Here is a 112,295-nt window from a genome sequence, read left to right as displayed (position 1 = left end):
AATCATCGAGGCTGATTTCGTGTGGATCGTTCGCGGTGTCGATGACGCAGCGGATCGGCTCAGTCTTTTTGATCTCCTTGCGCTTGACGCGGAGAAACTGCGCCAGCCTGCGACCTTCGCCGATGGTGACCAAATAGAACCCGGTGGCCGCGCCTTCCACGTTCAGTCCGGTTCGACGACAAGATTTTGCAGGACGCCCTTCGCGGCAATGCTGGCGGCATACGCCTCGATCGACGCCTCGCTGTGGGGCGTCTTGCGGGCGTTGTTCGGGGACTTCTTGAGTTTGTTGAGTGGAATGAAACGCTCAGTACCACTCTCAGCGACGGTCGCAGTTTTCTTGGCAGACATAATCGATCTCCTTTCAGGGTTGGGGTGCAAGCGCACCTCTGCGCCCTGCCCGTCGGCGAGACCGGGGCAGCAAGGGCAAGGGCGGCGGGGGATCGCCCGGCCTGCACAAGCGGGTTTCGGTTGTGAGCTTTCCGGTCTTGTCGTCCGCGCGGAAGGTCGGGGAGACTGCTCCGGCCGGTCCCGGCTTTGCCGGGACTTCACCCTTGCCGGCGCGAGGGCGGAGCCCTTAGCCCCTCAACAAAAAAGGGCGTCTGTGCCGCAGCGAAGCGGAGGCCAGTCGGCAGTCGCGAGACCGGTAAAAAAGGCACCCGCAGGAGGGTTCTCTAATTGCGGGCGCAGGGTCAACCGTTTTCTAGCCTTTGTAATGCCCCGCCAATAGCGGCGGTCGGGACCTAACGTCTGCTTTCGGTCCAAGAACGAATCTGGCGCGCACACTGCAGTATGTCGCTGAAGGATCCCGTAACGGACATTCGGGCTCGATCGTTCTGTTATCCAACACCCATTTAGGCAGCGGCGGAGTCGTAGGGTAAACGGTGCAGAAGGGTGGGAATATCCGCCGCAGGGATGGCCTTGCTGAAGAGGTAGCCTTGACCCTCGGTGCAGCCATTGGCCTTGAGGTACGCCAACTGCCCAGCGTCTTCGACGCCCTCGGCTGTGGTCGTCAAGCCAAATCCTTTTGCAAGGCCGAGGATCGCGCGGACGATCACTTGACTTTCCTCGCTCTGGTCGAGACGCGATACAAAGCTTCGGTCAATCTTTATCTTGTCGAGATGAAACGAAAGCAACTGACTCAGCGTGGCGTAGCCTGTGCCGAAATCATCGAGCGCGATACGCACGCCGGCCTGACGAAGCTGATCGATCACGGTCTGCGCAACCTCAATATTCTCAACGAGCCCGCTCTCGGTGATTTCAATCTCCAAATGACGCGGGTTGAATCCGGTCTGCCCCAGAATGGATAGAAGGCGCAGCCCGAGCGTCGGATCGCGCAACTGAACCGGCGAAACATTGAAGGCGAGCACGAAGGTTGTCGGCCACGTATTTGCGTCAAGACACGCCCGGCGGAAAAGCTGATCGCTGAGCCCATTGATGAGGCAGGTTTCCTCCGCAATGGGAATAAAAACATCGGGAGGAATGAACCCCAGATCGCTGTCTTCCCAACGCGCAAGTGCTTCAAACCCAATGATGCGATTGCCGTCCAGCGACACCAAAGGCTGATAATATGGGACAATGCCATTGGACGCTATTGCGCTTCGGAGGTCTCGCTCGATCTGGATGCGCCGCTCGACGTGCGTGTCCATCTCGGACTCGAAAAACCGGACGGATGATCGTCCCGCGGCCTTGGCGCGATAGAGCGCGCGATCCGCGCGCCTGACCAGTTCGTCAGCGTGAACACCATCATTCGGAGCGATGGCGATACCAATTCCGACACCGAACTCCGCGGTCACATGCTCGACCACAAACGGTTCGGCGACCGCTGCCGCGATACGCCGCGCCAGATTTGTCGGATCATCGAGGGAGTCGATTTTTGGCATGATGATTGTAAACTCGTCCCCACCAACTCTGGCAAGAAATGCATCCGCCCGCACAATGGCCGAGACCCGCCGAGCAAATTCGCTCAGCGCTTTATCTCCGACGGCGTGGCCGTGGGTGTCGTTCACCGCCTTGAAGCCATCGAGGTCGAGCATGAGAACGGCCGCCTGATGCGTAGCACTGCAAGCGCCAAGATATTCTTCAAGCCTTTCCTCGAAGAATCGGCGATTAGGCAGCCCAGTCAACGGGTCGTGGCGAGCAAGTTTGCGTGCTTCGAGTTCCGCGCCGATGCGAGATTTTATTTCCCTGGAAAGGTCGCGGTAACGCCGAATCGCGTAAATCATCATGGCAATGCTCATGACGAACACGACGAAAATCATGTCGTCGAGCTCCCATTCGGCGTAGTCAATGCCGAGTTGAAACAGCTTGGGGGCAAGATCGTAGGTATGGGCAACAACGTAAGCGAGAACTGCCGCCGCAACAAGGGTGACGGCGTCTCTGGTTTCGGGACGTCGCCAATCAAACCAGTTTATCGCGAGGCCTCGCGACAGTTTCGGTGGCAATTTCATGAAAGCCAAACCTTCGCTGACGCCGGTCGTTCCGGTGAGGGTCTTACAGGTAACCAAAGAGGTTAATTAAGTTGCCGAAGTTGCGCGATTGTTGGAACTTAGCACCCTCCAGCGCTCACGGAACCGTTTCGCGTACTCGCAACTTGGTCAAGCATGCAAAGGTTCGAGACAATTGATCCAAAAGTGGCGAGGGGCTGCCGCGATGACCAGCGGGGCGACCGAGGTCGAGATCCGGACGCGAGAAGTGAACCCTCGCATGGTTTGGCACTTTTTGGACTTGGCGCGATGTCTAACTTGAGTCCGCAATGCGCTGAAAAGCGGACATGCCAGCTCGCGGGCAGACGATGATTTCAGGCATGAGAATAAACTGCCTCGTGTCGAGATCGGCCCAAAAAGTCTAAGTAGCTTGCTGTCAGACGCCGGATCAAATTCCTCTCTGATCGCTCTCCGACGGCTTGGCTCTTGCCGGTTTCAGCGTTCTCTTCGTGGTCGAGACAAATGCTCGCCACAGCATGGCATCGGACGCTGCGGTTCCCAATGTCAGCAACGCAATCCGTTCCGAAAGGGCGGCTGCATAGCTCCTGCTTGTGTCAGCAACAATATGCAGCAGTTCCGTAACCCCTTTACGCCCTACCGGCGCGACAATGCCGAACTCGGCGAAATGGGCGCGGATCGCATTGATTACCGCGGTCTGCCGGCGGATGAACAGATGACGGGTGCGGTGAAGCATCAGGCAGCTCTGCTGCTCGGGTGTCTTGGTTGGCACCTCGCAAATCGCTTCTGCGTCAGCCATGTCATTTTTCTGTCGTTTGACGTAGGGCTTAACGTAAGCCGGCGGCATCAATCGCACCGTAGGGCCAAGTGCCTGGAGTTCGCGCGACCAATGGTGCGACGAAGCGCAAGCTTCTATACCAACCAGGCATCGTGACAGCTTCTGAAAAAACGCCAGGACAGACCGCCGCTTGAGTTGACGGCGGATGACCGCTTGTCCGCCGGCGTCAACGCCGTGAACCTGGAAAACTGACTTAGCAATGTCGAGACTGATTGTCGTGACCGTCTGCATGGTTAGCTCCTCTGAATCGTGGGGGCCTTAACAGGGCCCACATCCGTGGCACTCACGTGCCGGTGGAGGAGCCGTCCACGGCATCACAACCGGACTCATGCACCGCAACAAACCTCGCTATTCAATCTTGGGGGATTTGCTGACCCTCGACGCTGTGTTGGCCGGGATACAAAGGCAAGTGTCGAGCTAAAAAGGATATTTTGATAGACTTGGCTCCGTACCTGCGCGCGATGATGAAGCATTCACGCCAGCTTTGAGCTATGGGGGAAAAAAGCAGGTCGAATTGATCTGGCGGCGCAAATGGATCACGCACCATCAACTCGGCCGAGTACTCAGACGCGGATGTCATTGCACATTGGTAAAGCGGCGAGCCAGGCGCGCGAATCCAAACCGGAATTAAAAGCGACTTGTGAAGACATTTGCGCATTTTGATAGACTCCGCAGTCAATCCGAATGCTGTTTGCTAGTGACCTATGGTTGCAAACTAGGACTACATCCAAAGTCAGGGAGTCGATGAGGATATTGCAATTGCTGGGCCGCCACGGCAGCCGGTACAGGACGTGCGAACAGGTAACCTTGTGCTGCGTCGCAACCGATGGCTTTGAGAAACTCTGCCTGCGCTTGCGTTTCCACGCCTTCAGCAACGATGCTCATCGACAGATTATGCGCTAAGCCCACCATCGCGTTAACAATCGTAGTCGTATTCTGACCCTGCCCGAGCCGAGTGATGAAGGATCTGTCGATTTTGATGGTGTCCACTGGGAAGTCGCGCAGGTGCGTGAGCGAAGCAAAGCCGGTTCCAAAATCGTCAAAGGCAATGCGGACTCCGCTTTGCTTCAAAACTTTGCAGGCATTCAGGACCGCATCCGAAGTGGCGGACAAAAATACCCCCTCAGTTACCTCCGCCTCGATCATCCGCGGGTCCAGGTTAGTAGCCGCAATTGCATTTAGAATGCGGTTTCCGATCTGGTCATCGCGAAATTGGCTTGCAGACAGATTTATAGCGATGCTGACGAACGGGACGCGGGCTATCATCCAGCGCCTCGCTTGGCCTATCGCTGATGCAATCACATGGTTTCCGATTTCCATCGACAGTGACGGATCATCAAATGCCGCCATGAAGGAACCCGGAGGTAAAACCTGCCCGTCGCCCTTGTTCCATCGGAGCAGCGCCTCGAAGCCGCTGTGAGTTCGATCGCGCAGCGTGATCTTTGACTGGTAGTATAGTTCAAGCTGGCCGGTGGCGAGCGCGCTTCGCACACCCCGTAAAGTTTCGAGTTTCTCATTGCAGGTTGTGCGAAGGACTCGCCGGAAGACGCGATGACAATTTTTTCCCGAAGCTTTAGCTTCATCCAGAGCAAGTGCGGCGTCTCGAATAAGTTCATCAGGGTTGAACCTTCGCCCGTCGCAGCGAACCGCGATGCCGATGGATGATGTGAGGTGGAGGGTGTGCCCGTCAAAGCTGAAGGGCAACGCAAGCGCCTCCTGTATGCCCTTCAGGATGTGGCTAAGCGACCGACGGGTGTGCCCCTGAAGAAGGAGGGCGAATTCGTCTTCCCCCATCCGTGCAAGGAAGCCAACGGCGCCCACTGTTGCGATCAGACGGTTGGCAACGCGTTGGAGGCACGCGTCCCCCGCAGCTTGACCATACGTGTCATTGACATCGTCAAAATCGTCGAGGTCTAACAGAATTAGCGCGGCGGATTGACCAAGGGCTTCGGCAGCGCGGGCGCTCTTCCCCAGCTTCTCGCGCATAGCCATCCTGCTGTGGAGCGTCGTTAGGTTATCGAACCTAGCGAGGTGTGGAGCTCGATAGACCAGCTTCCCTGCAAATCCTGGTTGTTCCCTGGGGATTATTCGGCGGACACTGGAGATCGCGTGATCACCGTTCGCGACCGGGCCGTCTATATCTACTCGCAAAGCGCTAGGGAGCGCCGGAAAACCATTCAATTCCAGCACGTGCTGTACTTCCTTTTTAGTTACGGGGTCGCTCATCGCAGGTTCCATATCCAGCTTTTGCTTCAGCCCGTAGTTCCACGGGCTGTTCGGCGTTGAGATCATCCCCTTTCCAAACACTTCGGTAATCATGTCATGCGATCCTTGGACGCCGTAGAACGACGACGCCCTCAGATTGGAGATTGGATCGTATAGCGTGATTGGGATCTCGGATCGGCTGCTTCGGCGCTCTCCGTCGGCTGTTTGATGGTAAAGGAAAAGCTGCATGAAAACTGTGTTTTCGACAAATCATGTGCATGCTCGCGACAAATTTGATTTCTGGCATAGCGTCGCCTGCAAGAATCTCGTCGATCACAACTCTCTGCCGGAATGCCGGCTAACTTTTGACGCCCAAATCGAGACGGGATATCTGGGCAATGTGGAGCTTGTCCTTTTCCACAATTCTCCGATGCAGGTATCACATACCGGGCGCCATATCGCCCATGCCAAATCAGACCACGTGTTCGTGTGCCGACAGGTCGCGGGCGTGATTTTCCTTGAGCAAGACACTCGGAAGGCCGCGCTAGAAGCCGGCGATATGGCGCTGTTGGATCCTCTGCTACCTTACGAGGGAAACTTCTCGGCGGATTCGGAAACTTTAGTCCTCAAGGTTCCGCGGCGCGAGCTGGAGGCACGTGTCGGGAAGACCCGCGACATGGTCGTGCGGTTGATAAAGCCGGTCAGAGTGGAGGACCGTCTGATGTCCTCGTTGTCGGCAATGTTGCCGTCGCTTGCCGGAAAGATGGATACTATAAGCGAGGAGATGGTCGGAAATCATGCGCTCGACTTAATCGCTGTATCGCTCGCCAAAACTATGGAGGCTGACCGCCCCCGAGTTTCCTCTGCCAAAGCGCTCGTGCTGTCAAATGTTCGTTCGGTTATCGAAGTGAGACTGAGGGATCCGACTCTCGACGCGCAGGCGGTCGCTGACGCCGTTGGAGTCAGCGTGCGATATGCCAACGCCGTTCTTGCAGATCACGATACGTCCATCATGCGCCTCATTCAGGCGCGGCGGCTTGCACGCTGCCGATACGCCCTTGAAGATCCGAATCAAGCTCATCGAACCGTCAGCGAAGTCGCATACGGTTGGGGGTTCTCCGACATGACCCATTTTGGAAGACGGTTTAAGAAGGCTTACGGAATTCTGCCCAGCGAATACCAAATTATCGCAAGGCGGGCGGCACGCAGAACCCGCGGGATCGATCGCCAGTGACCGTCCGTCAAGAACCGCGGCTTCCGGTACGGGTCAAAGTGAGAAGAACTAAGTACGAGTATATGTCTTCCCGCTTTACACTTAAACTCGGACATCGTTCGACGCAGCCGGCACTTCGCTTTTGTGCCGATTTTGTTGTAAAAGCCGGTTGCAACCGATTGGGCCGTTGGGCCTTTGGTTAAGAGCCGCAGCTTTTGCGCGCTTGCTCTGACGCTCTCTACGCAACTCCTACGCGATGCACAGAGCCTGAGCGGGTGGCGGTCGGGCCACCAGCGCTGCGAGCCGCCTCAAGTTCTGAGCGATGGCGGCAAGAACAAACTCATCTTGGGCGCCTTGCGGGCCGCGCAGACGAAGCCGACCGAGCCTCAGGATGCGCTTCAAGTGCGCGAACCGCATCTCGATCTTCTTGCGTTCTCGTCGCGACCGGTCAAATCCATCGGTGCCAGCCAGGGCCCGGGCAACGTCGCGTGCGGCTTCGTGCCGGTCACGTGGAATCTTGCGAAACGGGTTCTTAGGACAGCATCGCGCTTTGAGTTCGCAGCCGTCGCAATCGTGCTTTCTCGCCAGATAGAGCAGCGTGGTTCCATCATTCACAAGTGTCCCAGTTGTCGTCAGGGTCTTGCCTGCGGGGCAGTGGTAGACGTCGCGTGTCGGATCATATTGAAAGTCGCTGCGCGAGAAGGTGCCATCATCCCGTTTCGACTTGTCGAACACGGGGATATGTGGCGCGATGCCCTTCTCCTCGACCAACCAGTTCAGCATCGGAGCCGCCCCGTAAGCGGTATCCCCGACAAGCCGCTCTGGCTTGAGACCAAAGCGCTCCTCCGTTCGCTCAATCATGGTCCTCGCCGCTCCGACCTCGGCCTGGCGAATGGAGCGGGAGGCCTCGACATCAACGATGACGCCGAACTTCACATCGATCAGATAATTGTCGGAGTACGCGAAGAATGCCGGTCCCTTGTGAGCTCCGGTCCACTGCGCCGCGGGATCGGACGGCGAGATGAACTTCGGAACGACGTCACTGGCTGCACCCCACGCCGTATCGTCGAGGGTCGCCAGATACTCCTTCACCGCGCGGCTGCACCTCGCCGGATCGCGATCCCTGCGCCAATCCCCACCCGCGATCGAGCGCTGCTTGTTGGCATCGGCCTGGATCAGGCTCGCATCGACGGCAAAGGCTTTGCCACCAACCAGACCAGCTGCAATGCACGCCTCGACGACCCGCTCGAACATACGACGGAAAACATCTCCCTCGCGGAAGCGTTCGTTGCGGGCGCGCGAGAACGCCGAATGATCCGGGACAGCATCCTCGATCCCGAGTTTGCAAAACCAGCGATAGGCGAGGTTCACCTGTACTTCACGACAGATCAGCCGCTCCGAGCGGATCGCAAAGACATACCCAACGACCAGCATCCGGATCATCAGTTCCGGATCGATCGACGGGCGACCCATGGACGAATAATGAGGTGCAAGTTCATTGCGAAGCCAGGAAAGATCGAGAGCAGCATCGATCTTCCTCACCAGGTGATCTTCGGGAATCGCGTCGCTGAGATGAAACTCGTAAAACAGTTGACCTTGGTCACTCTTCAGACGGCCCATCATGGATCGACCTCGCCGAGAATCGCGTCAACACAACGGAATCACGCTTCGCGGTCGGTCTCAACTGACTTTTGCAACAAAATCTGCCAAGAGCTGAAGTGACAACGGCGAACCCGTCAGCCAGGAATTGGTTTGAGGCGACTCGACCCCATTTGTCTCGGCTGCTCTATATCTGAGTTGAGTCAAAGGCTACCTCAGGAGGACTGACCGCCGTTGGCGCAAAGAGGCCATACGGCAAACCCAGCCGTTCCAACGTCGACAACAAAATGTTTGGGTGAAAGTCGGCTTTGCCGGGTCTCCCGCATGTAAGGCTCATCGCCAAGCCAAAAGTTCAAGAAACCGTTGACGCAGTGGCTAGGCTTGTCGAGAGGCGTGATGCATTGGCAATCAAACGGTTGGTGGTCAGCCGCAAGAAGTAAAACGCGATTCCAGGGTTCTGATAGCAGATTTGCGCCAGCTCGCCTTCGCCTATCCAAAGGAGATTAATGTCTGTCAGTGCGCGGGCCGTTTGTGTTCTCTGATGGTCAGCCGAAAACAAGCCGATCTCTCCAAAAAGGTCGCCCGGATGCAGGGTGAAATCGATCTGCTCGATATGGACATTGCCGGATAGGACCATGTAGAGGCGTTCTGCATGATCTCCGCGATTGAAAATAATTTCTCCAGCTTTTAATCGCTCTTCCTTCATAAACGGCTTTAGCCAATCCGTAGATAGGTCTCCCTTTGACGCTATCTCAACCCGCCTTATCAGGCGCAGCATCTGGACAGCGCGCCATGTATTTAGAGGCAGCAGGATCGCGTGCAAGATCAAGACGGGGTAAACGCTGTCGTAAAATCCATAGATAATGAAAGCAAAATTGCTGCAAATGGCTGCGGCGCGCAAAGGGATCATCGTCTTCATACAAAACGTGGCCAAGACCAACGCCGAAGCAAGATAACCCGCAACTTCAATCCAATTCATAGTTCTCTAAGCCCGGCTCGGTCCGACATCACGGATACGCGATTTAGGCGATGGCACGCGCGATCAAACGGATTCGAGTGCACGGGTTGGAGCATTTTTCGGAACATGCTTCAGTTTACCTTCGGATTGCCTGCGCCAACACCGCGTAAATCGGTTCTGTGCTGCGAGCAAGTGAATATTGTGGGCAACGACTTACGCAGCCAAGTCCACGGAGAAAACCAGACGGGTGGCGCTCACCAATTTCCGCTGTTTGCCCAGATAACCGCAGCCATCAAAGCGGGGGGGGGCACGCCATGTTCGGTGCGGATCTTGTGTCCCGAAGCGTAGCCGGTTCAAACGGCCGCGCGCGCGGGCACCAAAGGAACGGCCCAGGCATGTATCTGTTTGAGGTAAAAACGCCCGCCGAATCGAGATACTTTGGCGACTTCTACAAACTGCGCGCCACCATCCCGGCAGCGGAAGCCTTTCGTCCATTGAAAGACGGCGGGTGTGCACTAGTGAACGGCTAATCACCGGCGTGTCTGCTTGCCGAGTGCCGCGCTCACCACAAGAAAAGCCACTTCCGGTCTGGGTCAAAAAGCGAAATACTCATCGCGAGTGGATGTTTCCCGCTTTGCCTCCAAACTCAGACGTAGTTCGATGCGATCGACCACTTCGCAATTGTGCCAGGAACTGACGAAGGACTTTACACGCTTGCGGCGAATAAGTCCCACTGGCCTGGAAGGCCTTTGAGTTCGTGCGATCCGCGCTGAGCAAATTTCAGACCCGCTCCGGCGACAAGGTCGGTGACCACCCGCGATACCAGGACCTCGTTCGAGCCGGAATGGGCCATCACCCTGGCAGCGGCATGCACGGCAATGCCACCGATGTCTTCGCCTCTCAATTCGATCTCACCGGTGTGAAGACCTGCCCGCAAGGCTAAGCCGATTTGCTGGGCAGCCGTACTAAAAGCCAAAGCGCATCGAACCGCGCGCCCGGGTCCATCGAACCTCGCCAGGATGCCGTCACCGGTGCTCTTCACGAATGAGCCGCGATGTTTCTCGACGATCTGCCGGGCAAGATGATCGTGGCTATCCAGCAACGCCCGCCAACGCTGGTCGCCCATGTCGGCTGCGCTGCGCGTCGAGTCCACGATGTCCGTGAAGAGAACCGTGGCCAGAACGCGTTCCAGATCGCTCGAAGAGCCTTCGCGATGGCCCGTAACGAATTCTTCAATGTCTCCGAGCAACTCTTCGAAATCGCCGGCCCAGAACGCGTGGTCGCCGTTGAGGTATTCTATATACTTCGCGCCAGGAATCTCGGCCGCCAGCTTGCGGCCAAGCGCAGCCGGCACCCGGGCGTCGGCTTGGCGATGCAGTACAAGGGTGGGCACTCGCAGTGACGGCAGGATCGAGGTGACATCGATCTGACGGTTTAGCAACATGATCGTTTTGAAAGCGCCGGGGCTGCTTGACAGACGTTCGAACTTGGCGAACTGGGCAACTGTAGCTGGGCTCGCAATTTGGCTCGGAGCAACCGCCTTCATCATTTCGCCGGAGCCCCAATCTTTCACAAGTTTTTCCAGGCGCGTTTGCCAAACCTCGTCCGACATTCGATCGGTGGCGCGGGCGAAGCCGCCAACGAGAACAAGATGCGATACCCTCTGAGGATAGGTCGCGGCGAACAACGTGCTCATGGCACAGCCCTCGGAAAACCCAAACAGGATGGCGCGCTGCGAGCCGATCGCATCCATGATGGCGCGAACGTCGTCCATCCGCTGTTCGAGTGAAGGAGCACCGGCCATTCTGTCGGATAATCCCTGACCTCGCTTGTCAAAGGTCACGACCCTGGCAAAGGCCGACAGGCGGCGTAAGAAAGCCGTAATGCCCGGTAACTCATGCATAAACTCGACGTGCGACACGATGCCGGGCACTAAAATGAGATCAACGGGTCCATCGCCCATCGTCTGATAGGCGATATTTACGTCACCGCTCAATGCGTAACGGGTTTCGGGCAATGTAAATTCGGTCATCTGCCACGCCCTACTCGATAACGGGAGCTGATTGTCGTCCGTAGGACCGGCAGGATCAAGCCTGACCTGAGGTTTCGGATGTCCGTTAATGGGATGGTCCGGCCGTGCTCCTGCCCCGCCAGCAAGCGAAGCTGGCAAGGGGCGCCAAAGACAAGGAGAGCACGCCATGTCTCAGACACCCAATACTGCGATCGCCGTGATCGGCATCGATATCGGCAAGAACTCGTTTCACGCCGTGGGCCACGATGCGCGCGGCGCCATCGTGCTGCGGCAAAAGTGGTCGCGTGGCCAAGTGGAAGCGCGGCTCGCCAATATACCTCCTTGCCTGATCGGCATGGAAGCCTGCACATCACCTGAGCCGCAAACTCGCATCGCTGGGTCACGATGCCAGGCTGATGCCGGCCAAATATGTCCGCCCCTATAGCAAGGGACAGAAGAACGACTTCAATGATGCCGAAGCGATTGCCGAAGCCGTGCAGCGCCCGACGATGAAGTTCGTGGCGACCAAGACCGCGGAGCAACTGGATCTGCAGGCGCTGCATCGGGTGCGCGAGCGGCTGGTGTCGCAACGCACCGGCATCAACAACCAGATTCGCGCCTTCATGCTGGAACGCGGGATCGCTGTGCGCCAGGGTATCGGCTTCCTGCGTACGGAACTGCCCACCATCCTTGCGACGCGCACCGATGCCCTGTCACCCCGCATGTTGCGTGTCATCGAGGAGTTGGCAGGCGACTGGCGCCGGCTGGATCAGCGCATCGATGGCCTCTCCGGCGAGATCGAAGCGCTGGCCCGTCAAGATCAGGCATGTTCGCGCCTGATGACGGTGCCTGGCATCGGGCCGATCATTTCGAGCGCCATGGTGGCTGCGATCAGCACTGGAGACGTGTTCTCCAAAGGCCGCGACTTCGGCGCCTGGCTCGGACTGGTGCCCAAGCAGATCTCGACGGGAGACCGCACGATCCTCGGCAAAATCTCGAGGCGCGGCAATCGCTACCTGCGCGTTCTGTTTGTACAGGCGGTATGGGTTGTGCTGGTCAGGATCAAGAACTGGGAACGCTACGGGCTCAAATCCTGGATCGAAGCCGCCAAGAGGCGGTTGCACCGCAACGTGCTGGCGATGGCACTCGCCAACAAGCTTGCCCGCATCGCCTGGGCGGTGCTGGCCAAAGGACGCGCCTTCGAGCTGAAGAGGACCGACGATGCAGCCGTCCGACCCGCGTGATCCTCGCGCCGTGCTCGGCGCGGTCAAGGCGCAGCCTGGCAACGCCGGAGCCAGCCGCAAGCCCAGCGCGACGGCCGGCCTTGACCGCCCCTGCGCACGACGCGATCGACGTTGTGCGGGCCGGGACGAGGGAACGACCCTTGGCTCGAACAAAGGAACTGCGCGATAGGAGGAGCAAGCGACGAGGTAACCCTATCAAAGTTTCCAGCCGAGGTCTGCGAGAGGATGAGACGAGATGGAGGTTCGGTCTTCCGAGCGCGTGCGAACACTGGTGACCCAGATGGCCCGTTGAGGCCTGTCCGTTAATGAGGTCGCACGCGCGCTGATATCCATGATGGCCCGGAGCACAACACACTCCAATCTGAGGCCGGATACATTGATGCAAGACCGCTCACCGTCGAAATCCTCTTGCGACGCACGGCCGGACCATACATCCGGGTCAAACGCTACACGCTGTTTGCCGCCAAGCCCTAAGCGAAGTCCGCTTTGGCTCGAAAACCGACTGATTCCAACGCCTGATCCGGTGGCACATGCTTCTCGCCCTCTGTAACCGACCCGAGGAGTATGGCTATGCAGGATCAATTGAATGCCACCCCTACACCCAAGCGAGAGCCGTGGAACAAGGGAAAGCTGACCGGGGCAAAGCCACCGCTGCGACCCAAACACGTCTGGTCGATCCGGACAAAGCTCCACATCGAGGGCCGCGCTCGCGACCTCGCCATGTTCAATCTCGCAATCGACAGCAAGCTTCGTGGCTGTGATGTCGTCGCCATCAGGGTAGAGGACGTCGCAGCAGGCGGATACACGGCGGATCGCGCAATGGTCCGGCAAAAGAAAACCGGGCGACCTGTCAGATTTGAATTGAGCGAGCAAACCCGGCAGGCGGTCGATGACTATATCAAGGCCACCGGCAAACGGCCCGGCGAGCTCTTGTTCACCGGCCGTGGCCCTGGCCGTAGTATAACAACCCGCCAATATGCCCGTCTCGTTTCTGAGTGGATCGGAAGCGTCGGGCTGGACCCGAGGCTATTTGGGACGCATTCACTGCGACGCACAAAAGCGACCCTGATCTATCGACGGACGGGCAACCTGAGGGCTGTCCAGCTACTGCTCGGGCATACCAAGATCGAAAGCACGGTCCGGTATCTCGGCATTGAGGTCGATGACGCGCTGGCAATATCGGAACAGGTTGATGTCTGAAATACCCCGGGCAGAGCGGACATGCTCTGCCAGCCCTCTGACAGCCGGTTCGTGCCAAACCCAGACGTGCGCGGGTTACTCGATCACCTCGTCGGCGCGGCCGAGCAGTGCCAGCGGGGGAAAGCGAGGCCCAACAGCTTGGCCGTTTTGAGGTTGAATATCAACTGAACTTTGGTGGACTGCTACACCGGAAGATCGGACGGCTTTTCGCCTTAGTCGCATTGGCCAATGCACATCCCATCAGTGTTTCGTGGAACAAGTAACTTAATCAAACTTGCGAGCGCGCCCGGCAAATGAACTCCCCGCCCGCCGGTCATACGGTCGCCATCTTGATCGTGTCGCTTGGCGGCGGTCGCAGTGGACGCATGATCAACGCAGCTCTCGTGCTCCTCATCCTGGTTCTCGGCCTCGTTGCTCCGGCGACGGCAGCGGAACTCGACGATGCCGTCGCCGCGGCGCACAGTGGCGATTACGCCCCTGCGCTTCGAAGGCTGTCTCTGCTTGCCGCGAAGGGCGATGCGCGCGCCCAATTCGACATCGGATTCATGCACGCCTACGGATGGGGTGTGCAGCGAAATCCTGCAGAGGCGATCACATGGTATCGCAAGGCCGCAGACCAGGGACTTCAGATCGCGCAGCACTTTCTCGGCCTCGCCTACGTGAACGGTGAAGGCGTGCGGCCCGATGATGCGGAAGCCGCGCGATGGTTCGCCCGGGCAGCAGCGCAGGGATTTGCCCAGGCTCAATTCATGCTCGGTCTGATGACTCTAGACGGCAGGGGCGTCCCAAAAGACCTGGTGCAGGGCTACGCGTTCCTGGTGATGGCTGGGCAGGGAGGCGTCCGATCGGCGGTACGCGTCGTGCACAAGCTGGCGCTGACCGAAGCGCAGCACGGGCAGGCCCAGCAGATCATCGACGATTGGAAGCCAAAGCCTGAATCACTTCTGGCCGGCATCGCTAGCCCGCGAGAGGAGGAACTGCTCGGCCTCGATCGGCATATCGGAGAGGTCGTGGATCCCTCGACCTGGCCGGCCTCGGCGATCGGCGTCGTCGCCGTTGCGTATTTCAACAAAGGCGGCTGGTGCACGGGCACGCTCGTTGCACCCCGGATCGTGCTAACCGCCGCGCACTGCCTGTTGAACGGAACCGAGCTGATCAGGCCTGGGAACGTCCACTTCCTGGCTGGCATGAACAAGGGAAGGACTGAATCGTCTTCGGCTGCAGAGCGGTTCATCGTGGCGAAGGATTTCGTTCCGACCCTGAGGGACAAGTGGACGCTGGATCGATCGCCGGCAGACTGGGCGCTAATTGTCCTGAAGGACGCCGTGCCGGCACGGCCAGTCGCCGTGAAGGCGCTGACAGGCGAGGAACTGAGGGCGGCCACGCTCGCCGGGACGATCTCCGAGATCGGCTATGGCGAAGAACGGCGCTATTCCCCGACCGCGCTGCGAAACTGCCGAGCCGATTTGGGCAAAGACAATCGGCTGCTGATAGTCCAGTGCCTGGCGAATTTCGGCTACTCGGGTTCGCCGACGCGCCGCCACACGCACCTTTAAAGCTGATGCCGAGGTCCGTGGTCATCCCTACCGTCTCGAAACCCGTAATGAGTCCTGACCCTAGGTCGCAAAAAGCTACGCCGTCGGGCTCGAAATATCGTGTCCCGGCGGCGCCTATCACTGGGCCCCTGAAATCCCCCAGCAGCGAACGGATAGCAGGCGCCATGCCGAGCAAATGTGAACTAGATCACAATCGGGCTCATTCTTTCCAATTGCGATATCGTGCGGGAGCGCCCTAAGCTTGCGTTGCGTGGTTGTAAAAGGGAGTGAGGAAGTGGCGACAGGTACTGTGAAGTGGTTCAACGCGACCAAGGGATATGGATTTATTCAACCCGACAAGGGCGGCAAAGATGTATTCGTGCACATCTCAGCCGTGGAAAGAGCCGGCCTGAGCAGCCTCAACGAGGGTGCCAAGGTGAGTTTGAAGAGACGGAAAACCGCGGCAAAACGTCGGCAGAAAATCTAAGAGTTGGATAGCTGATTTGTGTCAATCTCGCCGGTTCACGCCGGCGGGTCATTCGTCGACGCAGACAACCTTTCCGTTGGATTCGGTACAAAGTTCAACATTCCCGGTCCATCTGTCGAGCCGGTGAACCCCTGTTGCCGATGACACGATGTGCCACCTGAAAAGCACCGCCAACGAGATCACGATGATCAACGTGGCGACTATGACGGTTACGGGCGAGTGGTTATTCATCCTGCGAATATGCGCCGACGGCCGGCCGGTTCAAGCCAGTCTCGTTGCCTTTTCGTATTCTGAGTACGGCCGCCGGTTCAGGCCACCAGTTTCATCGAGTGTTGGCCGCACGGCCTTTCTTTTTCGATCTCGGCGGACCATGTGGGATGCCCTCGAACATCGAGGCGATCGGCACGTCGAGTATCCGGCAGATTTCGTAAAGCCGCACCGCGCTCACGCGATTCGATCCGTTTTCATATTTCTGAATTTGCTGGAACGAGACACCCAGCACCTTGCCGAGCTGTTCTTGGCTCATGCCTACCTCGAGCCGAAGCTCGCGTATCCGGGCGCCGAGATACGCGTCACCGTTGCTTGTGTTCTTGGGGGACAATCTTTTTTTCATGGCTGTTGATCCGATACAGCCGTCGACCGAACGAAGCAACGAACGTCGCGATTTAACCTGACGAAGTAAGGTTACGATGCTCGCGTTACGCGCCGCAGGTGCACATCATCAGGCTCACGGGACAGCGGCAGACCGCTCCCTACGTTTGGGCGCATCCTGGCGAGGAGAGGCAAGGGCAGCTTGGTCCGCGCGTTCAGCCGCACCGCGGACAAACATAGCGCGGACAAACATAAAGAGCCGCGGCCAGTAGCGGTCCACAAGAAGCGGCGAGCATCGGTTCCCGCGTAAGCTTCACGTTATGATTTGGCTAAATCCTCGACTTGTGGCTCGCTGACGCAGTTGTAGTCTCTCTTGCGGCGGTGTGCCCCAAGCTAGCCGTCGTACTGATTGGACCGCCGCTGACTCATCAACCCAGCGGCGGCTTTTTCGCGCTTGAGGCGGTCAGCAAAGAAGTTCAAGGGGGTGCGGCGTGAAACGGGCAGCCGATAGGAACCATGCGCGGGATCGAGATATGCCCGACGCGCCGCGATATCCCCACAGCGCACAGCGCAAGGATCACACCAATGAAAGCTGTACTTTTGGGCGCACTCATTCTCGCTTCGTCTCCCACTGTCGCCCAAACCGTAACCGTTGGTGGCCCGCATAAACCAATCAACCAGATCGGCGGTCCCACGCCGCCGAAGAATCCGGCCGTGGTGCGTCCTCGCGGCGTATCAGAGCCATCGCCTGCACCGATACCCAAAGCGTTAATTCAGAAGTCTGTGGCGCCGCCACACCCACAAAAATACCCCGCCCCAAAAGGGGATCCAGGGCGCGGAGGTTAATCAGGAGTTGGCGTGCCAGCGGCGGGCGGCGCTTTGCGGGCGCTTCGATTTCCAGCGCATTGGCCGGCGGGGCGAGCGCGTACTTCGATCGGTAATTAGCTGCTTCGCTTTCGCAACATTGCGAGAGCTTCCCGATAGATATGTGCAAGCCACACGGTCAATAACGTTGGGAGCAAGAAGAACAGGAACCTGTCGTAATCCGCGTTGGCAAGAGGGTTGAGCTCGAATTGCGGCGGCATGAACGCCCACCAGACAATGAGAATTGTGAGAGCGGTCGCAGCTGCGCCCGCGGGAGCACCCGCCACAAAGCTGGCCACCAAAATCGCGGGAAAGAAAGTCCCGAAATACAGCGTCGTCCCCAGCGCAGCTAGCATCTCCTGCACGGTTGCGGCAACAGCTAGCGCCATCAAAGCCACCACAAACGCCTGTAACGACCACGGCTTCAGCCTGAGAAGGTAATCTGTACTTTTATGCATTAAATCCCCACGAATACAAAACTAAAAATAGCCTTCGGCAGCTGGGCGAAGTGGAGCGTGACGTCTCGCAGCGTAAGCTGCGGCTTTGGGCCCGGCAACTCCATCAGATCGAAAAACTTCTGATCCCATGCCCCCAGACTGATCCGGAGCCCACTACTTCTCTTTGAATTTCGCGGCGTCTCTTGCCAAACGTTCAGCCTTCAATCGTTCGTAGTTTTTCGGAAGGCTTCCTGGGCTTTGTCGTATTCTGTTGTTGGCTTCTTGGTGCCAGCTCCGTGAAAAGTCTTACCGGCCTCTTGTTGAGCTGGTGTGTGTCCGGGATCTTTAGATATTTTGTTACCCATAGATCACCTCCAAATATCAGTGACCGCCAAGCAAACGATAGCGCCATCGCGGCGTGCTGCAATCGAACTTGTGCGTTAAGCTTTATGGGAGAGCTAGGGCCGCCTGGCCCGAATGAGCGACGGACACCACTGTCTGTTGCGGGACCTCGGTCCGGTAAAGGGCGGCAAGGGGATGAGACACCACGAGGTTGTTGTGGATTTCACCTTTCGAGGGTCCATCCGGCTCGCCGGTCAGTTTTTGATAAGAATCGAAAACTTCGAACTCCGGTTCAAGATACGGCGCGCGCGGGGGTAGCCCCGAAGCGGATCGATTTCTAACCCAAATCAGCTGATGATGTGCGGGGGCATGAGAGCCCGGACTCGAGCTTACAGATTTGTAACAAGACAAGGTAAGTGAAGCCGGCCAGAATCTACGTTGATTTGTAGCAGTGCTACCGCGGTAAGCTAATGGAGGGCGGTCTAAAATGAACATGTCCAGGCGCTCTAGGATCTTCTTTCCGTTGGTATCGGCGCTAACCGTTTTTGCGCTGTCAGCGCACGCAGAGGAACCAAACAAGCCGCCTTCGAAAGGTGGGCCCGGCAGGCCGGGCGTCCAAGCGGCGCGTCCGGCACCTATGCCGGGCAGAGGACCGCATGATTCGCGCATTGCGCGGGGCGCGTTGCCTTCGCGTAATTTCGCTGGACACGCGTATCACGGCCGCCTCGCTTGGGAGGGTGGACGTTGGCGTCACGAAATACATAACGGACGCGACGGCTGGTGGTGGGATGTGGGAGGGGCGTGGTATTTTTACCCGCAAGCGATGGAAGGGCCGCCCGCCTATGTCTCCGATGTTGAGGTCGTCGACGATGCCGCTGGTTCGGATGGGCCGCCGGTTGCAGCGGGCTATCCGCCGCCGCCTCAGGGATACCCGCCGCCCCCAGTAGCTTACGCGCCTCCTCCACCGCTCCCTCCACCGGACCCAGCCGCAAGTGCTGTCGGAGGCGCTGTTGTAGGCGGCTTGCTTGGCGGTCTTATAACGCGCAGACCGGTTGGCGCCGTGGCTGGTGCCATCGCGGGCGGAACGGCGGGCGCGATCGTGGGCGCTCAAGCTGCGCGGCGCCCGGGATATTATTTGTCGCAAGGCGCATGCTATTATCGCTATCCGTCGGGACAGTACGTGCCTGTGGACCCTGGCAATTGCGATTGACGCGGAGCTAGGGCGCAGTTCGCGAATGTCGTTTGCTCATCGGAGCCGGCTGTGAATAAGCACGTCGCACCCATCGGCGGCGTATTTGTATTCCACTTTTCGCGTTGTAGATCGCGGTAAAAATATAGAGACGGGCAGAAGCCCTACGCGTGCGAGTTTGAAGCTCTCGCCGCAACACCGCCGTGCGCATGAGAAGAGCGAGGAAACAAACCCGTCGACGGCAGCAGCTGCGCGGTAGTGATGGTGCTTTCGATCTTCGAGGACATCGAGCGGTTCGCTGGCACCCGGGTCTTAGCAAGCCCTCAATTGAGGGGATGCAGCAGGGGGGCGTGCCTGAGCGCGTGCTAATGCCGCGAGCTGGCGCCGCCAGACCACAGGAATTTTGCGCGATCCCCCTCATCAAAAGTCCGTGCTCCGACATGTGGCATAGCATCTCAAACATTATTTTCAGGGAGGGTTTCGCTGGGAGATGTTTGATGCCAAACGCCAAAGACCTTGTTGAGCGTGCCCGCATGTTTGAAGAACGTGCCGACCGAGCGCGTGACCCCATTTCCCGCCAGCACTACAGAGAAATGGCGGCCCACTACCGATCGTTATCGGTTGAACATCAGGAAACGAGGGATGCTCCCGGGCGCGAATTGGAGCACGGGAACTCGCACTAACGACGATCGCGCGAGAAGTCATGGCGGTGCCAAGCTCGATTTGGCCGCATTACACGCGCAATAGTTTCGGCATGAGAACTATTTGGGTCATCTTCGTACTTGCGTTGGTCGCCATCGCCGGCGAGATCTATTCGGATGCCGTGCTGACAAGTAGTCAGATATTGCCCGGCGCAGCCGATCCCGCCGCTGTGGCCGTCGCGCACGGGGCCAAGCCCGGATAGATTCAAATCGAAAGCCGCCCGTGACGGCTGGACCGAACCTCAGCGTACCCGGGAGGGGTGCGCTGAGGTGCAAAAACCGCGATCTGGTGATTGCTGGGCTGATGGGGAGCGGCTTGTTCCCCCCAAGGCTCCGATTGATGCTCAACCCTTGTCAGCGCAGCATCGTCCCGAACACGTAGTCCCAAAGTGTGGTGCTGACGCCATAGTTGCGTGATGCAAATCTATGGTGGATTTTATGATGCTTGACCAGCGGTAACGGCAATTTATTGGGGCCGTGATGCGCGCAATGGTGCACGAATAAATACCAAGCATAAGCAGTTAGTGCGCCCGCAACGAAAGCACCGCCTGCGATCAAATAGACCAATCCGAAACAAATCCAAATTTGCCAAAAAATTGTAAGGACCGCATCGTCGGGGTTGGCATGATGTAGCCGATGTTCGGTCGGCGCGAAACCATGCAGCACAAAGCGATGCACGATATATTCCGCGAAGGTCAACGCAACGACACCACCGGCGAAAAGCACGGCGTCGAAACTGATTCTGAGCTGCGAAATTGCCAGCAGGCCGATTGCGAGCAAGGACGCTGCCAGCATTTCGCCGAAATAGACAATTGCGGTCATGAGCCCAATTTAGGCGCAAGACCATCTTCGGCGCAACGGTGTGCTAGTGCTGGCGCATTCATTAAAGTCCCCTCGCTCGCCCGGTTCCGAGTTGAGCCGCACTGGTATCACTGAACGGCCACACGAAAATCAAACGTTGACCGGATTTCGCGGATAGGAGTTTTTAGCTTTCAAACCAAAAAAGGAATGACCATGCGCATCTCTACAGCATCCGTCATTGTTGCGGCACTCTGCCTCGGAACGCCTGCTTTCGCACAAGCGCAGGGAGCGCAACCCAAGGCGCAGGCGCAGACCCCGTCTGATCAGACCACGGTCATCCGGAGCATACAGGTCGTCAACATCAAAGACCTCAAGCCCGAGGTGCGGTCGAAGGTTGAGAATGTAGCCGCGCAGACAAGCGAGGACGATCTGCGATCACTTCGGAGTTCCATCGACGCGACACCGGAGGCGGCAGCCGCGCTCAAGGCGAATGGCCTGAATTCGTCGCAAGTCGTCGCGATCAATATCGCCGACGGCGTCCTGACGATATTCGCCAAGACAGCTTGAAACGGATCACGGTCGCGGGATGTACGCCAGCGGCAATTGAGGGGCTCCGGTCCGGAGCCCAAAGCGCCAATCGGCGGTAAAGGGCCTTGGAACGATCCCAGGCCCTTTTTCGTTGTTTTGCACCATGGCACGGCCAACCAAAACCGCCTCGGAGCTTGAACAAATGATCGTGGCGCGGGTCCGCGATAAGATGGTCTGCCCGGCAGATTTGCAGGTTAGCGTGATGCGCGTCGATGGTAGATGGGATGCCTTCCCCGAATTCATCGACAAGGAAAAGCACCCAGACTGTCTGGCGCGCATCGTGTTCGCCGCCACGGAGCTACGCACTCTGTACGATCTGGCGGAATGAAACGCTGACGACGCGCGCGAACCAAAGAAAGACTTATGAATTCGAGCGATCGCGAAAAGACGGTGCTAGTAATGCTGGGCGCATTCGCGCTCGCGGTCCTGCTGGTTACCACCGTCTATAGCCGGTGGTGAACATTACGAACAAGTTGGAACGTGGCATTTAGGCTTACTCCGCTCTGATCGGATGTCAAACTTGATCAGCGCGACAAACCTATGCCGCGTCTCCAAGACAAACGACTTCACCCACCGTCGGTTGATGCCCCGGTGGGTATTTTTTTAGCGAAGGCGATGACGAGTTGGGGCAGGGCGTTTTTGGGGCATCGTGATCGTCGCCGCATTGTTCGGCGTCCTGTTCGTGCGCTACTTGTTGGCCCTGTATTTCATGCCAGTTTAACTGACGTCGGAAGGCCCCGCCCGGTGTGAGAACGGCAGGGCACTGCATCATACAGGTCGATCGGAAGGAAGTGCAGACGTCGATGAAGAAACTCCACGAAGAGGCACGAGAGAAGCGGAATTCGCCTGACGCCACCTGATCTCTTGACATCGGTCGGCGGGTCCCGCGCTTAGACTCAACCAGCACCTTATTCAGTAAACTTGCACCAAGTTGGCACGCCGAAGGGCAAAGGCCGAAACAGGGGATTTTGCATGCCCATCTTCAGGCAATTCTGATGCGGGTGGTGTGTGCGCTTCCATATTGACGAGTTTGGGCATCTCACCGGCGACCTGCTTATGATCGATTTTGTTGGTCGCCTCCAAGAAGGCCGCCAAAAGGCCGTGGTGTTTGCGCAGGCCTAAGATCACGGCGCTCTTATCGTCGCGAGTCATCATTAGGTGATAGTGCCCTACGCATGGTTAAGGCGCGGTAAAACTTACGATGGCACGACAAAGTTTACGTAGCTATCGGGGCCGCATCTGGTCTATGGCTTTCTGACGACTGAGCCGAACGCCGTGGTCGAGCCGATCCACCCCAAGGCCATGCCGGTGATCCCGACGACCGATGAGGAGCGGGACGTCTGGATGCGGGCATCTTGGGATGAGCGAGGGCACTCAGCATCCGCTGCGGGATGACCAGCTCAAGATCGTTTGCGCGTCGAACGGACAAGGAAGATCACGTTACACCAGAAGGCGGGCAGTGCCGAAGTAGGTGCGCCTGATCGTCCGCCTGGAAGGTGTCCCACCTGTGCAGAGCAAATTCTAGTTGGTTGCCGCCACGATTGCGGAGCCGTAGCTTACATGCTGCCAACACTCCATTGAGGGCTCGGAGCGTGCCGAAGCGCGATACAAGAGGTCTGGACATTGACCCAGCTTGCGTAAAATGCGGCTGGAAGATGCGCTTTTCCTGCACCGAGCCTGACAAGCCGGGCTTCGTGCATCACGTTTACGGATGGACTAAATGCGGAAGCACCCAGAGCTTTGTGACTCCACTTTAAGGACTTAGATAGGAACGGCGTAAGTTTTGGAGTCTGATAGCGGAATTAAGCACTTGAAGTGCACGAGGCCTCGTGTGCCTAGGAGTCCGGTCCTCGCGACCTACCGGTCCCCGAAGGGCTGGAAGCTGGGGTAACTTGCGTCAACGTGGTCATACGCAAACACCGACTCTTTTCGTACACCGTAAGATTGCGGCCATAATTAGAACGAATGCCGGCGTCTTTCGGCCATAATTTGTGTAACTAATTAGTTCCGTTTTATTTACAGTTACGTTTTCATCTTGTGTATTGAGTAGGGAGCGACCCCATGCGAGTCGCGATAATAGTTGTATCGATGTTGATGGTGACTACACCATCAACGGCTTCTAGTTCCTGCATGAGCAAGGCCGAAGCGCGTCAGCAGTTCGGTTCCTACATCTACTGGCATGGTCCGGATCATTGTTGGGATGGGACACCGAGCCGCGGGAACCATCAGGTCGCCCACGGAGTTCGGCGGAAAATTGATCAACCCAGGTGGCGTGACGCGATGTCGGCAATGGCATCATCTAATGATGCGCCCACAAGGTCGCCTGAAGAAGAATCCGTGCGAGCACCCCCGGCAGATCGCCGGGCAGAAGCCGAGCCATCCGTCATTGACGCGCGCTGGGTCGATATCTCTCAGGTCGCCCCGCCGCTCCTCAGCGAGCCCAACCCCGTACCACGCGGTGCAGTTGTGGTGCTGGTGTTTATTGTCAGCGTACTGATGCTGGCCGTCATCGAAATTCTGTTCCGCGTCGCCCTTGGTGCCTTTGGCAAGGAAGATTGTGCGGCGGCGTAGTCGCCATGTAGCCCGGAGTGGTGTTTTCCGACTCAGCGAAAAATGCTCTTCTTAGCTGATTGCACCTTGGGGGCGAGGCCGGAGCCAGGGAGATGAGCCAATTTTCTTTTGCAGTCTTAATAGTGCTGGGTTTGACGCTTACAGGCTATTTCGCTTTAGCTGCGTGGCGCGAGTCCGGTGAAGATCATATAGAAATTATCGGTACGGTAGCGCTAAGGAGCCGTTGAGCTTCCAGGGCAACACTGTGGCAATTTCAGCCTCGGACGCGACGTGAGACCTATCGTCGTTCGCGGCCGTCGCGGCTAACGTCATAGTGGCGGTGTTTGCCTACTACGTCATCGTTATGTGGGGACTTTTCGGCGGCTGACCCGCTGGAGGGGCAGCGAACATCGTCCTGACGGCGGGCTTACTCATCATAATACATAATATCTTCAAGGAGTGCGTGCTATCTCCGCATTGATTGTCGCGGGCCGGATGTACGCCTGTGGCATCACAGGCCCCGGCTTTTTCGTTTGAGGGCTTGCTATTCCACCGAAACGCGAATGACGCCCGACCTCATCATGCCGAGCGCGCGAGCCGCGCTCATCGATACGTCGATGACGCGCCCCCGAATGAAGGGACCTCGATCATTGATCCGGCATCTTATTGAACCGCCAGCGCCTGTCACCGTTACGATGCTTCCGAATGGTCTGGTGCGATGAACGCAGGTCATTTCGCCGCTGTGACCCCGACCACTGTAATACGAGGCGAGACCGGACTCGGATTCGCATGCGGAAGCCGCTAGGAGAAAAAAGGCAATCGTCAACGCGGTTCGATACACGACGCGCTCCTAAAGAACTAAATAATAGGGTCCGAAGCTCCGGATTGAGATAAAGTTCCGGACTGGAACGCCCGTCAGGAACGAACCTCGGCAGGCGCAAGGGCGACGATTTGGTCTATGCCGGGAAGGTTGACCACGGCTTCGATAAGGAAAACGCCAAAGAGCTACAGGCGCGGCTCAAGCCGTTGATCAGGCAGACCCAGCGCTACAGCACGCGCATCGCCCATCGCGGCATCTGGGTCGAGCCATCGTTGTTGGCTGAGATCGAGTACCGGGCGAATCCGCCGAAGGCAAGGTGCGCCATCCGGTGTACAAAGGCTTGGGGGAAGACCTATGAATTGGACCACCGCGAAAAGATGTGATGCTCGTCGTGTCGGGAGGAGGTTAGAATGCGCCGCATAATCGCGACTTCGTTAGTCGGCGTCGGTTTGGCAATGATTGTTGCCGTACCAGCCCGCGCGATCAGCAGCACCCGCTATCCATACTGCTTGCAGGGGAGAAGTTCTCCGGGCTTGAGCAATTGCAACTTCGCTAGCTGGGCGGAGTGTCGGGTCATGGCCTCGGGTAGGCGTCTGAATTGTGTTGCGAACCCGTTCTATAGGGGACACCATCGCTAATGTGTCCGACCTGTGCAGAGCAAATTTTAGTTGTTTGCCGGAGCGATTGTGAGCCGTAGGTTTGCGGACAGCCAGTGCTCCATTAAGGAGGCGGAGCCGCGCCAAAGAGCGAGCGCAGGCGAGGAAGATCAAACGTCGGCGTGACGTGGCCGCGTGTCTTTTTCGCGGTTATCCATACGACTTCGACCCCCGACTCATCGTAATATTATTCATGCGACGCTCGTGCCTACCGTGCGGCGCGCTCTACAATGGGGAGGACAGTATCAAATGCTTGTATCTCTTATCGTCTGGCTGGTCGTCGGTGCGATTGCCGGTTGGATTGCAGGCCAGATTATGACGGGCTATGGCTTCGGGCTCATCGGCAATATCGTGGTCGGCATCGTCGGCGCAATCATTGCAGGCTATCTTTTACCGATGATTGGCTTTGTTTTGGTCGGCGGCATCTTGGCGGCAATAGTCAACGCGGTCATCGGCGCTGTGATCCTGTTGGCGATCATCGGATTTTTTAAAAGATAACCCGATGCCGCTGGGCAATCTATAGGGCAAAAAAAAAGGGCCGCGGTGCTGTGAGGCACTCGCGGCCCTCTCTAGATCGTGGCGTCGGGTACATCCGCCGCGCCATCCGACCTACGTGCCATAAGGTTCTCTGTTAAAGCCCGCCAAAGCGCCTCAATATCTCATCCTAGTACAAGCCGATGTCGGGATGTCCGCGCCGGGTGAACGCCACCCCCCCCATTATATAGTAGGGCAGGCGAGACATCTGGCGGGCGCATTTCGACGGCGGCCCTTACTCGCTTTCCTTTTTTGAGAATGCCGCCAGCCGATCAGGCCTGCTGTATGGACGCAGATGGCGGGTTGCTCAACCAAAAGCGGTTATGTGTCGATCTCGTTCATGAAGATGAATGGAACTCGATGAGATGTTTCGCATATGGCAAAGGTAACTGTTGCGCGCCGGTTTCGGCGAGCGCACGCTTGCCAAGCGATTTCACACGAACTTACGGAGGATGCGACCATGCCACGGGTCAAGCAAGCTTCGAAGCAGAAACGCACGACCAAAGCCGCCGCCGTGATTATCGGCTCGCTCGGAACGAGAGATATCCAGCCTTGATAATCTCGTCTGCGGTCTGGAGGACCATGTCCGAAATGTTGACCTTATTGTTCAGCCGCGCATTTCCCGGCGGTTCCACGTTGCGCCGCTTGATCTAGAACGAGGGAGCGCCCAAACTCTGTGTTGGGGCGCGTTGAGCAACAAAGATGCGCGTGTTAGGCCGAACGTTATTCGCAATCGTGGCTGCCCTGACCTCCTTGAGCGCGATCTCTGACCGACCTCGTGAGCAAGGTGTGACCGATACCGAAATCCGTGTTGGCAACCTTATGCCTTATACGGGAGCATTGGCCGCCTTCGGCGCAATCGGAAAAGCCGAAGCTGCGTATTTCGCCAGGATCAACGAACACGGCGGAATCAATGGTCGCAAGGTGCGTTTCATTTCCTACGACGATCACTCCGATCCGTCTGCGGCGCTCGATCTGACGCGCGGGCTTGTTGAGCGAGACGACGTATTGCTAATGTTTGGGTCGTTCGGGACGCCCGGCAATATCGCCGTCCGAAAATTCCTCGACGAAAGACAGATTCCTCAGCTCTTCGTTGCTTCCGGCGACGAGGAATGGAGCAATCCAAAGGCGTTTCACTGGGCCATGGGTTGGCAGCCATCGTTTCGATCGGAGGGGCGCATCTATGCCAATTACATTCAGGCGCTCTATCCCAACCGCAAGATCGTGGTCCTCTGGCAAAACGATCAATTCGGTCGCGATCTGTTCAGAGGATTGGAAGAAGGACTCGGCGACCTCACCCGGATGATCATCGTCGATGTTGCGTACGGGATTTCAGATGAGCATCTCGATACGCACGTCTCCATCCTGAGGCGATCAGGCGCTGATATCTTTGTTTTTGCCGGTGTGCCCACCAACGCGGCCCGGGTGATCCGAATAGCGGCTGATCTCAATTGGCATCCGGTCTTTATTCTGAACGATATGGCCGCTTCAATTGCCACTGCGCTGAGACCGGCCGGGGTGGAGAATTCCGTGGGCGTGATCTCAGCCTCGTTCTTAAAAGATGTGAACGATCCGGCGTGGAAGGATGATCCGGCGATCAAGGACTGGCCATCGTTTATCGAAAGATACTATCCGGACGGTGACAAGGACGACAGCGCTGCTCTTTACGGCTACGCGGCCGCAGAGACGCTTATCCAGGTGCTGAAGCAGTGCGGCGACGACCTTTCCCGGGAGAACGTCATGCGGCAGGCAGCAGGGCTCAACGAATACCAGGGATCCGTATTGTTGCCGGGCATCACGATTAGCACAAGACTCGGAGATTTCCGGCCGATCAAGCAGGTGCGGCTGGTTCAGTTCGATGGCCGTACATGGCAGCCAATCGGCGATGTGCTCGAAAGTGCGTTTCCCGAATTCAAGTAGAAGTAAGGCCTTCGGTTACAGATCGCCATAGGGTTCGGTCATCTCCATGGTCTTGCCGCCAAAACGTCACTAGGTTGTAAGGGCCAACCCTTAATGCGCCGAATGCTCAATTTTGAATGAAGCGGGCGCGAAGTCCGCTACGGGGTCATTCGCCTCTCGACCTACGCGCGGCTCTGTGACAACGGCGACCGGAGGCGGCTCGCCGATGGGGTTGAGCGTAAACGAGTGGCGTGGAAGGCCGCGAAAAGCCGGGCATAGGCGGGGAGTGGCTCAGTTTAATTCTGGCAGATAAATCGCCCTGGAGACGCCACCTCAGAAGCGCATCTTTCGGGTATGGACAACCGACGCGCCATCCACATCCGGAACATTGTCGCTGCAATATGGGTCGGATTAGGCTTCCCCACAGCCTGCATTTGGGTTCTCATCGAAAATCGATACGCGTGGCTTAATCAGCACTTGGGGCTAATGGTCATAGTGGCAGCAACCTTCTTCGCGCCCCTCGTATTCTTGGTGCTGCTGGAGATAAACAGGCGCAAATCCAAAGCGAGACGAAGCCGGCCATGCCCCGCCAATGAGTAAGACGCTCCCCCAATTTGAACCCCAAATGACAAAAAGCGGTCGCTGGTTCGTATCGGTCGTGACAGGAAATGGTCCGGACTCTCACGTCGGAGACTTCGCGACCGAAGCAGAAGCCAAGAACTGGATTTTGACCAAATCGGATTACTGGCCCAGCAAGCCAGCAGCGCCAAAGTGACTCCCAAACGTGTGAGTATGTGGACACCGGTCCCGAAATAAAAATCGCCGTTGAAAATTCGGCACGCTGCTCGCTTCGATCAGAGCGGGGCAGGGGCAGGGGCAGCCGGCCCGGCGCATTGATCACCTCCGGAGTGCGCCGGGCCGATCGTCTCATTCACCCGCAACATACCATCCTGCCACCTGTCGGCCCATGGGCCGTCATCTTGCGGTAATGGGCTCTCTTGGCGGCCTGGCGCGGTCCTGCGGACGATCCGCATCGGCAGCGCCGGCCCGCTTACTACTCCGGGTCCACCGTGTGCTGTTGCGCCGGGCTGGAGCGGTCGCCCGCGTCCGGGTCGACGCGCTCGAAGTAGTTGACGGCGACCGAGGCTGCCCAACCCGTCAGAGCGCCTGCGACGAGTAAGGCGAAGATGATGGCCACAAAATCTCGATTACGGAACCGACGCATACCGTCTCCCGCTGTTGAAGCTTAACGACGTCACACCGTAAGGCCAGGCCAAGCCCGTGACATGGGTTCCGAGGGACCCTGGAACCTTACGCCGCGACGTCCATTGGGGGCAGAACGGACCTGACCGACGGCGCTTCGCTGACGTAGCAATCGGATAATCGCGTGTTCGAGAGTCTCACATGAAAAAGCTTTCCGTTCTTTGCGTCGCCCTTTGCGTTAGCCTTTCGACCACCGCCGCGTTTGCCCGTGGCGGCGGCACGGGATCGCACAGGGTCGATTTGCTGTGGCGAATTCGCATAAGCCTAGCCGCCGTTTGCGGGCTATTTTGGCTGGCGAACCTCGCCATACACTTCTTTAAAAACTAGCTTTTGCAGAGAACTGAAAGGCAAGGGCGCCTTGGAAAACGCCCCGTCAGCTCAACGGGAAAACTGGTCACTCTCTAAATATGAATTTAATGGGGTTCGGCAGACTGCGAACCCACATTAGAAATAGTGCCGAGCTTGTCTCTCCCCGGCACTTCCAGCCTTCGGCCCCAGCTGCCCCCGCGCTGGGGCCGATTTATTTGGCCACGCAACGACGATCCGGTATGATTTCCTCCCGACCGTCTGGCGAATTTCAAGACGCGTAGGCCATCCTGAGCATTCTGATCATATCGACGATGAAATATGACCCGCACAGCAGAGCAAGAGCAATCATCGCTCGGCCCACCCAGATCATTGGCTTTTCCATAACTCGGGCTGTGTTGTGAGAACGCGGTTTGGTTTGCATAGCTGCCTCTGCTCGGTCAGCTCTTGCTAGTATAAAGTTCAATTTTAGAGTGTGATCTCCTTCACAACCGGCGAAGCACGCTGCACGGGCGCACCCAATGATGGTCCTTGCGTTCGGGATTGAACACGCGCACGTGACGGTTCATATGCCGGAAGCGGCTCATCTCAAGTGAGCGTGAGATGTGACGTAGTTCACATCTGAAAATCGCGAGTTGATTTAGCTCGGTGGGACCCTGGTTTTCCGGAGGCATCGATGCCCCATAATCAAAACGTCCGGGGCGTCCGTTGGCGTGGAATAGCCGCCATGGTGGTCCTTGAGCTTCTCGTCTTGTTTGCAATTGGGGCCGCGGTTGTTCGTTACGTGGAATGGTCATCGAACGCCGCCTTGGCCGAATTCATAAGTGCGAACAAGCCATCGGCGTCCGATACGAATCATTCCGGCGACGCTTCAACTCCGATTCAGCGCCTCAAGACGCGAAATGGTTGCGATCGGAAGGGTTGAACTAATACTAACAGGGCAGGTAATCAGGCAACGCGTAGCGTGCAGCTTTCATCCCCGATCACACTTGATCAATTGTGCCCAATACAGTGCCTGGATCGACAGACCCGCCATCCTTCACCAAGATCTTAGACGGAATGCCGGTGGCCGGTGATCGAATCTCGTGCGTCATAGTATAAGTAATTGATCTCGACCAGGGGCTCGTCGATGCTGACTGGGTCGCCAACGCTCTTGAACCATCGCCCAACCGACAACCGCGAGACGCTGGTGGCATTTTTATTTCTGTCCCCATTATTCGATCATTTCTTCTCCTGCCAGCTTGCGACGTCATGAAGATCGAAATGCCTGCCCTGGAAAGCACAACCCCCGCCGACTCCGGGAGGCGCCGGCAGGGGCTTGCAGGTGGATGGCGCGAGGCTAGGGGTATGGTCCTAGGTGTCGCCCCAAGGACCTACGCCCAAATCAAACTGCGATGGTCAAGTTCCCGCAAGCCGATACAATGAGCAGGGAGCACAGGTTTTCGGCAACCGACACGAACTAAGTGTCACTCTGATTGAGTCAAACTCCCGCGCGAAAGATAGAGGATTGACAGTGGGGAAGGTGGGCGGGGTCGCCGCCTTCTGGAGAAAAAGCGGCGCCCCCTAACCGAGCGGTACGCACGAGCTGTGGGGCTCGATCCGCGCGGCTACGGTCACCGTAGACGGTCGGGGGCGGCGGGCTATTTGTGATTGGATTTAACGATACCGAGCAAGGTTACCTTGGCCCGCTCTGGAGAGTTCTCCGTCGCAGGTTAATTCTGGAACGCCCAAACAAAAGACAGCCCAAATGGGTCTATGTTTTCTAACCTGCGGCACAACCAGTTTTGACGATAAGTCGCGGCGCGTCTGGGTAGATCGGCTCGCCCTTGGCGTTCACGTACCAGCGGCTCCGAAGCAAAAGGCTTTCCAGCCGGCGCCTCGATCACGCGGGCCGCAATGCCCGGGTATCTCAGCCGGTAGATTTTTCCAACCTTCAACATGGACGGTCCCCCGCACCATGGCGGCGGACTATTCGTCAGAACAAGGGCGTTGTGAATCCTTCGGCCGTGCTGCTGCACTGCGTTCCCCTGAGTCAAATTGACTCACCCAGGCCGCTTTGCGACCAGATTGCAAAACAAAGCCGCCAAGCGGAATATAATCGCCTGACGGCTTTGCCACGCTGGTCCCAGACGAACGGCAATGTCCGGCGATATGATCGTAGGTTGTCCGCACCTCGGCGCAACGAAACTCGCGGCTTAACCTAACCAATCAAGGTTACTCATCGCGCTTGAGCTTCCGCTTTCCCCAGTGATGGTCCTGGCGATTCGGATTGAACACGCGTTCGACGTGACGATTTAGAGCGCTCATGATGCCGATCCGCGCGAACATGGTGGGGGCGCCAAGATCCGCGACGAGCATGAGCGCCTCGATCGAGCTTGCCATTCCAATTTCGTAGGATCGATGCGCACGACGCTCAACTCTGGCTTGAACAAGTCGGATGAATCATCGGTGTTCACTAGCCGGCTTCTTGAGATCGTTCTCCAGCGACGCCATGACATCGAACTCGGCTGCGGGCGATTGGCGGCCGAAAGGTGATCTGTGGGACAGCCCGCGATAGGCACCTTAGAAAACCGATCGAGGGAGAGCATCAGGTCAATCTGGTGTGCCGCTCGGGTAAATTACCGATGGGGAAATGAGAACATTCATGCGATAGGATCATCGAATTCGCGCGCCCATCCCCGGTGGTGCTCAATGGCCAAGAATCATGACGCCTAGGGCAAAGGATAACGCCACAAAAAAGGGAGAGAGACATGTTGCGAACAGCACTTGCGATGTCGGTTGCAGGCTTGGTTCTCGCGGCCGTGCATGGATCTGTCCAAGCTGCACCGATCCCCCCGCTGGCGGCGGGGATCACTGCCAATGTCAGCGATGTAACGGATGTTTCGTGGCGTCGGTGTTGGCGAGACCGCTGGGGGCGCCGACATTGCCGCAGGTGTTGGCGAGATCGCTGGGGACGCGTGCGCTGTAGGTGATTTTCAACACTGTCGCGGCGGCGAGATTCGCAAACCACGAGTATCACTTGGCCGCAAAGCCGTTCGAAGAGGAGGCTAATAAATGCAACGTTTTGTTCAAGTCTTCATGATCCTGGCTTCGTTCGTAGCCCTGGTATCCACCGCTCAGCCGGCGGCTGCGGGAAAGTACTGTCTGCAGGGAAGCCAATGGGGTTTTCCCGGCAACTGCCAGTTCCACTCGCGCCGGCAGTGTATGGCGACTGCGTCAGGGACTAATTCCACCTGCGGCATCAACCCGAGATATGCCCACGCTCGGAAGTGACGCAGGGAACAACGCCCGCCGCGGCTTTGGGATCGGCACGGATTGATCTTTCTTGACGCTGCTGATCTTAAATCCTCGCGGCGGCCGAGGTGGCGTCGCGGCATCGCTCAAATTGCACCAAGGGCAGGGAGCACCGGCGCCGCCGCAGTTGCAGGTGTGAGTTCCTTCCCACGCCGACCCGGATGGTTCTCACAGACCCAGCCACAGTCCTGGCAAAGGGCGCATTTCATCAGGCGAATAGTCCTGCGGGACGCGCGTTAATATTTCAGAACTCTACGTCGACGTCAGGATGGGTGGAGAGGTTACGCCGTCCGGTGTGAGGTCGAACAGCCCCTCCTTGATGGTGGTTCGAACCGTGCCCCCACCAAGCCCCCGGTTTATCCGTCACAGGCACGGCAATCGCAGCCCCTGAGAGCAAAGAGAAAAATGAGCAACGGAATGACTTTCATTTTTCCCTCGGGTTTTTTAGCGGCGGGGGTGACGACGGGCATCCGGTCATCAAAGCGCACGCGTGGCGGCCGCGCAACTCACCCCACCGGTTGGGGCGGCGAGGGCAACGGAGAGCGCGCCGACGGTCAACGGTGCCGCCGGTTATCCCTGATCGGTGGCGCTCCTCGGGGGCATTTGCTCCGATGGTTCGGCGCGATACCTTGTGGCCGCTTGTTTTAGGAATCTGGCCAGCGACTTGTGCTTCATCTCGGTTTGAGACGCGATGACTGCGGCGATCCCATTGGAAAGCAAAATCGAGCAAATGAATTTCATCGTGCCATCGCCGGGCGAAAGCACGTGGATCGCCCAAAAGATGGTGTAGTGGATCAAATAAAGAGTGAAGGAGTAGCCGGCAAAGAATGTGATGATAGAAACCACGCGAGCGGAGGTGATAAAATGTTTCGCTTGGGAGGCCATCACGACGGCAAAAACAAAAATCAGCAAGACTGTATAGGTTCGAAAGTCATACTCTTTTTGAGGGGGCGTTAGTAACACGTAGCAGACGGCCGAAATGAAGGTCAGGCCAACCGCTGGAAGATATGGAATGATAGCTGTTCGCGCTGCGAAAAAGACGTAAGCTCCGCCAAGCCAGAGCATAAAAAGACCGCGCCCGACTCCATCATCCTGAACAGATCCAAGCAGGAAATGCGTAGAGGTCTGTCCAAAAAATAGCGCCACGGGGATAAGCCAGGGGATTAATCTAGGCTTGGCGCCCATGAAAAAAAGCGCTCCAACGAACATATAAATGTGCCATTCAACCACCAATGTCCAAAGTGGAGCTGCCGAACCGAAGACAGCGGAGTGCAGATTTGTAATCAAATTGATGCCCCGATAGCCTTCGAGCATCAGCAAATTATCTAAAAAGATTTTCCCGCTATACGATGGCACGCTCGCCGGATCGCCAGAAAAATAAATCACGGCACCGTCAAGAACAGCAACGAAGATGAGAGCCGGGACGAGGCCGGAATAAATTCTCGCAAACCGCTCAATGAAAAATTGCCAGAAGCCGTAGGCCGGATTCTTTGAGCGTTCGGTTAAGGTGTAGGCGATCAGGAAGCCTGAAAGTGCGAAGAACAGCAACACGCCGACGTTCTGCATGAGAGGCCCAGCCGGGCGCCATTCCGTGAAAAAATAGAGCGCATGCCCGACACAGACCATTTGCGCAGCTATCGCCCGCAATAGGTCCAGCGTGATCGACGTATCGTTTGTTGATTTATTCAGACTGAGCATTGAGGAGGGTATCTATCACGCACAACCCAGCGTCGAAACCCCCTTATGGCCCCCTCCGGGGTACCGAGCGTCGCGCCAGGCCTGGTGATCGGCCTCGGTTCTACCCAAATCTCTGGTTACTGCAGTCCAAAAGGGAATCGTTCATTATGCGTCGGGTAGTTTTCGGGTTAGCGCTAATTTCCCTCGTGGCGTGCGGCTGCGTTCACGCTGGTGAAGCGCAGGCGCCGAACACGGAAGCAGTTCGTTCGCAAAAGATACAGAATCTGCCGCCGCCCAACCAAATGCACCGTCCCCAAAAGACCAGACAGGTCTCAAGAGTGAAGCCCGACGGCCGGTCAGTACCGCAGTCATTACCACTCTCGGCGGCAGAGGCCTATGCGTCCGAACATTCCGCCAGCGCGCCTGTTTCATCAACGGCGGCACCGACGTCGCCCGCGACTAATTCATGGACCGGCTTCTACGTCGGCGCAGGCATTGGCGCGGCGCAGTAATGAAACTTAACAGGCGGCGAAGGGTGAACTTCTCACGGACCAGAATCATAACTCGCCACCCGTTCCTGATGGCGTGTTGGCACTGTTCCGGAACGGTTTCACTGGACCGGAAATGCGGCAGCCAGAAATGAGCAAGGTGGCGTGATCAGCGCCGCACTTGGCCGGTCACTCTTTTGGACCGGCTTGATCTGGACTGCTTGCTCGGCCGTCTTGGCGTGGCTGTCACGCCAGAGCTTGATCTGGTTACGCGTCGGATGAGCGAGCGGATCAGCGCCTCAGGCGTTTAGAAACTGGCTATTCCAAGCCGGGCGCGCCGTTTTTCCGAAAACCTGATCGTATCCCTGTCCGTGCCGGTTGTGGGCACCAACACATAGTCGAGCAGGGTTTTGCTGCGGTCCCGCAGCCGTATGGCGACTATCCATCCATCAGGCAGATGGCGGCGCTGGATCAACCAACACGGCGCATAATGCTCGAACTCTGGGTGTTCTAGTTGTGCAATTCGAAAGTAGATGTTCACCAACCCGTTCACACGAAGGCCATCACCCAAGTCGCTGAAGACAACGCGCCCACCGCCCCTCTCGATTTTTGCGGCAACTTGCGATTGACTGCATCCAACGCCCGGAGGAGGCGTAATAGCAAGAGCCTATGTTAGCGAAGCGACAAGCCTGTCACGACTTCAAGTTCGTGGATGGCTTGCGAGGCATTTAACACCTTGATGGTGGCCATACCGATGTCGCGCGCTGGCTTCAGGTTTACGCCTAGATCGTCGAGATAGACGCAGTTCTTGGGATCAACGTTCAGCGCTGCTGTCATCATCTGATAGATACGAGGGTCCGGCTTCCGCAGGCCAATTTTCGCGGACTCGATGACATGATCGAACAGCGCCATCACATCGGCGATGTAAAGCGACCGGCCGCCCAGGCTGCCGATGCTGTTGGCCGGAAGATTGTTGGTGATGCAGCCGGTCTTGAACGTAGCTTTCACGCGCCGCAGAGCCTTGACCATCTCGGGTCGCAGGTCTCCGACCAGCAAGGGCAACACGTCCCTGCCGCGCACCTCCGCGCCGAGCGCCAGCGACTCCGCCGCGAACAGCTGATCGAAGGCCTCGAGATCGACCTCGGCACGCTCGAATTTTGCCCAGGCATTTTCCCAATGATTGTTCGCGTTGGTGCGCCGGATGATGTCGGGGGGCAGGCCGCGTTCGGTCTCGAACCGCGAGAAAGCCTCAAACGGCGATGTTGTAAGCACGCCGCCAAAATCCCAGATGACTGCCTCGATCATTGTTCCCACTGAGAAACGTTTCTGCTTCCATTGGCTAACATGATGGAGCGATCGCGACTAGCACTTACGGCAAGCTAGCGCTCTTTCGCGTGGACCGCCTTGATCTTGGTTGTATGTTCAACCGCATTGCATTGGCCGGAACTGCGCCGCTTTTATCCAGGCAGGTGATGATTGCCCGAACCAGTGCCTCTATCGTGTCGAAGCGACGTACCCTGTGACGACTTCGAGCTGTCTCCGTAAATTTTATCGTCCGATCTACAAGCGAGTTGCTCGGCACTAGCAAGTAATCGAGAACGGCTTTATTAGCTTCAGCCAGCCGGATAGCGGCAATCCATCCAGCAGCCAGATGTTTGCGGCGTTGGATAGTCCAGCGCGGTGAATGGCTTGTCAGCCTTCCGGGTGTGCATCTGGCGACCCGAAAGGCGACGCCCACTTTACCGCTCACCAGTAGACCGTCCGCGGGTTCGTTGATCTCCGCATGGCCTCCGGCGTTCTCAATTGCTGCGGTAAGCGAAGTCGAAATCTTAGCCATCGCTCCAGCCCAATATTGACTCGAGTCAATCCAGTCGCAATCGCGCTTAGTCGTATATCCGATCAACTTATACGCATTTCTCATAGTTCCGAAATGCGCCATATATGTCGCTGACGAAGGAAGCCCAACCGTATCGTTGATTATTGAGGTGCTGAGCCGACCTCTTCGTTTTAGTGTATTGCGTAACCGATCCAACATCTCATCTTCGGTTAAATCGACGCGCCGCTCTCGGATGATCTTCTGAGCGCTTAAGAAAAGGCGTTTTTCGACGGTTGGTTCGACTACGCCGAGCGTCCTGATCCACATGTGAGCCGGATTACTTACCGCCCTCTGCCCCAAATAGCGTGACATGCGGTTATAAACGAGGTTTCCAATATAGCTCTCGTTCCTCAGAAGCCGGCTGACCATGCCGCAGTTCCAAGGCCCCTGGCGCTCGCTTGGTATGGCCTTTTGATTAAGTTGACGTGCGATCTCCGCTGCTGATTTGTGTTCATCAATGTACTGGTGAAAAACCCAGTTTACGGTGGCTATTTCATCTGCCGAGCCCCGGCGCAACTTGACTCGATCGGAGTTCAGGTACTTTCGCTCACCCTTTCTCAGAAGACCTTTCGGTCGCATGTTCTCGTCCACTAATTCCCGGCGGAGCGCGTACCCGGCAGGACCGCCTTGTTTGAAGCCGAGACCAGCTAGCCGACGCTGGCCCGCGCGAACCTTTGCCGATAGCTCGCGACTATATTCAGCGGCCATTACTCTCTTCAGGTTTTTTACGATGCTCGACAACATACTGCCGTCGTTGTCGAATTGCTCAGCGCAGTAAGCGACCCTAAGTCCGGCCCGTTTGCAGACAAACTCGTAGTGGGCGCTCTCATCAACATCCTGAAATCGACCCCACCGGCTGACATCATAGACTAGGATCCAATTGAAATCGGCGCATCCGAAGCGGACATCGGTGATTAGTTGAGTCAGGCCGGCTCTATTCTTGATCCGAAGTCCGCTCTCTCCTTCGTCGGAATAGGTACGAACGATTGTCATGTTGTGCGCATGCGCGTACGCTGCGATGACTGCAGCTTGATTCTGAATTGAGTACCGTTGCCTGTCTGTTGACACGCGGACATACTGCGCAGCGCGAAGCGCTTTTTGATGGAGCGGCAGTTTGGCTTTATGAACGACGAGCGCATTGGGCATCGATCAATTCCCAGCGGTCGCAGCGGATTGAGATCAAACTCCCAAGACCTCCCCATAGCAAGGGATTGTTCCGTCGCATTATCCCGCGATCGACGGCAGCCTCAAATTCGTCAGCATTTCAAGCGGACCGGCACCAAGGGTGTGCTTACAATGTGGCGCTAGACCTCACAGAGTCTTGGCCGATGCCCCTGCGGAAATCACCTTCGTTCAAAGGGCGTTTGTACGCGTCGGACACTGCGCTACGTAGCAACGTTGATTGACAAATTTTTCAGGCAGCATTTCCAAGACCTTGTTCCTCAATGGTAATCTAGAAGCTGCCGCCGCAATTGTCGCGACCGCCCCGGCGTTCCGATTAGCATTGAGGTTTCGCCATTTTATGAGCGATAGCCCATGCCGGGCAAACGTCTGTTCTATGCCGGCGTGGGTAAAATATGTTCGGTGCTCGTTCGTGCCGATAATCGGGCCGGACAGGATAAAAATCTTGCCGGGATGTTCGCTCACCATTTTCCGATAAAACGCTTCCTGCTCGGCCGGTGACAGGTAGTAAAGGCACTCGATCGCGGCGATGACGTCATAGTCGGCAAAGCTGACATCAAGGAAGTCAGCTACTTGAAAAGACGCGTTCGGAATAAACCGGGAAGTCGCACGCGATATCGCGAGGGGGCTGATGTCGATCCCTTTGACGCTCCTCGCTTTGCGGAAGACAGTGGCCGTTAGGTGGCCTTCGCCGCAGCCCAGTTCTAGGGCGGATCGGCCCTCTACAAAGGGCCCAATAACTGTGGCAAGCGCTTTGTCCCGGCGCGTGGCCGTTTCAATACCCCAGGGGTCGGGGGCTTGATAGAAGCTGTCGAAATCACTGGAGCTGCGCAACTTCACAAATCCCAAAATCGCACAAAAGATCTGTCGACATGGCGACGGACAATTCCTTATGGGGTGGATACATCTAGAACTGAAAGAGGCCGTCAGGTGAGACGGCCTCCTCCCTCTAGTCCGCCGCGCGGGTTAGTTAGCGTGGATTTCTTGTGCCCACCGCACCTGTGGACGGATTCACGTTGCCGCTAGTGCCGTAATTATCTCGTGTGGTGCTGTTCGGATTGGTCTGCTGGTGCGGCGAAACATAGGTGCCGCCGGTCGTCGTGTAACCTTGAACCGGATGGCTGTTCGGATTTGATCCCGTCCCTTGAGCCGAAGCCCCCGCAGCAGCGAAGGCCAAAACTACAGCCAAAATCCACTTCGTCATTCCCATTCCCCCCTTGGTTTTGTTGTGCAATTCACACAACCATGGAGGGCGCAGTGTGTCCAATGAATACGCGCGATCAAAAAAGAACCCATGCTAGACCGCGCGTTTACGAAGTCGCGCGCGCTGAGCCACGACTGCGGGAGACCAACACATTGTTTCTCCGCCGGACCGGTTTGTCGGTCTTGACGCGCTTGTATGCCGGCGGCTATTTAAAGCTTGGGGCTGAAGAATGAAGAAGCTTATATTGTTAGTTGCGGTCGTTTCGGCGACCTCATTGGCCGGCTGCATGACGCGTGACCAGCAGATTGCCGCGGTAAACACGCGAGACGATCAGAAGTGTCTCGGCTTTGGCGCACGGCCCGGTACGGACGCCTATGTCAACTGCCGCGCCCAATTGGATAGCGCCCGTACGACGGCGGATGCGATCGAAGATGCGGCGCCGGCTCCAACTTACTCCCCAGTCCCGGCGTCGGATGCACCTAGGATCCAGCCCGTGGTAATTCCCGGTCCGCGCTGCACGTCGCGGGGCTGTTGAGCGCGCACCTTCCAGCTAATTAAGCGGCCGCCTGATCTTCCTTATCGGTGCAGCGCGCCACGATCTTCAATGCATTATCCGGCAGCGGTCGTTGCAACGTCCTCGCCTCATCCCACGGCGCCCGCATCCACACCTCCCATTCCTCATCGCTGGTCAGGATTACCGGCATCGCCTTGGGATGAATCGGCTCGACCACGGCGTTCGGCGCGGTCGTCAGGAAGCCGTAGACATTGTGCGGTCCCGGTCGGTTTTGATTTGGTGCCGCGTTCTCCCTTGAACTCGGTCCAGATACCGGCGAACGCGAACAGCGGCCGGTCGTCATCGAGCGCGAACCAAACCACGTCCTTTTTCTCGGTTTCAGGGTTTGGCTCTGGCGCGTATTCCGCGAAACTGTTGACGGGCACCAGGCAGCGGTTTTCCGGCTTCAGCCAGCCCCGCCAGTGCGGTGACGACGTGTTGCGGATATTGGTGACCGGATATCCGCCGGCGCGCGGAGGAGGCGGCATGCCCCAGCGCATCATGGTCAGCTCGCGCTCGGCACCGGCATTGCGCACGACGGGCGCCGGATAGTCCGGGAAGACGCCGGGCATCGGCGGCAAGTTACCGACGTACCTGTTCATGACTCGGAACAGCGCGATGATGGCCGCTTGGTTGGTGGTGATGCTGTAGAGATTACACATGCAAAGTCGTCCTAGGGAGGGGCATTCGCATCGTCGGAGCAATTAGCCGGAGTGCCGCTCGCCCTGATGCAGATCCGGTATAGCCACGGCTCGACGTAGCTGCCTTTCCATATCCCACGTCCGGCTTCCTCAGCATCATGCTGCGCGGCCTCGTATTTTCGTTTGGAATACTCCGGCCAGTCCAAGGCAAGACCGTTCCGCACGAGCCAATCCCCGATGTCGGCGCCGCCGACCGAGCACGTCGCCACGGTGCGGCCATATCGGTCCAGCGAGATCGGCAAGCAGCTCACGGGCCGCCGGGCAATGAACGCATCCAGATCGTTCGCCGCCTGGGCGCCGCACCTATACTGCTCACTGTCTTCGCCACGGCAAAGCTGGCTGCTCTCCGGTGCATCGACGCCCCAAAGCCGGATACGCGTTCCGTGGATTTCCAGCGTGTCGCCGTCGATGATGCTGGCTTGGCCGGTTAGATCATCGGCGAACACGATCGATATCGGCCCGAGCACTAGCGCCATCAGCGCGGCTCCAATCTTAAATACGTCATACATGTTGGCTCACCCCCGCGCTTTTCTCGGATCAAACGTCGGCCAGTTCTTCAACGGCTTCATCGGCGGTAAGTCCTTTGGCCGCTCGGGATAGTGAAATTCGGTTCCGCGCAACCATCGGCCCTCAAACCGGTCCCAAAATTGTATTGCGTCCAGCTGCCACGTGAACTCATAGACGCGCCACATGCTGCCGGCGTGGTCTTTTCGCCCGTCGCATCGAAAGGGATGGCGTTGAGCTTGCAGAGCGCTTCGATCTCATCCCAGTGCGCCCTAACGTAGCTGTCCTCCAGGGCAACATGATATGGGCGACTAGGTTTCCATCGATCACCACCACCCCGCTGACAGAAGTCGCGCCGCTGTATCAGGAATTCCGGCAGGCGGGCGATAGCCTTGGCGATCCGCCGCGCCTCATCCGAAGTCAGGTGGCCGTGTCCGAACGACAATTTCTGCAGGTCGTCGCGGAAGTACACCAAGGCCAGCCGAAAGCCGTTGGCATCCCGGACCTCATAGGCGGCGGAAACCGGCGTTTTGGGTCGCTTGACTCCATGAGAACAGAATGAGAACATCCTGATCGTCCAGTCAACTCGGAACCCCTCATGTCGGACAGCGCCGCGCCAAATCCACAGGCCGACGCCGACCGGCTCGAAGCGGCGGCGGACCAGGCCATTGCGGCATGCGGCGGCGACGTGCGCGATGCGCTCAAGGCGCTGATCGTCGCGAACGAGTATCTGGAGTCGGAGGTCTGCGAATTGATGCAGGCTGTTTCGCACGCCTACGCGCGAGGAAGATTCAAACCTTACAACGGTTGAAGGAAGGAGTTCACATGAGTACAGGCCAACAGCTCGGCATTGATATGGCCACCAATTTTATGCTGATGACGCTGTTCACTCTCATTGCTGATATGGGCGGAAAATCCGGACGGGTTTCGAACCGACATAAAAAAGGCGCTGTGCGATTTAACGGATGACTACAAATTGCCGGGAGTGGCACCTGAAATAGCGCAGGAGGCTCGCGATGCCGCAAAGCAGGTCATCGCTGGCGTGCTTCAAAATCCCAAACCGGTCACTCAGCAATAGGAAAGGACCATGACCGAAGTGACTTACTACGTTGCGCTACCATTCGTCGCCAGCGACGACGGCGTGGCTGCTGGCGAGCCCATTGAATGCTTCAATCCCACAGCCGCCGCGATGCGCGCCGAAGCGCTTTCCCGCAAGGAAGGTCACGTCGGCGCGGTCGCCTTTAGCCGCACGGGTGACCCGGCCACGGGCGATTTCAGCGATGCCAAGGTGATCAAGAAGTTCGGCGACGTGCCGGCTGATCTGAGCGCGTTGTGATGGAACGGGGCGGATGACCGATTCTGCGAGCCATCTAAGACAGACGTTCGACCTTGGGATGTTTGACCACCTGGAAGCATATTGGCCGCTTCCCTGACTGTTTGGCCGTGATGTCTTATCTTGGACCCATCGTTGTCGCGCTACTCGGCTGGATCGCGTTCAACGCGATAGGTAAGCCGCTGCTCAGGTTTTTCGACCTTAGGACAGAGGTCAGGCGCGCGATGGTTCTTTACGAGAGCGTTTGTGCGAGATGGGGGGAGGCAAATGTTTTGGCCTCCGCAGACAAAGATGCAACCCCGACTAATTTTGAACTTCTCCAGGAAGCGGAGCGTCAATACCGAGATCTGGCTGCCCAGGTTCGGGCGTTTGCTGACACGCAGTCGCCGACGTGCATCGTGCTTAGGTGGTGCGGTTTCGACATTCGCAAGGCCTCATCCGGGCTCCTCGGATTATCGAACGCGACCGCCGCGTATGGCAAAACCCGTTCGTTCCAGATGCAAGCCATCAATGAGGCACTTAAATTTTCCAATCGTCAGAGACACGATCTCGGCAGTTCCCTGCGCGAAAATTAGGAAAGTCCAGGATACCTGCGGCATGGCGGATCTCGGTCAATCTGACTTACCCGTTCTGTCGCATAATCGTAACGACTCTGACGCAACAGGAAGGAATATGGTGGTGAGTACCGAAGTGAAGGAGGTAGCAGTGGCAATGCAAGATGTTCGACGCTATCGGGCGATGGGCCAGCTTTGCCGCCAGCAAGCCGCCTTGCATCCGCAACATAGCTGGAAGTGGTTAGGCCAAGCTGCGCAGTGGGAGGATCTTGCCGAAGCGGAGATCGCCGCTCATTTTAGAGGATGTAATGGGGCCACTTCAGAGCACTCCGATCTGATGCAGACTATCGACGCGGCGGCTGCCTGATCCGGAAAATTTCACTTGGCGCTACCTGATCGATCGGGTGGTCCGCCGCACCCGCCGGCCTTAGGCGTGCCTGCCCAGATGATGCCTTCGCATTTCGAGCAGGCGAGCTAGGCAATACGAGCGGTAGACCGCACTGAGAACTGTCCACATGACCGAACCTCGTTGTTTGATCAGTGCGGTCATCCTTGACGGAGATCGTTACCGGATCACGTCGCGCCATCGGGGAAATGGTTTCACCTAGGAACAGATTTGTTTCGTCGCAACGACCGAATAGGAAACGACGCCCCCACCTAGCATCACTGGAGCCGTCGCGACACCTGTCGGCCGAGAGACGGGGATCCAACGCCGGGATCCGGCAGCCAGCCGTCGGCTGTCCTGGCGTCACCGCTCGGTCAAGGCGCCGGGCCGCCGTTGGTGCGGCCTTACGCACCTATCCGGCCAGGAACCTTACGCCGCCGCTTACATTGGGTTGGGTGGCCCGGGAGGATTCCGACATGGGTGAACTGCTTGATGCGTTGAACGCAGCAGACGCCGGCATTGCGCGTGGAGAACCGGCCGAGAAATCCGCGGCGGAGCGAGCTGCCGATGCCATTCAATCCGTTAGCCAACGCGCCGACAGCGCGATCGAGGCCGGCCGCAAGCCGGGCATGCCGCCAGACATGCTCAGTAGATTGGTGCGCCAGGCGCCATTGCAGTCTTTAGCAATCGCTTTCCTTGTCGGCGCGATCCTGTTCAGGCGGCGATAGGGTCGTCCGTCTATGACGGGGGAGGGCAATCTCTGCCGGTGGATCAGCCCGCCGGTTCACGCCGGCAGGGCTTGGCCAAATCTTAACTGGCCACGGCTACCGTTTCATAATCGCGGCTCTCCTGCCGCGGGTGTCGAGGGCTGCCGACTCAACACGGCGGTTTTCTTCGCTGAGCCAGGACGCAGGGTGATCGATGTCGCTATCTTCAGCAAAAAACTATGCACTCCGAGCCGCTCGATCCCAGGACGAGAAAGAAGCGATCGAGCTGTTGTCGAAAGCGATCTTGGAGCTTGCGGCCTCCATCGAAGACACCGATTCAAAAGTGAAGCGGCTTAATAAATCAAAGAATTAGAACCCGCTGGTTACGCTCGACCCGCTTTCATCGATTGCGCGCGAGTTTGCGCCATCCCCAATGACGGACCTTGCAGTCGGGATCGAACACCCGCTCGACGTGGCGGCCGCGGCGAGCGGTGAAATCCCGCGTGGTGGGGTCCGATGGCCGTCCGCAGTAAGCTGCTGGCCGCCGGGCTCAGCTACTTAATCTTAGCCAAGCACTCCTTCAGGCGCTCAAGCTCCGAACGGACTTGCGCTTCCATGGTGTTTTGCAATGCGAGCGTGCCCCTGCTGGACAATTCTGCGGAGGCCTTTCTGTCCAGATTCTGCTTCCAATCTCGGATTGCCTGCTTAGTGGCGCTTTGGGCCTCCGATGTAGCCTTAAGGTACTCCTTTATACAGGCGTCGGCCGTTGAGCACGTCTGACACTCTTGAGCGGCGGCAGCACTTGAAACAAGCAAGATAAGTGTCGCGGCAAGGACCCTCATTGCTTTTCTCCCGGTATTGCCCCCGGGCGGATGTTCCACTTGGTGGGGCTTGTTTGCAACGGCGGCCGCCGATTCGCGCGAATGAATCCGCCACCCGGCTCATCGCGTGTCGATACAATGCCACATGGCGTATTTCTTGGCAGTCCAGTCGCGCTCCCGGCGGTACTCTTCGAAATCGGCCTCGGTGCATTGTGGAAGGTATTCGCGCCAGGCCTGTTCGAACTCTGCCCGGGCTACTTCGAACGTCGCCGCGGTGCCGTCGCTTCGGTGGCCGGCATGCGATCGGGGATAAAAGCCGCAGTCCCAACTCCACTGATCGACGTCAACCGGGACGCCCGCGCGCCGTGCAATCGTGCCGAGGCGGACGTCGTCATAACAGACGAACCAGCAATCGGGTCGATCAGGTTCGCGGCGGCGAGTAAGGACGGTCATTCTGGGATCAAAGCGCAGGCCGAACCGGCGCGCAAATGCCCCCATGGGTTGGGCTCGGAACGTGCTCGGCCCGCTGTCGATTGTGTGGCTAGGCAGCAGATCGAGCTGCTGCTCGTAGGAAGCAAGGGCAGCGTCCGGCGCTAGCGGACCGCCACAAGCACTTCAGCTTCACCATCGCGTGATGTGGCCAGTTAACCGAAGGGCGTTGGGGTTTATTATTCAAACGACGGAGGACGAAAAATGAAGACAGTGATCATCGCACTTTCTGCCGCCGTTCTTATCGCCGCCGCTCCGGCCGTGCTTGCCAAGAATGTATCAGGCAAACCGGACCAGCAGCATCACACCTCCAAGAAGCACCCTCGGGTCGTCTCCGGCTACGCTCCGAGGCATGCAATGCACGCGAAGGGCTTGATGGGCTATCCGGGAGCGTTCGGCTATGCGCCCAGTGGATCCAAAGATTATACATACGAAAATTCCAGAAGTGGCGGCGGTGGCGGCGGTGGCGGCGGCATGTGAGCCGCGATAATCCCGCTCCACCGCATTTGCAATTTAAGGGCCCATCCGACGATTGCGTGGCCGGCCTCGTGATAGGCCGTGCTTCGAAGCTGTTCGTTGTCCATTTAATAAACTCCCTGGGCAAATCCCCGGCCGTGCATCTTCCTGGGCGCGCGCCAAAGCGGCCCGAAAAGGGATGGATTTCAAGAACGGCCTAACTCGAGCTCAGTCTTGGATTCACACGTGGGTGATCCCGGCGGCATCGGCTTCTCGGACAACGATCTCGCGGATTTCCTCGACTGAGATCGAGTAGCTTTGGCTAAGGCGCGTCGCATACGCCAATGAATCGATCATGCCAGCCTTTGGGGTATTGCTAAGCCGTTCCCTGATCTCCCGGATCAACTGTTCCTGCTCGGTCATTTCTTCACCTTGAGCCCGAGCTCGACTAGGCGGCGACGGTGACGCAGTCGGTCCCGCATGGATAAGCGATGGCGCCGGTGTCTCATCGCAAGGACTCTTTCGCGCAATCTCTCACTTTTCGCTTTCAGCCCCAGCGCGACCGGGTGGGCACACGCCCTTGGGGTGGTGTCTCAGGTTGAATTTTTTGGGAGGCTGCTTTGCCGGAAGTGCTCCACGGCACCATCAATTTGAACCCAATCATGTTTCGACTGTTCGAAAACCGATATGACGGGGGCTGGGTATTTTGGTTCTGCCATCGCGCCGACTGCAACGGCGATCAGCGCGGGCAGATTGCTGAGTTTCCAGCAGACCGTTGAGCCGCACTGTGGACAAAAATAGTTATGGATTTTCCCGCCGCTTGCGGCGGCATGCGTGAACTCTTTTGATGTTCCTGAGATGGTGACAACATTAGCGGGGTAATAAGCGCCTACACCGAACGGCGCGCCGGTTCGGCGTTGGCAGTCGATGCAGTGACAAGCAACGACTAGCTTGGATGGTTCTTTTGGAAGCGAGAGCGTGACTGCACCGCAGCTGCATCGAGCGTCAGCCATCGAAAAATTCTCCAATTGCTTCTGAGCAAGCAAAGCTTACCGCGAAGTATTCGACTTACCAAAATTTCAAAATGAGGCACTACGGCCCTTTGAGATTAACTTGCCTCATTTGCACAGCTGAGCATCGTCTCAATTGCATGTTCCCAATCGTCGTCGGTTGCGGAACCCTCTGTTTCCAGCTTGCCCACCAGTGTTTTCAACGCCGCCGACGCATCAGCGAGGCGGTCGCCTTCGGGCAGGGACGTGCTTATCGACTCCAAGAATTCGTGAAGCTTGATAGCTGCCTCCGCGGGAGGAAGGCCGCGCGCGCCGTGTAACGTATCAAGGGCGGCTGTCGCCAGTTGGCTACGGGGGCTGTTCATTGGTCCCGACCTTTCCTCGCCTAACACCCTCGAAATTCGTGGGCGCCGCGGGCAGCAAACATAGGCCACGAGCCCCGTCGGCTTCGTGCTTGTGGGGTGCACCGGCCGGGCCGCGCGGCATTAGGGGCGCGTGCGCGGCCCTTTGGATGAGTTGGCGACGATGGCCGGGCCCGTCAAGGCGCAACGGCGGGAGGCCCGAAAACGCGGCCTCGCTTGTGAGTTGCGGGCGTTCGCGAGGCCGCGCTAGACTACGGTTCCGTCACCGTTTGAGGATGAAATTCATAACGATCGTAGGTGGCTGGTTGTTGTGTGGCCGTCCTCCACCGGCGTTCGCGTTCACGTTGTTGATGGTGATGCCGGTTGTGGCGCTATCGATCTCAAGAGCAAAGTTGCCGCCATTGACCGTACCGCGATACAAGAAGCCTCCAATTGTCGAACTCTGTCTCTGAATCTGGCTGTTGGTGTGCGCGTGCGAGGCGGTTTCCGCCACGGTGTTGATATCCGTCAGCTCGCCGCCGGTCGCGCCCATCGTCTGCGCGTTGAGGATCGGCGAGAAGCGCGTGGCTTTCCGAGCAATCTCAGCGGCCTTCATCCCAGACTTCAACATGTCCTGCAGTCGACGATCTTCATCGGGCGTCCACGGCTTTCCTGTGTCGTCAGAACTGGCCGCAGGCGGCACAACGTGCTGCCCCGCGAACGGCCTGGTGCCAAACGACGGCCGCGGCAACCGCCGGAGCCGCCGCCTCTGAGATGCCTCCAGCGGAGAGACGAAGCCACCGACGCGATGCTGATCGGCGAGCCGTTTCAATCCCTGGCCGATGCCTGTCGCCGGCAGGCCGCGGAGGAAGCCACCTCCAAGGTCGTGAGCTTCGCCGACTTGCGCGCAAAGCTTCGGCCCGCAACAGCGTCGCCGGAGCGTTGATTTAAATGGGCTCCAACCTTGGCCGGCTGATCACCGATTATCGAACGTTGGTGGAAACGTACCGGGCGCGCGCGGACGAGCTCGGCGTCTCTCGATTGGAGATAGATCGGCTCGGGGGATTGCCGGTGGGGTACGCTGGAAAATTGCTAGGCAAGGACGGTGGTGAGCCTGACCGCAAAAACAAGAAGATGTGGCCATACGCCTTGGAATCGATGCTCGGCGTGCTCGGCCTGAACATTCTGCTGATCGAGGATGACGTCGCGGCCGCCCGCACGCTTGCACTCCGCACGCCGGTTGACCGCGCCAATCAGCGTTTCGGCAACGTCTCACGGCTCACGCCAAGGCTGGTGGCGCCACCTCCTCAGCCCGTTGATCAGCCCTCGCTAACGATCGTCAGCGGCGGACAAAAACAGGGCCGCAAACATAGCTGAAGGCCGGGGATGGTCGCCGATCTCAGCGCCGCCCGTGCGCGGTTGCGACCGCACGATGCGAGTGCGTGCCCATGACCGCTTACGCAGCGAACTCACGCCGGACTGCCACTGACAGCAATTGCTCTGCTTCCAGCGTCAGTCGAGATCCCCTGATGAGGCCTATCCTCCTCAAAGTTAGGAGAGCAACGGGGTCGCAGAAGTCCGACGAAATTCCAAGCGCCAGCGTTGCAATGGCGCGCTGCTCGTTCGTGTCCAGATCTCTCCAGGAAATGCCGTCCATTGCACACCTCGGTTCGTCACGGATCACCCCCAGACCATGAGAATCCCCGAAGGTTAAAGATTAATTAAAATTACCCGCGTGTTGGTTGCGTCTGCGTTTTCAAACCGAACAGGAAAGATGCTATGCGTAAACTTCTCACGCTCTTGATTGCGCTGGGTGCGGTGGTTCTTCGCTGCATGACCGACGCCCTTCCCCGTCGCGTCGTTACATCGGCGGCTTCACACCCTCAGCGCCAATCACGACCGCGGCGGCTTCTGAGCCGTCCTTCTTCATAACGACGAAAACCTTGCGCGCAGCTGCGAGCTGGTCGGCCGGAGCCACCGGCTACCGCTCCCGCGCCAACTTACGCTGTCCCAGTGCGGGTCTTTGCGAATCGGGATTGAACTCGCGCACGGCGTGGCGATTGACTGCCCGGAGGGTTGCGATGCGCGCGAACTCGATCGGGTCGCCACGTTCGGCCGCGCTTGTTATCAGCTCCGCGGCCGTGAGGACGACCGGCGTGCCGCGTTCGGATGAAGGGACAGTGTTAACGAGGTGCACAATAGCGTCGCGCAACGACGCCAGGCTAACGCCGCTGGGCAGCTCGATGGGTTCGGCAAAACGGCTATCCCATGACACAACGCAACTCCTCAACAGAACAGAGATTCAAGCGGGCCCGGACCAGTTGGTAGGGCGCCTTTGTTTCAGGGCAGCTTCGTCGGCCACGGAAAATGGTTTCGTGGCCTAGGATACATCCGGACGAGGAAAGGTGAGCTCAAGAGCTTTTCTTTTTTGGAGCGCCACGGAACTAACTCAACCTGGGACCCGTTGGCTTCGGTCACGGAAAAAGGGGCAGGGTAAGCAATGGCTCAGAGACCCAATCTCACTCCGGTCGACAAGCGTAAGTCGGATCGCCGCGAGGCCGAAAGGCTGGACCTGGAGAAGCATGCGCGATTGGAAGCAGGTTTGATCGATCCCGTGAGCGCCATTCAGCCGGCGCCAACCGCTGAGCATCAACACCAGGAAGGCCTATCGTTCTGGCAGGCGGTCAAGACGATGTTCAACTAGACGTCGTGATTCATCCGCCAATGCAGGCGGCAACAGGCGGCCTCCCGCGCTCCGCTGCCGGCCATGAATGTGCCTTGATTGCCACCGAGGCGGCCTTACTTTCTTGGCAAGAGCCCCAAGACAATCCACTGAATAGGAAAGAACGGAAAGAGCAGGGGGCCTAGGAGGATCAAAGCGCGTTTGCGTTGACGCCTTGGTAGCGGCTCCGAGGACAAACGATGATCAAGGAAACTAAGTTTCTTCCGAAAGCAGGCCGTAAGGACCGAACGTCTTGCGTACGCGATGTCCGACATTGAAACAGCGCATAGCTGTCCGGTCTGGTTCAAGCGTATCGCAGGCAGGGCGACGCGCCGTGCGCGAAAATGCCCGCGGCTTTTCACTTTAAATGGTCGCTTGCCAGCTTATGGTGTCCCCAATGATGATCCTTTCATTCGACCGGTACCCTAACCGATAGCTGGAGAGCTCCATGGGTGCGAAAACCACGTTCATCTGTGATTGCTGCTTTCGCGAAGCGGACGACAATTTGGGGTGGGCGCATGTCAGCGTCAGCGGCGCCAGCGATGGCAGGCAGCTCATGCCGGATGACAAACGGGACTTATGCGAGATCTGCTGGAGCCCGCTTCAGACGTTAATGAAGAAAGTCCACGAAGAGGCACGACAGAAGCGGAACTCACCCGACGCCGCCGAAACTTGAACCGGGTTTGATCCCAGCGCCGGCGAGATGCCTGCCCGGGCGAAACGGAAGCGCGATACGTTGGAAAGCTACCGGGTCACTTAGCGTAACCCTGAGAGCGGAGCCAGGCGATTTTGCGGTCTCCGTTCATCCAGTCGTCGGCGTCCGCCTTGCTCGTTAATCCGGCAATTTCGCGGGAATCGGCGCCGGGATAATCTGCTTGGATTTTCCAGTCATCGTCAGCGTCGCGGATAACCTTGAAGGTCACTTTTGCTTTTGCCATGCCGCATTATGCAGGCAATTCCCTCAAAAGAGAACCCGCACCTTTCCCTCCGCCGACTTCGCCCTGTATTCGATCTCAGCCAGCAATGCGGCTCGACCGCATTGCCTCCAGTTTTCCTGTTAACGATTTCGAGAGGTGAGCTGTTTTGAACACTATGTTGGGGAAGGGACGTGAAACACTGCCTCCATCACCGCTCCCTCTCGGCAGAAATACCGGTGACTGAGAGTCCTGTATGCTCCCGCCTGATTTTAAAGGCGCGTACCATGATCCTATATCGACGCCCGCGTTGCCCCCAATGCCAAGCAGCAACCGAACTGGCACGCGTCGCCCCCGGCCCCTCCGGCTTTGGCATTCGAACATTCGAATGCCCCGCTTGCGATCTGGTTTATCATGGCGTCGTTGATCTTATTGACCCCATGAAATCCATTGAGACAAGAGGCTGGCTCTGGAGCGAATTGCGAGCGCCAACGTAATGGCGGCAAACTACCGCGGTCAATGCGGGAGGTGATGATGGACCAACGCTATTTCAGACGGCAAGCCGACCGATGCCGCCGCCGCGCTCGCGATAGCACCGACCCAGATTTACGGGTGACTCTGTTTCGGATGGGCGACGAGTTTCAAATGATGGCCGACGAGATTGAAAACGATGAGATCATCTTCGCAGAGCGCAAAAAAGTTGAAGGAACACGACGGCTCATTGAGGGTATCGCGCTCCCGCCGGATCCATAGGAGGGCGGGGGACATGCCGTCACTTCAGCAGCGGCTCCGGCGAACATGCCGCCGCAATAGATCATGTACTTGTTGGCCCCAGCGCCAGGCCGATCAGCCAGCCCAGCGGATGGCGGCATAGCCGCTATAATCCCTCTCGCTATCACAGGTTAGCGACGGAACAGGAAAAAGGACATAATTGGGAAGAAAAGAGATCAGGCTTTCTGGTTTTGGTAGCCAGCTTGGACGGTGTCGATGAGCCTCAGTGAAGACCCTGGTTGTTCGCATTGCCGGTATCCGTTCGAAATCGTCGTTGTAAAATTTAGATTTAGTGGCACTGCCATGGTCGCGCGTTGTCCGAATTGCGCGATCGCGTGCGCTGAAGAATGGCGGGCCGCAGAATCGAAAACTCTTGATAGTGCCAGAAAGAAATCGAGCATTACTCGGGGCTTTTGGCGGGGAGCGGCCAGCAAAATGGACTCGCTTAATCTGCGATTCAGATACGTTCTCGCGTTTCTAATCGGAGCTGCGATCACCGCGGCTGCACTGCGCCACGCCGTTCACATGTATGGCGGGATCCCCCGCGAAGAGATTCGCGTGGGTGCGCTAATGGCCATTCCAGCTGTCGCGCTGGTGATAATCTTCTTCCGAGGGAAGCGCCAGCGCTGAGCGCCCTCAGCCGTGCCAAACAGAAACGGCGCTGTTACCAGCGCCGTTCTGGTGCACCTATCGCGTGGAACCGGCCCACTTCGACTGGCGCTGACGGGAGCGACCCGCTCTGGCTCTGCTGGCGTGGGAAGCCCTGGCTCGCGATCCGTTGGCGAGGCTATGCCGCATCGAAATGGAGTCAACTGGAACGACAATTAATTTTAGGCCAGTGGCTTTCACCCATCACGGCATCGCAGCATCGGGCTTGGCAGATCGCATCCAGGCTCACGTCGCGTCCTTGGATGCGTTCCAATGGCGCCCCGGCATTCGCTAGCCCAACACGCGAACGCGCATGGGCGCCGCTACCGCGTGGCGGCGCAATAACAAAAAGATCGCCCGCAGTATGCCGGCAATCAGGCCAGTGCAAAAGTCCGCGCCCGCGTCACGAAGCCTTGGCCGCAAGAGTCGCAACTCCAGAGGTAATCGATCTCGCCGTCGGATTTCAGGACGGACGCTTCAGGAGCGATCATGGAATCCGAGCATAATGAGCACCGCGGCATATTTCGTACCCGCGACCACTGTCGTCAACGACGCACTCCAAATGTTTGTTTGTCGGGTCCCTGCAAGCGTGCATGTGAAATCGCGTCGACGTTTCAACAGCGGACTTAAGTCCAGTCTACTACCGCGTCGATGAACGTTCGAGCCTGCCGGATCGCATCTACTCTCGAGGTGCAAACACCGACCGTGATTGTCTTGTTTTTGCCTACGGTCCATTTCCAGCTGCGCGGGAAAATCATTTCAATTACCGAGTATGAGATGCCACGATGTTTCATCGACAAACTCCGGCAATGGTGGTCGTTATCAACTTTGGGGGCGATCTGAGCTTATGGCGCCCTTGCCCGGATGTCACCACAAACCATACTGGGCTGAGCGGGGTTCATTGCGCTCGCCAATAGAGTCGATTTGTCGCCACGCTGTTTCGCCCGTGCGCTTCGTCTTGTGATTTCAGCCTTGCTTTGGGCGACGGTGGATCGTGGCGAGCGGAGGTTTTCGATTTATTGGCGGATAACGTGGCCATCGGGGTTGGCGCATTTCTCTACACGGCTGAACTTCCATCGGTGCCGTGATACGCTTCTTCGGCATGCTTTCTCCCCCTTCACTAGTCAAGGAATGAAGTTCCCACCAAATCAACGGCTTCGGGAACAAACTCGTTCCATGGCCAGTATGATCGGCCACGGTATTCCCGTGCGCATCGCCAAGCGGATGCAAGAGATCGCGCCACCTTAACGGTGTCCACGGTAAGCGATAGCGAACCTAAATGGGTGAAATGGAACGCTTGCACGGCATGAACATTGCTTTGTCAGCTTGGGGCTTGGCAACCTAGGAGCTTGGCATGGCAACCCAGATCGTCATGGATCACACCGGAGATACACGGCACAGTTTCGATACGGCGGATGCCGAGGCGCTGTTCAGGGCCGAGGAGCGCTTCAAGGAACTGACGCGTGTCGGCTTTACGGCAGCAGTTCGCTCCACTTCCGGCGAAGTCGCCATAAAGCGGACGTTCGATCCGACCGCTGAGGAAACATTATTCTTTCCTCGTTTGGTCGGCGGCTAATCGCCGTCCGCTTGTCATGTTCGGCTTTCTACGATCCCAAGCCGACGGTCGCTCGCGCGTCCAAAAATTGCGCGAGTGGTTCCAAGGATTTCTGGGTGAAGACCTTAGCGAAGCTCGGGGCCTAAAGCTTTTGAGCGAATGGCTATCGCCTGAGCAACGAGCGCAATTCGAGGCAGAAAAATATTTCGACGTCATCGGCTGCGATAGCGGAAAGCGTTATCGTATCCTCTACGGCTCCGCGATGAACATACAGCAACTCGACGATCGCGGCCGGCCCTTGGTTTGCTGGTGTCTGGTTCCCGATGCATATTATATCGTCCCAGGCGATGTGATGCTGGCACAGAAGATCGCGCTGGAGACCAACGAGCGCGCCGCACTGACCGTGGCGAACAAGTTCGCGCCAAGGGAAACCCAGCCCCATGTACATACTCGCTGATACCAGGGGCGTGACCTTTTTCGCAGGTGCCGATGATCCTGTTTGGCTCCTATGACTTGTTGGCAGAATAGCCTACTCCGCAGCGTCAAGCCTCAAGACGATCGCTGGCTCTAGTGCCGTCGACTGGAACGAATATACCGAGAGCAACATGTAATGGCACGTAGGACACTCCAATGCGCGGACGTCGCCAAAAATCCGCATCAGCGGCCTAGGAGCAAGAATCATTACACTGTCGCATTCAGGGCATTGAGGATGGTCTGACATTGCCATGCTTCGCACCCTTTTATGAATGGCGAGCAGCGCACCAAAGAGGGCGTTGTTCCGGTCCTCGTCTTACTAACTCAGCCCACGTCCGGCGCGTGTGAAGCCGATCACACTACCGCGGCACCGGGCGGCGTTTTCGCGCACGGCGAATGCACTTCAGAAATACCCTCCGCCAACGAAAGGATTTACGAGAACAAAAGATGCGAAAGTCCGATCTATCCAACCCACTACTTTTCTTTTGATTTCGCGGCGTCCCTTTCCAAACGCTCAGCCCTTAATCGTTCGTAGTTTTTTCGGAAGGCTTCCTGGGCTTTGTCGTATTCCGTTTTTGGCTTCTTGGTACTGGCTCCGTGAAAAGCCTTACCAGCCTCTCGCTGCGCTGGCGTGAGCGCGAGATCTTTTGACGTTTTGTCAGCCATAGATCACCTCCAAATATCAGTGACCGCTGAGCAAACGATAGCGCCATCGCGGCGTGCTGCAATCGAACTCGTGCGTTAAGCTTTATGAGGGAGCTGGGAACCGAACATGCTGGGAGGCCCAGCATAGCAGTCGGGACATACAAGGCGTTAACGTAGTTGGCGCTCAAGTTTCTAAGCTGCACGGAAATCGCCCATCAAGATTCGGCGCGTACGCCGCTTCCTTGGCCAGGAGATGATAAACGCGCGCAATTGTCCGCTGCTTCTCCTCCGCCCGGCCGACCGACATCCGACGGCGCATTCGCGAATATGTCACTGTGCAATTTCGGCAGTTCAGCAAATTCGACACTGTTTGCCTGGACGCCCGCCTTTATAATGACGGCAACGCTGCGCTCCTCGACCGCCTCTATAGTGAGGCCGGCACCGGATACTGGGACTTCAACATGATGGCATCCGCCGGACGCCGAAAATGATACGGCGCGCGCGAAAGAGCACCCAAAGGCGATGGATTTTATTCGTCAGCCAGTCCGTTCGCATCGATGGCCGCAGGACAGATCGCTACCCAGACGCTAACCGGGACGCCTGCGCGGACGTCGCCATAACAGACGAACCAGCAATCGGAACGATCAGGGTCTCGGCGGCGGATGAGCGCGGACATCCCGGCACAAGTGTGCGAGAAATGGACGCTCACTGCGCGACCAGAAATTCCTTGATACTTAAAAAGAGCTCCCTGTTTCCCGAAATATTTTCCCTGTTAATGTCGTTAGGGAATTGAACAGAAGTGCCTGCAGCACAGGAGGTTCTTGTCAAGAAACGAGCTTTCAGAACCGGAAAAGCGCGAAATTCCCTGTAAAATTCCCTGTTACCAGGGAATTTGCCCGGAGACAGGTGCGATCAGCACTGCGTCACCAGCCAAGCATCCACCTCGCCTGAAATTGCTGACGAAACCGGCCTGGCTGGGGAGCTGCCGCACAGCTCCGCGACACACTGCTGCTGCACAGGGGTTGTCGGACCATGGCTATCCACATCTTTCGTCGTGGTGTCGTCTACTATTGGCGCCGCCGCGTTTCCCACAAGCTTGTCATCTGCCTCGACCGGCCGCATGTTTTGCTGAGCTTGAGAACGACGAGCCACCCAGCGGCGCGCCACTAGCCGCTCAGCTTGACTCGGGCCAACGAACTGGTCCCGACGAAGGACCATATCCTTCGTCGACTGGTCGAGGGAGTTGCCGGCAGGCCGACCCCATGAACGCCCTCGTTGCACAGGGAAAGTACTTTCGGGGAATGAAGCTTGCGCTTGCCGAGATCGGTCGGCGCTATGGCGGGGTTCGGGTCGAGGACGCCGATTTCAAATGCTGAACTGCTCCCCAGCTGTTGGCGCCGTGACAGAGCGGCTGTCTGTCCATTGAGCGCGTCAGGTAGCGCAGTCATCCTATATTGGCATTTTTGTTTCCCTGCCGCCCGATGAGCTTCTCTGGCTCGTGAGCCGCGGGCAGCGGACGAAGCCCCCTGCCGCCGACAGCAGTGATGGCCATTTTTGAGACGCCCTGCATAAGCGTGGGATTTTTAGCCTACGCCAAATTCTCCAGAGTGGCTTATAATTGCAGACCAGACTGAGCTGTGCCCGCTTGCTCGTCCAGTCGTGAGGATATTCAAAGAGCTTATGTTCTATCAGGTCACGACCATTTAGCTGAAGGCGGTGCCGACGCGCAGGTATAGGCAATTCAGTACCGTGAACCGTTCAGGCCGAAGCGAGCATGCGATGAAGGCACGCAGACCTCCCGAAAGCAGCAGCATAGTCAGACTGGTTTGTATCCCCCGGACCATTCCGACACGACGAGCCGCAACGAATCTCGGCGTCCGGCTGTTATCGCTCCAAGAAGAAGTACAGCAGCGGATTGCATCCGACCTTCACGATTCGACGTGCCAGCATTTGATAGCCGCCAGCTTGAACGTCATGCGCCTGAGGCGCGCGTTGAACGATATCGGTAGTGCAGAGAGACTCTGCGATGATATCGATGCGTCGATCGATCAAGCACTTAGAGAAATCCGTGCCTTCACCTACCTATTGCATCCCCAAAATTTGCTTGCCGACGGACTGAAGATCACGATCGAGCATTTCGTCAACGGATTTTCAGCGCGCACTTCGTTGAAAACCAGTCTCGAAATCGCTCCCGAGGTCGACAAATTGCCCTACGCGAGGCAGCGCTCTGTGCTGAGAGTCGTTCAAGAAGCCCTTACAAACGTTTTTCGCCATGCGAAAGCGACACAGGTGAAGATCGCAATGGAAGCTACCAATACGCATTTCAAGCTTCGGATCAGCGACAATGGCCGCGGCATGCCGATCGGCCAAGTGAGATCTGGCCCTAGAGCAATGTCGTTTGGCGTTGGAATTCCCGCTATGAGAGCCAGGTTGCAGCAGATGGGAGGAACTCTTGAAATCCATTCTTCATCAACGACGGGATATAGAGGTACTACGTTGTGCGCGGTAATTCCGCACTCCCTCTCACGCAAGATAGCCCGACTGCCAGAACGGCGTCATGCCCATCTGGGGCATCACAAATTCGTTGAACAAAAGCATTAAAAGCCGGCCAGCGGCTCAAACATGAGACGAATGTAGAGAATCCAGGGAAGCTTTTAGAGACGAGCGGCAAGGATGCAATGTGTCGATGCCAGATGCGGTGCGACATTGGAGCTCTGTTCGATCGATCAAAGGGCGTGCGGGCTGGCAGGTCGTTGCTGAGGCGCATGAGGGCAAAGAGGCGGTTGCCGAGGCTGTTGAAAGACGGCCCGACGTCGCCATCGTTGACTACTCGATGATGCTTATGACCGGCCTAGAAGTTACACGGTGCATCAGGGGACATCAGCTCGTAAATACCCATTTTTACGATGCATGACTCAAAATGCGCTCGCGTTGCAGGCGTTCCAGGCAGGTGCCCGCGCATTTTTTCTGAAGTCTGATGCGAATAAAATGCTCTCGGCGGCCGTCGAGTCGTTGATAGTTCATAAGCCGTTTTATGCTGGCGCTTTTTCGAGCAAATTAAAGGGCGTGGCGAACGGGAAGGGCGACCCCAACCATTTGCTCTCGCCTCGAGAGAAGACGATCGTTAAATTGGGTGCCGAGGGATACAGCAATAAAGGCGTCAGCGCGATCTTAAATCTCAGCACAAAAACGACGGAGATGCATCGAGCGGCCGCTATGCGCAAGTTCAACATAAACTCGACCGCGGACCTGGTCCGATATGCGGTTCGGGCGAAACTCGTGGAGGCATGAGAGCGACAGTTTGTTTGTGTGGCGCAAGGTGGATCAAGACCTGAATCGACCTTCTACGGCCTCGCCGCTGTTTGCTTCGGGATCAACGGACACCCGTGAGCCATGATCGTCTAAGCTGATCGCTAGGAGAGAGAACATGAGGTCTTCGGTCATCCGGGGTGTGCAGTTTCCGCAGCAGCCCGCGCTGCAGTTGATCTATGACACCGCACCGATCGGTCTGGCATTCCTTTCGCCGGATTGTCGCTATCTGCAGATTAACCAGCGGCTCACCGAGATCTGTGGGATTTCGGTCGAGGGGCATCTCGGGCGAACGGTCCGCGATTGCGTGCCGGCGCTGGCATCTTCGGTGGAGGCGATCGTCCGCTCGATCATGGAGACCGGCGATCCCGTGACCGACATCGAGGTCACCGGCCAGCGCGCCGATCAGGTCGAGGAACGGTTCTGGATCACGCACTGGCATCCGCAGCGTGGGCCGTCCGGCGATATCATCGGCATCAATGTCGCGGCCGAGGAAATCACCGAGCGGAAACGCAGCGAACGCGAGATCCGCCGCGCCCGCGACGCCGCGGAAGCGGCGCTGCACCATCTGCAGGAGGTGCAGGCGTCGCTGGTCGAGGCGGAAAAACTGGCGGCGCTCGGGCGGCTGGTGGCCGGCGTGGCGCATGAGATCAACAGTCCCGTCGGCACCAGCCTGACCGTGGCGTCCGAACTGGAGCGCAAGAGCGCGCTGTTCGCGGCGGAAGTCACGCGCGGTGGCCTCAAACGATCGAGCCTAAGCGATTTCATCACGCTGGTTCAGAGCGCGTCATCGCAATTGGCCGGCAATCTCACGCGCGCCGCCGAACTGGTCGAGTCGTTCAAGCAGGTGGCGGTCGATGAGAGTTATCTCGATAGGCGTATCTTCGATCCCGGCGATTTGACCGAACAGGTCCTCACAGGTCTGCGGCCGGGATTGCGGAAGAACAATCTGGTGCTGGATGTCGATTGTCAGTCCGGCATAGCCATGAACAGCTATCCGGGGCCCTACGGACAGGTGCTGACAAACCTTTTTCTGAACGCCGTCGCGCACGCGTTTCCGGATCGCAAGGGAGGTCGCATCGATATCGCGGTCCGGGGGTCCGGCCTGGACGATGTCGAGATCGTCGTCGCCGACAATGGCTGCGGCATGAGCCTGGATATCCGCCGTCAGGCGTTCAATCCGTTTTTCACCACGCGTCGCCATCAAGGCAGTATCGGCCTCGGCCTGCACATAGTCCACAATATCGTCACCAACCGCCTGGGCGGGCTGATCCATCTCGATAGCGAGGACGGTGCGGGCACAACGATCCGGGTTTTGCTGCCGCGCACGGCGCCGGTTGAACCGATCGCCATAAAGATTTGACTGTATGGACCGGCCGTGCACTGCGAGCTGGATTTGATGATCCGGAGACGATTGGTCTTGCGTTTCTGCATCAGGCCCTTGCTTGGAGCAGCAGCGCTCCTGGCCATAATGGTCCGCGCGCACCCGAAGCAATTCGCCGAATCGAGAGTGGAGATCACGTAAGGCGGCAATGGTGCCTCGATTGCTTTGGCGGGTATATCGAGCATGGTGATCTAAGGGCCCGCCGAAACGGGCGCCTTTCGCTTTTTAGTTCTCGACAAGCGACTCATGATGCTCATCGATGCTGTTCAAATCGATCAGCCTCTTTTGCCAACTTGATCGACACGATCTTTTCGGTGCGGATAGTCTTAGATCAATCCATCTCGTCCTCGGCATCAAACGGTGTCATCCTCAATGGTGATCCTCGCGTGCGTGACCCGTTGCCCCCTCGAATGCATTGTCGGCGCTGGGCCAACCCGTGCCCATTGCATGTTGCGGATCGAGGGTTTTCATTGTGGAAAAGTCGAATTTCACGAACGCCGCTGGTTCCAAAGTTCACGACCGAACAGACAAGTGCCTCATTGCCGACCTAACGTTTGAGTCGCATGGTCGAACAGAGAAAAGACTTGCGGCCCGCGCTCGATCTGGAAGCCGAGGCTTTGATGGCCCTTGAAAAGGCACGAGCAATGCCGCGCGGTGACGAGCGAGCCGAGGCGCTGAAAAAAGCGGGTGCACTCCAGAATGTTGCCGTCTCGAAAGGTATCGCATTCGCGAAACGCGGTAGACCAGCGAAAACCTAAATTGGCGCGAAAGGCTGGAACGCGAAAGGCTGGAACGCGAGGTAGCCTCGACGAGCAGGCTGAGCAGGACAACGACGATGACAGAGCGCCAGACCATCGCCCTGCTTCAACTCATCATAGGTCGTCCGGCAGCTCTTAATCATTGGATTCCGCACTTTCCCTCAGCGGACTCCGCCCAGTTCTCGATCTCCGCCAGCAATAACGGCTTGACCGAGATATCGCGATGGGCGATGCGCTTGAAGCTGATCACGAACGAAAAGCCGTGACCTTCTCCCCGAGTTGGCGCGGCCTCACCATGACGGGCCGCACAGACGGCGAGCCGGGTTCGTGGTGAGTGTTGTGAACACTCACCGCGGTAATCCTCTGGCCGATAGCCGCATCTTTTAATCGGCAGGGCGGCATCGCCAGCCCAATGCGAAGCTGATCAAGCGCCGCTCGACCTTCCTTATCCGTTTCCCGCCTTGGTTGCCGTCATGCCATTAACAGCGCCATGCCGCCAACGGGGATAGTGGGGATGCCTCCAATGGATATGCCGCCACTCGGCGTGACGAAGGAGGGCCGGTTTCCGGCTCGATCGTTTCCACCGCAGGCGCATATCGAGAGGATGGACGAAGATACTTCGAGGCTCTTAAATTATACTGCCGCCATTGTTGGCGCGCCGGTGGCCCGCTGGACTGGTTGGATATGTAGCCCACTATGATTTGAGCCTTTCTCGCCGAGAAATTCGCGCTGGGGCCCTATTCGCCGCATGCATCTTTGGCGGCTTGGTTGTTGTAGAACTCTTCAGCCGGAAATGTCGCGGGGGAAAGTTGTCGAGGCGATGATGTTGTTGCGGATATTCGGGGCTTTGGCCGCGTTTACAGTGCTGCCGTTGGATTTTAATTCGGTACGGCGGGCGATAGGGCAGAATGTGACCGCGGAGCCTTAAATCAATAGCAGCGTGGATAGTCTTAAAGGAGGCGAGCGACGATGAACATCAAGGCAATATTCAGCGTCCTGGTTGTCGGCATGTTTATTGGTCTGGCCGGCCTGCTCCAAGGTGGTGAAGCCCGATCGCTGCCGAATTCAAATACGGTTGCTGCCGAGCGGATGACAACGGAGGTTAAGGGAGCGGATCGACATCGCTGGCGCCGTCAGCACCGGCGGCATCGAGGATGGTCGCATCATCTCCATCCTGGATGGTGAGCAGGCCGAGATAAGCGAAATACGCAGGTCGCCTTTCCTTGTGGTTCGCCGGATCAAGTATCAGCGTTCCAATAGACATCCGTTTAATTCTTACGTATTTGCCACTGGACACTCCTGCTTTCCGAATTATTGGAAGACGATGCGATACTTCTTCCATGTCTTTGATAGACCGAAAGTTTTTTCGGATGAAGATGGAAACCGACTTTCGGATCCTGAACTTGCGATGCGTCAGGCCAAGGTCCTTGCCGCCGGGTTGGATGAGGCTGGCGAGTTCTGTCGGGAAGATTTAGTGTTGGACGAGAATGGCAACAACATTTTCGGATGTCGGGCCACATGAAAAAGGGCCAGGAGGGCGGGACGTCTATCCACACGATCTGCGCGCATGATTAGTTGACGAGAGTTAGGGTAAAACCCGATGGCGGTTGGGACTTTAACCCATCAGGTTTTAACACGCAGCAATCCAAGAGGGTATGATGGAAACCGCCCCTTCCGATCCTCCGGCGAGCTTTGACCGCGAGACCGTTTTGGTTGATCTGGCACTGCAGGGTGGCGGCTCTCACGGCGCCTTTACATGGGGCGTCCTCGATCGGCTTCTCCAAGAGGCCTGGTTGAAGATCGAAGGCGTTTCCGGAACCTCGGCAGGAGCAATGAACGCCGCCGTGCTGGCTGACGGCTATGCTGACGGCGGAGCGGAAGGCGCGCGCGCGGCGCTGGCGACATATTGGCGACACGTATCTGATGCGGCGCGCTTCAGCCCGTTCCAGCGCAGTCCGATGGACCGCATGCTGGGACGCTGGACAATGGACAATTCGCCCTTGTTCTTCATGCTCGATACCATGAGCCGGCTGTATTCACCTTATGATCTCAATCCGGGCGGTTCCAATGTCCTGCTGCCGATATTGGAGAAGGAGATCGATTTCGAGCGGCTCCGGAACTCTCCCATCAAGCTATTCATCACTGCCACCAACGTACGCACTGGGCGCCCGCGCGTATTCCGCAACGCCGATATTACGCCGTCTGTGCTACTCGCCTCGGCCTGCCTGCCCACGATGTTCCAGGCAGTGGAGATCGACGGGGAGAGCTATTGGGACGGCGGCTATTCGGGCAACCCGACCCTGACGCCGTTGGTCAACGAACTTGTTTCCGATGACACCATCATCATTCCGATCAATCCTGTCGAACGTCCGGGCACGCCGACATCCGCCAGCGAAATACTTAATCGCCTTAACGAGGTGTCGTTCAACGCCGTGCTGATCAAGGAACTGCGAATGATGGCGCTGCTCCGCCGGACGGCAGATCCCGGCAACGGCGAAGGCGCGCAGTGGGCCAAGATGCGCGTCCATTTGGTACGCAACACGGTCATGGACAAACTGGGCTATTCCTCCAAGTTAAACGCTGAATGGGATTTCCTCATCATGCTGCGCGAGGAGGGACGCAAGGCCGCAGAGGAGTTCTTGTCGGAACACGGGGAGAGCATAGGCAAGCGGTCCACTCTCGATATCGACCGCCTGGTCGAAGGCATGTGACTCTCATGGGTCTTCTCGGCATTCTGCTTGCACTGGGTTTGCTTGTCTGGCTGGCCTATCGCGGATGGAGCGTGCTGCTGCTGGCTCCAGCGGCTGCACTGATCGCCGCCGCGGTGTCTCGGGAGCCGCTGCTTGCCCATTGGACACAAACCTTCATGGGCAGCGCGGCGCAGTTTCTCGCGCAATTCTTCCCGCTGTTCCTGCTCGGTGCGCTGTTCGGCAAGCTCATGGACGACAGCGGTTCGGTCGAAGCCATCGCGCGCTTTATGACCGAGCAGTTGGGTGCGCGCCGCGCGATCCTGGCGGTGGTGCTCGCGGGCGCATTGGTGACGTATGGCGGTGTTAGTCTGTTCGTCGCCTTCTTTGTCCTCGCGCCCATGGCGCAGGCGCTGTTTCAGGCTGCCGACATTCCGCGGCGGCTGATGCCAGCGGCGATCGCGCTCGGCACCTCGACATTCACGATGACGGCGTTTCCAGGCACGCCGGCCATCCAGAACGCGATTCCGATGCCGTTTTTCGGCACCACACCTTTTGCGGCGCCCGGCCTCGGCATCATCGCCTCGGCCATCATGCTGGGGTTTGGATTATGGTGGCTGGCCCGTTCCGAAGCCGCCGCCCGGCGGGCAGGCGAGGGCTATGGCGGCACCGATCATACATCCCGTAGCGTTGCCGACGATCAGATCATTCGCGAGCGCGCGACGACGGCGCGCGAATTCGATCCCGCGGAGATCAGCCACGGCCAGCATGCTGATACCCCGGTGCCGATTGGATTTGCCGTGCTGCCGCTGGTCGTTGTCGTGAGCGTCAATCTCCTGATGTCGCTCGTCATCTTGCCGCGCCTGGATTTTTCCTTCCTGGCGGAGGAGCGCTGGGGCGGCACCTCGCTTTCGGCCGTCGCCGGTGTCTGGTCGGTCGCGGTGGCGCTCGCGACCGCGATACTTGCGTTGATCCTTGTCAATCGCCGGCGGCTACCGGCGTTGCGCGAGAGCATGGATGCCGGCGCCAACGCCTCGGTCTTGCCGGCGTTCAGTGTCGCCAGCCTCGTCGGCTTCGGCGCCGTCGTCGCGATGCTGCCCGCGTTTGCGGTGGTGCGCGACTGGGTGCTTTCAATCGGCGGCGGGCCGTTGGTCTCGCTTGCGATGGCCACTAACATTCTCGCCGCCCTGACCGGCTCGGCCTCCGGCGGCATGACGATCGCGCTCGATGCGCTCGGCGACACCTATATGCGCATCGCCGCGGAGCAGGGCATCGATCCCGGGTTGATGCACCGGGTCGCCGCGATTGGCTCCGGTACCCTTGACAGCTTGCCGCACAATGGTGCGGTCGTGACGCTGCTCGCTGTCTGCGGCTCGACGCATCGCGAAAGTTATCTCGATATCGTCATGGTCGGGATCGTCAGCGCACTGATCGCCCTGGTGGCGGTCATTGTCTTGGGCTCGGCGTTTGGCTCGTTCTAGGGACCATATCTGAAGCCGCTGCGAATCCCTGGAGAACCGGCAGCGCAAGCGGGTATTGGAGAAGCGCGCCGGCCGAAGAACTCGTTATGAGAGCAGCTTCGGCCGAATCGGCGGCTGCAGGTCGAATCGAGATGAAGTTGCGAACGGTTTCGCAGCTTTTTGGTCTGGCAACCAAAAACACCGTTATATCGCTTTTGCAGATCGAGTGTTCCTGCCTGCGTCGCGGCGCCCCGCGATGAGGCAGCCGAGCTTCTTTGGCGTGCGATCTCGTCAGCGATGCCAAAAGCCGAACAGTCGCCGCGTTCCTACTGCACCAAACGCGCTCTCAGACGGCCGTATTCTTGTTCCGAAATCGATCCGGCCGCCTTTAATCGATCAAGTTTCTCGATCTCGTCGGCGGCGCTGAAGCCGACGAACTGGCGCAATTCGTCCTGGGCCTGCTTGGCTCGCGCTTGCTCCCTCTCGGCCATGCCCCGGCCTTGCGTGAGGAGATACGCGAAAATGCCGATATAGGGCAGAACGACGAGCAGGATCACCCAACATACCTTGCCGAAGCCGGATATATCATGGCGACGAAAAAGATCGCTAGCGGTGGTTATGAACAGCCAAAACCACAAGACAAAGATGAACACGGCGAACGCGTCGGCGACGAAATTGGTGAATGTAAAACCGCCCTGAAATAGCACGATCGTTCTCCATTTTCCGGATTGGCTCGCCCCCGCTTTGGAGCTGCCGACCAAATCCTATGAAACGCGCATTTCACTTTTTATCGAAGCGTGAGGCTCGTGACGCCCAACGCCAGGTTAATTCCGATTTGGCCTTGGACCGATAGCGGCTGTAGGGATATCGTGCGGCGGGATCCGCCGACCAGCACTTTGGCGCCCAAACCGAGGCCCACGGCAACGTTGCCGCTCGCGCCCACGTAATGTCCTCTTAACGTGCCTCGGCCGATTTGGCTGTTCCGCGCAAAGACCGCCCAAAATAACGTTCCCCCTCTCGTGACGCCGACATCGAGACCGACCCGCCTTATCGTTCCTGTGTAGGTGTACTGTAGTCCCGTTCCACTCGCGCTAAAAACACATCGCATATCCTGTCGCGAGCCAAGAACCAGTCCCACTCTCGGACCGGTACTGCATGTAAGTCCACCGACCCGAAGAGGCTGCCGCGCCTGCGCAGATACCGACCCGACAAAAGTGAGTATCACTGCGCATACAATCGCCGATATGCGAATGTTGGACATTGATCCTCCAGGGAGCGGGCGAACAAGGTGTGCACCTCCCGGTGCCCGATGCTAACGTCCAGCCCGCAAGAGTTGATCCAAAAAAACCCTGAGATACCCAGATAAATACCCTGATAGCTCAACGAAGCGATTTGAATTAGGTGAGTGGAAAGTTTCGCAGCGGTCCGGATATGTTCTGTTCGAAAATGTTTTGCGGGGCCGCTGTTTCAGGACGTCCGGATATTTGATGGAAAGAGCGACACACCCTCCGTACCAGGCAACGTCCTCGTCAGGGACAATAAGGTCGAGAAAATCTCCACAGCGGCGATGGCAGCCGACGGTGCCGAAACTATCAACGGAGGTGGCCGCGTTCTCATGTCTGGCTCATTGACGCGCACTTCCTCGCTGCATCCCGGCGTTGTCGCCTTATCGCGCGAACATCGCCGCACCTAACGCGATGACCAAGGAAAGCAACGACACTCCGGCCACCGGCCATTGACGAAGAGTGCTATCCATTCGTTCCATTGCCGTGCCGCACGCAAGGGCCAATTTCGTTGCGCCGTCCATTGCCACCGCGATATCGCCTGCGGGAACGCGCGGCAGCTGACGGACCCACCGCCACAGCGCGATCGCCAGCACGGCGCCCAGCAAAACCGGCCAAAGCGCTTTCCACAGCACCGCAGGAGCGAGCGGGTCGGGCAGCGTTCCGGCCGGGACCGCCAGAAATAACGTCCAGGGAACGACGAGCGAGGCTGCCGCGGCCGCCAGCCAAGGCCAGATCAGTCCGGCGGCGGCTGTCGCTTCCGGGTCCCGTGACGAGGTGTTGGCAAGGCTGCGCACGAACTGCAACATCAGCAGCGTGGTGCCGACCGCAGACAGCGTCGCAACCTTGCTGGCGGTGCTATCGCCCAGCGGTCCGTCAACCACGATCTTCGCCAGTCCGCCGCCGGTCAGCGGGAGTCCACCGAGGCCCACCGCGATGATCGCGACGGGCAGCAGCATCCGCCATAGATATCGGCTGCCGGTCGCGGCAATCACGCCCGCGGACAGGAACAGCGCGCCTTTGACCAGGACATGGTTCGCGGCATAGAAGGCCGCTGCCAGTGCAGCGCGACCGTCTCCTGCGATCATTCCCATGCCAATGACGGCGACGATGATTCCCATCTGGCTCACGCTCGAATACGCCAGCACGACCTTGGGATTGCGTTGCGTGATTCCAATCACGACGCCGTAGAGCGCGGCGAAAAGCCCGGCGGCAGCGAGGGCTGTGCCCCAACCGGGCGTCGCGGTTTGGAGAGGTATAAAGCGGATCATTCCCAAGATGCTTGCCTTGACGACGGCTCCGTTCAGCACCGCGGAAGCCGGCGTCGGCGCCGCTGAATAGGCCAGCGGCATCCAGAAGTGAAACGGCACGAGGCCAGCCTTGATGCCGAATCCTCCTATCAACAGCGCCAGTATCAAATCGCGCTGCGGCGAGGTCGGCAATGCTGCTGCGGCGTCGCGGATCAGCAGGCTATCACCGGGGATTTCCGCGGCGAGCAACACGAAGCCCATCAGCAGCAACGCTTCGGCCAGCAGCCCGAGCCCGATGTAAACCGCTCCGGCGCGCCATGCGCGGGGCGTTTCGTGCTGGACGACGAGGCCGCAGGCTCCGATCGTAAGCAGCGCAAGAAGAAAATAGAAGCCCACCATGTCGGCGGCGAGAAATACGCCGATGCATCCCGTTAGCGTCATCAGCCAGCAGATGGCGAATCGCCCGCGGTTCGGCCGGTCCTGCAGATACGGCGAGGCATACGCACCTGACGCGATCCACAACAGTGCCGCGACGCCGAGCAGCAGGGCTCCCGGAAGGTCGAGCGCGAACGTCAGGTGCAGGCGTATCGAGCCGACGATCAGCGGGGAATCCTGCGCGGCCAACAACGCGGCGGCAAGCGCGGGGATCGGGGCGAACGCCAACCATGAAGGCATCCGGTTCAGCGCCCGTGGCCAGAGGCATGCCAGCAGCATGCCGAGGGGAACGGCAAGGGCGCCAGCCAGCAACATCCCAGCCTCCATCATCGCAGTCCAACCATCGTTGCCTCCGGGCGGCCGAACCCGAACACATCGATGGGGCCGAGTGCGACCAGACCGAGCAGCAGCGAGACCAGCGCCAGCGACAGCGCGGCTGCTTCCCGATATCTTGGCACCGTGACGCTCAGCTTGAGCGGCTCGCGCGCCGGCACCAGCGCGTGCGAGAGCACGATAAACATATAGCCGCTGGTGAAGAGGCCTCCCGCGAGCATCACCACCGCCCACCACCACTGGCCGGTGGCGACCGCCGCCTCGAGCAACAGCCATTTTGCCAGGAAGCCGCCACCTGGCGGCAAGCCGATCAGGCACACGCCGCCAAGTGCGAACGCAAAGACCGTCATGGGAAGCGCCCGTGCGATCCCTCCCAGCTCGGCGATCCGATCGTGTCCAAGCGCCGCGTAGATAAGTCCGGCGGCCATGAACATCGCCGCCTTCGCGGTCGCGTGCGATATCGCCTGCAGCATCCCGCCGGTCAAGGCGTCGTTGCTCTGGAGCTGTCCCGACATCGTGCTGAAGGCGAGCGGAAACATCAGGAATAGATAGCCGATCTGCGCGACCGTCGAGTAAGCGATCAGAAGCTTGAGTCGCTTCTGTCGCAGGGCGACGACGCTGCCGAACAGGATTGCCGCCGTTCCCAGCACGCCGAACAGTTGCGCGCCGGCGGCACCGAGCATCCCGGGCGCAACGTCGAACCAGAGCCGCACCGAGAGGAAGAATGATCCCTTTACCACCACCGCCGACAGAATCGCGCTGGCGGCCGCGGGCGCGCCGGCATGTGCCGGCGGCAGCCAGAGGTGCAACGGAAACAGCGCGGTCTTGGCGAACAGCCCGATCGTCATCAGCACGAGAGCAACTAATGTCGCGGGCTCCATGTGGATCTGCTGAGACAGCAGGGCGATGTCGAGCGTGGCGTAGCTGCCGTAGAGCAGCGCCGTTCCAACCAGATAGAGAATCGAGCCGAGCAGCGCGAAAAGCAGGTATCGCAGCGCGGCCTGCAATGTCTCCGCACGGCCATCGAGAGAGACCAGCGGCACCGCGGCGAACGTCAATAGCTCCAGGGCGACGTATAATGTGAATAGATCCCCGCCCAGGAAGATCATGTTCATCGCGCCCCAGACCGCCATCAGCAGTATCCAGAACACGAACGGAGCGCGGGCTTCGACCGGCATTGCGCCTGTATTGAAATCCGCGTGCGCAAATACGGCGACGACGCAGATGACGATGGCCATTGTCACCATCATCGCCACCGAAAGTCCGTCGGCGCGCAACGCAATACCGAGCGGGGGACTCCAGTCCCCCACGATATAGGTCAGCGGGTGGCCGCTTCGCCATACCTCAGCGAAGATGACAAGCGCCACGCCGAGACCGGACGGCAGCAGAACCAGGGCAATCTTTTCAACGTGCCGTCCGCCGGCGACCAGCGACAACAGAACGCCCGCGACCGGCAATACGATTGCGAGAACGAGGAGTGCTCCACCCGTCGTTGTCGCATCGGGCAAGACGGTTGCGTTCGGCATCAGGCGTTGCCTCTGTCCGTACTCGCACGTCCGGGATCATCGGAGCTGAGCGAGGCCTGGCCCGTTTCTTCGAACAGCCGCAGCACCAGTGCGACAGCCATGGCCGTGGCCGCGAAGGCAACGACAATTGCGGTAATGACCATCGCCTGAGGGACTGGATCGCCCCCGAGTCCCGCCGTTGCGACCCTGCGGGCTATCGCGCCAAACAGCAGAAACACGCCGTTGCCCAGCAGATTGAATGCCAGTATCTTGCGTAGCGGCTTGGGATTTGTGATGAACCCGTACGATCCGATTCCCACCAGCGCCGCCCCACATAACCCGAACGATGTTGCGGCGTTCATGGCTGTTGTACCCGTGCCGGCGGGCCTGCGGCCAGCATCGCCAGTGCTGCACCGATCGAAACTGTCAAAGCCGCCTCTACCGCGACAATCATCGGTTTGGCGTAGCCCGACGGATAGGCAAGAAAGGCATTCGCCAGCACGAAGCCGGCGAGCCCGATGGCAAGGAAAATCACCGGCCCGACGACGAGGAGCAGGCGCAACCAGGGCTGGTTGATCGGAGGCAATCTCTCCAGGCCCGCGACGATGGCGAGCAGCCACATGGCGGCCAGAACCGTGCCGCCCTGGAACGCGCCACCCGGCTCTTTCGCGCCGACCCAGCACAGATAGACTCCCACCACGATGCCTATCGGGGGCAACAGTTGAGCAAGGAAAGTCATCGTGCTGTTTGGGGGTACATAGACACGGAGTCCCGGTATTCCTGCCCACATGCTATCCGGCGCCAACGACCAGATGCTGAGCAAAGCGAGCAGCACGACCACCTTCTCGAGTAGCGTGTCGAGCGCGCGGTAAACGAACAGGACACCGGCGACAGGGTTGCCGAGGCCGGTCTGCGCCAGGTTCTTCATGACGCTCGGGGCGAGGGTGGGAATAGTTTCAGGTGGCAGCAGTATGGCGGTTGCGAGGCCGGTTGCCATCAGCGCGCACAATACGCCCGTCACCAGACGAACGGGCAGGCCGGGCCTGCTGATCCCGGCGTCGGCAGAGCGAAGTCGTGCGGCCGCACCGAGCAATAACATGCCGGTCATGCCGCCGCCGATCGCCGCTTCGGTCAGCGCGACATCGATGGCCGCGAGCCTGACCCAGGCGATGGCCAGCAGTAACCCATAGATGACGAACGCAATGACGGCCGCAAATGCCGAGCGCGCGATGATCGTCGAGGCGCCGATTCCCAGGATCAGGACGACAAGACCGATATCGAAGAAAAATGAAATGGTCATCGGTCGGGTCCATGCTGTCGAACGGCGCCTGCAACGAGCTGTGTCACGATCGCGCCGGACAGTTGGACGAGCAGCCAGATGCTCACCAGTTTCAACGCGCCAATCAGTCCATTGGCCTGCGGCAGCAGCCCCAAAACGACCAGGCCGAGACCGAGATTGTCGACCTTGGTCAGGGCGTGCAGCTGTGTCAGCGTATCAGGGAAACGAAGCAAGCCGACCGTGCCGGCCAGAAAGAACAGCGCGCCTGCCGAGACGGCGGAAACGGTGACGATGTCAAGCGCGAGGCTCATTCGCCGCTCATCGCCTTTGGCGCCTCGCCATCGGAATCGGACGCGCTTCCGACGAACGCGACCGCCACGAATGCGGCAAACAGCGCTAGCGTCAATGCAACATCTGTGATCGGCGAGGTTTCCGTCGCTACCGCCAGCAAGAGAAGTATCGCGACGCCACCCGTACCCAGGAGTTGCGCAGCCATCATGCGGTCAACATCGGCTCGGCGCCGAAGTATGACGAACAAACCGACCGCTACCATCGTCAGCACGAAGCCCGCGGTTCCGAGCAGGAAGCTAGCCATTGCGTTGTGCCTCCCCGATTGTCTGCATGCATAGGGTTTCCTCCGCAGCCAGTTGTTCGACCACCGGTTGCGTCACATCGAGACAATGAATGGCCAACCCATCGCCTTCTGCGGAGCCGCACGGAAGCGTGCCTGGCAGCAAACTCATGATTGCGCAGAATGCATTTCGCTTTGTGCCGGGCGGGAGGTGCGTTTGATAGACCACGAAGCCCGGCCGCAACGGCAGCCGAGGATCAAGCGCTCGCAATGCGACGTCTGTCCCGGCGGCGATCGATTGACGCAGAAAGTGCAGTATGAATCCGGCAAGCTTGACGGGACGCAGATTCCATTGCTCCGCCGGCATCAGGCGGAGACTCGCCCAAGTTGCTGCAGCAGCAGATACTAACCCTGCCGCAAGATCAGCAGAATCGGTGTCAGTAAGCACCAGCCAGAAACCAAAAAATCCGGCAGCTCGGAAAATCGCACTTCGAAGGGTATTGCCTGAACCTCTCCCAAGCGGCTTCGCCCGCCTCCTTCCTGTAATGAGTTCATGGATCTTCCTGACTTCCATATGCACAATCCAGCAGTGAGCCTTCATGCCCACCAACTCAGGTGAGGATCGGAAGGCGGCCCCGAGGTTGCTATTTCCTTCTTGTAAAGTGGCGTAGCGCTCAAACGATCCCGGCTATTGACTGCTTCCCGCGCTTTTCTTGGATTTGGTTTTTCCTTTTGAACTCGGAGCAGGCTGCTGGGGCTGATTGATAGTTATGGGATGTTCGGGGATCTGAAGGCGATTCGTGCGGACATCGTCTCGAATTGCATCGGTGTCCATGCGGGTGCCGCGGTCGACAGAGTCGCGTGGTTCCGCGATGGAGCTGGATCGGCTGCAGCTCCATTTGAGCTGCAGCCGTATCACGTACGCTACTTCAGGGTCGGATTCTCTGTCGTTAGGCACACGCGCGATAGGCGGAATAACCTCCAGTGTTTCTCTCTCGACCCGCGACGGGGTTCGCTGAAGGAGGGATGTCCGCGGCCGCCACATTGGCTTGCGTAAAACGTTCCCTCGTAGCGCATTGGTCAACTGCCGCTATCGCATCAATTAGCGCCTCAACGATGAATCGAAGCTTTAATGATGCCTGCGGACGCAGGTGCCGGCTCTTCCGCTGATGGCCGCGCGACATTGCGCATGGGTCTGGTACGCACAATCGGTCGCTCCTCTTATTCTGGCGCACCACTGCATCCCCTGGGCCTCTCCCGGCGTCGCTAGGGCCATCATGCCCGCCATCAATGCGATTGAAGCTGCCATGAGAATCAATTTGCGCATTAGCGCTGGGACCAGCAGGGCGAATACAAATCGCGCTTTCGAATTCGACATCATCGCCTCCTTTTTTGGGTATCGGTACCATGCGCGTTTTGGAGTGCACCACGATATCAGGTGGATCACCTAGTCGAAGATGGGGGAATCACTTACCGCAGATGCGAAAGACTGCTCCGGCCTTGGATTTGAAAAAGCGGCTTCCTTGTTTCGAATTTTACGATCTGAATTCGAGGGACGCGGGCGCGAACCTGAGCGCGATTTGCATTTTATATGATTAGTTATGCGTGAATCGGAGAAGGGTCTGACGATTGTTCGGTTCCTTTGAACCAGGCCACATACAATGTAGGCAGAAAAATAAGCGTTAGAATCGTCGCGACCAATAAGCCTCCCATGATCGCGAAGGCCATTGGTCCCCAGAACACCGTCGGAGCGATTGGTATCATGCCGAGAACGGTGGAAACAGCGGTGAGCATAATCGGGCGGAAACGGGAGCTGCTGGCATCGATGGCGGCTTCCCAAGCATTTTTTCCCAAAGAGCGCTCCGCCTCGATCTGGCCGATCAGGATCACCGCATTCTTGGTGATCATGCCCAGCAGCGCCAGGATGCCGAGAATTGCAACGAAGCCCAGCGGCCTGCCAGATAGCAGAAGCGCCGCGACGACGCCGATCAGGCCGAGCGGCGCTACGCTGAGAACCAGGAACAACCGCTGAAAGCTTAGTAGCTGCACCATCAGGACGGTGAGCATGATAAGCAACATGACCGGTACAACGGCGATGACGGAAGCCTGCGATTTCTTGCTTTCTTCTACAGTTCCCCCGACAACGATATTGTACGATGCCGGAAGGGTCTTTGTCAGGGTTTCCACCGCCGGCGAAAGCGCACTCACTACCGTCTCAGGCAGAGCTCCCGCAACGATGTCGGCTTGCACCGTCAGTGTCGGAACGCGGTCGCGCCGCCAGATCAAAGGATATTCCTGGTCGTATTCGAAGGTCGCAAACTGACTGAGCGGAACCGTTTGCCCGCCCGGCAGCGGCACTTGCAGGGTGCGCAGGGTGGAAAGCGAGATACGCTGTTCATCCGTCGCACGTGCGATGACATCGACCAAATAGATATCGTCGCGGACTTGGGTAACGGAGGTGCCGGATATGACAGTATTCAGCACACTGGCGAGTGACTGCGAGCTGAGGCCCAGTAGGCGCGCCTCATCCTGGTTGACACGAATGCGCACTTGGCGGGCGGGTTCTACCCAGTCCAAATTGACCTTTTCGGCTTTGGGGTCGGTTGCGATGATCTGGGCGAGCTTGAGAGCAATCGCGCGCACCTGATCTACGTCAGGACCGCTGACGCGATATTGCACAGGCCATCCGACCGGAGGCCCAAGTTCAAGCGGGTAAACCCTCGAAATGACGCTTGGAAAATCGTCCGCCAGGATCTTTTCCAGCTTCAGACGAAGACGCTCGCGTGCCGCGACATCCTTTGCAACAATTACCGCTTGGGAGAAGAAGTCGTTTGGCAATTGAACATTGAGTGGCAGATAGAAGCGAATAGCGCCGCGGCCCACATAGGTGCTCCAGCGCGCGACATCTGGATCGCCCTTGAGAGCAGCGTCAAGGCGTTGCGCTGCAGTTTGGCTGGCATAGATCGACGCGTTCTGCGGCAAACTGAGGTCGACGAGCAACTCCGGACGGTCCGAGGACGGAAAGAACTGTCGGGGAATGAGCGGAAGCGCGAGAAAGGACGCAACGAAGAGTGCCAACGAAACAAAAATCGTTACCCATTTCGCTCGCATGGCGAGGGTAAGAAAATTCCGATACCATCGGAAAATCCTGCCGGGATCGGCGGTCTTCGTCGCCTTCGGTGGAGTGAGAATGATGACGCCCAGCAGTGGCGCAAAGATCACCGCAACGAACCACGACACGATCAGCGCGATGCTGACCACCGCAAAAAGCGAGAAGGTGTATTCTCCCGCCGAACTGGCCGCAAAGCCGACCGGGACGAAACCAGCGATCGTCACCAGCGTTCCCGCAAGCATGGCGAATGCGTAGGTCCGGAACGCGTAGGTCGCCGCCTCGACCTTGTCGTCGCCTTCCGCCAGTCGATTGAGTGTAGCGTCGGTAGTCGTCATCGCGTCGTCGACGAGCAATGCCAGGGCAATGATAAGTGCGCCGAGAGATATTCGCTGCATATCGATTCCGGCTATTTTCATGACTGGGAAAACGATTGCCAGCGTCAACGGAATGGAAAGTGCGATGATCAGGCCGGGGCGGACGCCGAGACTGATGAAGCTCACGACGAGAATAATCGCGATGGCCTGCAGCAGCGATGTCATGAATTCGGAGATCGCGCCCTCGACGGTGACAGCCTGGTCCGCGATGAGTTTCGGCTCGATGCCGACAGGCAGGTCCGCGGTGACCTTCGCCATCAATTGCTTGATGTTTGCGCCGAGAGCCAGAATGTCACCGCCTTCTCGCATGGCGATCGCAAGCCCGATCGCCGGTTCGCCGTTCACACGAAACATAGGCTGGGGCGGGTCCGAATAGCCGCGCCGTACCTGCGCGATGTCGCTAAGGCGGAGCATGCGTCCGCCCGCCGCGAAATTGATGTTTGCGACATCCTGTTCGGATTGAAACGCGCCTGAAACCCGCAGCGAAAAACTTTCATAGCCGGTTTGGATCGTGCCGGCGGGCCGCACGATGTTCTGCGCCTGCAGTGCAGAAATCAGTGCGGATCGGTCGATCCCCAAGCTGGCGAGTTCCTTCATCGAGAATTCGACGAAGATCTTCTCGTCTTGTGCCCCTAACAGTTCGATCTTTGATACGTCAGGCACAAGAAGCAGCTTCGAGCGGATATCCTCAACATAGTCACGCAGTTCGCGGTGCGTGAAACCGTCGCTCGTAAAACCATAGATAATCCCGAACGTATCGCCGAAATCGTCATTGAAGCCGGGCCCCACGATTCCCGCCGGCAGCGTGCTGCGGATATCGCCGACATTCTTGCGGACCTGATACCAGGTGTCGGAAACCTCCTTTGCGCTCGCGCTGCCCTGCAGGTTGACAAAGATCGTCGTGACGCCGGCACGCGTGAAGCTGCGCAGAAAATCCAGGTGAGGCGTTTCCTGCAGTTTGCGCTCGAGCCGCTCCGTCACCTGCTTGAGCGTCTCTTCAATCGTCGCTCCGGGCCAAGCCGCCTGAACGACCATGGTCTTGATGATGAAGGCAGGATCCTCGCTGCGCCCAAGCCGGAAATAGGACAAAACACCGGAGATGACGGCAACAATCATGATGTACGCGACGAGCGAGCGGTTTTTAAGCGCCCATTCGGAAAGATTGAGCCCAATCATGGCTCTGACCCGAGCAGGCGAATCTTCTGTCCCGGGTGAAGCGCCTGAACACCCGCGGTGACCACGATTTCGCCGGTGTCGAGTCCTTGGGAAACGACCACCCGCGCCTGGTCAAAGCGCAACACATCGACGTTTCGGATTGAAACCGTGTTGGTCGATGGATCGACAATCCATACTGCGGGCTGTTGATTCATCCGCGTTAATGCTGTTGCCGGAATGTCGATGATCGGCACGGCGTCGGTTTCCAGGCGCCCGATGACGGTCGCCCCCAGTCGCATTGCTGCCGGAGGGGCGGTCAAGCCGACCTTGACCTCGAAGGTTCGGGTGACGGCATTGGCTTGGGCGGCAACTTCGCGGACACGCCCGCGCGCAGTCACCGCCGGATCGTCCGTCAAGCTGACGGTGATTTGGGGATCGGCCGGCGCCGATCGGATCAACTGCGCCGGAATGTCGAAAATCGCGTCGCGACCGTCTTTGCGAGCAAGTCTGACGATCATTTGCCCCGCCTGAACAACTTCCCCCGCGCCAGGACCGATTGCGGTTATTATCCCTGGCGCATCGGCCTTGAGTTCGGTGAAGCTCACCAGATCGTGTGCGATACGCAGCTGGGCTTCGGCTGCATCTACTTGCGATTGCGCGGTTTGTTGCGCCTGCGTCGCGACATCGAAATTGGCGCGCGTCGTCCATCCCTGCGCCAGGAGCGTCTGCTGGCGTTCGAAATGATTACGCGCCTGCGTTAATTGCCCTTGAGCGGCTGCGAGACCGGCTTGCGCCTGGTGCAGCGTGTTCAACTCGTTCTGTGGTTCAAGCCGTGCCATTATTTGCCCGGCTTGCACCCGATCCCCAAGCTTGCCGCCGTTTTCCAGGAGCCGCCCGGAAATTCGAAACGCCAGGATCGCTTCATCTTCAGCCTCAATACGGCCGGTAAATGTCAGCGGTTGGCCGGCCTCGCGTTTTTCTACGGTTGTAGTTCGAACTGGCCGGGCTACCGGCGCCGCAGCGGTGTCCGCCTCTTTTTGGCAGGCCGCGACCATCAATGCGGGCGCTATTGTTATGAGCGCCATCATGAGCATTCGATACAATGTCGTTGGGCCGACGCGCGCACGCATGACTAACCTTTAATGGGTGCTGCAAATCCGTCCGGCCTGCCGATTGTGCCGGGTAAATTCGACCTGCGCCGAACCCGTCTTTGTTTACGAAGGTGCCGCAGTTCGCCAGCAAAATACATCGACCACGTCGGGTACTTTCGACCGGGAGATAACTCCCTGCTATCAGCAAATGTACTGAACGCGCGGATGTAACATTGGTTAGAATTACCTGCGAATCCTTAGCGGCCGTTGCCCAGCAGCCAGCTAAAGTTGCGTCAATAATTTGGACGACTGATGCTGCGGCCGGGCATGGCAACGCGCCGCAACTGGCTGAAAATGCGTTTCAATGATTTGCCGACAGTTTGAGATCTGATTCAATCAAAGGTTGGCGATTCGACGTTCCTGCTTGACGAGGGGTTTCGGGAGGGTATTTACTTAGGATAGAGCTTGGAACCTACGATCAGCATTTGGCCTCGGAAAATCGAGCAATCCGATACGCCGCGCGATCTGAGAAATACCGGGCAAGAACCTACGATGAAGGCACACAAACCCCGCATCGATGGATCGCACCGAACGCACCTTCCGAAATGGCTAGGGATGGGTCCGGAAGAAGCGTGCGATAAGCTCTACTGGATGCATGCCCCGGAATTTCTTTTTGGGATTCGAGCCTTGTATCCAGGGCAATTTGTCTACGAGGGCATAAATCCGGCCTTCGAATGTTTGCTTGGAATTTCAACCGAAGACATTCGCGAAAAAGCAGTTTCTGACTGCATGAGTGATGAAGATGCGAAATCTATTTGCGCATCCTGCGACGCGTGCATCGCTGAAGGAAAGCCGGTTCGTTATCAGCATCGGTTTGTTCTGGGCGGACGCCAGCGAGATTTCGAGACGATCGTCGTTCCCATCCGTGGTCCCGAAAGCGGTAGCATCGTTAGGCTGGTTGGTAGTCACCGGGCCGTGAAAGAGAGGGCGGCCGGCGATGCTGTCGAGAGGACCGCCATAAGACGGGCCGCAACGAATTTCGGCGTCCGGCTGTTGTCGCTTCAGGAAGAAGTGCAGCAGCGAATTGCATCCGACCTTCACGATTCGACGTGCCAGCATTTGATAGCCGCCAGCTTGAACGTCATGCGCCTGAGGCGCGCGTTGAACGATATCGGCAGTGCAGAGAGACTCTGCGATGATATCGATGCGTCGATCGATCAAGCACTTAGAGAAATCCGTGCCTTCACCTACCTATTGCATCCCCAAAATTTGCTTGCCGACGGGCTGAAGATCACGATCGAGCATTTCGTCAACGGATTTTCAGCGCGTACTTCATTGAAAACCAGTCTCGAAATCGCTCCCGAGGTCGACAAATTGTCCTACGCGAGGCAGCGCTCTGTGCTGAGAGTTGTTCAAGAAGCCCTTACAAACGTTTTTCGCCATGCGAAAGCGACACAGGTGAAGATCGCAATGGAAGCTACCAATACGCATTTCAAGCTTCGGATCAGCGACAACGGCCGTGGCATGCCGATCAGCCAAGTGAGATCAGGCCCTAAAGCAATATCATTTGGCGTTGGAATTCCCGCCATGAGAGCCAGGTTGCAGCAGATGGGAGGCACTCTTGAAATTCATTCGCCCTCAACGGCGGAATATAGAGGTACTACGTTGTGCGCGGTAATTCCGCACTCCCTCTCACGCAAGATAGCTCAACTGCCAGAACGGCGTCATACCCATCTGGGGCATCACAAATTCGTTGAACAAAAGCATTAAAAGCCGGCCAGCCGCTCAAACATGAGACGAATGTAGAGAATCCAGGGAAGCTTTGGAGACGAAGGGCGAGGATGCAAATGTGTCGACGCCAGATGCGGTGCGACGTTGGAGCTTTGTTCGATCATGAAACGGATCCTTATAGCTGACGATCATGAAACGGTGCGATCGGGGCTACGAGCGGTTTTGGAAGGGCGCGCCGGCTGGGAGGTCGTTGCTGAGGCGCATGACGGCAAAGAGGCAGTTGCCGAGGCTATTGAAAGACGGCCCGACGTCGCCATCGTTGACTACTCGATGCCGCTTATGACCGGCGTAGAAGTTACACGGCGCATCAGGGAACATCAGCTTGTAACGGAAATACTCATTTTCACGATGCATGACTCAAATGCGCTTGCGTTGCAGGCGTTCCAGGCAGGTGCCCGCGCATTTTTGCTGAAGTCTGATGCGAATAAAATGCTCTTGGCTGCCGTCGAGTCGTTGATAGTTCACAAGCCGTTTTATGCTGGCGCTTTTTCGAGCGAATTAAAGCGCATGGCGAGCGGGAAGGGCGCCCCTAACCAATTGCTGTCGCCTCGAGAGAAGACGATCGTTAAATTGGTTGCGGAGGGATACAGCAATAAAGGCGTCAGCGCGATCCTAAATCTCAGCATAAAAACGACGGAGACGCATCGAGCGGCCGCTATGCGCAAGCTTAACATAAACTCGACCGCGGACCTGGTCCGATATGCGGTTCGTGCGAAACTCGTGGAGGCATGAGAACGTTCGCTTGAACATCTTCGATAAATTTTGATGCTTTACGATCCCGAGATTGCGTAGCGCCCGTCTTCCGGATTCCGGAAGATCTGGCCGTGGAGAGCAGCAGCGATTTTAGATAGCGATGAGTGGTTGCCGAGAAATCGGAACATTCATCCCCTGAATCTCAGGGTTTTGTGGGATTAACGCCGAGGATTTCGATCAGTATGATTGATCAGTCCTGCTGCCGCGTTGTAATCGTCGGTCGCCATAGTTGCGGTGGTTCCAACCGATAGGAACGGCACTGTGAAGCAGATCTTGATTGCGGACGACCATGAAGTCGTGCGGTCGGGACTTCGCGCGATCATTGAAACTCGTGCTGACTGGATCGTGAGTGGAGAAGCGATCGATGGCAGGGACGCCATTGCGCTAGCGATGAAGATGAAGCCGGATATAGCAATCGTCGATTACTCAATGCCCGTCATGAATGGGTTGGAGGTTAGTCGCCGAATTAAATCTTATCGTCTGAGCACAGAAGTGCTAATTCTCACAATGCACGAAAGCGAAGAAATTCTAACCGAGGTCCTTCTGGCAGGAGTGCGGGGTTTTCTGCTAAAATCAGATGCAAGGAGCCATCTTATTGAAGCGGTTGAGGCGCTGCTTGATCATCGGCCTTATTTCACCAGCGTATTGTTGGAGAAGTTGCTTCACGACTACCTGTTAAATCAGAAGAACAAATCCGAAGTATTGCTATCTTCGCGAGAACGGAGCGTTGTTCAACTGATTGCGGAAGGACACACCAACAAGTCCGTAGGCGCGGTCTTGAATCTCAGCGTGAAGACGGTCGAAACTCATCGTGCGTCGGCAATGCGTAAACTCGGTATTTCGTCGACGGCTGAACTGGTCCGATATGCGATTCGTGCAAAATTGATCGCACTTTGAAAGGAAGAGATCTTTATCTTCCGGTCGATTGAACCATCTCTTTCTTCCGGCAAAGCAAATGTGCGGTGTCTTCAGTAGATAGGTTCCAGATGAACCCACCCTACGGCTCGATCTGAAACGCCTGTAGAAGTTCGCCAAGCCGCGCACGACGGGCGCAGCTCCTACGATCAAGCCGGTGGCGAACGCGGCAATCTTCACAAACATGATCGCTACTGCTCCACATAACATGAGCATCGAGCCATGCAGGAAAACTGGGAGCCATTTGGCGCGCTTAACAACCGTTACGGGGGCGCTTGAATCGTCACGACGCTAAGTCTTCGACATCGTATCCTCAAACAGCGGCGGTACGAATTGAGGGCATTCAACGGGCTTCGAGAGTAATATTTTAGTCGGGCAGAGAACATGAAAGATATTTGGGCCGTGTTGAAAGACTCTTGACACGAAACGGGGATATAAATTGTCGATTGTTGCTGCAGTGAACGAAGACAACGAGGCAGCATCACACGCCAGTATAAGCCGTCGCAACAGGAATGAGTGCCGAGGGCTCAATGACCAAACCGAAGGCGGATCCGGACAGAATTGCTGAGAACATACAGCGCCGTGAACTCTCATCTGGAGTAGAGGGCGCCGGGCAGCGGTTTACGCTCGCCGCGGCGCTTGTTGTGTTGAGTGTTGTGCTCGGAATTCTCCTCATCTGGCAAACGTCTTCCAGTCTTCTCGTCATATTCGCAGGCATCCTGTTTGCCTCTTTTCTCGACGCCTGTGCCCGAGCGCTCGGTCCAGTCATCCCGATCGGCCGTGCGTGGCGATTGACCCTGGTCATTCTGATCCTGACGGCACTGATAGTGCTGGGCACCATTTGGGGGGTAGGGAAAATTCCCGAACAAGCACGTCTTTTGACACGCGTCATAGATGCGCAGCTTGATGTCTTGCAACAACGCCTGCTGTCCGTTGGCGTCGAGTTGTTTGGTCCCGATGGCGGCCGCGATTTTTCCCGCTGGTTTCCTGATCATGACAAGCTGTTCGGCCACGCTCAGACGGCCGTTGGGACAGCATCCAGTATTCTGGCTAACACCCTCGTTATCGTGTTCGTTGGCCTTCTTTTCTCATTTAATCCGCTGGCCTATCGCGATGGCGTCGTGTTGCTGGTAAAACCTTCGTCGCGCGACCGTGTACGTGCCGTTCTCGATGAAATGGGCGGTGTCTTGCGCTCGTGGCTTGTCGGACAACTTATCAGGATCGTGCTTATGACCTTGTGCGTCTGGCTTGCTCTTTATCTGTTGGGGCTTCCGGGTGCTTTTCTTCTCGGCGCGCAGGCCGGCTTGTCAAATTTCGTGCCCTATCTCGGCCCAATTCTGGCTGCCATCCCGGTCGGGTTGGTAGCTATGCCTCTCGGTGCCTCGATGCTGATCTGGGCGGTCGGGATTTATACTGCCATACAGTCCATTGAAGGCTACGTGATCGGCCCTCTCATCCAGCGTCAGGCAGTGGAGTTGCCGCCTGCATGGACATTAGTGGCCATCGTCTTGTTTGGTTCCTTGTTCGGCGTGATGGGCATTGCACTTGCGTTGCCTTTGTTTGCAATCGGTCGCATCGCCGTTCTTCGGCTTTATGTTGAAGATTGGCTGGGAGACGAGCTCGGCTAGAATCTGCGTGCGCTGTGGATAATTGGGCAGGCGAACGTTTATGCCCTTTAAGTTGAGGAAGGCAACGCTGCCATGTTCGCTATGCTCAGAAGCCTGCTATGAACCCCGTCATCGATCCGCGTGGCGGCGATGTTGAGGATGACGCGTCAAGCACCAAACGTCGCTCGCTGTTGTCGCTTGCTGGCAGTCTGCTCGCGGAGATCAGTCTTCCCAAACTGGTCTTGTCCTGGACAATGCTGTTCGTTGTTCCAGGTCTGCTCCTCGGACTCGCGCCGCTTGTTGCTTCCGCCTGGGTAAGTCTGGTCTCACGCAAAGTCACATCTCCTCTCCTCGGAATTTGGCCTGCGTTGCTTCTTCTGGCTGTGCTCGCCATTGGATTGTTCGGAGTGCGATCGCTGTTTCGCATGGCGGAGAGCAGTTTCTGGTCTTTGAATTCGCTAGCTGTCGAGCCGATATACGTCGCCTGCCGGGAGGGTTTGCGGCACTTCGTCGAAAAGCTTCTGCAATCGCGACTTAGTGGGTCTCAACTCGCCACGCTACGGGCCGGTACCGCAGGGGTGGCGGGCATCATCATCTTTGCTGTCGCGCTGGCGGTGCTGGCGGCCTGCTGGCCAAGCTCGCGCTGGTTGGGGAATTTTGCCGATCTCGCTTCGCCCCATGACCTGGTTTCCGTCGCTCTGGCCAATAGCATCGTGCTCGTCGCCGCCTATCTCGCCGTCGCCGCACTTGTCTGGGCCTTTGCTGACGCGACGATGCCCCAACTTCGCGATTTTGGTGGGTTCCCTGCAGATGCTTACGCGGATCAGACGTGGCGTATCGCGCACTTGTCGGATATTCATGTCGTAGGCGAGCGCTACGGCTTTCGGATCGAAAGCGGTCGAGCGGGGCCGCGCGGAAATGAGCGCCTGCACCGGCTGCTTGCGCTGTTGGATGTCATCCACGCGAATAATCCTCTCGACACAATTCTCGTCACCGGCGATATGACGGATGCGGGCCGTTCTGCGGAGTGGTCAGAACTGCTCGACGCCTTGATGGCCTATCCGCAGCTTGCTGAGCGGATCCTGATTTTACCCGGCAATCACGACCTTAATATCGTCGACCGTGCCAATCCAGCGCGCCTCGATCTCCCGACAAGTCCGAACAGAAAGCTGCGCCGACTTCGGTTCTTGTCGGCTGTTGACGCGCTCCATGGCGAACGCGTTCGTTTGATCGATCAGACCGCGCGATGTCTGGCTGGCAGCCTCTCGGAGGCGCTGAAACCGCATCGGACGGAAATGGCAAAATTTGCTGAAGTCGGAAGGCCGCGGCTATCGACGAATTTGAATGAGTTATGGGCGGCAGTCTTTCCAATGGTGCTGCCACCGGATCGCGACGATGGCCTTGGCATTATCCTCTTGGACTCGAACGCGGATACACATTTCTCCTTCACCAACGCTCTGGGGATGATTTCAGTGGAGCAAGTAAGAGGGATTGAGATTGCCGCCGCACAGTATCCTCAGGCGTGTTGGATCATCGCTCTTCACCACCATGTTATCGAATATCCCAAGGTGGCAAAGGTGTTGTCTGAACGAATCGGGACAGCGCTGGTGAATGGAAATTGGTTTGTTCGGCGGCTCCGGACGTTGGGAGGCCGGGCAGTGCTGATGCACGGTCACCGGCATATTGACTGGATCGGAAAATGTGCCGGCCTCGTGATCGTGTCGGCGCCATCTCCGGTGATGGAAGCGACCGATGGCGTCAGCACCTACTTTTACATCCATACAGTAGCACGAACGGGCGCACAGTTTGGCCTGCTGACACCTGAGCGAGTCGTTGTGGACGGTTAATCTTACGGGCGCCAGCTGTCGTCATCGGCATCGTTCGGCTAACGAGATGCAGACCTCAAGACGCTTGTATCTTGAGGCTGCATTCCTAAAGTCGATCGCCGTCCTTCGATGCCGATTAGGCCGATTTCGCCGTCTGCGGCGGTGTTTCGGTGGCTGCTGCTTTCGCGAGGGCGTCGCGCAACACCTGTTCCTTCGTCTCATCCAGAGAGGTTTTGAGCACCACGCCTCCGGCATCTTTAATTTCCTTTAGCACCTTGTCCGCTGTCATATTCTTGATGAGAACAAACAAAGCCGCATTTCCCGGTTGGATGCTCGCCGCAAGCTCTTTCATGAAGTTGTCATTGATCCCAAAATCGGACAACGCGCCACCGAGCGCGCCCGACGCCGCGCCCAATGCGACACCTATGATCGGATTCAGGAAGAGCACGCCTATCAGGAGTCCCCAGAAGCTTCCTGAGGCGGCGCCGATGGCGGTCGTGTTGACAAGCTGGTTCAGTTTGATGGAGCCAGATTCGGTCTTGACCGCAATTACGGCGTCGTTGATCGTTATCAAATACTCCTGCTGCAATTTGAGGAGACGTTGACGTACGTCTTCGGCTTTCGCCTCGGACGGATACACGATGACAACCAAGTCAGACATTGGGAACCTCCGGTTAGATTGAAGTCTCTCCCTTCCCAGAATTGCTCGATTGTAGCTCACAACTCGCTAGATCGAAATAGTGCCAGAGAGCGTCTGAAAGACGAAGGCGAGCATCAGCATTCCGATGCCGGCAATACCCCAGGCGATTAAAGCACCCAGGCCTCCGATGGCGCGGCCGAATGATGATGGCAGGGAAAGATGCCCGAACCGACCATCGATCCGACGACAAGTGCGACGAGCGCGCCGCGAGAGAGTTTCTGGTCGGATGAATTCGAGGATGTCATGCTGTGGAATGAAGCCGTGGTTCAAGGCTCGATAAAGTCGCGCCCAGATTTCGCTGACGTGCGTGCAAAAGAGATAGAAAAATTCTGGGTTGCCGCCGGTGTCATTTCGATCGGCATTAGACTGGAAAACCCAGAAAGATTGCCCGTCGATCTGTCAATGTCTCTGACCTATTGGGGAGAGTCCGACTCCCACGGGCTTGACCGCTGGCCGACAAAGCGAAGCGCGTTACAAATCACGGATCCGCATCGCCGCTCTCCAGCGCCGCGTTTCGATTTTTCGAGCCCCGTACCGGTAAGGTGCGGCCGTGCCGAACAACTTACATTGTGATGCGACTACGTGGCAGCCATCATCTCGTCGTGCTGTAAGTGTCGGCTTGATCACCGCGATGCTTGGGCCGGTGGTTGTCGTTTAGTTGCTGCCTGCTATGACGACGCAATTGATGATGCCGGTGCCGCCACTGAACCTCGATCGTTATCTTTTCAACGACCAGCGTGCCCGGCCTGGTGAGCGGCATAGCTTGTGCGCAATCATTCGAAGTCGCAAGAAAAACCGAACTGACAGCGGCCATGAAGAACAATATTTCGTTTGAGTTCATTCATTCCCTCCTGGGATGTTTTTCAGTGGCATGCCGGCTTTTGCAAATGATTTAAGAGTTCGTAGTTTTGTTCCAGTCTTTGACGGTGGCGAGGGATTCGCTCTCTGAGATCTCGGATTCCAGAATGACGTTTAGGAAGTGGGCCTTATGGGTCTTTCCTAAGGATTTAAATGCGTATAACCGGTTCGCCCAAGCCCGAGAGGACTTCGATCAGAGACCCACATCAGACGCCTGCAGTACGGTACCGACAAGATGACTGGTGATGGCGTTTCTGCACGTTCCGCGCGACACCTCGCCAATAAGAACCATCTCGGTCGGATTTTCGGTGACTCAACTTCCTTGCCATCCAGATGGAGCGTATTTAAGCGCCGCGGGGAATTTCTGGTGCCAAAAATGACGCACTAAGAAAATATGAACCACTTTGCGCTGCCCCAACATCCGCTGAGGCCGCCCGCATCGCAAGCTTCAATCCGGTCATCCTTCGCTCACTCGCCGCGTCGCGCAGCAGGGACGTTTCCCACGTGCGTCAGTGCGGCCCTGTCCGCGACAGGCTACGACTGTGTGTGGGAAAGTCAGGCCGATTGTAGACCGTTCTGATAGTTCGGTATTTGAAGCCGCCGAATATGCGAACCAGACCTTACCCTTCGTCATTGAGCGCCGAAGTTCTTGGCCTAAAGTGACGTACATCGAATGTTCTCGTCAAGAAAAGGACCAAGAACCGCTATATGGCGTTTGCCGTCTTAGGCGATGCCGAGCGGTCGCGAAGCCTTATCAATCCGGGGGGCGACCATTCTCCCTCTAACCGCGGGAACCAACCCATGACGGTTGAAGCGAGCCACAAGAACGTGCGGAACGCTTCTTGGTTGCCGATGGTCGTCATTGCCATGGCCCAGATCCTGATGTCGTTCAACATCAACTCACTCCGCGTCTCAATGGCAGGGATCGGTGCAAGCTTCGGCACGCCGCCGACGATGGTAGGATCAGCGATTGTGACCCACTCGTTGTTCATCGCGGGTTTTGTCATGATGGGTGCTAAAGTTGGCGAGTTATACGGTCCGACATCGGTGTTTCGCACGACCGTGGCCCTTTTCGGTGTTGCAATGGCAACAATGGCAGCCAGTCCTAGTGCCACGGTGGTGATTTTCGCTCAAGGCATAGCTGGCGCCGCGGCGGCCGCGTTGGTTCCCACGCTCGTTGTTTTGATCACTAGCACTTACGAAGGCAGACAGCAGGCCAAGGCCTTTGGCTGGTTGGGGGCGGCTGAGGCCGCAGCCAGCGTGCTGGCATTTTTGATAGCTGGCTTTCTTGATACGTGGGTCGGTTGGCGCTATTCATTCGCGCTTCTCGTCGCTCTCGCGATAAGTATCATCATTCTCAGTAGGAAGTTGAAGCCTGTTGAACGTCAGCCGGATTTGCAGATAGATAAAATAGGCGCGGTCTCAGCGGCTTTGGCCATTATTCTCATTACCGTTGGCTTCAACAACATTAACAACTGGGGCTTGCTGCTGCGCGCGCCGGCAGCGCCGTTTAGCCTATTTGGCCTATCGCCGGCGCCCATCATGATCGTCGGCGGCGTTGTGCTAGGTCAGGCTTTTATTGCCTGGTCCAGAAAGCGCTGCGCCGAGCAAAAAACACCGCTCGTCGCGCTGGATCTTATCCGGACGCCCCAACAGCGATCCATCATACTGTTATTGTTTATTATCATTACTCTCGGTTCGGCCGTCAGTTTTCTTATTCCGCTTTACATCCAAATCGTCCAAGGCCGCAGCAGCCTGCAGACTGGCTTCGCAATCATTCCCTACGCATTATCCATCTTCGTTGCCGCAATTCTTGTTTTGCATCTGTATGAATTCATGCCTTGGCGGCGGATCGCTCGTTACGCGTTCGTATTGGTGGCGGCAGGACTGGCTTTGTTGGCTGTCGTTGTTCGAAACGAATGGGAAACATTTTTGGTTATCTTCGGGTTGATCGTGATCGGTCTTGGACAGGGAGCGTTGGTCACGCTTTTGTTCACGGCCATGGCGGCTAGCTCGTCCGGTGAATTCGCTGGTGATGTCGGCGCTCTTCGCGGGACCGCTGCAAACCTCGCAGGAGCAGTCGGCACTGCTGTGGCTGGTGCACTCCTGATTGGTCTCTTGAGTACGAATGTAATGCGTGACCTAACCGATAACCCCATCATTCCGCAGGAACTGAAGAAGCAAGTCGGTCTCGACAATATTACATTTGTCAGTAACGATCGGTTGCTCGAAGTTTTGAGTGCGACGACGGCCGCTCCCTATCAGGTGGCCGAGGCGCTTAGCATTAACACCAAGGCCCGGCTCCGATCGCTTAAGGTGTGTCTTCTCGCCATGGCGGGTTTGGCCCTGATGGCGATTTTCCCGGCCGGCAATCTACCAAACATAGATGAAGCGCGACGCTCTGATTTGCCGTGAGCCATGAGGCCAGCTAGTTGATAAGAGTTACGAACCAGCACGGAAACGGGAGACAGGGATCTCTGCCGGATTTATCAGTGCGCCCGTTTATCCTTCAAACTGGCAAGAAAACTCAGTGCAGGCAACACTTCATCCAAAGACTTCAACATCGCGACGCTGTATCAGTGCGGACACAACTGATTGCCGGCATGCTCGGGATGTTAGAATGCCGCCGAGAAATTCCTGAAGTCGCTTACTCGGGCTGCGGAGAGCTACATATAACCGCACATCGAGCTCGTGCTCGGGCGGTCGCGAAAATCCTGTGCGGCAAGAGCCCGTTGACATGAGGGCAGTGTCCATCGACAACGCTGCGTGTCCTGATACGGACATCGCGCGCCACGGCGCAAAGGTTCACGCTCGCGCTCCCCTCAACTCCACGACCAATGTATCTTACATTATCTGCGTTGGGCTTTGCCGCAGGAGGAAAGTCGGCCCACAGATTATTGGGGGAAGTATTGGCAACCAAATTGATCCGCGCGCAAGCCTGCTGGCCAATGGTGTGCGTGACATCTCTTAAACATTGCGATGCAATGGCATTGTTTGCATTGTTTCTGGCCCGATCTCTGGCCACGCCCTTGATATTCAAGGATTCGTCTCCGGCGCAGGCATTCTCGTCCCCCCGTCGCTCATGCCCGCGATTGAATCCAATACCAGTCAGCTCGATGCAAAAATCGGTCGCGGATACCAAGCTGATTCCGCAACCAAAAACGGCCGCAAAAAGCGCAATAATAACGCAAGTATGTGATCCGATTTTCATAGCTCGTCGGTATCCCCACTTTCGGACTTTCATACCGTGTTCTGCCATTTACCGCCAGAAGCTTCCCTCGTGCGCTGACCGAGCATAAGTGTCGCGCCAAGATGGGCCGTTTGGCTGGTCTGAATCACTGTCGACGCCAAACGCAACGGCCGCGTCACCAAAGCCCAACGGCGTCATCATCGCTTCGACGGATGTGTTCGAACAACTCGGCGGACGAGGCACGAAAATACAACAGCTTCGAGGTGGGATAGCGTTAGCTCTTGAAAATCGAGCAGAGCTGGATATTCGTCGCCAAGGGAGAAGCCAATTGGATGCGTGGCAGCCGATCATCTTGTGCGCACGCAATAAGGGTAGGGTAAAATTTCCGCCACCGCGGCACGGATAAGCCGAGCGGCGGTAAATTACCAAATACTGCGCCACTAGCACGGCTCAGATCTGTCTATGAGCGAGGTCCCGGATGGGCGTTGTCGCGCGCAGCTCGGGAGCAAACTTCTGGACGAGCGGCATCTTGCCCACGCGCTAATCACCTTCCGGGTCAATCCTGCCGGCACGACTGAAGGCACGGTGATGGTGGTCGAAGGACGTCTCGACATTCGCATTGGTCCCGTCCGACTGCGGTGCCCGACCCGTATGCTTCGAAAGGCGCTGAGTCGATGGCAGGGCGGCCGCCGGCCGACATCATGAAATCGATAAAATGCCGCGAATTGCTCACTAGATCGTGATCAGGCCTTCGAAGCAGCGAGAGTAATTTTGTTTCAGTCTGGTTTGCGGCACGTCCATCGATGGCCTGATGGCCTTCCCAAGGATACCCCCGTGACTCCAACCACTTTTGCAACGCAGAACTTGCGCCCGCGAGACCAGCTTCGGGCGTGGCAAGAATGGTTTGCACCTGTATTTGACATCTCCCCGATGGAGCAGGCCGAAGAGGGGTTCTCTGCGAAAAATATCGTTTGGAGCCTGGGGGATATCTCGATCAGCCGGGTATCGGCAGCCTCTGTTCACGTCAAGCGAGCGAAAGCCAATCTCGCAAAGGCGCCCATCGATCATTGGGTGCTCACTTACTGCAGGCAAGGCGTGACGAAGGTTCAAACGCCAAAGGGTGAATTCGACGCGGCAGGAGGTGTACCTTTCCTATGGTCGCTTGGCGAGCAGTTCGAAAGCAAACGGACCCGCGTCGACCGAACTCAAATCCTCTTGTCGCGAGAAGCGTTTCACGACCTCGCTCCGCTATTGGACGCGGCGCGCGGAGCGGTGCTCGAAAAGCCGTGGGGCGGGCTGCTTGGCGACTATATCCTTGCCGTGGAGCGTTGGCTGCCGCTTATGAAAGAATCTGACGCGCCGCGATTGACCGCGGCAGTGCGCAATATGGTCGCTGCATGCATTGCGCCCTCTGCGGAGCACGGGTTTCTGGCACGGGAGGAAATTGACTGCGGTCTGTTGGAACGCGTCCGGCGGATCATTCAGGCGCAGCTGCAGTCGCTGCAACTGCAGCCTGCCGTGCTGTGCCGAATGCTCGGGATTTCCCGGTCCCAGCTTTACCGCCTGTTCGAACGAACGGGAGGCGTTGCGCACTACATCCAGCGTCAGCGATTGCTGCGCGTCTGTGCGGTGTTGTCCGATCCGGCGAACCAGCGTCCAATCGCTGCCATTGCGGCAGATTTCTGCTTTGAAGACGCATCGAGCTTCAGCCGTGCGTTCCGGCAGGAATTTGGTTGCAGCCCCAGTGAAGTTCGATCGGCGGCAAAGGTTGGTATACCACTTGTTGCGACGCGAAGAAACGAGATGAAGGCGGAGGTCGTTCGTTTTGCTGATCTCTTCACGGTTTTCCGAGACTAAGTCGTTCGTATTCGCGTTTCGGCTTCCGCTGACGCGGCTGTCGATGCCTCTCTGCGCGGCGCCGGTGGCAAACGAAGCATCCAAACTTCCAATCGCAAGTGATGGCATATTTTTGAGACGCGCCGTATAGGCGTGGGATTCTGAGCCGATGAAGATTCTGCGTGCCGCCTTACGATCCGTTGGGGCGGTCGCCCGCCGATGCCGTCATCGCGGTGAAATCGGCGGAGCGTACCAGCCTCGCTGGAGCAGGGATTGGAAGCGAGACGCGACCAGAAAAAGTGAGCGCCGCGAAGCGATGACAATGCGATTCCTTAAGGAAAGGATCGGTCATGAGAAGACACAAAGCCGAAGAAATCGTTGCGAAGTTGAGGCATGTTGAAGGATCGGTAGCTAGCGGCAGGCGGATCTCTGAGTGTGTGCGGGAAATTGGCGTAACCGAAGTAACATACTATCGGTGGCGAAATAGATACGGAGGCGTTGAGAGCGATCTGGCCGAGCATTTGACCGAGTTGGAGGCCGAGATTGCCCGGCTGCGCCGGCTGGTGTCGGATCTGACATTGGACAAGCTCATCTTGGCGGAGGCGACGACGGAGGCTCTGAGCCCGGAGCTTCGTGCGGCCTACGTGCTTCATGCCAAGGCAGCGTTTGGCATCTCCGAAAGGCGTGCTTGCCGGGTGCTCGGGCAGCATCGATCGACACAACGCAAGATACGGGCGCGTCTGTCGCTGGAAGCGCCACCGGTGACCCAATGCCATTCGGCAGATGCAAGGTCGCCATCAACGAGTCTGCCCGATCGTCAGCCGCCGCCGCGGAGGAGTGCGATGCGCGGCGTCCTGGATCCCGTGCGACGCGAGGGTGCCGATACCGATCCAGGCTTCGTCACGTCCACTGCTGCAATGTATCTGGTCGGTTAGCACAGAGGACTCCTGCGCCCCATCTTGCGTTCCGGTCTGGCAGCTGACCGTACTGGGGCAAAAAGAGTGTCCGGCGTATGAAAAAGGAGACGATCCATGTCGAATTACGATCGCAATGCAGCCATCCCCGGCGCTCCCGCCGATCGTACGTCCGCGGTCGATGCGGGCCTGCGCGCCCATATGCTTCGCGTCTATAACTACATGGCCATCGGCGTTGGCCTGACCGGTCTCGTTGCGATGCTGACCTATCGGCTCACCGGCCCTGCGCTGCTTCAGAGCCCGATCATGTGGGTATTCATGCTGGCGCCGCTGGCCCTGGTGTTCTTTATCAGCTCGCGCATCAACACGCTGTCGGTGGAAGCGGCAAGACTGCTGTTCTTCGTCTATGCGGCCCTGGTCGGATTGTCGCTTTCGACCATCTTCCATGTCTATACCGGCGTATCGATCACGCGTGTGTTCTTTATCTCAGCCGCGGCCTTTGGCTCGCTCAGTATCTGGGGTTATACGACCCGGCGCGATATGTCGGGTTTCGGTACGTTCCTGGTGATGGGTTTGATCGGCATCGTGATCGCGAGCCTGGTCAACCTCTTCTTGAGGTCGAGTGGACTCGACTGGATCATCTCCGTGGTTGGCGTCGGCGTCTTTGCGGGCCTTACCGCTTACGACACCCAGCGGATCAAGGGGATGTACGATAGCAACGACGACGCCGTTTCCGCGGGCCGTAAGGCCGTGACGGGCGCATTGTCGCTATATCTCAACTTCATCAACCTGTTCATGATGCTGCTGCGCCTGGCAGGTAACCGGCGCTAGGCGGTCTTGCAGCGCGGGATTGGCGCTGACAGTCGATGTTAAAGTTTCGTAAGCCGGTTGTCTTGAACGCGCGCGAATGCCATCTGGCGTTCGATTGCCGCGAGAGAAGACGGTGATGCCTCGTGAAGGTTCGAGGCGCTCCCGGCGCTGGCCGGCATTTGCCGGCCGACCGAAGATTGCTCAGACGATGTTTGGATCCATCAAGACTTTCATTTCGGCTCTCGTGGAGCACGAGCGGCAGGCCCCCGCGGTCAGCAAGCTCCAGCTCGTAACCGCCGCATTGCTCACGCGTGTAGCGACCGTTCAGAACGAAATGTCGCAGGCGAGACGGGCGAAACTTCACGCCGTTCTCAGCTCGTATTTTGATCTGGACGATCCGGCTACCGCCAGGCTGCTTGAGGAATCGGCTGCGGTCGACCGGACCGCTGTCGATCTCTACCACTTCACCCGCCAGCTCAATCAGCTTCTGAACGATGAAGGCCGCCGCCGGCTGGTTCGGATGATGTGGGAAGTTGTGTATGCCGACGGCAGAGTGACTGAACTCGAGGACAATATCATCTGGCGTGTCTCCGATCTGCTGGGGGTGACTACGCGACAGCGGGTCGAGCTTCGTCGGCAAATTGCGCCCGACCGCGCTGTCTTGTCCACGGGTCTTGCCGGCCGGCATTTTTAGCGGGGCGTCGCCGCTCCGGTGGCGACAAAGGGCCGCTGACCAAACGCCTTCTGACTAACGTTCGGCCTGGACCACTCAGCGCGCCAGGCAGCGTTTCGGCTATTGCCGTGCACTGCTTCGGTCATTAACGCAGTGGGTTCTCGCAATCGAAGTTCTCGACGAACGAAATCTGGTTGACGCCGTCGGATATCATCGTGATCTGAAAGCAGGGCCGTGGAAGCCGTGGCCGCAACTTTCGAGGCTTGCAGGGGGACGATGCCGACATCAATGCAGCACTTGTGCACCGAAGCAATAATCAAAGACTGTTGGAGAGATAGATGTCGAAAATCTGCCGTTTAGCGGTGCTATGTGCGTCCATGGTCGCTCTCGCAGGGCCGGCGTTCGCGCAGGCCCAACCTGTTCGAGTTGGAGGATTGACCTGTGACGCTGCTCCGCGCGTGGGATTGATCGTTGGCTCGCGGCAGAATCTGCGCTGTGTCTTTCGGTCGAATGCAACGGGACGGCAGTACAGTTACAGCGGCACGATCAGCCGGATCGGCCTCGATGTCGGGGTCACCGGCGGGGGAAGATTGTTCTGGGGGGTGTTCGCACCGACCTCGCATGTCGGATATGGGACGCTGAGAGGAACCTATGTGGGCGCCAGCGGCAACGCGTCGTTTGGTGTTGGCCTCGGCGCCAACGTACTCGTCGGCGGATCCCATCGCACGATTTCCCTGCAGCCGCTGTCGGTCGAAGGCCAGGTTGGTGTCAATCTGGCGCTCGGGGTGGCCCGGCTGACGCTGCGATAAGTGGCGGATGGTGTCGCGGTATCGCACCCGCGGTCAAGGCCAATGGCCCGGTTTCGTTGAGACCGGGCGAGGAGAAGGCATTTGGCGATATTTCTGAGCGTACTAAGCCTCGCCTGCTTTATCGCAGCTGCTGTCTCGCTCCTGCGTTATGACAGCAAGCATTTCGACCTGCTGGTGTTGTCCGGCGTGATTTTCCTGGGCACCGCGATACCGTCATTTGAAGTCGACGCTTCGCTTGAAGAGCTGAAATCGATCAATCATCGCCTGATAAACCTTCAAACCGGGATCGAGAAACTCCAGCCGCGTTGATCGAGCCTTCGACCTTGCTCGATCCGCGCCATGTCGACTCGCCTTTTGCACGGGGCACCTCGTTAAAGTCATTCGGCCGTTTATTTGCATGCTTCCGAAGCGAAAGCCGAGAAGGTCCGTCCCCGGCATCGCCAAAAGCGCAAGAACTGGACCTGCCACCGTGCTGTGCCGGCGCCCGCGCTGATGCAGCACGCGTGAACGGAATTGCCGCGCCGATGACTAGGCCGACCTGGTGAATCCGAGATCGTCTTCGATCACAGCAGTCGGGCCGATCGGAACCTGGCCTGCGTTGGCCAGGTCGAGCTTGCGGAAGACGATCTTGTCGCGCCAGACCTTGCGGAGGAAATCCTCGAAGACCTGAATCGTCAACTGCTCACCCGGACACCGTCGGTATCCGAAGCCGAATGGTGCGAAGCCAGCGTAATCACAAACCGGAAGGCTCTTGCCGTCGACAACACCGAAAACCGTGCCAAAACCGCTATTCGTGATGTTTGCCTTGCGTCCGTCCTTGACCTCGAAATTTGTGATCTCAAATGGACATCGCGCGAGGCCGATCTGCTGGCACTTGTCTTCAGTAATCTGGGCGCTGGTAGGAACGCCAAGATACCTTGATGGATCGAAAGCATTCGGGTCCTTCCAGTGGACCGGGTCAAGGCTGGTACTCGTGTGGGGTGTGCTGATGTAGCTGTGGCGCTCCATGGGAAAGCCAAACTTTCGCTGCGGAGACGCGCCATAAGCGCTCGTTCGCGCATCCTGGATAGCCGAGATGCTGCCGCCGTTCGGCGATATGACACGGAATAGCTCCATGACGAACAATTCCAGCGGCGAGAAAGGGGCACCGCTGGCGTTATCGAAGTTTCCGCTCATCGTCTTCTGAAAGGATGCTCGCACAGCTTGATCGCCGCCGTCTTCGGACAACCGCGACATGATCCCGAAGATCGAGTTGCCCCACTGGCTGAGTGCCACGAAATTGTGGAAACACTCGAACACGACGTCCTTCTTCGCAAAGTAACGGCCGTCGCCGGCGTTCTTCAACCAATACCAGGCTATCGTCTTTTCGGGATTCTTGGTTTTGCCACTTTCAATGTCGACGAGTCGATCATCGATCCACGACTTCAGAAAGTCGAGGCGCTCCCGGACGATCATGTAGTTATCATACGTGATCGGCAGCAGAGGATTCCTGTAGGCAAGAACCGTATTGAATGCTTCGCCAATCTGCCGCACTTCGAAGGGAATAGCCTCCGGGGCCACCCCAAGGTGAAGGTCCCAATAGAGGTCAAAATAATAATCGAGGTAATGCCGCATGAACGGCTTGTTGGCGAATTTCTGGTCCATGAGTTTGTCGAAGAAAGCAACGACCTTCGCGCTATACGCCGGCTTGTAAAGGTCCGGCGTCACCCCCGCGAAGTAGATCCTCTTGCGGAGATTATTGGGACCACGTTTCTCAAGACCTTCCAAAAAGACCGTCACGCCGTCTTCGGGGGTTGGTCGCCAGTCGCGGGTAATGAGGCCCCAAAGGTCGTAAGGCAGCGCGTTTTGCTTACTGAAGGTGACGTCGATCATCGGCAGCATCGGACGCTCACCTTCGTAAAAGCTCGTCAGGAAGAACGGTTTGACGGCCTTCTCGACGTACTCGTGATCGAAGTTGGCTGGAATGGCTTCGCGAAAGCGTTGAAACGCAGCTTCAATTTGATCCGGAAGTGATGACGGCGGCGTATCAGCAGATGCCTGCTCCACGCCCGCCACCATTGAGGCGGATGCGCCGCTTCCCAACAAGCCAACGGTAGCGGCGCTTCCCTTAAGAACCGTACGACGGTTCATTATGTTCCGTTCCATTATCTGTTCCTTTCACGTCATGCTCACGTTCGAATCCCCTCTGCCATTTTGCTCGCCACGCATCCGTCATTGTGCATGTGATGAAGAGTGGCTGCCCTGAGGCGTTTGAACGCACGCCGGACGATATGTCCGTACCGTCTTCGGGCGGAGTGGGCGCTGCGTGGCTTGCGTTATAAGTGAACCAAAGAATCAATAGACGCGTTGAGACAGTCGCGTGTCAGGCCGGCGTATGCGGTCCGCGACAACGAAAGAGCAGCCCAACACTAAGTAATGCTGCAACCGACTCCAACTGCTTCGCCCGCTTAATCGCCCCTACCAAAAGAGTAAGCAAGGGACTCACTCAGGCGTTGATCTCGCTTATCCTGACGGATTGATATGTGCGCCGTAATGACAACTGGCCTCGCACAATTCCGCGTGCTGCGTTTAACCCGTTCAGCTTTCCGACTGGGGTCCAGGTCGCCTGAAAGATGGAACGCGGTCGGTAAATCGATGTCAGCGGCAATAGCGGTTCGCTACCGGATGCGATGCGCCATGTCGCGAACGAACCCAGCAACGACCATGGCGCCAATAATAGGGGCTATGCCAATGCCGTCCGTGGCTTCCTGCGATGGCCCCGGCGGTTGCGCCGATTACGGCCCCCCGGCGACCACCGACGGCGCCTCCGATGATCGCGCCGCCTACCGCGCCGCGTCCCGGCGAACTTTGCGCGAGCGCATCGGCCAAGGGAATTGTCGTGGCCAGCGCCAGGGAAAATAGCAACGCCAGGCTACGCTTCATCAGTTGCTCCTCAAAACGTTCAAATTCTTACGATTGCGCGCCAAATTCCTCACAGGACGAACAGCCAAATCGACAACATGCGTTGCCGTCGCTCTCCACTCCTCGCGAAGCGCTCGACGATCAAGTTCGCACGGTTATTGAATGCAACGGCGATGTTGTTTCAGTCAATGCTGCTCTTTGTCAGGTGGCCCACGGTGGATGTTAGTTTGGAGCGGGTCGGAGCATCGACGCCGCCGTGACGGACGAAGCCGCGCCGAGTTGCAATTTGACGCAATTGTGCCAAGTCTCGCGACCATGGTGACTGGACTGTTGTTTGCTTCAGGAAGCTCCATGCCGAGCGGATCCGCCGCAGATTCGGTCCATTGTCGGGCATGAACAGTCGACAAGATGGCTTGGTGCAGGATCAAGCGGAAGGCGGGGGCGGCAGGATTACGAAATGAAGATCTGAAGCCCGCAAATCCAAATGGGGGTGATCATGAGTGAAGACAATTTGCGGGAAGAGACTGCCCCGGGCGATTCCGGCAACGCCAATGCTTGGCGCCGGCGTGTACCCTATCTGCTGGTCTTGGCACTGGCGCTCGCCGGCGTGGCCTACTCGAATATGGCGCAAAAGCCTCTTGCTGGTTACTGGGAGTTGCTAGCCCTGATATCCGGTGGAGTGTGTATTTTCACCGAATGGGACAAGCCCAAAGACAAGCAAGCGCGAGTCCGGCTGATTTGGACCCAGACTGTTCACTGGGTTGCCGTCCTCGTTGCCATGAACATTATGTTGCTGACCGGTGTTCAGCAATTGCTGCCAGCGCCAGCCACCAGCCTGGTCCTTCTGATGTTGCTGGCGCTCGGCTGTTTTCTGGCCGGGCTCAATCTAGCTTCGCTCGAACTGTGCTTTCTCGGGTTCGTCTTGGCTCTCGCCGTCCCGGCGGTCTCGTGGGTCAAGCAATCCATGCTCTTTGTCATTCTTGCTGCTGCCTTCGTGGTTGGCATTGGCATGACCTTCTGGTCAAGCCGGAAGGAATCCTGAACGACGCGCAAAGTTGTTCGAGTGGTTGGATCGGCGCCGCCACGCTCCATCGACGCGGATTGGTCGTGGTAGCGACGACAGCCTCCCCACGAAGTGCCCGCCGCCACCCTAGCAGGGGCGTCATACGACCCAGCGCACCGGCGAATTCAACGCGGCGTTTTGTCTCGCCGGGTTTGCGTTTTGTTACAAGAGATTAATCCACTAGCCAGCCTGGCGTAATACGTCGGAACCTATCTCCAGCGAACGTTCGAACCCGCAACTTATTCAGGCGTGGTTGTTCGGAGATTCATATGAACCGAATTTTTAAATCCGCAACATTCGTACTGGCGGCTATCTACTTCCTTGTGGATGCAGTCTTCGTGACGGTTGTTCGACCTTTCGTCAACCGGATTGCCGCACACTGGATATTCGGAAGTCTTCGCGTCCGGATAGTTTCGTTGCACCCTTATCCCACCCTAGCCTTGTTCGCTGTGCCTCTGATCGTTCTCGAACCCGTCAAGCCGGTTGCCGTTTATCTGATTGGTACGGGCCACATGGCGGTGGGGATGATTGTGATTGTCGTAGGCGAAGTTCTAAAGCTTGTGCTCGTCGAACGCCTCCTTAGCATAACCCGCGATAAGCTCATCTCGATACGCGCATTCGCCTGGACATATGGGAAGTACTCGCAGGCCATGGAATTGCTGGAATCGTTTGAGCCATGGCAGTCGGCGCGACGCTGGAGACGTCTCGCCCGGTACGCCGTCCGCAGTCACTTTCAGGAAGTGAGAGCCTCTCAGACGCTAGAACGCGTCTCGTTCCGGCTCCGCTAACGCTGCCATGCGATACTTTTTCCATATCTGCGACGGCCCGAAAGTCTTTTCCGATGAAGTGGGAAACCGCCTTTCGAGTCCAGAGCAAGTTATAGATCAGGCTAAATTCCTCGCTACTGAATTGAGCAAGGCGGGCGAGTTCTGCCGGTCAAATCTCGTATTCGTCGTGGACGAGAAGGGCCACCGTATTTTCGAATGCCCGGCTTCATGAAGCACGTCGGCCATGCCACGGCGGCGTTGCTAATTCAGACCGGACAGTGAGCCATGCGCAGCCTTCGGTCGATTGAGGTCCGCCGCCCGTTGCGGAAGGCGATTGGCAGCATGGTGCTTCCACGACCTGAGACCGACATCCGGTCGAGGCGTCTGAGGGACGCTCCATGAATCGGACGGCGGGGAAGCGTTCTCCTGTTCGTATGACACGGGCGAGGGGATATGTTCGCTAACGAGTTTGTTGTTTGTGGGATCGAAGCCGCGCTATCCGGCGCCAGGAAGGTATGACTCCGTCCAGGAAATCCCGGCGCCCCCCGCTAGTGGCCACTGCCGTAGAATGGATGCCGGCCGCCGCGATGACGCCATTGGCGATGCTTAACGTGACTGCGCGAAGATACTTCGGTCGTCATTTTCCCGAAAGAGGCCCAAAAGGGGTTCGGATCGATTGGCGACACGGCTTTGGCAGCTGGGGGCGGTCCCGCCAGAACAATAATTCCGCCAATGGTCAGAACACTGAGCATCTTCCTTGCGTTCATCTCCAGTTCCTTTCTTTGAGATTATTGAGGCTCACTACCGGTTAAGGTTCCTCCACCCAACACCATTCAACGTTAGGGGGCTCGGACTGCCGCAGCTACGCCTTCCGGCGAACGCGTTAGCCGGATGATCAGTTTCTCCGCTTCTACCACGAAAAAGAACACGAAGCCGCCGAACAAGAGCCAAGGCCAAATGCGGAGTGGAATGGCTGCAGTTTCAAAGAGGACTTGTAGTGGCGGCGCGTAGGTAAACAAAAGCTGCAAGATAACGACCGCGCCGATGCCCAGAGGCAAGTACTTATTGTCCAGATGCGCCTTCAGGGAGAGCGACGATCCGATCTTGTAACGGCTATTGAGCAGGTAGAATATCTGACCAATGACAAGTGCGTTGACGGCAACGGCTCGCGCAAGCGCATCCGATGCGCCATTTTGCTTCATCCAGAAGAACGCCCACAAGGTAAGTGTGAGCAGCGCCAGGCCGACAAAGATGACACGCCAAATTCCGAAAGCGTCGAGTATCGGAAGGTCGACCGCGCGCGGCGATCGTTGCATGACGTCAAGTTCGTGTGGTTCGAAGGAGACGACGAGTCCAAGTGCCACAGACGTCACCATATTCACCCAGAGTATCTGAGGCGCCGTGATCGGCGCCGTGAATCCAACGAAAATGGCAACCATGATCACGAGTCCCTGGGCCACGTTCGTCGGCAACATGAACAAGATCGCCTTTTCGATGTTATTGAAGACCGTGCGCCCTTCCTTGACCGCTGCCGTGATCGAGGCAAAGTTGTCGTCGGCGAGCACCATTTCGGCGGCCTCTTTGGTGACCTCGGTGCCCTTGATTCCCATCGCAACGCCGATGTCGGCTTTCTTGAGCGCGGGCGCATCGTTCACCCCGTCGCCGGTCATCGCCACGACCTGCTTGTTTGCCTGAATCGCCTTGACCAGACGGAGCTTGTGCTCGGGGCTCGCCCGCGCAAACACGTCGATGTCCCGGACCCGCTCCTGTAGCGTCGCGGTATCCATATCCTCGATTTCGGCTCCGGTGATGGCGGTCTTCCCATCGCCAATACCCAGCATCTTGGCGATCGCTGCGGCGGTAATCTTGTGATCGCCGGTGATCATCGTGACGCGGATACCGCCTCCATGGCACTCCTTGACCGCTTCGATGGCTTCCGTGCGTGGCGGATCAAGCAATCCAATCAACCCGAGCAGGACCAAATTCGTCGGGAGATCTGCCGGACCAAGGCTACCGGCCTTGACGTCCGGGTGCTCCTGCCATGCCATGGCCAGCACGCGTTCCCCTTGCGCGGCGAGCTTATCCGACATCTGCAACCAATATTCGCGCTGGATCGGCGCCGGTTCGTCGGCCTGCTGCCGGTCGCAATTCTCCAGGATGATTTCCGGAGCGCCCTTGACCAGAAGCATCTGCCTACCGGCCGCATCCTCGTTCAAGGTGGCCATGAACTTGTGTTCGGATTCGAACGGGATGATATCGACCCGGCGACATGCCGATTGCTCTGCCTGCCGGTCAAGTCCGATCTTCGCGGCAAACGGATATAGCGCGCCCTCGGTCGGATCGCCCTCGACTTTCCAGACGCCGTCTTGTTCGAGCAGTTCGGCATCGTTGCAGAGCACCGACACCCGGCCCATCAGCGTCAAGACCGGATCCTTGTCGGCGGACTTTCCATCTTTGAGAATTTGGCCTGTTGCGGCGTAGCCTTGGCCAGTGATGCCGTAGGCCGCTTCACCCGTGACCGCCGAGACGACCATCATCTCCATGAGTGTGAGCGTACCGGTCTTGTCGGAGCAAATGCGGGACACCGATCCAAGTGTCTCGACGGCGGGGAGGCGCCGGATGATGGCATTGCGTTGGGCCATCCGCTGAACGCCGATCGCCAACGTAACGGTAATGAGAGCCGGCAAGCCTTCTGGAATAACCGACACGGCGATACTGACCACGGCCTGGAAGATTTCCACAAAGGGCATCTCCCGCACCCATCTGCCGAAGGCAAACACGATGACGCTCACCACGCCGATCACCGCGGTGATCGCGTATCCAAATTTCTTGATCTGACGCAGCAGCGGCGTTTCGAGCGCGCTGACGGCCGCCATCATCTGGTTGATACGGCCTAGTTCGGTATTGTCGCCTGTTGCGACGACAATACCGGTGCCGCGTCCGGAGGCGACCAGCGTTCCTGAGAAAGCCATTCCTTCTCGATCCCCGACGGTTGCACGTTCAGCGACCGGCTCCGTGGTCTTGTCGATGGGGACCGACTCGCCGGTGAGGGCAGCCTCTTCGGTCCGCAGGTTCTTTACGTCGATCAGGCGCAAATCCGCCGGGATCTTGTCGCCGGATTCGAGAAGCACGATGTCACCGGGGACCAGATCCTCGGACGGAACCAAACGGGTCTCGCCGCCGCGCACGGTTCGGGCTTCGGCAGACAACATGTTTCGGATCGAGTCCAAGGCCTTCTCGGCTTTTCCTTCCTGGAAAAAGCCGAGCAATGCATTGAGAACAACAACAGCCAAGATGATCGACGCATCGAGCCACAGGCCAACCATCAGCTTGACGAAGCCCGCGCCAAGCAAAACATAGACGAGGATGTTATTGAACTGCAGCAAGAACCGCTTGAACGGCCCTTGCTTGCGCCCCTCCGGGAGCCTGTTATGGCCGTACTCCTCGAGTCGTTGCTGAACATTGGCCGCAGACAGACCGGACTGAACGTTAGTATCGAGACGGCGGATTACTTCATCCGCTGCGACGGCATGCCAAGGCGTGAAGTCGCTCTGCGATCCGGTCGTGACCTGAGAGTTCATTACCGTGCTCCGCGATCTGATCATGCATCCGGTTTCGAGCGATCCCGTTTACTCCGGCGTGCGGCCGCCAGATGACTTCTGGAGGCACTTTTGCAATCTGAGAAGCCGATCTCCAAAGCGACCTTAGCAGAAACGCGAGTAAAGCGGCACGAAATGGCGCCCCCGTGCAAACCAAGCTTCGTCTGGTTGATTGGGGAGCGGCGTCCAACTGCGCGCGTAAACTTCCTGTCGACAATGTTGCGGCGCGGTAACTCCGGACTAGCAAGGTGGAGCGACGTCGTCTGTTGTTTGGATCGGGTGTGAATCCGTTAGCGGTCGTCCGTAACCGGCGTTGCAGCTTGTATTGCCGCCTCCAGAGCCGCAATATCGCGCCGTTGAATCCGGCTAATCACGTGTCGCAACGAGCGATTCCGAGCAGCGGAGGAAGCCAATGGATGGACGCGATAAGTCGATGGGGCGGGAGGAGTATAATAAAGCGCTCCGCGCCTTGCAGGTCGAGCTGTGTGCGCTGCAGGATTGGGTCAAAAAAACCGGTCTGCGCGTTGTCGTCGTCTTCGAGGGCCGCGATGCCGCCGGCAAGGGCGGCATCATCAAGGTGATCACCGAGCGCGTCAGCCCGCGCGTATTTCGGGTGGTGGCGCTGCCAGCGCCGTCCGATCGCGACAAGTCTCAGCTATATATGCAACGCTACCTCCGACACTTCCCTGCGGCGGGTGAAATCGTCATTTTCGATCGTAGCTGGTACAACCGGGCCGGTGTCGAATACGTCATGGGCTTCTGTACGAAGGCGCAACATCAGCATTTTCTCAAAGTCTGTCCCGAGTTCGAGATGTATGTCGTCGACGATGGCATCCTGCTCATCAAGTTCTGGCTGGAGGTCAGCGACGAGCAGCAGAAACAGCGTTTCGAAGCTCGCATCACCGATCCGCTGCGCCATTGGAAACTGAGCCCGACCGATCTGTACTCGCGCAGCAAATGGTTCGAGTATTCGCGGGCCCGGGACATTATGTTCGCGGCGACCGATACGAAGTTCGCGCCCTGGTACATCGTACCATCCGATGACAAGCGTCGAGCGCGCCTCAATTGCATCAATCACCTCCTCAGCGCGATTCCATATCCGAAGCTGAAACGAAAAAAAGTGAAGCTCCCCAAGCGATCAACCAAAGGCGCTTACGACGATCAGGCAACGCTGAAGGGCAGGCGGTTTGTGGAATTGAAATACTAGTCGGGCCTCACCGCACCGGTGCGATTGCCGGAAGCCACTCTGGATGGTCTTCCACCAACTGAGCCGCCGAACGCCAGGTGTGATGAGCGATCGCGTCCATGCGCCGCACCGCGTCGACGGAAGCCATTGCCTCGCTTGCTGTCATTGAACCACTGGCGATCGCGCCCAGCGTGGCAACACGGTGATCCTTCTGGAGAGAGTTCAGGTCTTTGGCACACTGTTCCAGGCGAAGGAGGGCTTCTTGAATCGGGGGGGTAGATCCAACGATCGGCGCATCCAACCGCTCGGACGATGACGCCTTTCGCTGCACGTCGTCACTGAGGCGGGAGCCAGGCGCAGCAGCAACATGCGCCGCGATCTCGGCAGCGCACTTTAATGCGTCCGCGCAGAGTTGAGTGGCTCGGACGGCTTCCGCGCCATCGTGTACGGTCCAGGCATCAGTTTCGGTCGCTACCTCGGCCAGGCGCGCCGCATGATCCAACGCATGCATGGTGGCGGTGAGCCTGCGCTGCTCAGCCGGCGATTCCGGTGGCCCGCTCACCTCGGACATGAATTCCTGTGCCTGACTCAGCGCTCCGGCTGCCTCTTGCATCGAAGGCGCTGCCTTGTCGGGCGGCAGAGTTCCCGCGAGAACACCGCCGAGCGATTGGCACACGACACCCAGCGCGCGCGCAGCCGTTCGCCGCACCGCCTCCTCGGTTGCGATCGGAATAGTGAGTGCCGACGGATCGAGGCAACGTGTCAGCGCCAAGTTTCGATCTGGAAGCAGGCGCTCAACAAAACGCGTGAAACTGTTGATGATCGGCAGCAGGACCGCGACCCCGATAACATTGTATGCGGTGTGATACCCGGCCAGCAACGTCACTCCGTCGATCGTGTTTGACGCCCGGACGAGAAGAGGCGTAACGATTGGGAATAATACCAAGGCGATCATCGCAGCGATCAATTTGAACAGGATATATGCGACCGCTAATCTCTTGGCGGTGGCACTCGCACCGATCGCGGCCATTGCTGAACTTGTCGCTGTTCCGATGTTCTGACCGATAATGAGCGCGCATGCCTGATCGAGTCCTACCGCTCCCGCATAGTGAGCAGACAGTGTCAGGGCAATCGAGGCCGTGGAGGATTGCATCACCGCAGTCATCACCAGCCCGACCAGCACCAACGCCAGAACACCAAGCATACCGGACCACCAGGCGGCGCCCGGGGCAGCGAGGACGGTTGGAAGGTCTGCCGGGTTCAACCGTTCGGCCAGCCCGCCCATGCCTTGTTGCAACGTCGTTAGCCCAAACAGCACCAGAGCAAAGCCGGCCAGCGCCGCACCGGCGCCAGCAACTCGCCCGCTGCCTAGCAGCTTAACCAACGCGCCGACAAAGATCATCGGCAGCGCGGCCGCGGTCAGTGAAACGCGAACGCCAATCAGGGCGACTAACCAGCCGGTGCCTGTCGTTCCGATATTCGCGCCAAACACCAGGCCCAGTCCCTGAGGAAAGGTAAGCAGGCCCGCACTTACGAGGCCGATGGTTGTCATCGTCGTCGCACTCGAAGATTGGACGATCAGCGTGGCGATGGCGCCCCAGAAGGCACCGCGGAGTGGGGTAGCCGCAGCCTTGCCCAGCACTGTCCGCAACGCGGAGCCGGCCATCGCCTTGAGCCCGTCGGTCATGACCGTCATGCCAAGCAGAAACAGGCCCACACCGCCCAGGATGGAAATGGCTGTCGACATGAGCGTTTGACCCAGAATCAGGTTTCGAACTCAACAGGTCTGCAAGCACGGTCTGCTTTGCTTCGAAGTAGTTCCGGCGCCGCCATTGGACCGGACCTTCGCCACAGAAGCGGGAATGTCTGAAACGGAATACGATAGGAAGCAGCGGGTCGCAGCCACGTCTGCTTGCTTATACCACAGTCTCCTCGGCGGCGCCGACCCATGCACCGCAGCATTATTGTGATATTGTCACCAGCATGAAGAGGATACTGCTTATCGCCGCTATCTCCTTTGCCGTGCTGGTCGGCGCCGCTGTAGTGCTGAGCCATAATCTGCAGAAGGCTAAGGTTTGCGCGACCAGCAACTGCTGAGATCGATCCCGCTTCAGCTTGCGCCGGCCGACTGGTGGTCCTTGCGATCGGGATTGAACACGCTCCGCAGCGGCCACGCATTCTGGCAGCTTCTCTACCTCCGGCGACAACGGATCTTCCCGCAGGCGGCGGGTATCACTGCCAATGTTAGCGATGTGACGGATGTTTCGTGGCGTCGGTGTTGGCGAGACCGCTGGGGGCGCCGGCATTGCCGCACGTGTTGGCGAGATCGCTGGGGCCGCGTGCGCTGTAGGTGATTTTCAGCACTGTTTTGCGGCGGCGAGTGGTGCAACGAGGCCGCCCTAATCTGGCGGCCTCGGCGTTTGTGTCCTGATTTGATTTATTGCTTAGCGGCTTCGCCAGGCTCTCCCTTGGGTCCGGCCGGGCCCATCGTGCCCGCGGGTCCTGCGGGCCCGGGAGAACCTGCCGGTCCGGGCGGTCCCGCTGGTCCGGGAAGCCCGCAATTTTGTATCACGACTTCTCTCTTGTCCTCCCCCGAGCTAATTTCGACTATGCAAGTGGAGGGGAATTCAGGTCCAATCCAACGAAACCCTCCAGTCGAACTGCTCTCGACTTGCACTGTTTTGTTTGAGCTGATTTTAATATGCACGCTCGGCTCGCGCGGTCGCCTAACTCTTCCTACGATCGTTAACTCGCCGCGCGATATGGCGGCAGTCGTGACAAGTATTTCCGCACGCGCGTTTCCGCCCCATGTGATCAGACAGGTAGTTGTAACAGCTACGACGGTGCGGATAAGCTTTGCGAACATGGCAATCGCCCCCTGCATTCTCTCAGAATAGTAAATTCGATCACTAAAGCCCAATAAGAACAAGAACGCGATTGTGCGCCGATCAACGCCGTACCAGCCCAAAAACGGCGCACCCATCCTCGCTGAGTGAGGGTGGTCATCACCCGAAAGCGGCTTATCGATCGCGCGCCATGGGACCCGCGTTGGATTTGTGTCGACCACTGCTGGTGATCCAGCGTTTCGCAGAGTGAAGGGCGCTCAGGGCTTACACCCGGAGCGGTATTTAGTTCGTGTCAGATCTCATCGGCTCACTAAGTCGTCGCGATCGGTAGCGAGCCGGAACAACAAGACGGGCCGCCCTCGCGTGGGCTTAGCCGTTGCGCGTCCGTCTCTGGACAGATCGATCATGAGCGTCGGCAGCGAGCAACGATAGGCCGGCGAGCACGATCAGAGCCCATGCAGCAACGCCTGTATACCAAAAGAAGGCTGTCATATGGCAACTCCCCTCGTAGCGAGTCGAGCGTACACCCGTTAGGGCGGTTTTCCAGCCCTGTATGCTTGGGATGGGTCATGGCTTGCGCAGCCTTCTACAGAAAAAGTCAATTGCCACCAGCGTAGCGATGACAATTGCGATGATGACTGCGCCGACTACCGCTGGGATGCGAATTTCCAGCCGCGACAGCCCAAAATTGTAATGAGCGATATATCCGAGCATTGCAGCGGCCATGGGCGCTGTAAAACACGTCACTGCGATCATGAACGCGAACGCGTCTACCTGGCGTCGATCCATCATTTGCCTCTCTTTCGACGAGATCAACCCACCGCGCCATCGGATCGCTGCGCTCCTTGACCGTCAGTTTGGGCGCGGTGCGGGTTCTCGGAGATCATGTGCAAGATCGCTGTGGCGCCATACCGGCTGCCGAAAGATGGTCGACTAGCTTGTGTTGCGGCGGATGATCTTCAGCGCCAGCAGCGCCATGCCCCAGATGAGCGCCACAATCCCCGCTCCCGTTATTCCGGCTGAGAATCCCGTGGTACGATATTCGAGACCGACGGCGATGCCGATGATGCCGAAAAGGATCAGCACGACGCCCCCGAGCTTCTTTGCTAAAAGCAGCACGCCGTCAGCAGTGTTCGCGGCCATGATAAACCTCCTGCACAGGTGGCTGTTCAGGTTAACCGCGCCATGAGCGCCGGCAAGTCGGTATTTACCCTCGCTTGCGTGGCTCTCACGGAGCCGTGAAGAGATTTTTCGATGGCATGCTGACAAGTCTCTGAGAGGCGAGCGCAAGCGAACCGTCGATGAAGTGTCGAAAGCGGATTAGGTGATGTCAAAGCCGAGGGTTGACCCTACCTCCGGGATCAGTTCGGTGGATGTCCTGATACCGACCGAGCGACATCCGGCATGTAGATGGCGCGAAGCTCAACCAGGCTCTTGTAAGGAACGTGAGAACCGAGCTGGCGATGCCAAGGGAAAAGGCCCAACGGCCCCGCGAGTTTATGCTCGTTTTTTGTTAGAAATCGAAGGTCCATGTGACTATCAGCCGTAGACTGTATTGCGTTGAGCATTGACCATTATGAACGTGGTCCTTTTCGTAACTTCCTTCAAATGTTCCGCCCCTATGTAGGTCATGGCAGACCTTAGACCGCCGGAGATCGCGTTGATCGTATCCTTGACCTCTCCTTTATAGGGGACGGTCACGGTCTTCCCTTCGGCCGCCCGATACTCGGCGACGCCGCCATGATGCTTGTTCATCGCTGTTTCCGATGACATCCCATAGAAAACCATTTTTTGAACCTGTCTGCCGTCGACGCTTTCGTGGACGATCTCGCCTGCGCATTCGGCGTGCCCCGCGAGCATACTGCCAAGCATCACGAAGTCGGCGCCGCCGCCAATTGCTTTCACGATGTCGCCAGGAACAACGCAGCCGCCGTCCGAGCACACATGGCCTTTCAGCCCGTGGGCGGCGTCCGCACATTCGATCACGGCTGAAAGCTGCGGGAAACCGACGCCGGTGAGGTCACGTGTGGTACACACGGATCCCGAGCCGATGCCGACCCTGATGATGTCCGCTCCGGCGATGATCAACGCCTCAGTCATTTCGGCGGTGACGACAGTACCTGCCATGATGATGGCCTGGGGATTCTCGTCGCGCAATTTGACCACGGCGTCGAGGAACTGTTGAGTATATCCGTTGGCTACGTCGATGTTTATCATTGGTACCGCAACTTGGCGTTTGACCTGCACCAACTTCTGCCAGTCATCCGAAGATGTGCCGATCGTAAAAAAGGCATATCGGGAGGCTTCTGATCCAAAAAACTCAATCAGATCTGACGCCGAATAATATTTGTGAAGAGCGACGAGCGCTTGAGACTGGGACAAGCTTGCCGCCATTTGGAAGGTGCCAATCGTGTCCATATTGGATGCGATCAGTGGAAGCCCCGTCCAGCCCGTCGTTGCGTGTCGGAAACGGAATGTTCTTGTGATTTGTGCTTCGGACCTTGAGGTCAGAACTGATCTCTTCGGCCTGATCAGTACGTCACGGAAATCCAGTTTTAAGTCAGTTTCAATATGCATGGCGGTCCCATGAATTCTCGGGGCGGCTTATGCCCGGTGCTCACCAAATGGTCGCTTGGCAGTTCGCGTACTGGATATAGTCTGGCACGGCGGAGGCAACTTTGGGCGTCAAAAATTGCCAAACATCCCTAAGAATCTAATGTATCGGGCAAGGCCCTCGCACCTCACGGGGTCCCTTCAAAAAGGGGCTCGACGATAGATCTTCCCGAACAGCCGGGTTGCCGCCGACTTCGACCATATCGCGATCTAAAAGCGCTGCTTGGAGCCGGCATCCGGAACCGTCTGCGCCGGGCCGCATTGTCCTTTGGAATAGCGCATCGGAGGACACCCCATGAAGTGGATTTTTTCGACGGCTTGCCTAGCCGCCATCTCAGTTGCGTCGGTCTCCGGCGCCGATGCCAAGGGATGCATCAAAGGAGCTGTCGTCGGCGGCATCGCCGGCCACATGGCTGGTCACGGAAAGCTCGGTGCTGCAGCGGGCTGCGTGATCGGCCATCACGAAGCCAACAAACCCGATCCCAACAACGCCAACGCCCAGGCACCGGCCCAAAAGTGAACTGCCGATCCGCCTCGAAGCGTAATGCGGATTTCCAGGACGGTTGGCATCGAACTCGGTGCCGCACTCGGCAGAGCTTCAAAACGATTCGATCGCCAGGCGGATGCTATTTGGGCTCTGTCTTGCGTACCGTCCTTCCTCGGCTCGCGCCCCACGGGTGGTACCCTGGCGAACGAAAGCCGTATCCGTTCTGGCCGGACTCCTGTTTACCGGTGTCGGCGCATTGGAATGATGGCGCGGAAGAACAGTTCGCAATCTCTCGCAAACGAATGATGCTGCCGTGTCGCTGCGCCATCCGGGCCCCGACTCATCAGCCTGAAGACGGTTGGGACCTGCTTTCACCTACCGCCGGCGCCTGTGGGAATCATGGGTCCATAGTAGGCACCCCAGTGGCCCCACACATCGCGGCTCCCGTACCCACTGAAATTGCCGTTCGGATTGCCATATCTCGGATGCAAGACGACTGACGGCGTAGCATCGCTATGCATGGGATGGGTCCTGACGTTCGACTTGTGACGAACCGTGTGGGCAAATGCACAGGTGCTGGAGAGCGCGAACGCAGAGGCTAGTGCCATTGCCGTAAGTTTCATGGTTGTCTCCATTGTTGTTTAGATAAGAGACAACCGCACCATCACCAGTAAAACCTTTGTCAGCTGCGGACGTGGCCGACGGTGCTATAGTGTTTCCAGGAGGAGCTGACCGCGCGGCGTTGTACGGTTGCAAGTTGGGGGGCAGGCCGCAGAGCACGCTCCTTTAATGACGAGTTGACTGCGTAGCTGGTTTCCAGTCGCGTGCGAGCTTCTGCGCTTCGGCTATCTGAGCAGGCGTCATCCTCGGTTCGGCCATTTCTAAAGTCTTCACCGCTCTTTGCTCACCCTGTGCCGCCGCTAGACTGAACCACATGTGGGCACGAACATAGTCCTGCGGTACGCCTTTGCCGTTTGCGTATTGGTTCCCGAGTAGAAACTCGGCGACGGCGTCGCCTTGGTCTGCAGCCTTCCGAAACCACAGTACTGCCTCGGTATCGTCCTGCGTCAGGCCTCGGCCGTGGAGATACAGGGTCCCGAGATCGTAGCCTTGCTCCGCAGCTTTCCGAAACCATAATGCGGCAGCAGCACTGTCCTGCTGCACGACCTGACCAGTTATATACATTAACGCAAGATTGAACTGGGCTGTGGCGTCACCGTCATTGGTCAGCGGACGAATAAGACGCAGGGCCTTTGTGTAGTCGCCTCTGGATTCGCATCAACTGCATCCTCGAACGTGCCTGCGGCCACAGGTGCGGCAAAGGCAGACACGAGAACGATGGCGGCGATCGCGCGCTTGAGTTGCATGGTCTGGCACCTTTGCTCTTAGTTATGCTCGATCACTAACATGCCATCGTGACATGGTAGCTCGATGAGACCAGACCCCCATGTCCCTGCTGTAGCGTCTGTTGCTGTTTGGTCGCAGCATTCATCTTTCTTGTGGCAATTGAACCCTTGCGGAATTTAGATGGTGAGCCCCGCCTGCTCCAAGGTTATCATGTCGTTGAGTTATATTCGGGAGGTGACACACTTACGGGGCACAACATGACAGCGAGAATTGCGCGAGCCGCAGCGAAAAGCGGGCGGTCGATCTCAGCAAATCGACGCAGGCTTGGCGTTGCTGTAATCGTCTTGGCGTCCGTGATCACGTTTTTTTCCCAGTGTGCGTTGGCCGATGAAAGCGGCGTCAGTTTCTGGGTCCCCGGTTTCTTTGGAAGTCTCGCAGCCGCTCCCCAGCAACCGGGTTGGTCGTTGGCTAACGTCTATTATCATACCTCGGTGTCGGCAGGTGGCGACGTTGCCTTGGCTCGAGAAATTCAAATTGGACAGGTTCCGGCCAATTTGTCGGCTCGTCTGAACGCGAGCGTAAATGCTACCGGAGATCTTGGATTTGTCATTCCGACCTATGTGTTCGCAACGCCGGTGCTTGGAGGCCAGGCATCGGTTTCCCTTGTGAGTGCCTACGGTGTCGTCAGCACCAGTCTGGCAGGCCAATTGGCGGGAAGTCTAACAGGACCGGGCGGCGGTAGCATCCCGTTCATGCGAAATGACAGCTTCAGCGATACGACGTGGGGTTTTGGCGATCTGGTCCCGCAATTCGCGTTGCGTTGGAATGCTGGCGTTAACAACTACATGGCCTACATCACCGGCGACATACCTGTTGGAGCCTACCAATCCGACCGCTTGTCGAATTTAGGTATCGGGCACGGTGCTATCGACGCAGGCGGTGGCTACACTTATTTCAATCCGGAGACCGGCCACGAGTTCTCAGGTGTTCTGGGGTTTACCTATAATTTCATCAATCCCTCAACACAGTATCAGAGTGGCGTCGACCTGCACTTCGATTGGGGCGCGTCGCAATTCCTGACCAAGCAGGTTCAGGTTGGTCTGGTAGGCTACGCGTACCAAGAAATCGGCTGCGACAGCGGCTCGGGCGACCGCGTCGGTTGCTTCCAATCGCGGGTGTTCGGCATCGGGCCGCAATTTGGCTACGTCTTCCCCCTTAGCCAGACCCTTCAAGGTTACATCAATCTCAAGGGCTACGCGGAATTTGCCGCCTCGGATCGGCCCTCTGGCTGGAACACATGGCTGACATTTGTCGTCTCACCCGCAGCGGCACCTCCTCCCGCCACGAGCCGGATGGTTACGAAATAACAGCGGAGCGAGGGCTCGGATAATCGGCGGCCACACTGTGGGCCGATCATCGTGGTTCGGCCGGATATTGGCTCCGGTCGGGGGGGGGGTGGTCTTTCACGGGGCCAAGCGAGTGCGCGCTCCACTTACTGAAATGGCTTCTGCGTCATCCGCACAAACCAGCGGACCCTCCGCGGATTGATAGGCAGCCTGTAGGCCTGTGGCACAAGTGTGAAACGCAGCCGAGCGGAAATGATATCTGCCGCCGTAAAACCTATTGTCCGTTCCGCGCGGTAGATGAGCTCCGCTCCAGAACGCATCGAAGTGCATGTCCATGTCGGCGTGCGGAGCTAAGTACTTACGTCACCTTCGCCGCACTTCGGCCAATAAGCCGGAGGGCGTGTTCGAGGCGGCGCGTTGTTCAGGTCTGTTCGACTTGTGATCGCGCATCGTGGCCATGCAGATTTCCCCGTATTCGAATTGGCGCGCCGCGGCGCATTAGCTCCATCGCCTCAGTGTCACGCCCCGTCCATGGCCAAACCCTATCACTTTGCGACCACGCGGATCGGCCGTGTGGCCGATCGCCTCGCTGAGATCTATCGCGTCGTCACATCGGCGGCTTCACGCCCTCAGCGCCGATCACGACCGCGGCGGCTTCCGGGCCGTCCTTCTTCATAACGACGAAGACCTTGCGTCCAACGGCCAGTTGATCGGCCGGCGCCTTGTCAAAGGCGACGACCGTCGCGCTCGTCGGGATTGTGATTGTCTGTTCACCGCGGGAGTAATTCAGCCTGACAACATGGTCCGTTCCAACCTCTTCGATCTTGGCGATATTGGCGTTGGTCATCATGTTCGGCTTGGATTCAAGATCCCAGGGATAATGCCCCTCGGCCAGA

General features: G+C 57.8%; 106 protein-coding genes and 11 pseudogenes (2 of these 117 cut by a window edge). 59 read left to right on the top strand and 58 right to left on the bottom strand.

The genetic code is table 11. The features are described from left to right. The 4 genes and pseudogenes from BLV09_RS15425 to BLV09_RS15410 form a co-directional block, all read right to left on the bottom strand. Window positions 1–348 (bottom strand): annotated as a pseudogene (locus BLV09_RS15425) (ParB/Srx family N-terminal domain-containing protein); its annotated part reaches 26 nt to the left of the window's first position; the annotation flags it as partial. A 503-nt stretch (window positions 349–851) separates the two neighbouring features. Next, window positions 852–2,447 carry a putative bifunctional diguanylate cyclase/phosphodiesterase gene (locus BLV09_RS15420; protein ID WP_146687931.1) on the bottom strand — a complete coding sequence of 532 codons (1,596 nt, stop codon included), beginning with the start codon at window positions 2,445–2,447 and terminating at the stop codon, window positions 852–854. A gap of 643 nt (window positions 2,448–3,090) precedes the next feature. Beyond that, window positions 3,091–3,510 (bottom strand): annotated as a pseudogene (locus BLV09_RS37280) (IS110 family transposase); the annotation flags it as partial. A gap of 471 nt (window positions 3,511–3,981) precedes the next feature. After that, complete coding sequence (locus BLV09_RS15410) at window positions 3,982–5,598, bottom strand: putative bifunctional diguanylate cyclase/phosphodiesterase (RefSeq protein ID WP_167558743.1); 1,617 nt, start codon at window positions 5,596–5,598, stop codon at window positions 3,982–3,984. Window positions 5,599–5,731: 133 nt separating this feature from the next. Between BLV09_RS15410 and BLV09_RS15405 the strand changes: the two genes are divergently transcribed. Further along, complete coding sequence (locus BLV09_RS15405; protein WP_146687928.1) at window positions 5,732–6,718, top strand: helix-turn-helix domain-containing protein; 987 nt, start codon at window positions 5,732–5,734, stop codon at window positions 6,716–6,718. Window positions 6,719–6,946: 228 nt separating this feature from the next. Here the strand turns inward: BLV09_RS15405 and BLV09_RS15400 are convergent, their stop codons facing one another. Both BLV09_RS15400 and BLV09_RS15395 read right to left on the bottom strand, forming a co-directional pair. Continuing rightward, on the bottom strand, window positions 6,947–8,320 hold the full coding sequence (locus BLV09_RS15400; protein WP_146687927.1) for a transposase: 1,374 nt from the start codon (window positions 8,318–8,320) through the stop codon (window positions 6,947–6,949). A 328-nt stretch (window positions 8,321–8,648) separates the two neighbouring features. Then, on the bottom strand, window positions 8,649–9,275 hold the full coding sequence (locus tag BLV09_RS15395; protein WP_146687926.1) for a cyclic nucleotide-binding domain-containing protein: 627 nt from the start codon (window positions 9,273–9,275) through the stop codon (window positions 8,649–8,651). Window positions 9,276–9,649: 374 nt separating this feature from the next. Between BLV09_RS15395 and BLV09_RS15390 the strand changes: the two are divergent. Beyond that, window positions 9,650–9,784 (top strand): annotated as a pseudogene (locus BLV09_RS15390) (ABC transporter substrate-binding protein); the annotation flags it as partial. Between the two features lie 176 nt (window positions 9,785–9,960). On the opposite strand, the gene BLV09_RS15385 reads toward BLV09_RS15390, so the two are convergent. Continuing rightward, window positions 9,961–11,286, bottom strand: a complete 1,326-nt coding sequence (locus tag BLV09_RS15385; RefSeq protein WP_146687925.1) for an adenylate/guanylate cyclase domain-containing protein — start codon at window positions 11,284–11,286, stop codon at window positions 9,961–9,963. Between the two features lie 166 nt (window positions 11,287–11,452). On the opposite strand from BLV09_RS15385, the pseudogene BLV09_RS15380 reads away from it, so the two are divergent. From BLV09_RS15380 to BLV09_RS15365, 4 genes and pseudogenes are all read left to right on the top strand, one after another. After that, a pseudogene (locus BLV09_RS15380) lies at window positions 11,453–12,509 on the top strand (IS110 family transposase). A gap of 570 nt (window positions 12,510–13,079) precedes the next feature. Further along, complete coding sequence (locus BLV09_RS15375) at window positions 13,080–13,709, top strand: tyrosine-type recombinase/integrase (RefSeq protein ID WP_146687924.1); 630 nt, start codon at window positions 13,080–13,082, stop codon at window positions 13,707–13,709. Window positions 13,710–14,002: 293 nt separating this feature from the next. After that, window positions 14,003–15,265 (top strand): trypsin-like serine protease, encoded by a 1,263-nt coding sequence (locus tag BLV09_RS15370; RefSeq protein WP_244549099.1) that lies wholly within the window; start codon window positions 14,003–14,005, stop codon window positions 15,263–15,265. A 274-nt stretch (window positions 15,266–15,539) separates the two neighbouring features. Further along, window positions 15,540–15,742 (top strand): annotated as a pseudogene (locus BLV09_RS15365) (cold-shock protein). A 311-nt stretch (window positions 15,743–16,053) separates the two neighbouring features. On the opposite strand, the gene BLV09_RS15360 reads toward BLV09_RS15365, so the two are convergent. The 3 genes from BLV09_RS15360 to BLV09_RS37275 form a co-directional block, all read right to left on the bottom strand. After that, window positions 16,054–16,344 (bottom strand): helix-turn-helix domain-containing protein, encoded by a 291-nt coding sequence (locus tag BLV09_RS15360; RefSeq protein ID WP_146687922.1) that lies wholly within the window; start codon window positions 16,342–16,344, stop codon window positions 16,054–16,056. Window positions 16,345–17,263: 919 nt separating this feature from the next. Then, on the bottom strand, window positions 17,264–17,644 hold the full coding sequence (locus tag BLV09_RS15355; RefSeq protein WP_146687921.1) for a DUF4118 domain-containing protein: 381 nt from the start codon (window positions 17,642–17,644) through the stop codon (window positions 17,264–17,266). A 200-nt stretch (window positions 17,645–17,844) separates the two neighbouring features. Then, on the bottom strand, window positions 17,845–17,988 hold the full coding sequence (locus BLV09_RS37275; protein WP_167558742.1) for a hypothetical protein: 144 nt from the start codon (window positions 17,986–17,988) through the stop codon (window positions 17,845–17,847). 1,920 nt (window positions 17,989–19,908) lie between these two features. Here BLV09_RS37275 and BLV09_RS15340 point away from each other — a divergent pair. Continuing rightward, on the top strand, window positions 19,909–20,058 hold the full coding sequence (locus BLV09_RS15340) for a hypothetical protein (protein WP_167558741.1): 150 nt from the start codon (window positions 19,909–19,911) through the stop codon (window positions 20,056–20,058). 151 nt (window positions 20,059–20,209) lie between these two features. Here BLV09_RS15340 and BLV09_RS15335 read toward each other — a convergent pair whose 3' ends face one another. Beyond that, entirely contained in the window at window positions 20,210–20,677 is a 468-nt protein-coding gene (locus tag BLV09_RS15335) for a sterol desaturase family protein (protein WP_146687917.1), read from the bottom strand. A gap of 192 nt (window positions 20,678–20,869) precedes the next feature. Here BLV09_RS15335 and BLV09_RS15330 point away from each other — a divergent pair, with 192 nt between their 5' ends. Further along, a complete protein-coding gene (locus tag BLV09_RS15330) occupies window positions 20,870–21,223 on the top strand; it encodes a hypothetical protein (protein WP_349536794.1) in 354 nt (117 codons plus the stop codon). A 124-nt stretch (window positions 21,224–21,347) separates the two neighbouring features. After that, the gene (locus BLV09_RS15325; protein WP_167558740.1) at window positions 21,348–21,572 is read left to right on the top strand and encodes a hypothetical protein; all 225 of its coding nucleotides are present in this window, start codon (window positions 21,348–21,350) and stop codon (window positions 21,570–21,572) included. 584 nt (window positions 21,573–22,156) lie between these two features. Here BLV09_RS15325 and BLV09_RS15320 read toward each other — a convergent pair. Continuing rightward, entirely contained in the window at window positions 22,157–22,396 is a 240-nt protein-coding gene (locus BLV09_RS15320) for a hypothetical protein (RefSeq protein WP_167558739.1), read from the bottom strand. A 72-nt stretch (window positions 22,397–22,468) separates the two neighbouring features. Here BLV09_RS15320 and BLV09_RS38795 point away from each other — a divergent pair. Both BLV09_RS38795 and BLV09_RS15310 read left to right on the top strand, forming a co-directional pair. Continuing rightward, window positions 22,469–22,725: pseudogene (locus BLV09_RS38795) on the top strand (SOS response-associated peptidase); the annotation flags it as partial. Window positions 22,726–23,374: 649 nt separating this feature from the next. After that, on the top strand, window positions 23,375–23,815 hold the full coding sequence (locus BLV09_RS15310) for a hypothetical protein (protein ID WP_146687913.1): 441 nt from the start codon (window positions 23,375–23,377) through the stop codon (window positions 23,813–23,815). Between the two features lie 523 nt (window positions 23,816–24,338). Here the strand turns inward: BLV09_RS15310 and BLV09_RS15305 are convergent. Continuing rightward, entirely contained in the window at window positions 24,339–24,635 is a 297-nt protein-coding gene (locus BLV09_RS15305) for a septal ring lytic transglycosylase RlpA family protein (protein WP_433994398.1), read from the bottom strand. A gap of 77 nt (window positions 24,636–24,712) precedes the next feature. On the opposite strand from BLV09_RS15305, the pseudogene BLV09_RS15300 reads away from it, so the two are divergent. The 4 genes and pseudogenes from BLV09_RS15300 to BLV09_RS15285 all read left to right on the top strand — a co-directional run. Further along, window positions 24,713–24,972, top strand: a pseudogene (locus BLV09_RS15300) (DNA ligase); the annotation flags it as partial. Window positions 24,973–25,024: 52 nt separating this feature from the next. Continuing rightward, window positions 25,025–25,252: a DUF3551 domain-containing protein gene (locus tag BLV09_RS15295; protein WP_146687912.1), complete on the top strand. Its 228-nt coding sequence runs from the start codon at window positions 25,025–25,027 to the stop codon at window positions 25,250–25,252. Window positions 25,253–25,519: 267 nt separating this feature from the next. Next, on the top strand, window positions 25,520–25,768 hold the full coding sequence (locus BLV09_RS15290; RefSeq protein ID WP_146687911.1) for a GlsB/YeaQ/YmgE family stress response membrane protein: 249 nt from the start codon (window positions 25,520–25,522) through the stop codon (window positions 25,766–25,768). Between the two features lie 738 nt (window positions 25,769–26,506). Next, on the top strand, window positions 26,507–27,724 hold the full coding sequence (locus tag BLV09_RS15285; protein ID WP_146687910.1) for an ABC transporter substrate-binding protein: 1,218 nt from the start codon (window positions 26,507–26,509) through the stop codon (window positions 27,722–27,724). A gap of 1,033 nt (window positions 27,725–28,757) precedes the next feature. On the opposite strand, the gene BLV09_RS37270 is transcribed toward BLV09_RS15285, so the two are convergent. Beyond that, on the bottom strand, window positions 28,758–28,928 hold the full coding sequence (locus BLV09_RS37270) for a hypothetical protein (protein WP_167558738.1): 171 nt from the start codon (window positions 28,926–28,928) through the stop codon (window positions 28,758–28,760). Window positions 28,929–29,107: 179 nt separating this feature from the next. Between BLV09_RS37270 and BLV09_RS37265 the strand changes: the two genes are divergently transcribed. Further along, on the top strand, window positions 29,108–29,293 hold the full coding sequence (locus tag BLV09_RS37265) for a hypothetical protein (protein ID WP_167558737.1): 186 nt from the start codon (window positions 29,108–29,110) through the stop codon (window positions 29,291–29,293). Between the two features lie 2,193 nt (window positions 29,294–31,486). Here BLV09_RS37265 and BLV09_RS37260 read toward each other — a convergent pair. Next, window positions 31,487–31,654: a hypothetical protein gene (locus tag BLV09_RS37260; protein WP_167558736.1), complete on the bottom strand. Its 168-nt coding sequence runs from the start codon at window positions 31,652–31,654 to the stop codon at window positions 31,487–31,489. A 672-nt stretch (window positions 31,655–32,326) separates the two neighbouring features. On the opposite strand from BLV09_RS37260, the gene BLV09_RS15280 reads away from it, so the two are divergent. Next, a complete protein-coding gene (locus tag BLV09_RS15280) occupies window positions 32,327–32,545 on the top strand; it encodes a DUF3551 domain-containing protein (protein WP_146687909.1) in 219 nt (72 codons plus the stop codon). A 591-nt stretch (window positions 32,546–33,136) separates the two neighbouring features. Here the strand turns inward: BLV09_RS15280 and BLV09_RS15275 are convergent. The 8 genes and pseudogenes from BLV09_RS15275 to BLV09_RS15235 all read right to left on the bottom strand — a co-directional run bounded on the left by BLV09_RS15275 (window position 33,137) and on the right by BLV09_RS15235 (window position 41,319). Further along, window positions 33,137–34,264, bottom strand: coding sequence for an acyltransferase family protein (locus BLV09_RS15275; RefSeq protein WP_146687908.1), 1,128 nt, complete (start codon window positions 34,262–34,264; stop codon window positions 33,137–33,139). A 1,139-nt stretch (window positions 34,265–35,403) separates the two neighbouring features. Beyond that, on the bottom strand, window positions 35,404–36,036 hold the full coding sequence (locus BLV09_RS15270) for an HAD-IA family hydrolase (protein WP_146687907.1): 633 nt from the start codon (window positions 36,034–36,036) through the stop codon (window positions 35,404–35,406). 64 nt (window positions 36,037–36,100) lie between these two features. Next, entirely contained in the window at window positions 36,101–37,753 is a 1,653-nt protein-coding gene (locus BLV09_RS15265) for a recombinase family protein (RefSeq protein WP_146687906.1), read from the bottom strand. Between the two features lie 207 nt (window positions 37,754–37,960). Further along, window positions 37,961–38,623, bottom strand: a complete 663-nt coding sequence (locus BLV09_RS15260) for a class I SAM-dependent methyltransferase (protein WP_167558735.1) — start codon at window positions 38,621–38,623, stop codon at window positions 37,961–37,963. 136 nt (window positions 38,624–38,759) lie between these two features. Continuing rightward, a complete protein-coding gene (locus tag BLV09_RS15255) occupies window positions 38,760–38,993 on the bottom strand; it encodes a hypothetical protein (RefSeq protein ID WP_146687904.1) in 234 nt (77 codons plus the stop codon). A gap of 554 nt (window positions 38,994–39,547) precedes the next feature. After that, a pseudogene (locus BLV09_RS15245) lies at window positions 39,548–40,208 on the bottom strand (SOS response-associated peptidase). A gap of 11 nt (window positions 40,209–40,219) precedes the next feature. Next, window positions 40,220–40,756, bottom strand: a complete 537-nt coding sequence (locus BLV09_RS15240) for a thermonuclease family protein (protein WP_349536787.1) — start codon at window positions 40,754–40,756, stop codon at window positions 40,220–40,222. A gap of 56 nt (window positions 40,757–40,812) precedes the next feature. Beyond that, window positions 40,813–41,319 carry a hypothetical protein gene (locus BLV09_RS15235; protein WP_244549098.1) on the bottom strand — a complete coding sequence of 169 codons (507 nt, stop codon included), beginning with the start codon at window positions 41,317–41,319 and terminating at the stop codon, window positions 40,813–40,815. A 30-nt stretch (window positions 41,320–41,349) separates the two neighbouring features. Between BLV09_RS15235 and BLV09_RS15230 the strand changes: the two genes are divergently transcribed. The 6 genes from BLV09_RS15230 to BLV09_RS15210 all read left to right on the top strand — a co-directional run bounded on the left by BLV09_RS15230 (window position 41,350) and on the right by BLV09_RS15210 (window position 43,751). Next, a complete protein-coding gene (locus BLV09_RS15230) occupies window positions 41,350–41,562 on the top strand; it encodes a hypothetical protein (protein WP_146687902.1) in 213 nt (70 codons plus the stop codon). Between the two features lie 14 nt (window positions 41,563–41,576). Next, window positions 41,577–41,720 (top strand): hypothetical protein, encoded by a 144-nt coding sequence (locus BLV09_RS37255; protein ID WP_167558734.1) that lies wholly within the window; start codon window positions 41,577–41,579, stop codon window positions 41,718–41,720. A gap of 118 nt (window positions 41,721–41,838) precedes the next feature. Further along, window positions 41,839–42,087, top strand: a complete 249-nt coding sequence (locus tag BLV09_RS15225) for a hypothetical protein (protein ID WP_146687901.1) — start codon at window positions 41,839–41,841, stop codon at window positions 42,085–42,087. Window positions 42,088–42,149: 62 nt separating this feature from the next. Beyond that, the gene (locus BLV09_RS15220) at window positions 42,150–42,659 is read left to right on the top strand and encodes a hypothetical protein (RefSeq protein WP_146687900.1); all 510 of its coding nucleotides are present in this window, start codon (window positions 42,150–42,152) and stop codon (window positions 42,657–42,659) included. 22 nt (window positions 42,660–42,681) lie between these two features. Then, window positions 42,682–43,005 carry a hypothetical protein gene (locus BLV09_RS38075; RefSeq protein WP_244549097.1) on the top strand — a complete coding sequence of 108 codons (324 nt, stop codon included), beginning with the start codon at window positions 42,682–42,684 and terminating at the stop codon, window positions 43,003–43,005. 494 nt (window positions 43,006–43,499) lie between these two features. Beyond that, entirely contained in the window at window positions 43,500–43,751 is a 252-nt protein-coding gene (locus BLV09_RS15210; protein WP_146687899.1) for a hypothetical protein, read from the top strand. A 920-nt stretch (window positions 43,752–44,671) separates the two neighbouring features. Here BLV09_RS15210 and BLV09_RS15200 read toward each other — a convergent pair. Beyond that, the gene (locus tag BLV09_RS15200; protein WP_146687897.1) at window positions 44,672–45,004 is read right to left on the bottom strand and encodes a hypothetical protein; all 333 of its coding nucleotides are present in this window, start codon (window positions 45,002–45,004) and stop codon (window positions 44,672–44,674) included. Window positions 45,005–45,244: 240 nt separating this feature from the next. Here BLV09_RS15200 and BLV09_RS37250 point away from each other — a divergent pair, with 240 nt between their 5' ends. Further along, on the top strand, window positions 45,245–45,520 hold the full coding sequence (locus BLV09_RS37250; protein WP_167558733.1) for a hypothetical protein: 276 nt from the start codon (window positions 45,245–45,247) through the stop codon (window positions 45,518–45,520). 216 nt (window positions 45,521–45,736) lie between these two features. Here BLV09_RS37250 and BLV09_RS15190 read toward each other — a convergent pair whose 3' ends face one another. The 4 genes from BLV09_RS15190 to BLV09_RS15175 all read right to left on the bottom strand — a co-directional run bounded on the left by BLV09_RS15190 (window position 45,737) and on the right by BLV09_RS15175 (window position 47,679). Continuing rightward, a complete protein-coding gene (locus tag BLV09_RS15190; RefSeq protein ID WP_100386614.1) occupies window positions 45,737–45,919 on the bottom strand; it encodes a hypothetical protein in 183 nt (60 codons plus the stop codon). Between the two features lie 170 nt (window positions 45,920–46,089). Then, window positions 46,090–46,509, bottom strand: coding sequence for a GFA family protein (locus tag BLV09_RS15185; protein WP_100387576.1), 420 nt, complete (start codon window positions 46,507–46,509; stop codon window positions 46,090–46,092). Between the two features lie 95 nt (window positions 46,510–46,604). After that, on the bottom strand, window positions 46,605–46,871 hold the full coding sequence (locus BLV09_RS15180) for a hypothetical protein (protein WP_100386615.1): 267 nt from the start codon (window positions 46,869–46,871) through the stop codon (window positions 46,605–46,607). A gap of 259 nt (window positions 46,872–47,130) precedes the next feature. Further along, complete coding sequence (locus BLV09_RS15175) at window positions 47,131–47,679, bottom strand: hypothetical protein (RefSeq protein ID WP_146687895.1); 549 nt, start codon at window positions 47,677–47,679, stop codon at window positions 47,131–47,133. 119 nt (window positions 47,680–47,798) lie between these two features. Between BLV09_RS15175 and BLV09_RS15170 the strand changes: the two genes are divergently transcribed. Then, window positions 47,799–48,224 carry a hypothetical protein gene (locus tag BLV09_RS15170; protein ID WP_146687894.1) on the top strand — a complete coding sequence of 142 codons (426 nt, stop codon included), beginning with the start codon at window positions 47,799–47,801 and terminating at the stop codon, window positions 48,222–48,224. 79 nt (window positions 48,225–48,303) lie between these two features. On the opposite strand, the gene BLV09_RS37245 is transcribed toward BLV09_RS15170, so the two are convergent. Together BLV09_RS37245 and BLV09_RS15165 are read right to left on the bottom strand one after the other, a co-directional pair. Further along, window positions 48,304–48,504, bottom strand: coding sequence for a hypothetical protein (locus BLV09_RS37245; protein ID WP_100386618.1), 201 nt, complete (start codon window positions 48,502–48,504; stop codon window positions 48,304–48,306). Between the two features lie 324 nt (window positions 48,505–48,828). Continuing rightward, window positions 48,829–49,122: a hypothetical protein gene (locus tag BLV09_RS15165; protein WP_100386619.1), complete on the bottom strand. Its 294-nt coding sequence runs from the start codon at window positions 49,120–49,122 to the stop codon at window positions 48,829–48,831. A gap of 225 nt (window positions 49,123–49,347) precedes the next feature. Here BLV09_RS15165 and BLV09_RS15160 point away from each other — a divergent pair, with 225 nt between their 5' ends. Further along, window positions 49,348–49,551 carry a hypothetical protein gene (locus BLV09_RS15160; RefSeq protein WP_100386620.1) on the top strand — a complete coding sequence of 68 codons (204 nt, stop codon included), beginning with the start codon at window positions 49,348–49,350 and terminating at the stop codon, window positions 49,549–49,551. Between the two features lie 466 nt (window positions 49,552–50,017). Then, window positions 50,018–50,245, top strand: coding sequence for a hypothetical protein (locus BLV09_RS15155; RefSeq protein ID WP_146687893.1), 228 nt, complete (start codon window positions 50,018–50,020; stop codon window positions 50,243–50,245). 76 nt (window positions 50,246–50,321) lie between these two features. Here the strand turns inward: BLV09_RS15155 and BLV09_RS15150 are convergent, their stop codons facing one another. Continuing rightward, on the bottom strand, window positions 50,322–50,507 hold the full coding sequence (locus tag BLV09_RS15150) for a hypothetical protein (RefSeq protein ID WP_146687892.1): 186 nt from the start codon (window positions 50,505–50,507) through the stop codon (window positions 50,322–50,324). A 510-nt stretch (window positions 50,508–51,017) separates the two neighbouring features. Here BLV09_RS15150 and BLV09_RS15145 point away from each other — a divergent pair. The 3 genes from BLV09_RS15145 to BLV09_RS15135 all read left to right on the top strand — a co-directional run bounded on the left by BLV09_RS15145 (window position 51,018) and on the right by BLV09_RS15135 (window position 53,914). Beyond that, window positions 51,018–51,236: a hypothetical protein gene (locus tag BLV09_RS15145; RefSeq protein ID WP_157810274.1), complete on the top strand. Its 219-nt coding sequence runs from the start codon at window positions 51,018–51,020 to the stop codon at window positions 51,234–51,236. A gap of 2,020 nt (window positions 51,237–53,256) precedes the next feature. Next, window positions 53,257–53,478 carry a hypothetical protein gene (locus BLV09_RS15140; RefSeq protein ID WP_100386624.1) on the top strand — a complete coding sequence of 74 codons (222 nt, stop codon included), beginning with the start codon at window positions 53,257–53,259 and terminating at the stop codon, window positions 53,476–53,478. A gap of 16 nt (window positions 53,479–53,494) precedes the next feature. Then, window positions 53,495–53,914, top strand: a complete 420-nt coding sequence (locus BLV09_RS15135) for a hypothetical protein (protein WP_100386625.1) — start codon at window positions 53,495–53,497, stop codon at window positions 53,912–53,914. Window positions 53,915–54,405: 491 nt separating this feature from the next. Here BLV09_RS15135 and BLV09_RS15130 read toward each other — a convergent pair whose 3' ends face one another. Continuing rightward, entirely contained in the window at window positions 54,406–54,597 is a 192-nt protein-coding gene (locus BLV09_RS15130; protein ID WP_100386626.1) for a hypothetical protein, read from the bottom strand. 1,011 nt (window positions 54,598–55,608) lie between these two features. On the opposite strand from BLV09_RS15130, the gene BLV09_RS38790 reads away from it, so the two are divergent. The 7 genes from BLV09_RS38790 (at window position 55,609) to BLV09_RS15105 (ending at window position 60,293) form a co-directional block, all read left to right on the top strand. After that, window positions 55,609–55,746 (top strand): DUF6538 domain-containing protein, encoded by a 138-nt coding sequence (locus BLV09_RS38790; RefSeq protein WP_433994397.1) that lies wholly within the window; start codon window positions 55,609–55,611, stop codon window positions 55,744–55,746. A 609-nt stretch (window positions 55,747–56,355) separates the two neighbouring features. Next, a complete protein-coding gene (locus tag BLV09_RS15125) occupies window positions 56,356–57,177 on the top strand; it encodes a sensor histidine kinase (protein WP_146687890.1) in 822 nt (273 codons plus the stop codon). 85 nt (window positions 57,178–57,262) lie between these two features. Further along, window positions 57,263–57,490 (top strand): response regulator, encoded by a 228-nt coding sequence (locus tag BLV09_RS38610; RefSeq protein ID WP_349536783.1) that lies wholly within the window; start codon window positions 57,263–57,265, stop codon window positions 57,488–57,490. Continuing rightward, a complete protein-coding gene (locus BLV09_RS38605) occupies window positions 57,487–57,867 on the top strand; it encodes a LuxR C-terminal-related transcriptional regulator (protein WP_349536781.1) in 381 nt (126 codons plus the stop codon). The genes BLV09_RS38610 and BLV09_RS38605 overlap by 4 nt, the downstream gene beginning before the upstream one ends. A gap of 136 nt (window positions 57,868–58,003) precedes the next feature. Further along, window positions 58,004–59,248 carry an ATP-binding protein gene (locus BLV09_RS15115; protein ID WP_146687889.1) on the top strand — a complete coding sequence of 415 codons (1,245 nt, stop codon included), beginning with the start codon at window positions 58,004–58,006 and terminating at the stop codon, window positions 59,246–59,248. A 584-nt stretch (window positions 59,249–59,832) separates the two neighbouring features. Further along, on the top strand, window positions 59,833–60,027 hold the full coding sequence (locus BLV09_RS15110; RefSeq protein WP_146687888.1) for a hypothetical protein: 195 nt from the start codon (window positions 59,833–59,835) through the stop codon (window positions 60,025–60,027). Between the two features lie 77 nt (window positions 60,028–60,104). Then, window positions 60,105–60,293, top strand: coding sequence for a hypothetical protein (locus tag BLV09_RS15105; RefSeq protein WP_146687887.1), 189 nt, complete (start codon window positions 60,105–60,107; stop codon window positions 60,291–60,293). Between the two features lie 836 nt (window positions 60,294–61,129). On the opposite strand, the gene BLV09_RS15100 is transcribed toward BLV09_RS15105, so the two are convergent. Next, window positions 61,130–61,324 (bottom strand): hypothetical protein, encoded by a 195-nt coding sequence (locus BLV09_RS15100; protein WP_146687886.1) that lies wholly within the window; start codon window positions 61,322–61,324, stop codon window positions 61,130–61,132. 27 nt (window positions 61,325–61,351) lie between these two features. Between BLV09_RS15100 and BLV09_RS15095 the strand changes: the two genes are divergently transcribed. From BLV09_RS15095 to BLV09_RS15085, 3 genes are all read left to right on the top strand, one after another. Continuing rightward, window positions 61,352–61,549, top strand: coding sequence for a DUF6894 family protein (locus BLV09_RS15095; RefSeq protein WP_146687885.1), 198 nt, complete (start codon window positions 61,352–61,354; stop codon window positions 61,547–61,549). A gap of 136 nt (window positions 61,550–61,685) precedes the next feature. Beyond that, complete coding sequence (locus BLV09_RS15090; RefSeq protein WP_146691133.1) at window positions 61,686–62,738, top strand: patatin-like phospholipase family protein; 1,053 nt, start codon at window positions 61,686–61,688, stop codon at window positions 62,736–62,738. Between the two features lie 5 nt (window positions 62,739–62,743). Further along, entirely contained in the window at window positions 62,744–64,195 is a 1,452-nt protein-coding gene (locus BLV09_RS15085; protein WP_146687884.1) for a GntP family permease, read from the top strand. A 305-nt stretch (window positions 64,196–64,500) separates the two neighbouring features. Here the strand turns inward: BLV09_RS15085 and BLV09_RS15080 are convergent, their stop codons facing one another. The 12 genes from BLV09_RS15080 to BLV09_RS15020 all read right to left on the bottom strand — a co-directional run bounded on the left by BLV09_RS15080 (window position 64,501) and on the right by BLV09_RS15020 (window position 76,601). Then, window positions 64,501–64,935, bottom strand: coding sequence for an SHOCT domain-containing protein (locus tag BLV09_RS15080; RefSeq protein WP_244549096.1), 435 nt, complete (start codon window positions 64,933–64,935; stop codon window positions 64,501–64,503). A gap of 26 nt (window positions 64,936–64,961) precedes the next feature. Further along, complete coding sequence (locus BLV09_RS15075) at window positions 64,962–65,435, bottom strand: DUF992 domain-containing protein (RefSeq protein ID WP_100386633.1); 474 nt, start codon at window positions 65,433–65,435, stop codon at window positions 64,962–64,964. A gap of 405 nt (window positions 65,436–65,840) precedes the next feature. Then, window positions 65,841–67,472 (bottom strand): complex I subunit 5 family protein, encoded by a 1,632-nt coding sequence (locus BLV09_RS15065; protein WP_146687882.1) that lies wholly within the window; start codon window positions 67,470–67,472, stop codon window positions 65,841–65,843. Further along, complete coding sequence (locus BLV09_RS15060; protein WP_146687881.1) at window positions 67,469–69,001, bottom strand: complex I subunit 5 family protein; 1,533 nt, start codon at window positions 68,999–69,001, stop codon at window positions 67,469–67,471. The genes BLV09_RS15065 and BLV09_RS15060 overlap by 4 nt, the downstream gene beginning before the upstream one ends. Then, a complete protein-coding gene (locus tag BLV09_RS15055; RefSeq protein WP_146687880.1) occupies window positions 69,001–69,342 on the bottom strand; it encodes an NADH-quinone oxidoreductase subunit K in 342 nt (113 codons plus the stop codon). Before BLV09_RS15055 ends, BLV09_RS15060 begins: the two co-directional genes overlap by 1 nt. Then, window positions 69,339–70,280 carry a hydrogenase subunit MbhD domain-containing protein gene (locus BLV09_RS15050; RefSeq protein ID WP_146687879.1) on the bottom strand — a complete coding sequence of 314 codons (942 nt, stop codon included), beginning with the start codon at window positions 70,278–70,280 and terminating at the stop codon, window positions 69,339–69,341. The genes BLV09_RS15055 and BLV09_RS15050 overlap by 4 nt, the downstream gene beginning before the upstream one ends. Beyond that, window positions 70,277–70,570, bottom strand: coding sequence for a monovalent cation/H(+) antiporter subunit G (locus BLV09_RS15045; protein ID WP_146687878.1), 294 nt, complete (start codon window positions 70,568–70,570; stop codon window positions 70,277–70,279). The genes BLV09_RS15050 and BLV09_RS15045 overlap by 4 nt, the downstream gene beginning before the upstream one ends. Further along, complete coding sequence (locus tag BLV09_RS15040) at window positions 70,567–70,854, bottom strand: monovalent cation/H+ antiporter complex subunit F (protein WP_146687877.1); 288 nt, start codon at window positions 70,852–70,854, stop codon at window positions 70,567–70,569. The genes BLV09_RS15045 and BLV09_RS15040 overlap by 4 nt, the downstream gene beginning before the upstream one ends. Next, a complete protein-coding gene (locus tag BLV09_RS15035; RefSeq protein ID WP_244549095.1) occupies window positions 70,847–71,431 on the bottom strand; it encodes a Na+/H+ antiporter subunit E in 585 nt (194 codons plus the stop codon). The genes BLV09_RS15040 and BLV09_RS15035 overlap by 8 nt, the downstream gene beginning before the upstream one ends. A 528-nt stretch (window positions 71,432–71,959) precedes the next feature. Continuing rightward, window positions 71,960–72,157: a DUF3551 domain-containing protein gene (locus BLV09_RS15030; protein ID WP_146691132.1), complete on the bottom strand. Its 198-nt coding sequence runs from the start codon at window positions 72,155–72,157 to the stop codon at window positions 71,960–71,962. 272 nt (window positions 72,158–72,429) lie between these two features. Continuing rightward, window positions 72,430–75,492 (bottom strand): efflux RND transporter permease subunit, encoded by a 3,063-nt coding sequence (locus BLV09_RS15025; protein WP_146687876.1) that lies wholly within the window; start codon window positions 75,490–75,492, stop codon window positions 72,430–72,432. Beyond that, the gene (locus BLV09_RS15020) at window positions 75,489–76,601 is read right to left on the bottom strand and encodes an efflux RND transporter periplasmic adaptor subunit (protein WP_146687875.1); all 1,113 of its coding nucleotides are present in this window, start codon (window positions 76,599–76,601) and stop codon (window positions 75,489–75,491) included. Before BLV09_RS15020 ends, BLV09_RS15025 begins: the two co-directional genes overlap by 4 nt. Before the next feature lie 426 nt (window positions 76,602–77,027). Between BLV09_RS15020 and BLV09_RS15015 the strand changes: the two genes are divergently transcribed. The 3 genes from BLV09_RS15015 to BLV09_RS15005 all read left to right on the top strand — a co-directional run bounded on the left by BLV09_RS15015 (window position 77,028) and on the right by BLV09_RS15005 (window position 80,003). After that, a complete protein-coding gene (locus BLV09_RS15015) occupies window positions 77,028–78,332 on the top strand; it encodes a PAS domain-containing sensor histidine kinase (RefSeq protein ID WP_146687874.1) in 1,305 nt (434 codons plus the stop codon). Window positions 78,333–78,455: 123 nt separating this feature from the next. Continuing rightward, entirely contained in the window at window positions 78,456–79,085 is a 630-nt protein-coding gene (locus BLV09_RS15010) for a response regulator (RefSeq protein WP_146687873.1), read from the top strand. Window positions 79,086–79,367: 282 nt separating this feature from the next. Further along, a complete protein-coding gene (locus BLV09_RS15005; protein ID WP_146687872.1) occupies window positions 79,368–80,003 on the top strand; it encodes a response regulator transcription factor in 636 nt (211 codons plus the stop codon). Window positions 80,004–80,090: 87 nt separating this feature from the next. On the opposite strand, the pseudogene BLV09_RS38785 reads toward BLV09_RS15005, so the two are convergent. Further along, window positions 80,091–80,231, bottom strand: a pseudogene (locus BLV09_RS38785) (hypothetical protein); the annotation flags it as partial. A gap of 320 nt (window positions 80,232–80,551) precedes the next feature. Here BLV09_RS38785 and BLV09_RS15000 point away from each other — a divergent pair. Together BLV09_RS15000 and BLV09_RS14995 are read left to right on the top strand one after the other, a co-directional pair. Beyond that, the gene (locus BLV09_RS15000; RefSeq protein WP_146687871.1) at window positions 80,552–81,649 is read left to right on the top strand and encodes an AI-2E family transporter; all 1,098 of its coding nucleotides are present in this window, start codon (window positions 80,552–80,554) and stop codon (window positions 81,647–81,649) included. A gap of 98 nt (window positions 81,650–81,747) precedes the next feature. Further along, window positions 81,748–83,475 carry a metallophosphoesterase family protein gene (locus BLV09_RS14995; protein ID WP_146687870.1) on the top strand — a complete coding sequence of 576 codons (1,728 nt, stop codon included), beginning with the start codon at window positions 81,748–81,750 and terminating at the stop codon, window positions 83,473–83,475. A gap of 115 nt (window positions 83,476–83,590) precedes the next feature. Here the strand turns inward: BLV09_RS14995 and BLV09_RS14990 are convergent, their stop codons facing one another. Beyond that, window positions 83,591–84,115: a DUF1269 domain-containing protein gene (locus tag BLV09_RS14990; RefSeq protein WP_100386647.1), complete on the bottom strand. Its 525-nt coding sequence runs from the start codon at window positions 84,113–84,115 to the stop codon at window positions 83,591–83,593. Between the two features lie 84 nt (window positions 84,116–84,199). Beyond that, a pseudogene (locus BLV09_RS38070) lies at window positions 84,200–84,399 on the bottom strand (arginine-ornithine antiporter); the annotation flags it as partial. Here BLV09_RS38070 and BLV09_RS14980 point away from each other — a divergent pair. Further along, a complete protein-coding gene (locus tag BLV09_RS14980) occupies window positions 84,314–84,727 on the top strand; it encodes a hypothetical protein (protein ID WP_167558558.1) in 414 nt (137 codons plus the stop codon). The pseudogene BLV09_RS38070 and the gene BLV09_RS14980 overlap by 86 nt on opposite strands. A 19-nt stretch (window positions 84,728–84,746) precedes the next feature. Here the strand turns inward: BLV09_RS14980 and BLV09_RS14975 are convergent, their stop codons facing one another. After that, window positions 84,747–84,995: a hypothetical protein gene (locus tag BLV09_RS14975; RefSeq protein ID WP_146687868.1), complete on the bottom strand. Its 249-nt coding sequence runs from the start codon at window positions 84,993–84,995 to the stop codon at window positions 84,747–84,749. Between the two features lie 818 nt (window positions 84,996–85,813). Here BLV09_RS14975 and BLV09_RS14970 point away from each other — a divergent pair. The 7 genes and pseudogenes from BLV09_RS14970 to BLV09_RS14940 all read left to right on the top strand — a co-directional run bounded on the left by BLV09_RS14970 (window position 85,814) and on the right by BLV09_RS14940 (window position 93,553). Continuing rightward, window positions 85,814–87,427 carry an MFS transporter gene (locus tag BLV09_RS14970; protein WP_146687867.1) on the top strand — a complete coding sequence of 538 codons (1,614 nt, stop codon included), beginning with the start codon at window positions 85,814–85,816 and terminating at the stop codon, window positions 87,425–87,427. Window positions 87,428–89,036: 1,609 nt separating this feature from the next. Continuing rightward, window positions 89,037–90,059 (top strand): helix-turn-helix domain-containing protein, encoded by a 1,023-nt coding sequence (locus BLV09_RS14965; protein ID WP_146687866.1) that lies wholly within the window; start codon window positions 89,037–89,039, stop codon window positions 90,057–90,059. A 329-nt stretch (window positions 90,060–90,388) separates the two neighbouring features. Beyond that, window positions 90,389–90,766 (top strand): annotated as a pseudogene (locus BLV09_RS38065) (transposase); the annotation flags it as partial. 303 nt (window positions 90,767–91,069) lie between these two features. Next, window positions 91,070–91,783, top strand: coding sequence for a Bax inhibitor-1/YccA family protein (locus tag BLV09_RS14955; protein ID WP_100386654.1), 714 nt, complete (start codon window positions 91,070–91,072; stop codon window positions 91,781–91,783). A 187-nt stretch (window positions 91,784–91,970) separates the two neighbouring features. Further along, on the top strand, window positions 91,971–92,456 hold the full coding sequence (locus BLV09_RS14950) for a TerB family tellurite resistance protein (RefSeq protein WP_167558732.1): 486 nt from the start codon (window positions 91,971–91,973) through the stop codon (window positions 92,454–92,456). Between the two features lie 317 nt (window positions 92,457–92,773). Beyond that, window positions 92,774–93,244 (top strand): DUF992 domain-containing protein, encoded by a 471-nt coding sequence (locus BLV09_RS14945; RefSeq protein ID WP_100386656.1) that lies wholly within the window; start codon window positions 92,774–92,776, stop codon window positions 93,242–93,244. 81 nt (window positions 93,245–93,325) lie between these two features. Next, on the top strand, window positions 93,326–93,553 hold the full coding sequence (locus BLV09_RS14940; RefSeq protein WP_100386657.1) for a hypothetical protein: 228 nt from the start codon (window positions 93,326–93,328) through the stop codon (window positions 93,551–93,553). A 219-nt stretch (window positions 93,554–93,772) separates the two neighbouring features. Here the strand turns inward: BLV09_RS14940 and BLV09_RS14935 are convergent, their stop codons facing one another. Both BLV09_RS14935 and BLV09_RS14930 read right to left on the bottom strand, forming a co-directional pair. Continuing rightward, entirely contained in the window at window positions 93,773–95,374 is a 1,602-nt protein-coding gene (locus tag BLV09_RS14935; RefSeq protein ID WP_100386658.1) for a hypothetical protein, read from the bottom strand. Window positions 95,375–95,881: 507 nt separating this feature from the next. Next, on the bottom strand, window positions 95,882–96,166 hold the full coding sequence (locus BLV09_RS14930) for a hypothetical protein (RefSeq protein ID WP_146687864.1): 285 nt from the start codon (window positions 96,164–96,166) through the stop codon (window positions 95,882–95,884). Window positions 96,167–96,641: 475 nt separating this feature from the next. Between BLV09_RS14930 and BLV09_RS14925 the strand changes: the two genes are divergently transcribed. The 3 genes from BLV09_RS14925 to BLV09_RS38780 all read left to right on the top strand — a co-directional run bounded on the left by BLV09_RS14925 (window position 96,642) and on the right by BLV09_RS38780 (window position 98,207). After that, entirely contained in the window at window positions 96,642–97,187 is a 546-nt protein-coding gene (locus BLV09_RS14925) for a hypothetical protein (protein ID WP_146687863.1), read from the top strand. Between the two features lie 290 nt (window positions 97,188–97,477). Beyond that, window positions 97,478–97,996, top strand: a complete 519-nt coding sequence (locus BLV09_RS14920; RefSeq protein ID WP_174556543.1) for a hypothetical protein — start codon at window positions 97,478–97,480, stop codon at window positions 97,994–97,996. A gap of 7 nt (window positions 97,997–98,003) precedes the next feature. Further along, the gene (locus BLV09_RS38780) at window positions 98,004–98,207 is read left to right on the top strand and encodes a DUF6894 family protein (protein ID WP_433994396.1); all 204 of its coding nucleotides are present in this window, start codon (window positions 98,004–98,006) and stop codon (window positions 98,205–98,207) included. A 607-nt stretch (window positions 98,208–98,814) separates the two neighbouring features. Here BLV09_RS38780 and BLV09_RS14915 read toward each other — a convergent pair. Next, on the bottom strand, window positions 98,815–101,556 hold the full coding sequence (locus BLV09_RS14915; RefSeq protein ID WP_146687862.1) for an HAD-IC family P-type ATPase: 2,742 nt from the start codon (window positions 101,554–101,556) through the stop codon (window positions 98,815–98,817). A gap of 430 nt (window positions 101,557–101,986) precedes the next feature. Here BLV09_RS14915 and ppk2 point away from each other — a divergent pair, with 430 nt between their 5' ends. Further along, complete coding sequence (gene ppk2 / locus BLV09_RS14910) at window positions 101,987–102,781, top strand: polyphosphate kinase 2 (protein WP_244549094.1); 795 nt, start codon at window positions 101,987–101,989, stop codon at window positions 102,779–102,781. 7 nt (window positions 102,782–102,788) lie between these two features. On the opposite strand, the gene BLV09_RS14905 is transcribed toward ppk2, so the two are convergent. The 4 genes from BLV09_RS14905 to BLV09_RS14885 all read right to left on the bottom strand — a co-directional run bounded on the left by BLV09_RS14905 (window position 102,789) and on the right by BLV09_RS14885 (window position 108,183). Continuing rightward, window positions 102,789–104,507 carry a Na/Pi cotransporter family protein gene (locus BLV09_RS14905; protein WP_146687861.1) on the bottom strand — a complete coding sequence of 573 codons (1,719 nt, stop codon included), beginning with the start codon at window positions 104,505–104,507 and terminating at the stop codon, window positions 102,789–102,791. Window positions 104,508–106,173: 1,666 nt separating this feature from the next. Next, window positions 106,174–106,398, bottom strand: coding sequence for a hypothetical protein (locus BLV09_RS14895; RefSeq protein ID WP_146687859.1), 225 nt, complete (start codon window positions 106,396–106,398; stop codon window positions 106,174–106,176). A gap of 141 nt (window positions 106,399–106,539) precedes the next feature. Beyond that, entirely contained in the window at window positions 106,540–106,749 is a 210-nt protein-coding gene (locus BLV09_RS14890) for a hypothetical protein (RefSeq protein WP_100386668.1), read from the bottom strand. Between the two features lie 396 nt (window positions 106,750–107,145). Continuing rightward, a complete protein-coding gene (locus BLV09_RS14885) occupies window positions 107,146–108,183 on the bottom strand; it encodes a GMP reductase (protein ID WP_146687858.1) in 1,038 nt (345 codons plus the stop codon). A 331-nt stretch (window positions 108,184–108,514) separates the two neighbouring features. Here BLV09_RS14885 and BLV09_RS14880 point away from each other — a divergent pair, with 331 nt between their 5' ends. After that, the gene (locus BLV09_RS14880) at window positions 108,515–108,739 is read left to right on the top strand and encodes a hypothetical protein (protein ID WP_146687857.1); all 225 of its coding nucleotides are present in this window, start codon (window positions 108,515–108,517) and stop codon (window positions 108,737–108,739) included. Between the two features lie 753 nt (window positions 108,740–109,492). On the opposite strand, the gene BLV09_RS14875 is transcribed toward BLV09_RS14880, so the two are convergent. Next, complete coding sequence (locus tag BLV09_RS14875; protein ID WP_283806867.1) at window positions 109,493–109,936, bottom strand: tetratricopeptide repeat protein; 444 nt, start codon at window positions 109,934–109,936, stop codon at window positions 109,493–109,495. Between the two features lie 374 nt (window positions 109,937–110,310). Here BLV09_RS14875 and BLV09_RS14870 point away from each other — a divergent pair, with 374 nt between their 5' ends. Then, window positions 110,311–111,420, top strand: coding sequence for a SphA family protein (locus BLV09_RS14870; RefSeq protein ID WP_146687855.1), 1,110 nt, complete (start codon window positions 110,311–110,313; stop codon window positions 111,418–111,420). A 586-nt stretch (window positions 111,421–112,006) separates the two neighbouring features. Here the strand turns inward: BLV09_RS14870 and BLV09_RS14865 are convergent. Then, on the bottom strand, window positions 112,007–112,295 hold the 3' portion of the coding sequence (locus BLV09_RS14865) for a hypothetical protein (protein ID WP_146687854.1). Its footprint extends 311 nt past the window's final position; the window shows 289 of its 600 coding nt (coding positions 312–600); its start codon lies beyond the right edge, outside the window; it ends in the stop codon at window positions 112,007–112,009.

Origin of the sequence: Bradyrhizobium canariense, assembly GCF_900105125.1 — a bacterium.
GTDB lineage: Bacteria > Pseudomonadota > Alphaproteobacteria > Rhizobiales > Xanthobacteraceae > Bradyrhizobium > Bradyrhizobium canariense_A.
The sequence above is the reverse complement of the archived record's forward strand: the minus strand, read 5'-3'. Positions and strand labels throughout refer to the sequence as shown.

What these genes read in the sequence shown, in the direction of transcription:
- BLV09_RS15420 (WP_146687931.1), bottom strand. Translation starts at nt 2,447, where the DNA reads ATGAAATTGCCACCGAAACTGTCGCGAGGCCTCGCGATAAACTGGTTT.
- BLV09_RS15410 (WP_167558743.1), bottom strand. Translation starts at nt 5,598, where the DNA reads ATGATTACCGAAGTGTTTGGAAAGGGGATGATCTCAACGCCGAACAGC.
- BLV09_RS15405 (WP_146687928.1), top strand. Translation starts at nt 5,732, where the DNA reads ATGAAAACTGTGTTTTCGACAAATCATGTGCATGCTCGCGACAAATTT.
- BLV09_RS15400 (WP_146687927.1), bottom strand. Translation starts at nt 8,320, where the DNA reads ATGATGGGCCGTCTGAAGAGTGACCAAGGTCAACTGTTTTACGAGTTT.
- BLV09_RS15395 (WP_146687926.1), bottom strand. Translation starts at nt 9,275, where the DNA reads ATGAATTGGATTGAAGTTGCGGGTTATCTTGCTTCGGCGTTGGTCTTG.
- BLV09_RS15385 (WP_146687925.1), bottom strand. Translation starts at nt 11,286, where the DNA reads ATGACCGAATTTACATTGCCCGAAACCCGTTACGCATTGAGCGGTGAC.
- BLV09_RS15375 (WP_146687924.1), top strand. Translation starts at nt 13,080, where the DNA reads ATGCAGGATCAATTGAATGCCACCCCTACACCCAAGCGAGAGCCGTGG.
- BLV09_RS15370 (WP_244549099.1), top strand. Translation starts at nt 14,003, where the DNA reads ATGAACTCCCCGCCCGCCGGTCATACGGTCGCCATCTTGATCGTGTCG.
- BLV09_RS15360 (WP_146687922.1), bottom strand. Translation starts at nt 16,344, where the DNA reads ATGAAAAAAAGATTGTCCCCCAAGAACACAAGCAACGGTGACGCGTAT.
- BLV09_RS15355 (WP_146687921.1), bottom strand. Translation starts at nt 17,644, where the DNA reads ATGCATAAAAGTACAGATTACCTTCTCAGGCTGAAGCCGTGGTCGTTA.
- BLV09_RS37275 (WP_167558742.1), bottom strand. Translation starts at nt 17,988, where the DNA reads ATGGGTAACAAAATATCTAAAGATCCCGGACACACACCAGCTCAACAA.
- BLV09_RS15340 (WP_167558741.1), top strand. Translation starts at nt 19,909, where the DNA reads ATGAGAACTATTTGGGTCATCTTCGTACTTGCGTTGGTCGCCATCGCC.
- BLV09_RS15335 (WP_146687917.1), bottom strand. Translation starts at nt 20,677, where the DNA reads ATGACCGCAATTGTCTATTTCGGCGAAATGCTGGCAGCGTCCTTGCTC.
- BLV09_RS15330 (WP_349536794.1), top strand. Translation starts at nt 20,870, where the DNA reads ATGCGCATCTCTACAGCATCCGTCATTGTTGCGGCACTCTGCCTCGGA.
- BLV09_RS15325 (WP_167558740.1), top strand. Translation starts at nt 21,348, where the DNA reads ATGGCACGGCCAACCAAAACCGCCTCGGAGCTTGAACAAATGATCGTG.
- BLV09_RS15320 (WP_167558739.1), bottom strand. Translation starts at nt 22,396, where the DNA reads ATGACTCGCGACGATAAGAGCGCCGTGATCTTAGGCCTGCGCAAACAC.
- BLV09_RS15310 (WP_146687913.1), top strand. Translation starts at nt 23,375, where the DNA reads ATGAGCAAGGCCGAAGCGCGTCAGCAGTTCGGTTCCTACATCTACTGG.
- BLV09_RS15295 (WP_146687912.1), top strand. Translation starts at nt 25,025, where the DNA reads ATGCGCCGCATAATCGCGACTTCGTTAGTCGGCGTCGGTTTGGCAATG.
- BLV09_RS15290 (WP_146687911.1), top strand. Translation starts at nt 25,520, where the DNA reads ATGCTTGTATCTCTTATCGTCTGGCTGGTCGTCGGTGCGATTGCCGGT.
- BLV09_RS15285 (WP_146687910.1), top strand. Translation starts at nt 26,507, where the DNA reads ATGCGCGTGTTAGGCCGAACGTTATTCGCAATCGTGGCTGCCCTGACC.
- BLV09_RS37270 (WP_167558738.1), bottom strand. Translation starts at nt 28,928, where the DNA reads ATGCGTCGGTTCCGTAATCGAGATTTTGTGGCCATCATCTTCGCCTTA.
- BLV09_RS37265 (WP_167558737.1), top strand. Translation starts at nt 29,108, where the DNA reads ATGAAAAAGCTTTCCGTTCTTTGCGTCGCCCTTTGCGTTAGCCTTTCG.
- BLV09_RS37260 (WP_167558736.1), bottom strand. Translation starts at nt 31,654, where the DNA reads ATGGCAAGCTCGATCGAGGCGCTCATGCTCGTCGCGGATCTTGGCGCC.
- BLV09_RS15280 (WP_146687909.1), top strand. Translation starts at nt 32,327, where the DNA reads ATGCAACGTTTTGTTCAAGTCTTCATGATCCTGGCTTCGTTCGTAGCC.
- BLV09_RS15275 (WP_146687908.1), bottom strand. Translation starts at nt 34,264, where the DNA reads ATGCTCAGTCTGAATAAATCAACAAACGATACGTCGATCACGCTGGAC.
- BLV09_RS15270 (WP_146687907.1), bottom strand. Translation starts at nt 36,036, where the DNA reads ATGATCGAGGCAGTCATCTGGGATTTTGGCGGCGTGCTTACAACATCG.
- BLV09_RS15265 (WP_146687906.1), bottom strand. Translation starts at nt 37,753, where the DNA reads ATGCCCAATGCGCTCGTCGTTCATAAAGCCAAACTGCCGCTCCATCAA.
- BLV09_RS15255 (WP_146687904.1), bottom strand. Translation starts at nt 38,993, where the DNA reads ATGACGAAGTGGATTTTGGCTGTAGTTTTGGCCTTCGCTGCTGCGGGG.
- BLV09_RS15240 (WP_349536787.1), bottom strand. Translation starts at nt 40,756, where the DNA reads ATGTATGACGTATTTAAGATTGGAGCCGCGCTGATGGCGCTAGTGCTC.
- BLV09_RS15235 (WP_244549098.1), bottom strand. Translation starts at nt 41,319, where the DNA reads ATGTTCTCATTCTGTTCTCATGGAGTCAAGCGACCCAAAACGCCGGTT.
- BLV09_RS15230 (WP_146687902.1), top strand. Translation starts at nt 41,350, where the DNA reads ATGTCGGACAGCGCCGCGCCAAATCCACAGGCCGACGCCGACCGGCTC.
- BLV09_RS37255 (WP_167558734.1), top strand. Translation starts at nt 41,577, where the DNA reads ATGAGTACAGGCCAACAGCTCGGCATTGATATGGCCACCAATTTTATG.
- BLV09_RS15225 (WP_146687901.1), top strand. Translation starts at nt 41,839, where the DNA reads ATGACCGAAGTGACTTACTACGTTGCGCTACCATTCGTCGCCAGCGAC.
- BLV09_RS38075 (WP_244549097.1), top strand. Translation starts at nt 42,682, where the DNA reads ATGGCGGATCTCGGTCAATCTGACTTACCCGTTCTGTCGCATAATCGT.
- BLV09_RS15210 (WP_146687899.1), top strand. Translation starts at nt 43,500, where the DNA reads ATGGGTGAACTGCTTGATGCGTTGAACGCAGCAGACGCCGGCATTGCG.
- BLV09_RS15200 (WP_146687897.1), bottom strand. Translation starts at nt 45,004, where the DNA reads ATGACCGTCCTTACTCGCCGCCGCGAACCTGATCGACCCGATTGCTGG.
- BLV09_RS37250 (WP_167558733.1), top strand. Translation starts at nt 45,245, where the DNA reads ATGAAGACAGTGATCATCGCACTTTCTGCCGCCGTTCTTATCGCCGCC.
- BLV09_RS15190 (WP_100386614.1), bottom strand. Translation starts at nt 45,919, where the DNA reads ATGACCGAGCAGGAACAGTTGATCCGGGAGATCAGGGAACGGCTTAGC.
- BLV09_RS15185 (WP_100387576.1), bottom strand. Translation starts at nt 46,509, where the DNA reads ATGGCTGACGCTCGATGCAGCTGCGGTGCAGTCACGCTCTCGCTTCCA.
- BLV09_RS15180 (WP_100386615.1), bottom strand. Translation starts at nt 46,871, where the DNA reads ATGAACAGCCCCCGTAGCCAACTGGCGACAGCCGCCCTTGATACGTTA.
- BLV09_RS15170 (WP_146687894.1), top strand. Translation starts at nt 47,799, where the DNA reads ATGGGCTCCAACCTTGGCCGGCTGATCACCGATTATCGAACGTTGGTG.
- BLV09_RS37245 (WP_100386618.1), bottom strand. Translation starts at nt 48,504, where the DNA reads ATGGACGGCATTTCCTGGAGAGATCTGGACACGAACGAGCAGCGCGCC.
- BLV09_RS15160 (WP_100386620.1), top strand. Translation starts at nt 49,348, where the DNA reads ATGGCTCAGAGACCCAATCTCACTCCGGTCGACAAGCGTAAGTCGGAT.
- BLV09_RS15155 (WP_146687893.1), top strand. Translation starts at nt 50,018, where the DNA reads ATGGGTGCGAAAACCACGTTCATCTGTGATTGCTGCTTTCGCGAAGCG.
- BLV09_RS15150 (WP_146687892.1), bottom strand. Translation starts at nt 50,507, where the DNA reads ATGGCAAAAGCAAAAGTGACCTTCAAGGTTATCCGCGACGCTGACGAT.
- BLV09_RS15145 (WP_157810274.1), top strand. Translation starts at nt 51,018, where the DNA reads ATGGACCAACGCTATTTCAGACGGCAAGCCGACCGATGCCGCCGCCGC.
- BLV09_RS15140 (WP_100386624.1), top strand. Translation starts at nt 53,257, where the DNA reads ATGGCAACCCAGATCGTCATGGATCACACCGGAGATACACGGCACAGT.
- BLV09_RS15135 (WP_100386625.1), top strand. Translation starts at nt 53,495, where the DNA reads ATGTTCGGCTTTCTACGATCCCAAGCCGACGGTCGCTCGCGCGTCCAA.
- BLV09_RS15130 (WP_100386626.1), bottom strand. Translation starts at nt 54,597, where the DNA reads ATGGCTGACAAAACGTCAAAAGATCTCGCGCTCACGCCAGCGCAGCGA.
- BLV09_RS38790 (WP_433994397.1), top strand. Translation starts at nt 55,609, where the DNA reads ATGGCTATCCACATCTTTCGTCGTGGTGTCGTCTACTATTGGCGCCGC.
- BLV09_RS15125 (WP_146687890.1), top strand. Translation starts at nt 56,356, where the DNA reads ATGAAGGCACGCAGACCTCCCGAAAGCAGCAGCATAGTCAGACTGGTT.
- BLV09_RS38610 (WP_349536783.1), top strand. Translation starts at nt 57,263, where the DNA reads ATGCCAGATGCGGTGCGACATTGGAGCTCTGTTCGATCGATCAAAGGG.
- BLV09_RS38605 (WP_349536781.1), top strand. Translation starts at nt 57,487, where the DNA reads ATGACTCAAAATGCGCTCGCGTTGCAGGCGTTCCAGGCAGGTGCCCGC.
- BLV09_RS15115 (WP_146687889.1), top strand. Translation starts at nt 58,004, where the DNA reads ATGAGGTCTTCGGTCATCCGGGGTGTGCAGTTTCCGCAGCAGCCCGCG.
- BLV09_RS15110 (WP_146687888.1), top strand. Translation starts at nt 59,833, where the DNA reads ATGGTCGAACAGAGAAAAGACTTGCGGCCCGCGCTCGATCTGGAAGCC.
- BLV09_RS15105 (WP_146687887.1), top strand. Translation starts at nt 60,105, where the DNA reads ATGACAGAGCGCCAGACCATCGCCCTGCTTCAACTCATCATAGGTCGT.
- BLV09_RS15095 (WP_146687885.1), top strand. Translation starts at nt 61,352, where the DNA reads ATGCGATACTTCTTCCATGTCTTTGATAGACCGAAAGTTTTTTCGGAT.
- BLV09_RS15090 (WP_146691133.1), top strand. Translation starts at nt 61,686, where the DNA reads ATGGAAACCGCCCCTTCCGATCCTCCGGCGAGCTTTGACCGCGAGACC.
- BLV09_RS15085 (WP_146687884.1), top strand. Translation starts at nt 62,744, where the DNA reads ATGGGTCTTCTCGGCATTCTGCTTGCACTGGGTTTGCTTGTCTGGCTG.
- BLV09_RS15075 (WP_100386633.1), bottom strand. Translation starts at nt 65,435, where the DNA reads ATGTCCAACATTCGCATATCGGCGATTGTATGCGCAGTGATACTCACT.
- BLV09_RS15065 (WP_146687882.1), bottom strand. Translation starts at nt 67,472, where the DNA reads ATGATGGAGGCTGGGATGTTGCTGGCTGGCGCCCTTGCCGTTCCCCTC.
- BLV09_RS15060 (WP_146687881.1), bottom strand. Translation starts at nt 69,001, where the DNA reads ATGCCGAACGCAACCGTCTTGCCCGATGCGACAACGACGGGTGGAGCA.
- BLV09_RS15055 (WP_146687880.1), bottom strand. Translation starts at nt 69,342, where the DNA reads ATGAACGCCGCAACATCGTTCGGGTTATGTGGGGCGGCGCTGGTGGGA.
- BLV09_RS15050 (WP_146687879.1), bottom strand. Translation starts at nt 70,280, where the DNA reads ATGACCATTTCATTTTTCTTCGATATCGGTCTTGTCGTCCTGATCCTG.
- BLV09_RS15045 (WP_146687878.1), bottom strand. Translation starts at nt 70,570, where the DNA reads ATGAGCCTCGCGCTTGACATCGTCACCGTTTCCGCCGTCTCGGCAGGC.
- BLV09_RS15040 (WP_146687877.1), bottom strand. Translation starts at nt 70,854, where the DNA reads ATGGCTAGCTTCCTGCTCGGAACCGCGGGCTTCGTGCTGACGATGGTA.
- BLV09_RS15035 (WP_244549095.1), bottom strand. Translation starts at nt 71,431, where the DNA reads ATGAAGGCTCACTGCTGGATTGTGCATATGGAAGTCAGGAAGATCCAT.
- BLV09_RS15030 (WP_146691132.1), bottom strand. Translation starts at nt 72,157, where the DNA reads ATGCGCAAATTGATTCTCATGGCAGCTTCAATCGCATTGATGGCGGGC.
- BLV09_RS15025 (WP_146687876.1), bottom strand. Translation starts at nt 75,492, where the DNA reads ATGATTGGGCTCAATCTTTCCGAATGGGCGCTTAAAAACCGCTCGCTC.
- BLV09_RS15020 (WP_146687875.1), bottom strand. Translation starts at nt 76,601, where the DNA reads ATGCGTGCGCGCGTCGGCCCAACGACATTGTATCGAATGCTCATGATG.
- BLV09_RS15010 (WP_146687873.1), top strand. Translation starts at nt 78,456, where the DNA reads ATGAAACGGATCCTTATAGCTGACGATCATGAAACGGTGCGATCGGGG.
- BLV09_RS15000 (WP_146687871.1), top strand. Translation starts at nt 80,552, where the DNA reads ATGACCAAACCGAAGGCGGATCCGGACAGAATTGCTGAGAACATACAG.
- BLV09_RS14995 (WP_146687870.1), top strand. Translation starts at nt 81,748, where the DNA reads ATGAACCCCGTCATCGATCCGCGTGGCGGCGATGTTGAGGATGACGCG.
- BLV09_RS14990 (WP_100386647.1), bottom strand. Translation starts at nt 84,115, where the DNA reads ATGTCTGACTTGGTTGTCATCGTGTATCCGTCCGAGGCGAAAGCCGAA.
- BLV09_RS14980 (WP_167558558.1), top strand. Translation starts at nt 84,314, where the DNA reads ATGCCCGAACCGACCATCGATCCGACGACAAGTGCGACGAGCGCGCCG.
- BLV09_RS14975 (WP_146687868.1), bottom strand. Translation starts at nt 84,995, where the DNA reads ATGAACTCAAACGAAATATTGTTCTTCATGGCCGCTGTCAGTTCGGTT.
- BLV09_RS14970 (WP_146687867.1), top strand. Translation starts at nt 85,814, where the DNA reads ATGACGGTTGAAGCGAGCCACAAGAACGTGCGGAACGCTTCTTGGTTG.
- BLV09_RS14955 (WP_100386654.1), top strand. Translation starts at nt 91,070, where the DNA reads ATGTCGAATTACGATCGCAATGCAGCCATCCCCGGCGCTCCCGCCGAT.
- BLV09_RS14950 (WP_167558732.1), top strand. Translation starts at nt 91,971, where the DNA reads ATGTTTGGATCCATCAAGACTTTCATTTCGGCTCTCGTGGAGCACGAG.
- BLV09_RS14945 (WP_100386656.1), top strand. Translation starts at nt 92,774, where the DNA reads ATGTCGAAAATCTGCCGTTTAGCGGTGCTATGTGCGTCCATGGTCGCT.
- BLV09_RS14935 (WP_100386658.1), bottom strand. Translation starts at nt 95,374, where the DNA reads ATGAACCGTCGTACGGTTCTTAAGGGAAGCGCCGCTACCGTTGGCTTG.
- BLV09_RS14930 (WP_146687864.1), bottom strand. Translation starts at nt 96,166, where the DNA reads ATGAAGCGTAGCCTGGCGTTGCTATTTTCCCTGGCGCTGGCCACGACA.
- BLV09_RS14925 (WP_146687863.1), top strand. Translation starts at nt 96,642, where the DNA reads ATGAGTGAAGACAATTTGCGGGAAGAGACTGCCCCGGGCGATTCCGGC.
- BLV09_RS14920 (WP_174556543.1), top strand. Translation starts at nt 97,478, where the DNA reads ATGAACCGAATTTTTAAATCCGCAACATTCGTACTGGCGGCTATCTAC.
- BLV09_RS38780 (WP_433994396.1), top strand. Translation starts at nt 98,004, where the DNA reads ATGCGATACTTTTTCCATATCTGCGACGGCCCGAAAGTCTTTTCCGAT.
- BLV09_RS14915 (WP_146687862.1), bottom strand. Translation starts at nt 101,556, where the DNA reads ATGAACTCTCAGGTCACGACCGGATCGCAGAGCGACTTCACGCCTTGG.
- ppk2 (WP_244549094.1), top strand. Translation starts at nt 101,987, where the DNA reads ATGGATGGACGCGATAAGTCGATGGGGCGGGAGGAGTATAATAAAGCG.
- BLV09_RS14905 (WP_146687861.1), bottom strand. Translation starts at nt 104,507, where the DNA reads ATGTCGACAGCCATTTCCATCCTGGGCGGTGTGGGCCTGTTTCTGCTT.
- BLV09_RS14895 (WP_146687859.1), bottom strand. Translation starts at nt 106,398, where the DNA reads ATGATGGATCGACGCCAGGTAGACGCGTTCGCGTTCATGATCGCAGTG.
- BLV09_RS14890 (WP_100386668.1), bottom strand. Translation starts at nt 106,749, where the DNA reads ATGGCCGCGAACACTGCTGACGGCGTGCTGCTTTTAGCAAAGAAGCTC.
- BLV09_RS14885 (WP_146687858.1), bottom strand. Translation starts at nt 108,183, where the DNA reads ATGCATATTGAAACTGACTTAAAACTGGATTTCCGTGACGTACTGATC.
- BLV09_RS14880 (WP_146687857.1), top strand. Translation starts at nt 108,515, where the DNA reads ATGAAGTGGATTTTTTCGACGGCTTGCCTAGCCGCCATCTCAGTTGCG.
- BLV09_RS14870 (WP_146687855.1), top strand. Translation starts at nt 110,311, where the DNA reads ATGACAGCGAGAATTGCGCGAGCCGCAGCGAAAAGCGGGCGGTCGATC.